General features: G+C 60.4%; 102 protein-coding genes, 1 tRNA gene and 2 pseudogenes (2 of these 105 cut by a window edge). 52 read left to right on the forward strand and 53 right to left on the reverse strand.

All coding sequences use genetic code 11. The features are described from left to right. The 3 genes in view from AB4N47_RS21675 to AB4N47_RS21685 are tightly spaced (each overlapping or abutting the next) and all read left to right on the forward strand, a layout consistent with a single transcriptional unit that may run on beyond the window. Positions 1-1,180 carry the 3' portion of a sensor histidine kinase gene (locus AB4N47_RS21675; RefSeq protein ID WP_341638377.1) on the forward strand. It extends 629 nt beyond the left edge of the window, so only the last 1,180 of its 1,809 coding nucleotides appear in the window; its start codon lies beyond the left edge, outside the window; the stop codon is at positions 1,178-1,180. Then, on the forward strand, positions 1,177-2,559 hold the full coding sequence (locus tag AB4N47_RS21680) for a sigma-54-dependent transcriptional regulator (protein ID WP_071174083.1): 1,383 nt from the start codon (positions 1,177-1,179) through the stop codon (positions 2,557-2,559). The genes AB4N47_RS21675 and AB4N47_RS21680 overlap by 4 nt, the downstream gene beginning before the upstream one ends. Then, positions 2,556-3,011 (forward strand): YiiD C-terminal domain-containing protein, encoded by a 456-nt coding sequence (locus AB4N47_RS21685; protein WP_341638376.1) that lies wholly within the window; start codon positions 2,556-2,558, stop codon positions 3,009-3,011. Before AB4N47_RS21680 ends, AB4N47_RS21685 begins: the two co-directional genes overlap by 4 nt. A 203-nt stretch (positions 3,012-3,214) precedes the next feature. Here the strand turns inward: AB4N47_RS21685 and cysQ are convergent, their stop codons facing one another. Together cysQ and nudE are read right to left on the reverse strand one after the other, a co-directional pair. After that, on the reverse strand, positions 3,215-4,042 hold the full coding sequence (gene cysQ / locus AB4N47_RS21690; protein WP_341638375.1) for a 3'(2'),5'-bisphosphate nucleotidase CysQ: 828 nt from the start codon (positions 4,040-4,042) through the stop codon (positions 3,215-3,217). 7 nt (positions 4,043-4,049) lie between these two features. Continuing rightward, positions 4,050-4,619, reverse strand: a complete 570-nt coding sequence (gene nudE, locus AB4N47_RS21695) for an ADP compounds hydrolase NudE (RefSeq protein WP_016772166.1) — start codon at positions 4,617-4,619, stop codon at positions 4,050-4,052. An 88-nt stretch (positions 4,620-4,707) separates the two neighbouring features. Here nudE and yrfG point away from each other — a divergent pair, with 88 nt between their 5' ends. Beyond that, the gene (yrfG, locus tag AB4N47_RS21700) at positions 4,708-5,370 is read left to right on the forward strand and encodes a GMP/IMP nucleotidase (protein WP_341638374.1); all 663 of its coding nucleotides are present in this window, start codon (positions 4,708-4,710) and stop codon (positions 5,368-5,370) included. A 94-nt stretch (positions 5,371-5,464) separates the two neighbouring features. Here the strand turns inward: yrfG and lysM are convergent, their stop codons facing one another. Beyond that, positions 5,465-5,914, reverse strand: coding sequence for a peptidoglycan-binding protein LysM (gene lysM, locus AB4N47_RS21705; RefSeq protein WP_016772168.1), 450 nt, complete (start codon positions 5,912-5,914; stop codon positions 5,465-5,467). 138 nt (positions 5,915-6,052) lie between these two features. Between lysM and AB4N47_RS21710 the strand changes: the two genes are divergently transcribed. The 4 genes from AB4N47_RS21710 (at position 6,053) to AB4N47_RS21725 (ending at position 10,977) form a co-directional block, all read left to right on the forward strand. Then, positions 6,053-6,940, forward strand: a complete 888-nt coding sequence (locus tag AB4N47_RS21710) for a LysR family transcriptional regulator (RefSeq protein ID WP_341638373.1) — start codon at positions 6,053-6,055, stop codon at positions 6,938-6,940. Positions 6,941-7,032: 92 nt separating this feature from the next. Beyond that, positions 7,033-7,872, forward strand: coding sequence for a formate dehydrogenase accessory sulfurtransferase FdhD (fdhD, locus tag AB4N47_RS21715; RefSeq protein WP_071174078.1), 840 nt, complete (start codon positions 7,033-7,035; stop codon positions 7,870-7,872). Continuing rightward, positions 7,869-10,217 carry an FdhF/YdeP family oxidoreductase gene (locus AB4N47_RS21720; protein WP_122751821.1) on the forward strand — a complete coding sequence of 783 codons (2,349 nt, stop codon included), beginning with the start codon at positions 7,869-7,871 and terminating at the stop codon, positions 10,215-10,217. Before fdhD ends, AB4N47_RS21720 begins: the two co-directional genes overlap by 4 nt. 274 nt (positions 10,218-10,491) lie before the next feature. After that, complete coding sequence (locus AB4N47_RS21725; RefSeq protein WP_016772172.1) at positions 10,492-10,977, forward strand: glycine zipper domain-containing protein; 486 nt, start codon at positions 10,492-10,494, stop codon at positions 10,975-10,977. A gap of 54 nt (positions 10,978-11,031) precedes the next feature. On the opposite strand, the gene AB4N47_RS21730 is transcribed toward AB4N47_RS21725, so the two are convergent. The 3 genes from AB4N47_RS21730 to AB4N47_RS21740 all read right to left on the reverse strand — a co-directional run bounded on the left by AB4N47_RS21730 (position 11,032) and on the right by AB4N47_RS21740 (position 14,839). Beyond that, complete coding sequence (locus AB4N47_RS21730) at positions 11,032-11,451, reverse strand: acyl-CoA thioesterase (RefSeq protein ID WP_071174077.1); 420 nt, start codon at positions 11,449-11,451, stop codon at positions 11,032-11,034. A 102-nt stretch (positions 11,452-11,553) separates the two neighbouring features. Beyond that, entirely contained in the window at positions 11,554-12,780 is a 1,227-nt protein-coding gene (locus AB4N47_RS21735; protein WP_207808021.1) for a 3-hydroxyacyl-CoA dehydrogenase, read from the reverse strand. Positions 12,781-12,904: 124 nt separating this feature from the next. After that, positions 12,905-14,839, reverse strand: a complete 1,935-nt coding sequence (locus tag AB4N47_RS21740; RefSeq protein ID WP_341638372.1) for a RecQ family ATP-dependent DNA helicase — start codon at positions 14,837-14,839, stop codon at positions 12,905-12,907. Between the two features lie 273 nt (positions 14,840-15,112). On the opposite strand from AB4N47_RS21740, the gene AB4N47_RS21745 reads away from it, so the two are divergent. The 3 genes from AB4N47_RS21745 (at position 15,113) to nadS (ending at position 17,196) form a co-directional block, all read left to right on the forward strand. Beyond that, complete coding sequence (locus AB4N47_RS21745; RefSeq protein ID WP_123444073.1) at positions 15,113-16,255, forward strand: hypothetical protein; 1,143 nt, start codon at positions 15,113-15,115, stop codon at positions 16,253-16,255. 336 nt (positions 16,256-16,591) lie between these two features. Beyond that, entirely contained in the window at positions 16,592-16,906 is a 315-nt protein-coding gene (locus tag AB4N47_RS21750; protein WP_341638371.1) for a type II toxin-antitoxin system RelE/ParE family toxin, read from the forward strand. A gap of 2 nt (positions 16,907-16,908) precedes the next feature. Then, positions 16,909-17,196: a NadS family protein gene (nadS, locus tag AB4N47_RS21755; protein WP_341638370.1), complete on the forward strand. Its 288-nt coding sequence runs from the start codon at positions 16,909-16,911 to the stop codon at positions 17,194-17,196. Positions 17,197-17,301: 105 nt separating this feature from the next. On the opposite strand, the gene AB4N47_RS21760 is transcribed toward nadS, so the two are convergent. Both AB4N47_RS21760 and hslO read right to left on the reverse strand, forming a co-directional pair. Then, entirely contained in the window at positions 17,302-18,843 is a 1,542-nt protein-coding gene (locus AB4N47_RS21760) for a phosphoenolpyruvate carboxykinase (RefSeq protein ID WP_016772179.1), read from the reverse strand. Between the two features lie 181 nt (positions 18,844-19,024). Next, a complete protein-coding gene (gene hslO / locus AB4N47_RS21765) occupies positions 19,025-19,927 on the reverse strand; it encodes an Hsp33 family molecular chaperone HslO (RefSeq protein ID WP_341638369.1) in 903 nt (300 codons plus the stop codon). A 107-nt stretch (positions 19,928-20,034) separates the two neighbouring features. On the opposite strand from hslO, the gene AB4N47_RS21770 reads away from it, so the two are divergent. After that, a complete protein-coding gene (locus AB4N47_RS21770; protein WP_016772181.1) occupies positions 20,035-20,835 on the forward strand; it encodes a phosphatase PAP2 family protein in 801 nt (266 codons plus the stop codon). 97 nt (positions 20,836-20,932) lie between these two features. Here the strand turns inward: AB4N47_RS21770 and AB4N47_RS21775 are convergent, their stop codons facing one another. Further along, positions 20,933-21,340, reverse strand: a complete 408-nt coding sequence (locus AB4N47_RS21775; protein ID WP_341638368.1) for an RNA-binding S4 domain-containing protein — start codon at positions 21,338-21,340, stop codon at positions 20,933-20,935. 114 nt (positions 21,341-21,454) lie between these two features. On the opposite strand from AB4N47_RS21775, the gene rimA reads away from it, so the two are divergent. From rimA to rimK, 3 genes are read left to right on the forward strand one after another with little or no spacing between them, the layout of a single operon-like run. Then, positions 21,455-22,234 (forward strand): S6 modification regulatory phosphodiesterase RimA, encoded by a 780-nt coding sequence (rimA, locus tag AB4N47_RS21780; protein WP_133337474.1) that lies wholly within the window; start codon positions 21,455-21,457, stop codon positions 22,232-22,234. Positions 22,235-22,249: 15 nt separating this feature from the next. Next, entirely contained in the window at positions 22,250-22,729 is a 480-nt protein-coding gene (gene rimB / locus AB4N47_RS21785; RefSeq protein ID WP_016772184.1) for a retropepsin-like aspartic endopeptidase RimB, read from the forward strand. Beyond that, positions 22,726-23,631, forward strand: a complete 906-nt coding sequence (gene rimK / locus AB4N47_RS21790; protein ID WP_024011184.1) for a 30S ribosomal protein S6--L-glutamate ligase — start codon at positions 22,726-22,728, stop codon at positions 23,629-23,631. Before rimB ends, rimK begins: the two co-directional genes overlap by 4 nt. 84 nt (positions 23,632-23,715) lie before the next feature. Here rimK and AB4N47_RS21795 read toward each other — a convergent pair. Next, a pseudogene (locus tag AB4N47_RS21795) lies at positions 23,716-25,028 on the reverse strand (ATP-binding protein). Positions 25,029-25,142: 114 nt separating this feature from the next. Further along, positions 25,143-25,883, reverse strand: a complete 741-nt coding sequence (ompR, locus tag AB4N47_RS21800) for an osmolarity response regulator transcription factor OmpR (protein ID WP_016772186.1) — start codon at positions 25,881-25,883, stop codon at positions 25,143-25,145. Positions 25,884-26,241: 358 nt separating this feature from the next. On the opposite strand from ompR, the gene AB4N47_RS21805 reads away from it, so the two are divergent. The 7 genes from AB4N47_RS21805 to tauD all read left to right on the forward strand — a co-directional run bounded on the left by AB4N47_RS21805 (position 26,242) and on the right by tauD (position 34,643). Further along, positions 26,242-28,566, forward strand: a complete 2,325-nt coding sequence (locus AB4N47_RS21805) for a Tex family protein (RefSeq protein ID WP_341638367.1) — start codon at positions 26,242-26,244, stop codon at positions 28,564-28,566. Further along, a complete protein-coding gene (locus tag AB4N47_RS21810) occupies positions 28,566-28,949 on the forward strand; it encodes a PaaI family thioesterase (protein ID WP_071174065.1) in 384 nt (127 codons plus the stop codon). Before AB4N47_RS21805 ends, AB4N47_RS21810 begins: the two co-directional genes overlap by 1 nt. 247 nt (positions 28,950-29,196) lie before the next feature. Beyond that, positions 29,197-30,780, forward strand: a complete 1,584-nt coding sequence (gene gshA, locus AB4N47_RS21815) for a glutamate--cysteine ligase (protein WP_341638366.1) — start codon at positions 29,197-29,199, stop codon at positions 30,778-30,780. 258 nt (positions 30,781-31,038) lie between these two features. Then, entirely contained in the window at positions 31,039-32,016 is a 978-nt protein-coding gene (tauA, locus tag AB4N47_RS21820) for a taurine ABC transporter substrate-binding protein (RefSeq protein WP_341638365.1), read from the forward strand. A gap of 15 nt (positions 32,017-32,031) precedes the next feature. Beyond that, a complete protein-coding gene (gene tauB / locus AB4N47_RS21825) occupies positions 32,032-32,826 on the forward strand; it encodes a taurine ABC transporter ATP-binding subunit (RefSeq protein ID WP_341638364.1) in 795 nt (264 codons plus the stop codon). Then, entirely contained in the window at positions 32,823-33,656 is an 834-nt protein-coding gene (tauC, locus tag AB4N47_RS21830) for a taurine ABC transporter permease TauC (RefSeq protein WP_341638363.1), read from the forward strand. The genes tauB and tauC overlap by 4 nt, the downstream gene beginning before the upstream one ends. 144 nt (positions 33,657-33,800) lie before the next feature. Then, complete coding sequence (gene tauD, locus AB4N47_RS21835; RefSeq protein WP_341638362.1) at positions 33,801-34,643, forward strand: taurine dioxygenase; 843 nt, start codon at positions 33,801-33,803, stop codon at positions 34,641-34,643. 126 nt (positions 34,644-34,769) lie between these two features. On the opposite strand, the gene mgrA is transcribed toward tauD, so the two are convergent. Continuing rightward, on the reverse strand, positions 34,770-35,807 hold the full coding sequence (mgrA, locus tag AB4N47_RS21840; protein WP_341638361.1) for an L-glyceraldehyde 3-phosphate reductase: 1,038 nt from the start codon (positions 35,805-35,807) through the stop codon (positions 34,770-34,772). Between the two features lie 362 nt (positions 35,808-36,169). Here mgrA and AB4N47_RS21845 point away from each other — a divergent pair. After that, a pseudogene (locus AB4N47_RS21845) lies at positions 36,170-36,292 on the forward strand (LacI family transcriptional regulator); the annotation flags it as partial. A gap of 189 nt (positions 36,293-36,481) precedes the next feature. Beyond that, positions 36,482-36,742: a hypothetical protein gene (locus AB4N47_RS21850; RefSeq protein ID WP_341638360.1), complete on the forward strand. Its 261-nt coding sequence runs from the start codon at positions 36,482-36,484 to the stop codon at positions 36,740-36,742. A 24-nt stretch (positions 36,743-36,766) separates the two neighbouring features. Here AB4N47_RS21850 and betT read toward each other — a convergent pair whose 3' ends face one another. Together betT and epsC are read right to left on the reverse strand one after the other, a co-directional pair. Next, on the reverse strand, positions 36,767-38,728 hold the full coding sequence (betT, locus tag AB4N47_RS21855) for a choline transporter BetT (RefSeq protein ID WP_160768576.1): 1,962 nt from the start codon (positions 38,726-38,728) through the stop codon (positions 36,767-36,769). A 397-nt stretch (positions 38,729-39,125) separates the two neighbouring features. Next, positions 39,126-40,052, reverse strand: a complete 927-nt coding sequence (gene epsC, locus AB4N47_RS21860; protein WP_024011175.1) for a serine O-acetyltransferase EpsC — start codon at positions 40,050-40,052, stop codon at positions 39,126-39,128. A gap of 190 nt (positions 40,053-40,242) precedes the next feature. Here epsC and AB4N47_RS21865 point away from each other — a divergent pair, with 190 nt between their 5' ends. The 13 genes from AB4N47_RS21865 (at position 40,243) to AB4N47_RS21925 (ending at position 53,208) form a co-directional block, all read left to right on the forward strand. After that, entirely contained in the window at positions 40,243-41,241 is a 999-nt protein-coding gene (locus tag AB4N47_RS21865; protein ID WP_341638359.1) for a D-cysteine desulfhydrase, read from the forward strand. Between the two features lie 348 nt (positions 41,242-41,589). Further along, positions 41,590-42,390 carry a cystine ABC transporter substrate-binding protein gene (gene tcyJ / locus AB4N47_RS21870; protein WP_122508407.1) on the forward strand — a complete coding sequence of 267 codons (801 nt, stop codon included), beginning with the start codon at positions 41,590-41,592 and terminating at the stop codon, positions 42,388-42,390. Next, complete coding sequence (gene tcyL, locus AB4N47_RS21875) at positions 42,390-43,055, forward strand: cystine ABC transporter permease (protein ID WP_320329434.1); 666 nt, start codon at positions 42,390-42,392, stop codon at positions 43,053-43,055. Before tcyJ ends, tcyL begins: the two co-directional genes overlap by 1 nt. A 4-nt stretch (positions 43,056-43,059) precedes the next feature. After that, positions 43,060-43,809: an L-cystine ABC transporter ATP-binding protein TcyN gene (gene tcyN / locus AB4N47_RS21880; protein WP_076565047.1), complete on the forward strand. Its 750-nt coding sequence runs from the start codon at positions 43,060-43,062 to the stop codon at positions 43,807-43,809. 462 nt (positions 43,810-44,271) lie between these two features. Then, complete coding sequence (locus AB4N47_RS21885; RefSeq protein ID WP_341638358.1) at positions 44,272-45,036, forward strand: hypothetical protein; 765 nt, start codon at positions 44,272-44,274, stop codon at positions 45,034-45,036. A gap of 262 nt (positions 45,037-45,298) precedes the next feature. After that, the gene (locus tag AB4N47_RS21890; RefSeq protein ID WP_341638357.1) at positions 45,299-46,540 is read left to right on the forward strand and encodes an SfnB family sulfur acquisition oxidoreductase; all 1,242 of its coding nucleotides are present in this window, start codon (positions 45,299-45,301) and stop codon (positions 46,538-46,540) included. 27 nt (positions 46,541-46,567) lie between these two features. Further along, the gene (locus tag AB4N47_RS21895) at positions 46,568-47,761 is read left to right on the forward strand and encodes an SfnB family sulfur acquisition oxidoreductase (RefSeq protein WP_341638356.1); all 1,194 of its coding nucleotides are present in this window, start codon (positions 46,568-46,570) and stop codon (positions 47,759-47,761) included. Further along, positions 47,761-49,119, forward strand: a complete 1,359-nt coding sequence (locus tag AB4N47_RS21900) for an LLM class flavin-dependent oxidoreductase (RefSeq protein WP_341638355.1) — start codon at positions 47,761-47,763, stop codon at positions 49,117-49,119. Before AB4N47_RS21895 ends, AB4N47_RS21900 begins: the two co-directional genes overlap by 1 nt. 118 nt (positions 49,120-49,237) lie before the next feature. After that, a complete protein-coding gene (locus AB4N47_RS21905) occupies positions 49,238-50,047 on the forward strand; it encodes a MetQ/NlpA family ABC transporter substrate-binding protein (RefSeq protein WP_460154340.1) in 810 nt (269 codons plus the stop codon). A 2-nt stretch (positions 50,048-50,049) separates the two neighbouring features. After that, a complete protein-coding gene (locus AB4N47_RS21910; RefSeq protein WP_341638353.1) occupies positions 50,050-51,171 on the forward strand; it encodes a methionine ABC transporter ATP-binding protein in 1,122 nt (373 codons plus the stop codon). Continuing rightward, positions 51,161-51,805, forward strand: coding sequence for a methionine ABC transporter permease (locus AB4N47_RS21915; protein ID WP_039756400.1), 645 nt, complete (start codon positions 51,161-51,163; stop codon positions 51,803-51,805). Before AB4N47_RS21910 ends, AB4N47_RS21915 begins: the two co-directional genes overlap by 11 nt. A gap of 313 nt (positions 51,806-52,118) precedes the next feature. After that, positions 52,119-52,475 carry a DUF6124 family protein gene (locus tag AB4N47_RS21920; RefSeq protein WP_016772210.1) on the forward strand — a complete coding sequence of 119 codons (357 nt, stop codon included), beginning with the start codon at positions 52,119-52,121 and terminating at the stop codon, positions 52,473-52,475. Between the two features lie 106 nt (positions 52,476-52,581). Then, entirely contained in the window at positions 52,582-53,208 is a 627-nt protein-coding gene (locus tag AB4N47_RS21925) for a class I SAM-dependent methyltransferase (RefSeq protein ID WP_071174050.1), read from the forward strand. Between the two features lies 1 nt (position 53,209). On the opposite strand, the gene AB4N47_RS21930 is transcribed toward AB4N47_RS21925, so the two are convergent. The 4 genes from AB4N47_RS21930 to AB4N47_RS21945 form a co-directional block, all read right to left on the reverse strand. Then, positions 53,210-55,462: a glycoside hydrolase gene (locus tag AB4N47_RS21930; RefSeq protein WP_341638352.1), complete on the reverse strand. Its 2,253-nt coding sequence runs from the start codon at positions 55,460-55,462 to the stop codon at positions 53,210-53,212. A gap of 89 nt (positions 55,463-55,551) precedes the next feature. Further along, complete coding sequence (locus AB4N47_RS21935) at positions 55,552-58,614, reverse strand: efflux RND transporter permease subunit (RefSeq protein WP_024011164.1); 3,063 nt, start codon at positions 58,612-58,614, stop codon at positions 55,552-55,554. Then, on the reverse strand, positions 58,611-59,675 hold the full coding sequence (locus AB4N47_RS21940) for an efflux RND transporter periplasmic adaptor subunit (RefSeq protein ID WP_024011163.1): 1,065 nt from the start codon (positions 59,673-59,675) through the stop codon (positions 58,611-58,613). The genes AB4N47_RS21935 and AB4N47_RS21940 overlap by 4 nt, the downstream gene beginning before the upstream one ends. Continuing rightward, positions 59,672-60,775, reverse strand: a complete 1,104-nt coding sequence (locus AB4N47_RS21945; protein ID WP_133337506.1) for an efflux RND transporter periplasmic adaptor subunit — start codon at positions 60,773-60,775, stop codon at positions 59,672-59,674. Before AB4N47_RS21945 ends, AB4N47_RS21940 begins: the two co-directional genes overlap by 4 nt. 146 nt (positions 60,776-60,921) lie before the next feature. Here AB4N47_RS21945 and AB4N47_RS21950 point away from each other — a divergent pair, with 146 nt between their 5' ends. Then, the gene (locus AB4N47_RS21950; protein WP_341638351.1) at positions 60,922-62,082 is read left to right on the forward strand and encodes an AAA family ATPase; all 1,161 of its coding nucleotides are present in this window, start codon (positions 60,922-60,924) and stop codon (positions 62,080-62,082) included. Positions 62,083-62,193: 111 nt separating this feature from the next. Here AB4N47_RS21950 and AB4N47_RS21955 read toward each other — a convergent pair whose 3' ends face one another. The 13 genes from AB4N47_RS21955 to AB4N47_RS22015 all read right to left on the reverse strand — a co-directional run bounded on the left by AB4N47_RS21955 (position 62,194) and on the right by AB4N47_RS22015 (position 75,273). After that, a complete protein-coding gene (locus AB4N47_RS21955; RefSeq protein WP_341638350.1) occupies positions 62,194-63,066 on the reverse strand; it encodes a transporter substrate-binding domain-containing protein in 873 nt (290 codons plus the stop codon). Further along, on the reverse strand, positions 63,063-63,845 hold the full coding sequence (locus tag AB4N47_RS21960) for an amino acid ABC transporter ATP-binding protein (protein ID WP_341638349.1): 783 nt from the start codon (positions 63,843-63,845) through the stop codon (positions 63,063-63,065). Before AB4N47_RS21960 ends, AB4N47_RS21955 begins: the two co-directional genes overlap by 4 nt. Continuing rightward, positions 63,842-64,501 carry an amino acid ABC transporter permease gene (locus AB4N47_RS21965; RefSeq protein WP_341638348.1) on the reverse strand — a complete coding sequence of 220 codons (660 nt, stop codon included), beginning with the start codon at positions 64,499-64,501 and terminating at the stop codon, positions 63,842-63,844. The genes AB4N47_RS21960 and AB4N47_RS21965 overlap by 4 nt, the downstream gene beginning before the upstream one ends. Continuing rightward, positions 64,482-65,147 carry an amino acid ABC transporter permease gene (locus AB4N47_RS21970; RefSeq protein WP_341638347.1) on the reverse strand — a complete coding sequence of 222 codons (666 nt, stop codon included), beginning with the start codon at positions 65,145-65,147 and terminating at the stop codon, positions 64,482-64,484. The genes AB4N47_RS21965 and AB4N47_RS21970 overlap by 20 nt, the downstream gene beginning before the upstream one ends. A gap of 544 nt (positions 65,148-65,691) precedes the next feature. Further along, positions 65,692-66,489, reverse strand: coding sequence for a MetQ/NlpA family ABC transporter substrate-binding protein (locus tag AB4N47_RS21975; protein WP_016772222.1), 798 nt, complete (start codon positions 66,487-66,489; stop codon positions 65,692-65,694). Positions 66,490-66,743: 254 nt separating this feature from the next. Next, the gene (locus AB4N47_RS21980) at positions 66,744-67,664 is read right to left on the reverse strand and encodes a sigma 54-interacting transcriptional regulator (protein WP_341638346.1); all 921 of its coding nucleotides are present in this window, start codon (positions 67,662-67,664) and stop codon (positions 66,744-66,746) included. Between the two features lie 51 nt (positions 67,665-67,715). Further along, entirely contained in the window at positions 67,716-68,297 is a 582-nt protein-coding gene (locus tag AB4N47_RS21985) for an alpha/beta hydrolase (protein ID WP_007918704.1), read from the reverse strand. Between the two features lie 366 nt (positions 68,298-68,663). After that, the gene (locus tag AB4N47_RS21990; protein ID WP_007972930.1) at positions 68,664-69,065 is read right to left on the reverse strand and encodes an ExbD/TolR family protein; all 402 of its coding nucleotides are present in this window, start codon (positions 69,063-69,065) and stop codon (positions 68,664-68,666) included. 1 nt (position 69,066) lies between these two features. Beyond that, positions 69,067-69,792: a MotA/TolQ/ExbB proton channel family protein gene (locus AB4N47_RS21995; protein ID WP_041477454.1), complete on the reverse strand. Its 726-nt coding sequence runs from the start codon at positions 69,790-69,792 to the stop codon at positions 69,067-69,069. A gap of 45 nt (positions 69,793-69,837) precedes the next feature. Then, the gene (locus AB4N47_RS22000) at positions 69,838-70,647 is read right to left on the reverse strand and encodes an energy transducer TonB (protein ID WP_341638345.1); all 810 of its coding nucleotides are present in this window, start codon (positions 70,645-70,647) and stop codon (positions 69,838-69,840) included. Between the two features lie 382 nt (positions 70,648-71,029). Beyond that, a complete protein-coding gene (locus AB4N47_RS22005) occupies positions 71,030-71,356 on the reverse strand; it encodes a hypothetical protein (RefSeq protein ID WP_122605710.1) in 327 nt (108 codons plus the stop codon). Between the two features lie 189 nt (positions 71,357-71,545). Next, positions 71,546-72,889, reverse strand: a complete 1,344-nt coding sequence (locus AB4N47_RS22010; RefSeq protein ID WP_341638344.1) for an aryl-sulfate sulfotransferase — start codon at positions 72,887-72,889, stop codon at positions 71,546-71,548. A gap of 23 nt (positions 72,890-72,912) precedes the next feature. After that, positions 72,913-75,273, reverse strand: a complete 2,361-nt coding sequence (locus tag AB4N47_RS22015; RefSeq protein ID WP_341638343.1) for a TonB-dependent receptor — start codon at positions 75,271-75,273, stop codon at positions 72,913-72,915. A 165-nt stretch (positions 75,274-75,438) separates the two neighbouring features. Here AB4N47_RS22015 and AB4N47_RS22020 point away from each other — a divergent pair, with 165 nt between their 5' ends. Then, complete coding sequence (locus tag AB4N47_RS22020) at positions 75,439-76,383, forward strand: LysR family transcriptional regulator (RefSeq protein ID WP_273528534.1); 945 nt, start codon at positions 75,439-75,441, stop codon at positions 76,381-76,383. 178 nt (positions 76,384-76,561) lie between these two features. Beyond that, positions 76,562-78,178: an alkaline phosphatase family protein gene (locus AB4N47_RS22025; RefSeq protein WP_341638342.1), complete on the forward strand. Its 1,617-nt coding sequence runs from the start codon at positions 76,562-76,564 to the stop codon at positions 78,176-78,178. Between the two features lie 154 nt (positions 78,179-78,332). On the opposite strand, the gene AB4N47_RS22030 is transcribed toward AB4N47_RS22025, so the two are convergent. Further along, positions 78,333-79,253, reverse strand: a complete 921-nt coding sequence (locus AB4N47_RS22030) for a TauD/TfdA dioxygenase family protein (RefSeq protein ID WP_341638341.1) — start codon at positions 79,251-79,253, stop codon at positions 78,333-78,335. Positions 79,254-79,435: 182 nt separating this feature from the next. On the opposite strand from AB4N47_RS22030, the gene AB4N47_RS22035 reads away from it, so the two are divergent. After that, complete coding sequence (locus AB4N47_RS22035) at positions 79,436-80,356, forward strand: LysR family transcriptional regulator (RefSeq protein ID WP_460154341.1); 921 nt, start codon at positions 79,436-79,438, stop codon at positions 80,354-80,356. Positions 80,357-80,499: 143 nt separating this feature from the next. Here the strand turns inward: AB4N47_RS22035 and AB4N47_RS22040 are convergent, their stop codons facing one another. Continuing rightward, positions 80,500-81,513 (reverse strand): ABC transporter substrate-binding protein, encoded by a 1,014-nt coding sequence (locus AB4N47_RS22040; RefSeq protein ID WP_016772231.1) that lies wholly within the window; start codon positions 81,511-81,513, stop codon positions 80,500-80,502. 397 nt (positions 81,514-81,910) lie between these two features. Between AB4N47_RS22040 and AB4N47_RS22045 the strand changes: the two genes are divergently transcribed. From AB4N47_RS22045 to AB4N47_RS22055, 3 genes are read left to right on the forward strand one after another with little or no spacing between them, the layout of a single operon-like run. Then, positions 81,911-83,509, forward strand: a complete 1,599-nt coding sequence (locus AB4N47_RS22045; RefSeq protein WP_341638339.1) for an ABC transporter permease — start codon at positions 81,911-81,913, stop codon at positions 83,507-83,509. Then, complete coding sequence (locus AB4N47_RS22050; RefSeq protein ID WP_071174032.1) at positions 83,506-84,321, forward strand: ABC transporter ATP-binding protein; 816 nt, start codon at positions 83,506-83,508, stop codon at positions 84,319-84,321. Before AB4N47_RS22045 ends, AB4N47_RS22050 begins: the two co-directional genes overlap by 4 nt. Before the next feature lie 14 nt (positions 84,322-84,335). Further along, positions 84,336-85,946, forward strand: a complete 1,611-nt coding sequence (locus AB4N47_RS22055; RefSeq protein ID WP_323167872.1) for an arylsulfatase — start codon at positions 84,336-84,338, stop codon at positions 85,944-85,946. A 105-nt stretch (positions 85,947-86,051) separates the two neighbouring features. On the opposite strand, the gene AB4N47_RS22060 is transcribed toward AB4N47_RS22055, so the two are convergent. Beyond that, a complete protein-coding gene (locus AB4N47_RS22060; RefSeq protein WP_460154342.1) occupies positions 86,052-87,125 on the reverse strand; it encodes a fatty acid desaturase in 1,074 nt (357 codons plus the stop codon). A gap of 100 nt (positions 87,126-87,225) precedes the next feature. Between AB4N47_RS22060 and AB4N47_RS22065 the strand changes: the two genes are divergently transcribed. After that, a complete protein-coding gene (locus AB4N47_RS22065) occupies positions 87,226-88,230 on the forward strand; it encodes an AraC family transcriptional regulator (RefSeq protein WP_341638337.1) in 1,005 nt (334 codons plus the stop codon). 103 nt (positions 88,231-88,333) lie between these two features. Here the strand turns inward: AB4N47_RS22065 and AB4N47_RS22070 are convergent, their stop codons facing one another. Together AB4N47_RS22070 and AB4N47_RS22075 are read right to left on the reverse strand one after the other, a co-directional pair. Continuing rightward, positions 88,334-89,719 (reverse strand): heavy metal sensor histidine kinase, encoded by a 1,386-nt coding sequence (locus tag AB4N47_RS22070; protein WP_341638336.1) that lies wholly within the window; start codon positions 89,717-89,719, stop codon positions 88,334-88,336. Beyond that, complete coding sequence (locus AB4N47_RS22075) at positions 89,709-90,389, reverse strand: heavy metal response regulator transcription factor (protein ID WP_041477440.1); 681 nt, start codon at positions 90,387-90,389, stop codon at positions 89,709-89,711. The genes AB4N47_RS22070 and AB4N47_RS22075 overlap by 11 nt, the downstream gene beginning before the upstream one ends. Before the next feature lie 136 nt (positions 90,390-90,525). Between AB4N47_RS22075 and AB4N47_RS22080 the strand changes: the two genes are divergently transcribed. Beyond that, positions 90,526-91,011: a GlcG/HbpS family heme-binding protein gene (locus AB4N47_RS22080; protein ID WP_122611176.1), complete on the forward strand. Its 486-nt coding sequence runs from the start codon at positions 90,526-90,528 to the stop codon at positions 91,009-91,011. Between the two features lie 11 nt (positions 91,012-91,022). Further along, positions 91,023-91,433 (forward strand): hydroxyisourate hydrolase, encoded by a 411-nt coding sequence (uraH, locus tag AB4N47_RS22085; RefSeq protein WP_039756340.1) that lies wholly within the window; start codon positions 91,023-91,025, stop codon positions 91,431-91,433. Positions 91,434-91,591: 158 nt separating this feature from the next. Here the strand turns inward: uraH and AB4N47_RS22090 are convergent, their stop codons facing one another. After that, on the reverse strand, positions 91,592-92,269 hold the full coding sequence (locus AB4N47_RS22090; protein ID WP_024011137.1) for a Crp/Fnr family transcriptional regulator: 678 nt from the start codon (positions 92,267-92,269) through the stop codon (positions 91,592-91,594). An 84-nt stretch (positions 92,270-92,353) separates the two neighbouring features. Here AB4N47_RS22090 and AB4N47_RS22095 point away from each other — a divergent pair, with 84 nt between their 5' ends. Continuing rightward, the gene (locus AB4N47_RS22095) at positions 92,354-92,878 is read left to right on the forward strand and encodes an Mpo1 family 2-hydroxy fatty acid dioxygenase (RefSeq protein ID WP_341638335.1); all 525 of its coding nucleotides are present in this window, start codon (positions 92,354-92,356) and stop codon (positions 92,876-92,878) included. 82 nt (positions 92,879-92,960) lie between these two features. Here AB4N47_RS22095 and AB4N47_RS22100 read toward each other — a convergent pair whose 3' ends face one another. The 6 genes from AB4N47_RS22100 to dibA form a co-directional block, all read right to left on the reverse strand. After that, on the reverse strand, positions 92,961-93,950 hold the full coding sequence (locus tag AB4N47_RS22100; RefSeq protein WP_056786991.1) for a sulfate/molybdate ABC transporter ATP-binding protein: 990 nt from the start codon (positions 93,948-93,950) through the stop codon (positions 92,961-92,963). Positions 93,951-93,953: 3 nt separating this feature from the next. Further along, positions 93,954-94,826: a sulfate ABC transporter permease subunit CysW gene (gene cysW / locus AB4N47_RS22105; RefSeq protein WP_007917679.1), complete on the reverse strand. Its 873-nt coding sequence runs from the start codon at positions 94,824-94,826 to the stop codon at positions 93,954-93,956. 12 nt (positions 94,827-94,838) lie between these two features. Beyond that, a complete protein-coding gene (gene cysT / locus AB4N47_RS22110; RefSeq protein ID WP_341638334.1) occupies positions 94,839-95,657 on the reverse strand; it encodes a sulfate ABC transporter permease subunit CysT in 819 nt (272 codons plus the stop codon). A 126-nt stretch (positions 95,658-95,783) separates the two neighbouring features. Then, complete coding sequence (locus AB4N47_RS22115) at positions 95,784-96,797, reverse strand: sulfate ABC transporter substrate-binding protein (RefSeq protein ID WP_341638333.1); 1,014 nt, start codon at positions 96,795-96,797, stop codon at positions 95,784-95,786. Between the two features lie 139 nt (positions 96,798-96,936). Continuing rightward, positions 96,937-97,119, reverse strand: coding sequence for a sulfur starvation response protein OscA (gene oscA, locus AB4N47_RS22120; protein WP_007917682.1), 183 nt, complete (start codon positions 97,117-97,119; stop codon positions 96,937-96,939). A gap of 297 nt (positions 97,120-97,416) precedes the next feature. Next, positions 97,417-99,336, reverse strand: coding sequence for a phosphodiesterase DibA (gene dibA / locus AB4N47_RS22125; RefSeq protein ID WP_341638332.1), 1,920 nt, complete (start codon positions 99,334-99,336; stop codon positions 97,417-97,419). Positions 99,337-99,483: 147 nt separating this feature from the next. Between dibA and desA the strand changes: the two genes are divergently transcribed. Together desA and AB4N47_RS22135 are read left to right on the forward strand one after the other, a co-directional pair. Further along, a complete protein-coding gene (gene desA / locus AB4N47_RS22130) occupies positions 99,484-100,668 on the forward strand; it encodes a delta-9 fatty acid desaturase DesA (RefSeq protein WP_122508377.1) in 1,185 nt (394 codons plus the stop codon). Between the two features lie 195 nt (positions 100,669-100,863). After that, positions 100,864-101,853 (forward strand): GGDEF domain-containing protein, encoded by a 990-nt coding sequence (locus AB4N47_RS22135; protein WP_341638331.1) that lies wholly within the window; start codon positions 100,864-100,866, stop codon positions 101,851-101,853. A 136-nt stretch (positions 101,854-101,989) separates the two neighbouring features. Here AB4N47_RS22135 and AB4N47_RS22140 read toward each other — a convergent pair whose 3' ends face one another. The 3 genes from AB4N47_RS22140 to gabD all read right to left on the reverse strand — a co-directional run bounded on the left by AB4N47_RS22140 (position 101,990) and on the right by gabD (position 106,241). After that, entirely contained in the window at positions 101,990-103,201 is a 1,212-nt protein-coding gene (locus AB4N47_RS22140; protein ID WP_016772250.1) for a response regulator, read from the reverse strand. 134 nt (positions 103,202-103,335) lie between these two features. Beyond that, a complete protein-coding gene (gene gabT, locus AB4N47_RS22145; protein WP_341638330.1) occupies positions 103,336-104,613 on the reverse strand; it encodes a 4-aminobutyrate--2-oxoglutarate transaminase in 1,278 nt (425 codons plus the stop codon). A 185-nt stretch (positions 104,614-104,798) separates the two neighbouring features. Next, positions 104,799-106,241 carry an NADP-dependent succinate-semialdehyde dehydrogenase gene (gabD, locus tag AB4N47_RS22150; RefSeq protein ID WP_024011131.1) on the reverse strand — a complete coding sequence of 481 codons (1,443 nt, stop codon included), beginning with the start codon at positions 106,239-106,241 and terminating at the stop codon, positions 104,799-104,801. Positions 106,242-106,673: 432 nt separating this feature from the next. Between gabD and AB4N47_RS22155 the strand changes: the two genes are divergently transcribed. After that, positions 106,674-106,750, forward strand: a tRNA-Arg gene (locus tag AB4N47_RS22155). Positions 106,751-106,818: 68 nt separating this feature from the next. Here the strand turns inward: AB4N47_RS22155 and AB4N47_RS22160 are convergent. The 4 genes from AB4N47_RS22160 to AB4N47_RS22175 form a co-directional block, all read right to left on the reverse strand. Further along, positions 106,819-107,133 carry a type II toxin-antitoxin system RelE/ParE family toxin gene (locus tag AB4N47_RS22160; RefSeq protein WP_460154343.1) on the reverse strand — a complete coding sequence of 105 codons (315 nt, stop codon included), beginning with the start codon at positions 107,131-107,133 and terminating at the stop codon, positions 106,819-106,821. Then, the gene (locus AB4N47_RS22165) at positions 107,130-107,429 is read right to left on the reverse strand and encodes a type II toxin-antitoxin system Phd/YefM family antitoxin (protein ID WP_341638329.1); all 300 of its coding nucleotides are present in this window, start codon (positions 107,427-107,429) and stop codon (positions 107,130-107,132) included. The genes AB4N47_RS22160 and AB4N47_RS22165 overlap by 4 nt, the downstream gene beginning before the upstream one ends. 153 nt (positions 107,430-107,582) lie before the next feature. Then, complete coding sequence (locus AB4N47_RS22170) at positions 107,583-107,852, reverse strand: hypothetical protein (RefSeq protein WP_341638328.1); 270 nt, start codon at positions 107,850-107,852, stop codon at positions 107,583-107,585. A gap of 46 nt (positions 107,853-107,898) precedes the next feature. Further along, positions 107,899-108,459, reverse strand: coding sequence for a YbhB/YbcL family Raf kinase inhibitor-like protein (locus AB4N47_RS22175; protein WP_341638327.1), 561 nt, complete (start codon positions 108,457-108,459; stop codon positions 107,899-107,901). A gap of 139 nt (positions 108,460-108,598) precedes the next feature. On the opposite strand from AB4N47_RS22175, the gene AB4N47_RS22180 reads away from it, so the two are divergent. Beyond that, positions 108,599-110,122 (forward strand): FAD-dependent oxidoreductase, encoded by a 1,524-nt coding sequence (locus AB4N47_RS22180; protein ID WP_341638326.1) that lies wholly within the window; start codon positions 108,599-108,601, stop codon positions 110,120-110,122. A gap of 109 nt (positions 110,123-110,231) precedes the next feature. Here AB4N47_RS22180 and pgaD read toward each other — a convergent pair whose 3' ends face one another. The 3 genes in view from pgaD to pgaB are tightly spaced (at most 1 nt apart) and all read right to left on the reverse strand, a layout consistent with a single transcriptional unit that may run on beyond the window. Then, positions 110,232-110,762, reverse strand: a complete 531-nt coding sequence (pgaD, locus tag AB4N47_RS22185; RefSeq protein ID WP_110644744.1) for a poly-beta-1,6-N-acetyl-D-glucosamine biosynthesis protein PgaD — start codon at positions 110,760-110,762, stop codon at positions 110,232-110,234. Continuing rightward, entirely contained in the window at positions 110,759-112,114 is a 1,356-nt protein-coding gene (gene pgaC, locus AB4N47_RS22190) for a poly-beta-1,6-N-acetyl-D-glucosamine synthase (protein WP_341638325.1), read from the reverse strand. The genes pgaD and pgaC overlap by 4 nt, the downstream gene beginning before the upstream one ends. A gap of 1 nt (position 112,115) precedes the next feature. After that, positions 112,116-113,642, reverse strand: the 3' portion of a protein-coding gene (pgaB, locus tag AB4N47_RS22195) for a poly-beta-1,6-N-acetyl-D-glucosamine N-deacetylase PgaB (protein WP_341638324.1). 471 nt of this gene lie beyond the right edge of the window; only the last 1,527 of its 1,998 coding nucleotides appear in the window; its start codon lies off the right edge, out of view — the gene reads right to left on this strand; the stop codon is at positions 112,116-112,118.

Below are 113,642 nucleotides of genomic sequence, written 5' to 3' on the forward strand. Positions count from 1 at the left end.
CTCTCGCCCGGAATGGCGTTTTCGCGCCACCCGTGAGCTGAGCGAAACCGAGCGCGCGGCGATCACCGCGATCCAGCCCTACCCGACCCGCGAACCGCGGCCGCTGAACCTGAGCCCCGGCGCCTGGCTGACGCAGACCCACGACATCGCCGAAACCGGCTGGAGCGTCAGCATCCTCGCCCCGCGCACGCTGATCGATCGTCCGGTGCGCACGGTGGTCGCGATCGGCGGCGCCACGCTGTTGGTGGTCATGCTGCTGGTGGGTCTGATGATGCAACGTCGCCGGCACTATCTGGAGCGCATCGCATTTGAGGCCAAGGCGCGCCGCGAACTGGAAGGCCGGGTGGCTGAACGTACCAGCGATCTGGAGGGCCTCAACCGGCGTTTGAAGCAGGAAGTGCTCGAGCGTGAGCAAGCGCAGCAGGAGCTGGTGCGCGCCCAAGACGATCTGGTCCAGGCGGGCAAATTGTCGGCGCTGGGGACCATGTCGGCGAGCATCAGTCACGAACTCAATCAACCCCTGGCGGCGATTCGCAGCTATGCGGAAAACGCCGAAGTGCTGCTCGATCATCAGCGCACCGAGGACGCGCGCGGCAACCTCAAGCTGATCAGCGAATTGACCGGGCGCATGGCCTCGATCATCGCCCACCTGCGCGCCTTCGCCCGCCGCGATCGCCACGCACCGGAAAGCGTTGCCCTGCAACCGGCGCTGGACGATGCGCTGGCATTGCTGGCCAAACGTCGGCGCAGCATGGAAGTCGAACTGATCCGCGACTTGCCCGCCGCCACGCTGTGGGTAGAGGCCGGCGAAACCCGCTTGCGCCAAGTGCTGGGCAATCTGCTGGCCAACGCCCTCGATGCGCTCACCGAAAAAGGCCCGCCGCGCAAATTGTGGCTGAGTGCCGAAGCCACCGCCGACGGCGTCAATCTGTACATTCGCGACAACGGCCCCGGGTTCTGCATGGAAGCTCTTGGCCGCGCCAGCGAGCCCTTTTACACCACCAAGACCCGCACACAGGGTCTGGGTCTGGGACTGGCCATTTGTGAAACGCTGATGCGCGCCTTTGGTGGCGAGCTGTCGTTCGCCAACCACAAACAGGGCGGTGCCCTGATTACCCTGCGCCTGCGTGCCGGCGCGCCCGGAGTCAGCCTGCAACCTTCCGAGGATCGAAGTGCATGACCATCGACAATCGCATCCAGGTAGTGTTGATCGACGACGATCCGCACTTGCGCCAGGCCCTCGGCCAGACCCTGGACCTGGCCGGCCTGAAAATCCTGCCACTGTCCGAAGCCAAAGGGCTGGCGGCACAGCTTGAGCGTGACTGGCCGGGGGTGGTGGTCAGCGACATCCGCATGCCGGGCATGGACGGCCTCGAACTGTTGAGCGAGTTGCATGCACAGGATCCGGAGCTGCCGGTGCTGCTGATCACCGGCCATGGCGACGTACCGCTGGCAGTGCAGGCGATGCGCGCCGGCGCTTACGATTTTCTGGAAAAACCCTTTGCCAGCGACGCGCTGCTCGACAGCGTCCGTCGCGCCCTCGCGCTACGGCGGCTGGTGCTGGACAACCGCAGCCTGCGTCTGGCCTTGAGCGACCGCAACGAATTGAGCGCGCGACTGGTCGGCCATTCGACGCCGATGCTGCGTCTGCGTGAGCAGATCGGTGCGCTGGCGGCGACCAAGGCTGACGTGCTGATCCTCGGCGAAACCGGCGCCGGTAAAGAGGTGGTTGCCCGCGCGCTGCACGACTTGTCGAGCCGCCGCAACGGCCCGTTCGTGGCGATCAACGCCGGCGCCCTGGCGGAATCGGTGGTGGAAAGCGAGCTGTTCGGTCACGAGCCCGGCGCTTTCACCGGCGCGCAGAAACGCCGCATCGGCAAATTCGAATTCGCCAACGGCGGCACGCTGTTCCTCGACGAAATCGAAAGCATGAGCATGGACGTGCAAGTGAAATTGCTGCGCATGCTGCAGGAGCGAGTCGTCGAGCGTCTGGGCGGCAATCAGTTGATCCCGCTGGACATCCGCGTCATCGCCGCGACCAAGGAGGACCTGCGTCAGGCGGCGGATCAGGGTCGCTTCCGCGCCGACTTGTATTACCGCCTCAACGTCGCGCCGCTGCGCATCCCGCCGCTGCGCGAAAGGGGCGAAGACGCACTGGTGCTGTTCCAGCATTACGCCGATGAAGCCAGCGCCCGTCACGGCTTGCCCCCCCACGAGCTGCAACCGGCACACCGCGCGCTTCTGCTGCGCCACACCTGGCCGGGCAATGTACGTGAACTGCAAAATGCCGCCGAACGCTTCGCCCTCGGGCTTGAGCTGGCACTGGACAACAGCGCTGATGGCAGCGGCGGCACGCCGGTAGAAGTGGTCAGTGGCGGCCTCAGCGAGCAAGTGGAAAACTTCGAGAAATCGCTGATCGCCGCCGAACTGGCGCGCTCGCACAGCTCGGTGCGCAGCCTCGCCGAAGCCTTGGGTATTCCGCGCAAGACCCTGCATGACAAGCTACGCAAACACGGTCTGAATTTCGGCGACAGCAGCCACGGGGAAGACCACGAATGAGCAGCGAAAGCGAATACCTGCAAACGGTGCTGCATCACGACATTCCGCTGACCGCCGAGATGGGCCTCGAGGTGCTCGATTGGCGCGAGCAGCAACTGAGCCTGCACCTGCCCCTCGCGCCCAACGTCAATCACAAGAGCACCATGTTTGGCGGCAGCCTCTACTGCGGCGCGGTGCTGGCCGGCTGGGGCTGGTTGCATCTGCGTTTGAAGGAAGAAGGGATTGCCGACGGACACATCGTCATCCAGGAAGGGCAGATCAGTTATCCGCTGCCGGTAACGGGAGACGCCGTGGCCATCTGCCCGGCGCCGGATGCGGCGGTGTGGAAGCGCTTTGTGACGATGTATCGGCGCTATGGACGGGCGCGGTTGACGCTGGATACGCGGATCCTGAATGCGGGAAGCGAGGACGAGGCAGTGAGATTTATCGGGCAGTACGTTTTGCACCGTTGAGGATCAACAGCCCCTCACCCTAGCCCTCTCCCGAGGGAGAGGGAACCGATACGGGGATGCTACAGATTTACGTCGACCTGAAACTGCTTCGCCGAATCCACAATCGACTCGATTCTCCAGGTCGATGCATAGCGCCAGACAACTCGGTCGGCTCCCTCTCCTGGGGGAGAGGGCTGGGGTGAGGGGGAATTCCGGTTCAGCAGTTAACCTCGAGCCAACTCCAACAATCTCTCGCGCCACGCAGCCTTCGCCGGCAGCGCCAGAAAGAACTCATTCAACAGTGATTCTCGCGGCGGATAACTGAACGCCTCGCCGCTCAAATCCAGCACCTCGCCCCCCGCCCCTTCCAGCACGCCCTGCGCTGCCGCCGTGTCCCACTGCGAAGTCGGCGCCAGTCGCGGATAGCAATCGGCAGCACCTTCGGCCAATAGACAGAACTTCAGGGAACTGCCGATATTGGCCAGTTGCAGCTCACCAAGACTGGCGCTCAACCCGGCCAGCAAACGCTCTTGCTCGGGACTGGAATGGCGACGGCTGGCCACCACAGTAAACGCCTCGCCCGGTGCAGGCACATCGCGCACCTGAATCGCCGTCGGCGTACCGCCCTCGTCGCCACGCCAGGCTCCAAATCCGGCACCGCCGACATAAAAACGACCGTTGGTCGGCATCGTCACCACGCCAAACACCACCCGGCCATTTTCGATCAGCGCGATGTTCACAGTGAATTCCTCGCTACCGCTGATGAACTCCTTGGTGCCGTCCAGCGGATCCACCAGCCACCAGCGCTGCCAACCGGCGCGCACGCTCTGCGGGATGTCGGCGTCCTCTTCGGACAGCACCGGAATGCTCGGATCCAGCGCCGTCAGCCCGGCAACTATAAGATGATGTGCAGCCAGGTCGGCGGCCGTGACCGGCGAATCATCGGACTTGGCCGTGACTTCAACGCCGGCACGCCAGAACGGCAGGATCACCTCGCCAGCCTGTAAAGCCAACTCAACCACTGGCGCCATCAACGGATGGGGAAAATTCATCGACGTCTCACTCATAGCTGAATACCCCGCGCTGGCTCAGCAAGTCACGGGTCAAATACAGCGCCGCCAAGGCGCGGCCCTCGGAAAATTGCGGATTCTGCGCCAGCGCCGACAGTTCGCGCAGGTTGACCTTGTCGACCCGCATCGGCTCCGGCTCATCGCCTTCCAGCCGCTCCTCGTAAAGATCAGTGGCCAGCACCACTTGGATTTTCTGGCTCATGTAACCGGGCGACAGCGACAGCTCGGTCAGATGCTCCAGTTGACGCGCGCCATAACCGGCCTCTTCCTTGAGTTCCCGCTCGGCCGCCGCCAGCACGTCCTCGCCCGGCTCGATCAGGCCTTTGGGCAGAGACAGTTCGTATTCGTCGGTGCCGCCGCAGTATTCCTCGATCAACACTGCGTGTTCGGCATCAAGCATCGCGACGATCATCACCGCGCCATAACCCGCGCCCTTGCCGACCAGACGCTCGTATGTGCGCTCCACGCCATTGGAAAATCGCAGCTTGAGTTCTTCGACGCGAAACAGGCGACTGGTGGCGACGATCTCGCGGGCGAGTACGGTGGGTTTCTGGCGCATGCAAAGCTCCTTGGCGTGAACGCGCTACTATAACGCGGCTTTCCCGATTGTTTGCGTCGGATATCTTTTCACCGTTCGAGACGTTGCCATGCCTTCATTACCGTGGTCCGCCATCGATACCGTTCTGCTCGACATGGACGGCACGCTGCTGGATCTGCACTTCGACAACCATTTCTGGCTCGAACACCTGCCCCAGCGCTACGCCGAACTGCACGGCATCAGCCGGGCCATGGCCGAGCTGGAATTGCAACCATTGTTCGAGCGCCACGCCGGCCAGTTGCAGTGGTATTGCCTGGATTTCTGGAGCGCGGAACTGAAATTGTCGGTGCGTGAACTGAAACAGGAAACCGCCCACCTGATCGCCCTGCGCGCGGATGCCGATACCTTCCTCGACGCGATCAAACGCGCCGGCAAACGGGTGATCATGATCACTAATGCACACCGCGATTCGCTGTCGTTGAAACTGGAACGGATCGAACTCGCACCATACTTCGAGCGGCTGATCAGCTCGCATGACTACGGCTATCCCAAGGAGAACCCGCAGTTCTGGGATGCCTTGCAGGCGGACATCGGTTTTGATCCGGCGCGCAGCCTGTTTATCGATGACACCTTGCCAATCCTGCGCAGTGCACGGGATTTTGGCGTGGCGCACTTGCTGGCGGTGAAAGAACCGGACAGCCGCAAAGGGCCGAAGGACACAGCGGAGTTTGCCGCCGTCGAGGATTACCGCGATTTGATTGCAGGGCTTTGACGACGCGTTGCTGCCTTCGCGATCAGGCTCGCTCCCACACTGAAATGCGTTTCAAATGTGGGAGCGAGCCTGCTCGCGAAAGCGCTTTCGAATGTTATTCGGGAATACGCAGTACTTGTCCCGGGTAGATCTTGTCTGGATGTTTGAGCTGAGGTTTGTTGGCCTCGAAAATCTTGTTGTACTGGTTGGCGTCGCCATACACGCGCTTGGAAATCGCACTCAGCGTGTCGCCCTTCTCGACCGTGACAAATTTTGCAGCAGCGGCAACGCCACCCGTCACGGTGATCTGATCGTCCACGCCACTCACGCCGGCGACGTTACCCAGGGCCAAGAGAATCTTTTCTTTCTCTTCCTGACTCGCCGCTTCACCCGTGGCGATGACCTTCTCGCCTTCAACCTTGACCTGGATCTTCGACGTATCGATACCGGTCAGCGCTTCCTGCACGTGCTTGGTCAGCGCTGCGCTGTTGGCCTCGGCCTTGTCCGGCGTCAGCGCATCGAGAATCTTTTCACCGGCTTCTTTCAAAAAACTGAACAGGCTCATTGCATTCACTCCATGTAATAAAGGGTCAGTCGTCCAAGCCTAGACCACCCTAGCCAAACCCGGTTCCGGTCCGACCAATGACGCTGCCGCGCCGCAGGCGGTAGAATCGCCACACCCCGCCAACCGCCCGGAGCGAAGATGGACATCAAGCAGCTGAAATTCCTCATCGCCCTCGACGAAACCCGCCATTTCGGCCAGGCCGCCGCGCGCTGCCACATCACCCAGCCGACCCTGTCGATGCGCTTGCGCAGCCTCGAAGAAGAACTTGATCTGCCATTGGTCAACCGTGGCCAGCGCTTCGAAGGTTTCACCGCGCCGGGCGAGCGCGTGCTGGCGTGGGCGCGCACGGTGCTGGCGGCTTACGACGGCTTGCAGGCGGAAGCGGCGGCCTGTCGCGGCAACCTGATCGGTACGCTGCGCCTGGGCGTGGTGCCGCTGTCGAGTTTCGATCCCTTGCCGCTGATGCAACGACTGCACGCGGCGCACCCGGACTTGCGCTTCGAGCTGTCGTCGCTGAGCTCCGAGCAAGTGCTCGAACACTTGGCGAACAACCGCATCGACATTGGCGTGTCGTATCTGGAGCGCCTGGACAGCGAGCGCTTCGATTCGCTGGCCTTCAACGAGACGCGCATGGGCCTGCTCTATGACGAGCGCTCGTTCAACTTCGGCGAAGAACCCCTGAGCTGGGAGTCGCTGATCGAACTGCCGCTGTGCATGCTCACCAGCGGCATGCACTTTCGCCAGTCCATCGACCACAACTTCCACAGCCGTGGCCTGACCCCGCAACCGCTGTTGCAAACCGACGCCGTGCATCAACTGCTGCAAGCAGTACACGGCGGTTTTTGCTGCGCGATCATGCCGCTTGATGGCGGCGCGGAAACCCTCGCTGATCACCTGCGTCTGCAACCGATCGAAAATGCCCACACCCTCGCGCCACTGGGGCTGATCATGCGCCGTGGCGCGCCGCGTTCAGCGCTGGCAGAAGCCTGTTTCGCGCTTTATCACAAATCGTCAAAAGACGCTTGATCGACGGCATCTATCGGTAGATCGGTAATAGCGATTAGACGCGACAACTTGCCGCGCCTAGTCTTGACCTAGATCAAACCGTCGGTGATGCCATGAACGCCAAGCGCCCAGCCTGCGCGGCGCCAGCAATTGAAACGCCCGCGCCTGCCGCCAGCCAGACCTACAGCTACAGCGATCTACCCTTTGAGGCATCGGCCAGCACCGCGCTGGCCGAGGAAGTCGCGTTGGCGATCGCCTACAACGGCATCAGCCAGGCAGTGATGCTGGTTACACCGACCGACCTCGAAGATTTCATCGTCGGTTTCAGCCTCGGCAGCGGCATCATCGAAGACGCCAGCGATATCTACGATCTGCAACTGACAGGCGCAGGCTCGGCGCAATACGCGCAAGTGACCATTGCCAACCGCGCGTTCTGGAACCTCAAACAGCAGCGTCGGCAGTTGGCCGGCACCAGCGGCTGCGGACTGTGCGGCGTCGAAGCCGTCGAACAGGCGCTGCCTGAGCTCAAAGTGTTGCCGGGCGCAGCCTTGCCACCGATCGAATGGCTCGACGGTTTGCGCCAGCGCATCGGCGCGTTCCAGCCGCTCGGCCAGCACTGCGGCGCGGTGCATGCTGCGGTGTTCATGAATGCCAGCGGCGAATTGCTGCTCGGTCGTGAAGACATCGGCCGCCATAACGCCCTCGACAAGCTGATCGGCGGGTTGATCCGCCAGAAGATTTCTACCGAAGGCGGCCTGGCGATTGTCACCAGCCGTTGCAGCCTCGAATTGATCCAGAAAGTCTTGCGTGCCGGGATCCAGACCCTGGTCAGCCTGTCGGCACCCACCGGCCTGGCCGTGCAATGGGCCCGGCGCCACAACCTCAATCTCATCCACCTGCCGCAGAAAAGTGCGCCGCGGGTGTACAGCCCCGCGATGGAGAATCAAGCGTGAGCCAACATCATCAAGCCGACCAGAAACCTGTCCCGCGCTACAAGCCTTACAAAGGTGCCGCTGGCGGCTGGGGCGCCCTGATCAGTGTGGCCCAGGCGTGGCTGACCAGCGACAACGCCCTGAAAAACCTGCGCATGATGCTCAAGACCAACCAGAACGGCGGTTTCGACTGCCCGGGTTGCGCCTGGGGTGATTCGCCGGAAAGCGGCATGGTCAAGTTCTGCGAGAACGGCGCCAAAGCGGTGAACTGGGAAGCGACCAAGCGTCGCGTCGATGCCAAATTCTTCGCCAAGCACAGCGTCACTTCCCTGCTGGAGCAGAGCGATTACTGGCTGGAATATCAGGGCCGCCTGACCGAGCCGATGGTCTACGACGCCGAGTCCGATCGCTATAAGCCGATATCTTGGGAAGATGCCTTCGCCCTGATCGGCAAGCATCTGCGCAATCTGCCGAGCCCGGATCAGGCCGAGTTCTACACCTCGGGGCGCGCCAGCAACGAAGCAGCGTATCTGTATCAGCTGTTCGTGCGGGCTTACGGCACCAACAATTTTCCTGACTGCTCGAACATGTGCCACGAGGCCAGTGGCGTGGCGTTGGCGCAGAGTGTCGGGGTCGGCAAAGGCACGGTGACCTTCGACGACTTCGAACACGCCGACGCGATTTTCGTCTGGGGCCAGAACCCTGGCACCAACCATCCGCGCATGCTCGAACCGTTGCGTGAAGCGGTGAAACGCGGCGCCCAAGTGGTGTGCATCAATCCGCTGAAAGAGCGCGGTCTGGAGCGTTTCCAGCATCCACAGCACCCGATCGAAATGCTCACCAACGGCGACAAGCCGACCAACACCGCGTATTTCCGCCCGGCACTCGGCGGCGACATGGCGGTGCTGCGCGGCATGGCCAAGTTCCTCCTGCAATGGGAACGCGATGCGCAGAAAGCTGGTGAGCCAGCGGTGTTCGATCATGACTTCCTCAATGCCCACAGCGCCAACGTGCTGGAGTACCTCGCCACTGTCGACGACACCTCATGGGAGCAGATCGTCGAGCAGTCCGGCCTGACCTTGGTCGAGATCGAGCAAGCCGCGCGCATGTACGCCAAAGGCAAGAACGTGATCATGTGCTGGGCCATGGGCATCACCCAGCACCGTCATTCGGTGCCGACCATTCAGGAAATCGCCAACCTGATGCTGCTGCGCGGCAATATCGGCAAACCTGGCGCCGGTCTGTGCCCGGTGCGTGGTCACAGCAACGTGCAGGGCGACCGCACCATGGGCATCAACGAGCGTCCACCGGTGGCGTTCCTCGACTCGCTGGAGCGTCGCTTCCAGTTCAAGGTGCCACGCCACAATGGCCACAACGTGGTCGAGGCGATTCATGCGATGGCCGAAGGTCGCGCCAAGGTGTTCATCGGCTTGGGCGGCAACTTTGCCCAGGCCACGCCGGACAGCTCGCGCACCTTCGAAGCGCTGAGCAACTGTGACCTGACCGTGCAGATCAGCACCAAACTCAACCGCAGCCACCTCGCTCACGGCAAAGACGCGTTGATCCTGCCGTGCCTGGGCCGTACCGACATCGACATCCAGACCGAAGGCCCGCAAGCGGTGACCGTGGAAGACTCGTTCAGCATGGTCCACGCGTCCAACGGCCAGTTGCAGCCGCTGTCGAACCAGATGCGCTCGGAGCCGTCGATCATCGCCGGCATCGCTGCCGCCACTCTGGGCAGCCAACCGGTCGACTGGAACTGGCTGGTGGCTGATTACGGACGCATTCGCGAACTGATCGCCGACACCATCCCGAATTTCAAAGACTTCAACGACAAGATCAAAAACCCGGGCGGCTTCTATCTGGGCAATTCCGCCGGGGCACGCAAGTGGAATACGCCATCAGGCCGGGCCAACTTCCGCGCCAACCAGTTGCCGAAAGATCTGGTTCACGAGCGCACCCGTGCCACCGGCCAGGTGCCGGATCTGATCCTGCAATCGATGCGTTCCCACGATCAGTACAACACGACGATCTACGGTCTCGACGACCGCTACCGTGGCGTGAAGGGCCAGCGTGACGTGCTGTTCGCCAACGAGGCCGACATCATTCGTCTGGGCTTCCGTCCAGGGCAGAAGGCCGACATCGTGTCGATCTGGGACGACGGTCGCGAGCGTCGGGTGAAAGGTTTTACATTGTTGGCGTTCGATATTCCTGCGGGGCAGGCGGCGGCGTACTATCCAGAGGTCAATCCGCTGGTGCCGCTGGAAAGTACGGGGGATGGCAGCCACACGCCAACGTCGAAGTTCATTGCGATCCGGCTGGAAGCGGCGAGTGAGACTGGGTTGATCATGGCTAAATCCGCTTAACCGCGGAGCCAGATCCGGCCTGCTCGCGAAAGCGATCGACCTGTCAACAGATCTGCCGTGGCGAAGATTTTCGACCGCCCACAAAAAAGGCCGTTTTTGCATGAAAACGGCCTGTCCGAAGTAGCTAAAGACCGGCGAAAATCGGTTAAGTTCCGGTGAAAAAACAGTAACTTGCAATATTGTATACAAGTCGTGTTATTCGTCGGATTTTGATTGTCACGCCCATTGCAGAGCTTCAGGATCGGCGCCGTCATCCCTTTGAGGCTCATCCTCTATGAAGTTCTCCTCGATTCTCTTGTTGTCCCTTGGCCTGGTCAGTGGCTTCGCTTCTGCCGGAGGCACCACCGAAGCAGGTGTGGGCGGCGCATTGGGCGGGGTTCTTGGCTCGGTCGTCGGTCAATCGTTAGGCGGCAATACAGGTTCCACCATCGGCGCAGCCCTGGGCGGCGCGGGTGGTAGTGCGGTCGGCGCCGACAAGCGCAGCCGTGGCGAAGCGGCCATCGGCGGTGCACTGGGTGCAGCCGGCGGTAACGTTGTCGGCCGCAGCCTTGGCGGCACCACCGGCAGCCTGATCGGCTCTGCCGCAGGTGGCGGCGCGGGCGGCGCGCTGGGTAACTACATGGGCAACAAGAGCGACGACGATGATCGTCGCTACGACCGTGGCCATGATGACCGTCGCTACTACCGCGACCGTGGTCATCCAGGTCGCGGCCATGCCTACGGCCACCGCAAGCATCACAAGTACTATCGCCACCACTAAGGCGAAGGCATGAACAAAAAATCGCAGCTTTTGAGCTGCGATTTTTTTGCGCGCCTAGACCACCAACCGTTCCAGCGCCCCGCGCAAACCGGCAGGAATCGGCACCGGCTGATTGCTCGCCCGATCGACAAACACATGCACGAACCGCCCCGCCGCACACGCCTCGCTTTCGCCAACCTTGAACACAGCCAGTTCGTATTGCACCGAACTGTTGCCCAGCTTGCCGACCCGCAGTCCGATCTCGATCAGATCGGGAAAAGCGATCGAGGCAAAGTAATCGCAGGCGGAACTGACCACGAATCCCACCACTTCGCCGTCATGAATATCCAGGCCACCGACCTGAATCAGATAAGTGTTCACCGCCGTGTCGAAGAAGCTGTAGTAGGTAACGTTGTTGACGTGACCGTAGGCATCGTTGTCGTGCCAGCGTGTGGTGATGGGCTGGAAGTGGGGGTAGTCGCAGCGTTGATTCATTCAGGGTTCTCGCATTTTCTTACTTGAATTTGATCATGATGACGAACACTTTACCTGTGGGAGCGAGCCTGCTCGCGAAGGCGTCAGCACAGCCGACCGGTGTCAACGATCAGCAAACCCCTTCCCCTGCGCCGCCAGTTCGCCAATCAGCCGCGCCGGCTTCCACTGATCGCCCTGGCGTGTCTCCAGCGCCAGCAAGCGCTGATGGATATCCGCTAGCCCCTGCTGATCCGCCCACGCCATCGGCCCACCCTTTTCTGCTGGAAAACCATAGCCGTTCAAGTACACCAGATCGATGTCGTGGGCCGAGCCGGCAATGCCTTCCTGCAGAATTTTCGCGCCTTCGTTGACCAGCGCCAGCAAACAGCGCTCAAGAATTTCTTCGGCGCCGATATCGCGACGCTGGAAACCCAGTTCTTCGCTGACTCGCAGCACCAGCGCGTCCACTTCCGGATCATGCTCGGCCTGGCGACTCCCCGGCTCATAGTGGTAGTAACCGTTACCGGACTTTTGCCCGAACCGGCCCATTTCACATAGACGATTATCGATCTGAACTTCCGGCGCATCCTGCCCTTTACCAGCGAGCTCCCGAGCACGCCATTCCAGATCGATGCCAACCACGTCGTACATGCGAAACGGCCCCATGGCGAAGCCGAAGCCTTGCAGCGCGGTATCCACCTGCTGTGGATAAGCACCTTCGAGAAGCATCTTGCGCGCTTCCAGTACATACGGATGCAGCATGCGGTTGCCGATAAAACCGTGACAGTTGCCCGACACCACGCTGACCTTGCCCATGCGCTTGCCGAGCGCCAGCGCTGCTTCCAGGGCCGCTGGTGAGGTTTGCGCACCTCGCACTATTTCCAGCAGTTTCATGATGTGCGCGGGGCTGAAGAAGTGCAGACCCAGCACCTGTGCCGGGCGCCGGGTCGCAGCCGCGATGGCGTCGATGTCCAGCGCCGAGGTGTTGCTCGCCAGCAGGGCCTCAGGCTTGAGCAGACCATCGAGTTCGCGAAAAATCTTCTGCTTCAGTTCGAGGTTCTCGTACACCGCTTCGATCACCAGATCGACGTTGCGGATCGCCGCGTAATCCGCCGCTGCAGATACGCGAGCCATTCGCGCATCCGCCTCGGCCTGATCAATGCGGCCCTGGCGCACGTTGTGTGCATAAGTTTGCGCGACCGTCGTCAGCGCCTGCTCAAGCATCTGTGGATTGTTATCCACCCATTGCACGTTCACGCCAGCATTGGCCAGGCACATGACGATGCCACGGCCCATGGTGCCCGCGCCGATCACGGCAGCCTGCTGAATCTCGAAGCTTGTCTGGCTCATGTTGTTCTCTTGTGGGTGGCCCAAAGACAGATTCCAACCTTAGTCAGGCCACGACGCTTTTTGAAGTTTATTAGCGTGATGGTCGACATTCAGCGGATGGATGCAGCGCCCACAGACTCTCTGCTCAATCGAGCAAGTGACTGTCCGCCCACTCGCGGACCTTTGCGTAGGGATACTCTTCCAACGCAGCAAAACCCGGTATCGCCCGCGCCTTGAGTTTGGTGAACAACGGCACGCTGATTCCGCACAGGAACCGCGTCAGGCGTTCGGCCGTCGGTAGGCTGCCTGTGTGCTGCTCATGCCTGTGGATAAATTCACCACACAGCTGCGCGAAGTTTTTATCCACAAGCGGCGGCAATGGCGGCGGCTCGGGCAACCGCGCGATCTGGCCGTGACATACCGAACAATGGCCGCAATGTTCAGGGGCATTTTGGTCACCGAAATACTCGGCCAGGCGATAGCCGAGGCAGCGTTCGGTGGCGAACACCTCAAGCATGGCGTGAATTCGCGCCACTTCAGTCCGTTCATGGCGAGTGAAATACTCGTGCAGCTCAGCGCTCAGGGCGTCGCTGGCAAAATCACTTTGCAGCAGGCTGTAAACCTCGGTCATTTGCTTGCTTTCAAGCTCGACCCAGCCTTTTTCCTGGAAGTAATCAAGCGCTGTCACCACGCGATTGCGCTCGGCGGAATACTGCGAATACATCGCCTCGAAATCTACTGTGGCCCAGGTGCGTGCTCGCGTGGACGTTCTGATGATCGCCGCAACGAAGTCCCTGCGTTCGCCTTCGAAGCGCTGGAGCAATGCTTCAGGCTCAAGCAGATATTTGAAGCGGTATTCAGCGTAATAAGCGTAGCGCGGCGCGATCAGGCCTCGCAGTTCCAGCTGCACCAGCAAAGTCTTCAACGGCAACGAGCGAATGTTGCTCTGATCCGCCAATGGCCCAAGCAAAAACTCCCATTGCCCTTCCGGGACCGAGGCTTCGAGTTCATTGAGCACATAGCGAATCCCGTCGCGCTCGGGCGTATCACCGTAGACGAAGTTTTCCAGCACATTGAGGCTGTCGCGATTCGCTAGTACCAGGCAGTCGGAGGGCTGCCCGTCACGCCCGGCGCGGCCGATTTCCTGGCTGTAGTTTTCGATGGATTTGGGCAGATCGAAATGCACGACGTTACGGATGTCGCTCTTGTCGATGCCCATGCCGAAGGCAATGGTGGCAACAATGCAATTGGTCTGCCCGGCCATGAAGCGGCGTTGAATGTCTTCACGCTGATCGTGGGGCAAACCTGCGTGGTATGCCTCGGCCTGAATTCCATTGTGTTGAAGATGCTCGGCGATGTGCTCGGCGGTCTTCTGCAACGTCACGTAGACAATGCTCGGTTGCCCGGGACGCTCGCTCATCCATTCGACCAGACGCCGGCGCTTGTCCTGACCGCGTACAGGCTCGACCAGCAGGTTGAGGTTAGGCCGATAGAAACCGGTGGTCACTACATCGTCTGGAGATATGGCGAATTTGGCCTGCATGTCGGCGATGACTTTTGGTGTCGCCGTGGCGGTGAGCAGCAAGGCCTGCGGGATGTTGAACTGACGTTGGTAGTCCGGCAATTTCAGGTAGTCCGGCCGAAAGTTGTGGCCCCATTCGGAAATGCAGTGAGCTTCGTCGACTACCAGCAACGAGATCGGCACCTGCTGCAGAAAATTGCGGAAGCGCTCATTTTTCAGGCGTTCGACGGAGATCATCAGAATCTTCAATTCCCCCGAACGCGCACGGGCCATGACGTCGTTGGCATCCTCGCGGCTCTGCGCCGAATCGATACTGCCTGCGGAGATACCGTGGCGCTTGAGAAACGCCAGTTGATCCTGCATCAACGCCAGCAACGGCGAAACCACCAATGTCAGGTGTGGCAGTAAAAGCGCCGGCAGCTGATAGCAAAGCGATTTGCCGGAGCCGGTGGGAAAGATTGCCGCCGTAGAGCGCCCCGCCAGCACCGCGCTGACAGCGGCCTCCTGACCGGGGCGAAACTGTGGATAACCAAAAACCTGTTCCAGGGTGTGGTGCATTTACTGTCACTCCTTTGACTGCTGCCATGCCCAAAGCCTAGCGGGTGATTGCAGCGAGTCGAGAAAAGGTCGGGGTTGAATCGATACTGAATGATACATGGGAAGCGAAAACCAAGCGTTTAACAATCAAAGCGCCTCGACATACTTTCTAAAAGCTCAGCTACATATATATAACAAACTTCACATTACAAACGCAGACACAACAACGTCCTTTATTTTTAACACCGCCTAAAACTAACTTGACTGCTCTTATACATAAGCAAGAGCAACGAAATGACAACTTTAACAATCTTTTTCTGCGGCACCGGCTCCAACAAATTTGATGACAAACATAAAAACTTCTGGGACGGCGAAATCGTTTCTACGCTCGCTGCACACCACAGCGGACGCGAATTTGCCGAGTGGATCGTCGTCGACGGCCCTGGCAGCGGCAATCTGCAAGCCGACTACCTGTTCACCAAGACCTCTGAATACGGCTTGTCCGGCACGCTGTTCGGCAAAGGCTGGGATGAAAACGTGCAGCATGCGTTGAATATCATCAAAGGCAAATGCGATTGGCAACGCAAACAACTTACCGAGGCAGAATATAACCGTCTGAAAGCCGCAGGCATTCCTATTGAAGATGTAAAAGAGGAAGGTTCCTGGTTCTGGCGCCAGTATAACTATGGCGACCGAAGTATCACGCAACAGAAGTTGCAGGAACAGATCATCAAGACTTTCCGCAAGGACGGCATTATTCCGACGCGTGTCAATCTGCTCGGCTGGAGCCGGGGTGGTATCAGTTGCCATATGCTTGCCAATGCAATGTCCAGGGACGCTGCGCTCAAACATATTCCGGTGAATATCTTTGCGATTGATCCAGTCCCGGGAATTGGCAACTTCCAGGAAAACCGCGTCAAACTCGAATCCAACGTCAAGGAATACATCGCCTTCTATGCCCGCGACGAGCGCTCAAAAGGCTTCAGCTGCGTGATCCCGCAAACCGCTACCGGCACCAGGACTTCGATCTATCCAATGGCCGGTCGCCACGCCACCCTTGCTGGCAACGCCACGGCGCTCGGCGGCGAGCCGAGTAGCAGCAGCGACCTCAACGCGCTGATCGAGCCCGGCCGCATCGTTCGCCATCTCGCCGAGACCTGCCTCAAGCGCTGGGGCGCGCCACTGAGCAAAACTCTCAACCTGAACGATACCGACCTGCGCCGCCTCACCGGCGCCATCGTCAGCGACGAAGCCCGCTACAAGAAGATGCACAGCCAGTCCTACACTTATTTCACCGAACTGGACAAAGGCGAGCGCTATGTCTCGCTGGGCAGCAAAGGCGTGCCGTTTTCAGCAGTCAAAGGCACGATCTACCGCCCGGCAACCGGACTGACCACAAGCCTGCTGGATATTTCCGGTTACCAGCATCTGCGTTGAAAAGCGTTGAAAAATAGGTAGCAACGTCTGGCGAATTTTTCGTCCCGTTCTTACTTCACGTGATGCCCTGTCGGCTATCGCGAGCGGGTAGTGCGAACCTATAGTCGTGGGTGTCGCTGCTTTGGTCAGTGACACCCACATCACCCACGCCCTGTACCTGCTGACAGGTCGGCTGCGAGCTGCTGCAAGTCGCGCAGACACAGATGCTCAACTGGAAAGCCCCTGCCTAAGGCGAGCAGCCTGATCGCCGCCGATCATCTGTCGGCGACCAGGCACCAGTCATCGTCATCAACACTTCAGCATTGCCTGAAAGTAAGTCACTGGCGTACATTGACCATGATTTTTTTTGAGACTTCAGTCTTCACCCGCCGAGTAAGAGAGTTACTGGACGACGATGCCTACGCCACCTTTCAAAAGCAGTTGGTCGCAAACCCGTCTATTGGCGATGTAATCGAAGGAACCGGCGGGGTGCGTAAAGCACGAGTCGCCTCCAAAGGCCATGGCAAACGGGGTGGCGCACGGGTTATCTACTACCACTTCGTTTCAGTATCACAGATCGCGTTGTTGATGATTTATCCAAAAAACGAGCAGCAGGATCTTACCCATGACGAACGGAAAGCACTGAAGGCCATGATTGAAAACTGGAGGTAACCATGAGCAAGTTTTTTGATGAGCTGATGGAAAGCGTGCAGGAAATGGATGAGATTCTTCGGGGTGAAAAAAAGCCAACCCGCGAATTCCATGTGGATGCATTACAGGTTAAACAGATTCGCAAAGCGACGGGAATGACGCAGGCAAAGTTCGCAGCCTTGATCGATGTCCAATTGGGAACGTTACGCAATTGGGAGCAAGGTCGTCGTCAGCCGACTGGGCCGGCCAAAGCACTACTCAAGGCCATTCATAACGATCCTGTCCATGTGCTGAGTGCACTGGCTGATTGACACATAGCCAGGGCAAGCCACATCTTTGAGTCCAACCAAGCTGCATTTCAGATCGGAAAAAAAACCGCCCCAAAGGGCGGTTTTTTATTCACTGCAAACTACTGCTTACAACTTCGGCCCAGCCGCCTTGATCGCGTCGCTCACTTCGAACTTCTTGAAGTTCTCGATGAACAGACCGGCCAATGCTTTCGCTGCCTCGTCGTACGCAGCCTTGTCAGCCCAGGTGTTGCGTGGATTGAGCAGGTTGGTGTCGACGCCCGGGACCGCCAGAGGCACGTCGAGGTTGATGGTGTCGAGGTGTTCGGTGGCTGCACCGATCAGCGCGCCGCTCTGGATCGCTGCGATCACCGCGCGGGTGGTCGGGATGTTGAAGCGTTGGCCGACGCCGTAGCCGCCGCCGGTCCAGCCGGTGTTGACCAGGTAGACCTTGGAGCCGAAGCCGCGGATGCGCTTGATCAGCAGTTCGGCGTATTCGCCAGCCGGACGCGGGAAGAACGGTGCGCCGAAGCAGGTGGAGAAGGTCGACTTGATGCCGCTGCCCGAACCCATTTCAGTCGAGCCCACCAGTGCGGTGTAGCCGGACAGGAAGTGATAGGCCGCTTGCTCTTCGTTGAGGATCGACACTGGCGGCAGCACGCCGGTCAGGTCGCAGGTCAGGAAGATCACCGCGTTTGGCTCGCCACCCAGGTTCTTCTCGGAGCGCTTGGCAACGTGCTCCAGCGGGTAGGCGGCGCGGCTGTTCTGGGTCAGGCTGACATCGGCGTAGTCGGCGTGCTTGGCGTCGTCGATAACGACGTTCTCCAGCACCGCACCGTGCTTGATGGCTTTCCAGATGACCGGCTCGTTCTTCTCGGAGAGGTCGATGCACTTGGCATAGCAACCGCCTTCGATATTGAACACCACGCCTTCGCCCCAGCCGTGTTCGTCGTCACCGATCAGGTAACGGCTTTCGTCGGCCGACAGGGTGGTTTTACCGGTGCCCGACAGACCGAAGAACAGGGTCACGTCGCCGTCTTCGCCGATGTTGGCAGCGCAGTGCATTGGCAGCACGTCAGCGGCCGGCAGCAGGAAGTTCTGCACCGAGAACATGGCTTTCTTCATCTCGCCGGCGTAACGCATGCCGGCGATCAGCACTTTCTTCTGCGCGAAGTTGATGATCACGCAACCATCGGAGTTGGTGCCGTCACGCTCAGGCACGCACTCGAAGTTGGCGACGTTGAGCACTTGCCATTCTTCACGGCCAGCCGGGTTGTACTGGGCCGGGTTGATGAACAGGCAACGACCGAACAGGTTCTGCCAGGCAGTCTGCGTGGTCATTTTCACGGCCAGGTAGTGATCTTCCGCCGCGCCTACATGCACGTGGGAAACGAAGTGCTCTTGCGCGTTGTTGAAGGCCTCGACGCGAGCCCACAGGGCATCGAACTTGTCGGCCGGGAACTTGCGGTTGATCGGGCCCCAGGCAATAGCGGCCTGGGTGGACGGTTCTTCAACGATGAAACGGTCGACTGGCGAGCGGCCGGTGCGGTGACCGGTGCGAACAACCAGAGCGCCGGTATCGGCAAGCTCGCCTTCACCGCGATTCAGGGCTTCTTTTACCAGATCATCAACACTCAGATCGGTGTACACGGCGTTATTGGCTTGCGTCATGAGGTTCCCCGTCGGCCAGTGGCCGAGTGTGCTCCAAACGTTTTGTAGTAGAAAGTCGTGCACTACTACCGCGAAAAAAGTGGGCCGGATTATGCCAGAAAAGCCCAAAAAGAGTAGGGTCCTCCCGTCGTAACGGCGATATTCCGTCATTGCGCAGTGAATTTACCTGCGCTGAACCGTTTTAGTGACGGGTATCTGACGGCGTATCGACGCCCGCCCCAGCGAACAACTGAGCAATATCGGCCGCGTCGAACAGGTACTGCTGATTGCAGAACTGGCAATCGATCTCGACTTTGCCGCCCTGCTCGGCGGCCAGCGCCAGCGCATCTTCCAGCCCAAGACTGACCAGCGCATTGCCGGAGCGTTCCCGCGAGCAACTGCAACTGAAGCGCAGATGCTGCACATCGAACAGGCGCACGTGTTCTTCGTGGTACAGGCGATGCAGGACAGTTTCGTTGTCCAGGCTCAGCAGCTCATCGGCGCTCAAAGTGCTGGCCAACGCGGTAAGGTGCTGCCAGCTGGCGGCGCGATCCTCTTCGTCTTTCAAGCGATCGGCGGGGAGTTGTTGCAGCAGCATGCCGCGGGCACGACGACCGTCGGCGAACAGCTTGAAGCGCGTGCCAACCTGCTGCGACATGACGAAATAGTTGGTGAAACAGTCCGACAGTGTTTCGCCGTCGAGATCAACAATGCCCTGATAGCGCTGGCCAACAGTCGGGTCGACGGTCAGGGCCAGAACGCCGTCCGGCATCAGATCGCTGAGGGTGGCGTCTGCGGCGATCTGCTCGGCGTTGTAACGCGCCAGACCACGGATCTCACGCTCGCTGGAGCACTCGATCATCAGCAGCGGAATCGGCCCTTCCGAGCGTGCCTGCAAAATCAGCAAGCCATCGAACTTGAGCGTGCCGACCAGCAACGACGCGGCCGCCATCAGTTCGCCGAGCAACTGCGCGACAGGTTCCGGGTACGGGTGTTTGGCGAGGACTTCAGCGTAGCTGCGCTCCAGCGCTACCAGTTCGCCGCGAGTGTCGCTGTCATCGAAGATGAAGCGTTGAGTGAAATCGGTATCCGCTAGGTCGGTCATAGGTCTGGGTATCTGAATGTGATGACAAAATGATTACAAAACGTGAAAATTTGCGCTTGCTGGCACTTTTTTTGGTGCCGGCGCTTTTTCGCCATGGGAGGCATTTTATGAACAATCCGGGTTTGTTCCAATCAAGGTGGAACCTCGGCCGGCTGGTTCTGTGTAACGTAGTGCCGTTGGCGCTACTGGCTTTCTGGTTATGGCCTACCGGCCAGATGCTGTGTGTGATTTTCGACGAGTGGCTGTTCCGCTCGCTGAATGCACCGCTGGCCAGCAACCCGATATGGCTCCACATTTGGGCAATTGCAAGTCTGCGCCCGTTCGACATCGTCGTCGGACTGATTCTGCTGACGCTGCTGATCAAGGGCGACTGGGTCTTCAGGGCGATCGACGTGCGTCGCGCGTTCTTCGGTTTTTTCTCGATCCTCCTGCTGATGGTGGTGATCCGCGCGCTGTTTTCCAAATTCGCCGATCACATGGGCTGGCAGCACAGCAGCCCGTCAATGGTGCTTGAGGGCGCCGTGCACATCAGCGATTACTTTCCGCACCTGGAAAAAACCTGGGAGCTGAAGGACCGTTCCGGCCAGAGTTTCCCCGGTGATCATGCCTCAGTGTTGTTGATCTGGGCGTTGTTCATGGGCGTGTTCAGCCGCACCGTCGGACAATTTCTAACAGTATGGGGTCTGGCCGTGTTGTTCATGCTGCCGCGTCTGGTGGCCGGCGCGCATTGGGGTCAGGACGACTACATCGGCGGCGTGCTGCTGGCGGTGTGGGCGTTGGGCTGGGGTTACTACACACCGTTTGCCTATCACGCGGCGAACTTCTGGTTGAAGCTGACCGCGCCGGTTTTCGCGTTGCTGGGCAAGCTGCCGATGGTGTCGCGGATGAGTGTGGTGCGTAGCGCCTGATACCGCGTCGTACTCGATTCGCGAGCAGGCTCGCTGCCACAGACGACTTGATCAAATGTGGCAGCGAGCCTGCTCGCGAAGAGGCCGGCACAACGTTTCAATCTTCGTTGCTGCTACCGCGAAACTTGAACAGATCCCGCCGCTGTTTCTTGCTCGGTTTGCCATCGGTGCTCACGCCCAACGATCCCGCCTTGCGCATCGCCGCAGCTGCTTCACGCTTGGCAATACTCGCTTCGGTCTCGGCATACAAGGTCTGCGCCTCGGGCGCGCCACGCCGCACGATCGACAATGCCTCGACCCTCACCGTGCGCACTTCGAAGCCAGTGCGAATCTCGAACTCATCACCGATGCGCGGCTCCTTGCCCGGTTTGCAACGCTCGCCGCGGCAATGCACCTTGCCACTTTCAATGGCGGTTTTGGCCAATGCACGGGTCTTGTAGAAACGCGCTGCCCATAGCCATTTATCGAGACGGACCTTGTCGTCCTCCTCCTGCTTCTGTCCCATATGAATTCCTCGCTCAGCCAGTAGTCGGAACTGTACTACCGTTTCTGTCGGGCGCAAGAACTCGGCCCTCCAGATAGACTGTGATCTTCGCCGCCTGACCGGCCTGGAGTGACCGTGACTAAATTTCCATCTTCGTTGACCTCACCCAAGGGCGGTTGCCAGGGCTGCCAGCAGAGCGAGCCGCTGGACTTCGATTTTGCCTTCGCCTACCAGCCGATCGTCGACCTGCGCGACCAATCGGTATTCGCCCATGAAGCGCTGGTGCGAGGCGTGGCCGGGGAAGGTGCACTATCGGTGTTAAATCAGGTTACAGAAGATAACCGCTACCGTTTCGACCAGCTCTGCCGGACCCGCGCCATCGAAGGCGCGGCGAGCCTTAATATGCAGACACACTTGTCGATCAACTTTTTGCCCAACGCCGTCTACCGTCCAGAGCTATGCATTCGCAGCACGCTGGAGGCCGCACGCAAACACAACTTTCCGATCGACCGGCTGATTTTCGAAACCCTGGAAATCGAGCACGTAGATAATTATCGCCATTTGACCAATATTCTGCGTGAATACCGCGAATTCGGCTTCAAGACCGCCATCGACGATTTCGGTGCCGGTTATTCGGGGCTCAATCTGCTGGCTGATTTCCAACCGGACCTGATCAAACTCGACATGGCGCTGATCCGCGATGTTGACCAGGACCGTGTCCGTCAGGTGATCGTGCGGGGGATTGTCACAATGTGTGCGGAGTTGGACGTTACAGTCATTGCCGAAGGCATAGAAAGCGCCGGGGAACGGGATTTCCTCGCGGACTGTGGAATATTCCTGATGCAGGGCTACTGGTTCGCCAGACCCGCATTCAAAGCATTGGCCCAGGTGCCGGACGAGGCCTGGAAGCGTTAACCCTTGGTTTTTTCTTTGAAGACATTTGATCATTTGACCGTTGTCGGTCTGCGCGAGTGGGTGGCGCTCCCGGGCCTGGGAGTAGCCGGCCTGCGCGCCAAAATCGACACTGGCGCCAGCACCTCCAGCCTGCACGCCACCGATATCGAACCGTTCGAACGCGACGGCGAGAAATGGGTGCGCTTCACTGCGCATCTCGGCACGGTGGTGCAGTTGCGTCACCGGCGCTGCGAAGCGCCGCTGGTCACGCGCAAAACCATCAAGAGCTCCAACGGCCATGCGCAAGTGCGCTATGTGATCAGCACCACGCTGGCCCTGGGCGATCGGGTCTGGCCGGTAGAGTTCACCCTGGCCTGCCGCAAGTCCATGCGTTATCGCCTGTTGCTCGGTTCCAAAGCCCTGATCGATGGCCAGTTGGTGGTCAATCCGGGCATCAAGTATGTACAAGACAAGCCGGTGTTCCCGGTATCTACCTCCTCCACAGGTGTTGCATGAAGATCGCTGTGCTGTCGCGTAATCCGCGTCTGTATTCCACCCGCCGTCTGGTCGAAGCCGGAATCGAGCGCGGGCATGAAATGGTGGTGATCGACACCTTACGCGCCTACATGAACATTGCCAGCCACAAGCCGCAGATCCATTACCGCGGCAAACCGCTGGAAGGTTTCGACGCGGTGATCCCGCGGATCGGCGCGTCGGTGACGTTCTACGGCTGCGCGGTATTGCGTCAGTTCGAAATGATGGGCGTGTTCCCGCTCAACGAGTCGGTGGCCATTGCCCGCTCGCGGGACAAATTGCGTTCGCTGCAACTGCTATCGCGGCGCGGCATCGGTTTGCCGGTGACCGGTTTTGCCCACTCGCCTGACGACATCCCCGACCTGATCGCCATGGTCAACGGCGCACCGCTGGTGATCAAGGTACTCGAAGGCACTCAGGGCATCGGCGTGGTGCTGTGCGAAACAGCCACGGCGGCAGAGTCTGTGATCGAAGCGTTCATGGGCCTGAAGCAGAACATCATGGTTCAGGAATACATCAAGGAAGCCGGCGGTGCGGATATCCGCTGCTTCGTGGTCGGCGACAAGGTGATCGCGGCAATGAAGCGCCAGGCCAAACCGGGCGAGTTTCGCTCCAACCTGCATCGCGGCGGCAGCGCCAGCCTGATCAAGATCACTCCGGAAGAACGCATGACCGCGTTGCGCGCTGCCAAGGTCATGGGCCTGGCAGTGGCGGGTGTGGATATCCTGCGTTCCAATCACGGGCCGCTGGTGATGGAAGTGAACTCGTCGCCGGGACTGGAAGGCATCGAGACCACCACTGGCAAGAATGTCGCCGGGATCATCATCGAGCATCTGGAAAAGAATGGCGGGCCGAATATGACCCGCACCAAGGGCAAGGGCTAGAGAAGCAGCTGCTAGCGGCAAGCTTCAAGCGGCAAGTGAAGTCGCTCTTGCTTGTAGCTTGTAGCTTGTAGCTTGCAGCTGCCTCTAAACCGCATCTCTCGGCAACATCAATCCCAGCGGCAATCTCACGCGGGCCTCAAGTCCACCCCCGGAGCGGTTGCGCAATTCGACATTGCCGCCATGCATCGCCGCAATCCTTTTCACGATCGCCAGCCCCAGCCCGGTGCCTTTGCCACCGCGAGCCCGATCACCTCGGGTAAACGGGTTGAAGATCGCCTCCAGCTCGGACGGATCAATCCCGGCGCCACGGTCCATCACGCTCAGGACCACATACGGCGCGCTGGTATCTCCGGACACATAAGCCGCGACCTCGACTCCCGTGCCGGCATGGTTCAAGGCGTTGCCGATCAGGTTGTTGAGCAGGCGTTTCATCGACACTCGACGCAGCGGAAACGGCTGGATCGGTTCCAGGCGCAGACGCACTTTCTCTTCGTTCTGGTTGTACGGCGCGGCGACTTCGCGCACCAGATCGCTGAGGTCGACCTCTTCCACCGACTCATCACGACCATCGCGAATGAACGCGAGGAACTGGTCGAGAATCGCGTCCATGTCTTCGATATCGCGAACCATGTCGTCGGTGAGGTCGGTGTGATCGCCCATCAGTTCCAGCGACAGGCGCAAGCGCGTCAGCGGTGTACGCAAGTCGTGAGAAACCCCCGCCAGCATCAGCTCGCGCTCACGCCCGGCCTGTTCGACGTCCTCGGCCATCTGGTTGAAGGCGCGATAAACCTCGGTCATTTCGCTCGGCGTATCACTGATCGGCAGACGTACGCTGCGGCCCTGGCCGAGTTGCCGCGCGGCATACACCAGACGCTTCAACGGCTGGTTGAGCTGGCTGACGAAAATCCATGCGGAGGCTGTCGACAACAGGCCGATGGCGAGGAACCAGCCGAGCACGTTCCAGATTTTCTGGCCGCGCAGCGGATGCGGATACAACGGCACTTTCAGCCAGCCATCGCCCAGACTCGGCGCCCTCACCCACAGCGCTGGTGGCGAGTGCATGCGCAAACGCACCTCGGTGTCGGCACCCAGTTCCGCCTGCATCTGACGTTGGTAGATTTCGCTGTACGGCCAGTGCTGCTCGCCTTCCGGCACACCGGCGCCAACCACGCGGATCAGGGTCGCGGCATCGGCGATTTTTGCGCGGTTTTCTTCGTCGGCGGCCCAATAGGCGCGCAGCGTCAGAGCGACGCCATGGCTGTATTGGCGATCCACCAGCACGTCCTCGTTCATCAACAGATAAACCAGGGTCAGCGCCTTGGAAAACAGCACGACGATCAGCACCAGCCAGAGGGTGCGGGAGAAAAACTTTGGGGGAACCAGACGGGGGTTTTCATCTTTAACCGCTACACACTTGCAGGAGCGAGCAATGCTCGCATATTGCGGATTGCGAGTCTGTGGCAATGGCCGTGCGGCCAGAGCCTTGCAGACCCGCTCCTACAAATCACCGATCACTTGGTGGCGGTGCCATCCGGTACGAACACGTAACCCACGCCCCAGACGGTCTGGATGTAGCGCGGTTTCGACGGATCGGGTTCGATCATCCGGCGCAGACGCGAGATCTGCACGTCGATGGAACGCTCCAGCGCATCCCATTCACGGCCACGGGCGAGGTTCATCAGCTTGTCGCGAGTCAGCGGCTGACGCGCGTTCATTACCAGCGCCTTGAGTACAGCGAACTCACCGGTGGTGAGCATGTGCACTTCATCGCCACGCTTGAGCTCGCGGGTCGCCAGCGACAAAACGTAATCACCGAAGGTGACGTTTTCGTCCTCACTGCCCGGTGCGCCCGGCACCGGTGCGGCCTGACGGCGCAATACCGCTTTGACCCGAGCCATCAGCTCGTCGGGGTTGAACGGCTTGGCCAGGTAATCGTCGGCGCCCAGTTCAAGGCCCTTGATACGGCTCAGCTCATCGCCCTTGGCGGTGAGCATGATGATCGGAATCTGGTTGTTCGCGCTGCGCAGGCGGCGGCACGCGGTCAGGCCGTCTTCGCCCGGCAGCATCAGGTCGAGGACGACCAGATTGAACACTTCACGCGCCAGCAGACGGTCCATCTGCTCGGTGTTCGGAACGGTACGGGCACGGTAGCCCTTGCTGACGAAGAAACGCTCCAGCAGGCTGCTCAGCCCCGGATCGTCATCAACGATAAGAATTTTTTCGCCTTCAGCCGTTTGTGCAGTGCTGCTCATTGGATGCTCCTTTTAGCTCGGCGCGCATTATGGCGTAGCTGTCGTTATACGCACCGTGTGCATTGTTAGCAGATTTTTCCTTCACTGCCAGAAAACCGGGGTTTATGCCTACAGCCTGCAACGCCCCCGAATGACAGAACGCTGGTTATAATGCGCGGCGTTTTGCGCCAGGCAACGTCTGAATCGTTACCGTAAGTGGCCGGTATTTTTTCCGGCACTGTGCAGTAACTGTTCGATTTCACGGGTCAATGGGCAGCTTCTTGATCCAGGCAGCGGCAATTTTCCAGCCGCTCAATCAGCCTCCAGGCCATTATCTGCGTGCCTGCGAGCCTGCTTTCATACTATGTCAGGTGGTTTTATGGACAGCATCAACAGCCGCATCGCCGAGGAACTCGGCGTACGCCCACAACAGGTCGAAGCGGCCGTCGCGCTACTCGATGAAGGTTCTACCGTCCCCTTTATCGCCCGTTACCGGAAAGAAGTCACCGGCAGCCTCGATGACACCCAGTTGCGTCATCTGGAAGAGCGCCTGCGCTACCTGCGAGAACTCGACGAACGGCGCATCAGCATCCTCGCCAGCATCGAGGAGCAAGGCAAACTCACCCCTGCCCTTGAGCGCGACATCAAGCTCGCCGACACCAAGACCCGTCTCGAAGACTTGTACCTGCCGTACAAGCAGAAGCGCCGCACCAAGGGCCAGATCGCCCTCGAAGCCGGCCTCGGCGAACTGGCCGACGGCTTGTTCAACGACCCGAACCTGTCGCCGGAAACCGAAGCCGCACGCTTCGTCGACGCCGAAAAAGGCGTGGCCGACGTCAAGGCTGCGCTGGAAGGCGCCAAATACATTCTCATGGAGCGCTTCGCCGAAGACGCCAGCCTGCTGGAAAAGCTGCGCAATTTCCTCAAACAGGAAGCGATCCTCAGTGCCCGCGTCATCGCTGGCAAGGAAGAGGAAGGCGCCAAGTTCCGTGATTATTTCGAACACGACGAGCCGCTGAAAAGCATGCCCTCGCACCGCGCCCTGGCGATTTTCCGTGGCCGCAACGAAGGCATTCTCACCTCCGCGCTGAAAGTCGGCGATGAGCTGCCCGGCACGATGCACCCGTGCGAAGGCATGATCGGCCAGCAGTTCGGCATCCAGAACCAGAACCGCCCGGCGGACAAATGGCTCGGTGAAGTGGTGCGCTGGACCTGGAAGGTCAAGCTCTACACCCACCTGGAAACCGACCTGCTTGGCGAGCTGCGCGACGGTGCCGAAACCGAAGCGATCAACGTGTTTGCACACAACCTGCACGACCTGCTGCTCGCCGCTCCGGCCGGCCCGCGCGCGACCCTGGGCCTAGACCCGGGCCTGCGTACCGGCTGCAAGGTGGCCGTGGTCGACTCGACCGGCAAGCTGCTCGACCACGCCACGGTTTACCCGCACGTGCCACACAACAAGTGGGATCAGACCATCGCCATCCTCGCCGCTCTATGCGCCAAGCATTCGGTGGACCTGATCGCCATCGGCAACGGTACTGCCAGCCGTGAGACCGACAAGCTGGCGATCGAACTGATCAAAAAATATCCAGCGATGAAAATGACCAAGGTCATGGTGTCCGAAGCCGGCGCCTCGGTGTACTCGGCCTCGGAACTGGCGGCCAAGGAATTCCCGGATCTGGACGTGTCGATCCGTGGCGCCGTATCGATCGCCCGTCGCTTGCAGGATCCGCTGGCCGAACTGGTGAAAATCGATCCGAAATCCATCGGTGTCGGCCAGTACCAGCACGACGTCTCGCAGCTGAAACTGGCGCGCGGTCTGGATGCCGTGGTCGAGGACTGCGTGAACGCCGTGGGCGTGGATGTGAACACTGCCTCCGTGGCATTGCTGGCGCGGATTTCCGGCCTCAATGCAACGCTGGCGCAGAACATCGTTGCTCACCGTGACGAACACGGCGCGTTCAAGACCCGTGCAGCGCTGAAGAAAGTTGCGCGACTGGGCGAGAAAACCTTCGAACAGGCCGCCGGTTTCTTGCGCGTGATGAACGGCGACAACCCGCTGGATTCCTCGGCGGTTCACCCGGAAGCCTATCCGCTGGTGCAGCGCATTGCCGCTGAAACCGACCGCGACATCCGCTCGCTGATCGGCGATGCCGCGTTCCTCAAGCGCCTGGATCCGAAGAAGTTCACCGACGAAACCTTCGGTCTGCCGACCGTCACCGACATCCTGCAAGAACTGGAAAAACCCGGTCGCGATCCACGTCCGGAGTTCAAGACTGCCGAATTCCAGGAAGGCGTCGAGGACCTCAAGGACCTGCAACTGGGGATGATCCTTGAAGGCGTCGTCACCAACGTTACGGCGTTCGGTGCGTTCGTCGACATCGGTGTGCATCAGGACGGTCTGGTGCACATTTCGGCGCTATCGGAGAAGTTCATCAAGGACCCACGCGAAGCGGTCAAGGCCGGTGACGTGGTGAAAGTGAAGGTCATGGAAGTCGACATTCCGCGCAAACGCGTCGGCCTGTCGATGCGCATGAGCGACACTCCCGGCGAGAAAATCGACGGTGCGCGTGGCTCGCGTCCGGGCTCGGCACCGCGCCAGTCTTCGGGCAACGCGCCGCGCAAGGAAACCGCCACCGCCGCGCCGGTGAACAATGCGATGGCCTCGCTGTTCGCCAACGCCAAGCAGTTGAAGAAACGCTAATGGACATGCCGGCCGGGCTCGTCGAGAGCGCGTTTTTCAAGCTGTTGGGCTGTCGCCTGCACAGTCTCGAAACCGGGGTGGCGCAAGTCGCCCTGGCGCTTGAGCCCGAACTGCGCAACCGTGGCGGCAAGCTGCACGGCGGCGCGCTGTTCAGCCTGGTCGACATTGCCATGGGCCTGGCCTGCTCCAGCAGCCATGGCTTCGATCAGCAGAGCGCGACCATCGAATGCAAGATCAACTACATCCGCGCCGTTTCCGAGGGCGAGGTGCTGTGCACGGCGCGGGTGATCCACCCGGGCCGGCGCACGCTGGTGGTCGAAGCCGAGGTGATGCAGGGCGACAAACTGGTCGCAAAAGCGCAAGGCACCTTCGCTGTCCTGTAGATGTTGCTCATCATTTTGAGTTAATTTCGGCGCAATGAATCCTGTGGGATCTACCGAAGGCTGCGATCTTTTGATTTTATTTTTCAACAGCAAGATCAAAAGATCGCAGCCTTCGGCAGCTCCTACGGGTTCATGTGTGCGGCTGACAGGCTAGAAAACCAGGCGATAACGCCAGTTTCAACTTCACCCTTGTAGACCGTCCTGCCCACCCCCATATTGGGGCGACTGACGCGTGAAGGAATCCAAATTGAGCGAACTTCTCAACCGCCGCCTGGCTCTGCTTGGCGAGCGCGCTAACCTCACTCTGCTCAAGCAGTGCCTGCACGGTATCGAACGTGAATGCCTGCGCGTGACCAGTGAAGGTCGCCTGGCGCAAACGCCGCACCCCGAAGCCCTGGGTTCCGCGCTGACCAACGAACAGATCACCACCGACTACTCCGAGTCGCTGCTGGAATTCATCACCCCCGCCCTGCAGGATCCTGCCGACACGCTGGCGAGCCTGGACAAGATTCATCGTTTTGCCTACAGCAAACTCGGCAACGAGTACCTGTGGAGTCCATCGATGCCGTGCCCGTTGCCGGCCGAGGAAGACATCCCGATTGCCTATTACGGCACCTCCAACATCGGTCAGCTCAAATACGTCTATCGCAAGGGCCTGGCCCTGCGTTACGGCAAGACCATGCAGTGCATTGCCGGGATTCACTACAACTTTTCCCTGCCGGAACAACTCTGGCCCTTGCTGCGCGAGGCCGAAGGTTTCGTCGGCACCGATCGCGATTTCCAGTCGGTGTCCTACATAGCGCTGATCCGCAACTTCCGTCGCTACAGCTGGCTGCTGATGTACCTGTTCGGTGCCTCGCCGGCGCTGGACGCCGGCTTCCTGCGCGGGCGTTCGCATCAGCTCGAGCAGCTCGAGCCGGACACGCTGTATCTGCCGTACGCGACCAGCCTGCGCATGAGCGATCTCGGTTATCAGAGCAACGCCCAGGCCGGCCTGACGCCGTGCTACAACGATCTGGCGAGCTACACCGACAGCCTGCGCGAAGCCGTGGCCACGCCTTACGCGCCGTACGTGGAAGTCGGTACGCACAAGGATGGTGAGTGGGTGCAGCTCAACACCAACATCCTGCAGATCGAAAACGAGTACTACTCCAACATCCGCCCGAAACGGGTGACCTACACCGGCGAGCGGCCGATCCAGGCGTTGATGGCGCGCGGTATTCAGTACGTCGAAGTGCGCTGCCTGGACATCAACCCGTTCCTGCCAATGGGCATTGACCTCACCGAATCGCGCTTCATCGACGCCTTCCTGCTGTACTGCGCGCTGAACGACAGCCCGCTGCTGACCAACACTTCGTGCGGCAACGCCACCTCGAACTTCCTCAGCGTGGTCAAGGAAGGTCGCCGTCCGGGCCTGCAATTGCAGCGTGACGGTCTGCCGGTCGAGATGAAACAGTGGGCGGCGGAGCTGCTGGAACAGATTGCTCCGCTGGCGGCGATGCTCGACCAGAGCGTTGGCGGCGATGCCCACAGCAAGGCGCTGGATGCGCAACTGGCCAAGGTCAACGACCCGTCGCTGACACCATCGGCGCAGGTGCTGGCGGCCATGGCCGAGCACAAGGAAAGCTTTGCGCAGTTCTCCCTGCGCCAGAGCCAGGCCCATGCCGAGTTCTTCCGCAGCGAGCCGTTGGCGGCTGACGAGCAAGCGAAGTTTGAAGAGCTGGCGCGCGCGTCGCTGGCGCAGCAGACCGAGCTTGAGCAGAACGAAGTCGGCGATTTCGATGTGTTTGTCGGCGCGTATCAGGCGAGCATCCTCGCCATCAGCAATTAAAAGCCGCCCCGGCCTTGATCGTTCCCACGCTCTGCGTGGGAATGCAGCCTGTGACGCTCCGCGTCACTTTGGACACAGAATGTCCCTTGAGGCGTTACCACGCAGAGCGTGGGAACGATCAGTCAAAGGCTCACATCCTCGCCTGTCTTAGATTTTTCCGCTCATAAGCTCATTCGAAAAAGTTATTTATTTCTGGATTCTTAGATCATTTAGTCTCCACTCACGCCGACATTCGGTCGCCTGATCTGGAGCTCTCACTTGAAACTGAATTTCCCGCTTCGCCTGCTCGCCGCCGCCTCACTGGCCGCTGCAAGCTTCCTGGCCCAGGCGGCCGATCTCACCGTCGCCTACCAGACCACCGTCGACCCGGCCAAAGTCGCTCAGGCCGACGGCGCCTACGAGAAAGCCACCAAGGCCGATATCAGTTGGCGCAAGTTCGATAACGGCGCCGACATCATCGCCGCCATCGCGTCCGGCGATGTGCAGATCGGCTACCTCGGTTCGAGTCCGCTGACCGCCGCGATCACCCGCAAGGTACCGGTAGAAACCTTCCTGATTGCCACGCAGATCGGCGCCGCTGAAGCACTGGTCGCGCGTGACGGCTCCGGCATCAAGACTCCGCAGGATCTGATCGGCAAGAAAATCGCCGTGCCGTTCGTGTCCACCGGGCACTACAGCCTGCTCGCCGCGCTCAAGCACTGGAACATCGACCCGTCGAAAGTCACCGTGCTCAACCTCGCGCCGCCAGCGATCATCGCGGCGTGGAAACGCGGCGATATCGACGCCACTTACGTGTGGGATCCGGCACTGGGCGTGGCCAAGGAAAACGGCAAAGTGCTGATCACCTCCGGCGAGCTGGCCAAGTTCGGCGCACCGACCTTCGACGCGTGGATCGTGCGCAAGGACTTCGCCGAAAAGCATCCGGAAATCGTCACCGCGTTCGCCAAGGTCACCCTCGACACCTACGCCGATTACCGCAAGGATCCGCAGGCCTGGCTGGCCAATCAGAGCAACGTCGACAAACTGGTGAAACTCTCCGGCGCCAAAGCCAGCGACATCCCATTGCTGCTGCAGGGCAACGTCTACCCATTGGCGGCGGATCAGGTCAGTGACCTCGGCGCGCCGACCACCAAAGCCATCACTGACACTGCCGCGTTCCTCAAGGAGCAAGGCAAGGTCGAAGCCGTCCTGCCGGACTACGCGCCTTACGTCAGCGCCAAATACATCACCAACTGATCGGGAGATACAGCGATGGCCTTGCTACAGCTGGAGCGCATCAGCGCACAGTACCCGGGCAGCCCCGAGCCGGTGCTGGCGGATATTTCTCTGACCCTGGGGCCGCAGCAATTGCTGGTCGCCCTCGGCCCGTCCGGCAGTGGCAAGACTTCGCTGTTGAACCTGATTGCCGGCTTCGTCGAGCCGAGTGCCGGGCGCATCACCCTTGACGGCGTGCCGGTCAAAGGCCCGAGCGCCGAACGTGGCGTGGTGTTTCAGGACGACGCCTTGCTGCCTTGGCAGAACGTATTGGCCAACGTCGCCTTCGGCCTTGAACTGGCCGGTGTCGGCAAGGACAAACGCGAACAGCGCGCCCGGGAAATGCTCGCACTGGTCGATCTCGCCGGCTTCGAAGAGCGGCGCATCTGGCAATTGTCCGGTGGCCAGAAACAACGCGTCGGCCTCGCCCGCGCCCTGGCCGCCGACCCGCGCGTGTTGCTGATGGACGAGCCGTTCGGTGCGCTTGATGCATTCACTCGCGAGCAGATGCAGGAGCTGTTGCTGCAAGTCTGGCAGCGCACTGCCAAACCGGTTTTTCTGATTACCCACGACATTGAAGAAGCGGTGTTCCTCGCCACGGACCTGATTCTGCTGGCGCCGAATCCAGGGCAGATCGTTGAGCGTCTGCGATTGGATTTCGGTCAGCGTTATGCCGCTGGCGAGTCGGCCCGCTCGATCAAATCCGATCCGCGTTTTATCGAAACCCGCGAGCACGTGCTGAGCAAAGTCTTCTCGCAACGCAGCGCCGTACCCCGGCAGGAGCGCGCATGAGCAGTTACGAGGTTTCCGCTGCGGCGGTGAAAACACCTTCGGTGAGCATCCCGGTGCGTCGCAGCCTCAGCACTCGCTGGATCAGCCTGCTGACCCTGTTCGGCCTGCTGGCGGTCTGGTGGGCGGTGACCGCGACCGGCCTGATCGAACCGCTGTTCCTGCCGCCGCCTTCTGCCGTGCTGCAAAAGGGCTGGTTGCTGGCAACCTCCGGCTACATGGACTCAACGTTGTGGCAGCACTTGGGCGCCAGCCTGAGCCGCATCGGTCTGGGCCTCGCTTTTGCCATTCTGACTGCCGTGCCGGTGGGCATTGCCATCGGCGCCAACCGCATCGCCCGTGGTGTGCTCGATCCGCTGATCGAGTTCTACCGCCCGATCCCGCCGCTGGCCTATCTGCCGCTGATCGTGATCTGGTGCGGCATCGGCGAGTTGTCGAAAGTGCTGCTGATCTACCTGGCGATTTTTGCGCCGATTGCCATCGCCACCGCGACGGGTGTGCGCACGGTTGATCCAGCAAAACTGCGCGCGGCGCAGTCGTTGGGCGCGACGCGCGCGCAGTTGATTCGCCATGTGATTTTGCCGAGCGCTCTGCCGGACATTCTCACCGGCGTGCGCATTGGTCTGGGCGTCGGCTGGTCGACCCTGGTCGCCGCTGAACTGATCGCGGCCACCAGTGGCCTGGGTTTCATGGTGCAGTCGGCCGCGCAATTCCTGGTTACCGATGTCGTGGTGCTGGGAATTCTGGTCATCGCCCTGATCGCCTTCGCGATGGAAATGGGCCTGCGCGCATTGCAGCGCAGAATGGTGCCGTGGCACGGCCAGGCGCACTAAATCGCCTTGTGAAAATTCCCCTGTGGGAGCGAGCCTGCTCGCGAAAGCGTCAGATCAGTCACTGCACTGTCGCCTGACACTTTGCATTCGCGAGCAGGCTCGCTCCCACAAAAGCATGACACTCCGAATTCGAAGAGAACGACCATGAGCACCCTCAGCATCACCCCATTAAGCTCGGCCCTCGGTGCGCAGATCAACGGCGTCGACATCAGCCAGCCGCTGAGCCTGGAACACCGCGACGCCATCGAACAGGCGTTGCTCAAATATCAGGTGCTGTTCTTCCGCAACCAGCCGATCGAGCCGGCACAGCAGGCACGCTTCGCGCATTATTTCGGCGACCTGCACATTCACCCGATCTACCCGAATGTGCCGGAACAACCGGAAGTACTGATCCTCGACACCGCCGTCACCGACGTGCGCGATAACGCGATTTGGCACACCGACGTGACCTTCCTGCCGACGCCAGCGATGGGCGCAGTGCTCAGCGCCAAGTTGCTGCCGGAGTTCGGTGGCGACACGTTGTGGGCCAGCGGCATCGCGGCATATGAAGCGCTGTCGGTGCCGATGAAAACCCTGCTCGAAGGTCTGACCGCCACCCACGATTTCACCCGATCGTTTCCCCTCGAGCGCTACGGCAACACGCCTGAAGCGCTGGCGCAGTGGGAAGAAGCACGGCGCAAGAATCCACCGCTGTCGCACCCGGTGATCCGTACGCACCCGGTGAGCGGCCGGCGCTCACTGTTCGTCAATGAAGGGTTTACCTCGAAGATAAACGAGCTGTCCGAAACCGAAAGCGAGGCGATTCTGAAGTTTCTGTTCGCCCACGCGACACGGCCGGAATTCACCATTCGCTGGCGCTGGCAGAAGGACGATATTGCCTTCTGGGACAACCGCGTGACGCAGCATTACGCAGTCGATGATTACCGCCCGGCGCGGCGGGTGATGCAGCGGGCGACGGTGTTGGGGGATGTGCCGTTTTTTCGCTGAGCCTGATCGTTCCCACGCTCTGCGTGGGAATGCATCAACGGACGCTCCGCGTTCGGCTTTAGATGGGACGCGGAGCGTCCCGGGCGGCATTCCCACGCAGAGCGTGGGAACGATCCTCTCAGCGGCTTATTCGGCTGTCGAAGGCTTCTCCCACAGATTGATCCCACCCTCCTGGGCAAACCGGTCAATCTCCGCCAGCTCTTCAGCACTGAAATTCAGATTCTTCAGCGCACCGACGTTCTCGATGATCTGCTCCGGCCGGCTCGCGCCGATCAGTGCCGAGGTCACCCGTGGATCACGCAGCGTCCACGCCAGTGCCAGTTGCGCCAGGCTCTGCCCGCGACGCTGGGCGATCTCGTTCAACGCTCGCACGTGAGCGATGTTGGCCTCGGACAAGTGCGAAGCCTGCAGCGAGCCGCCGCCCGGGCGATTGACTCGCGCATCGGCCGGTACGCCGTTGAGATATTTGTCGGTGAGCAAGCCCTGCGCCAGCGGCGTGAAGGCGATGACGCCAGTGCCGAGTTCGTCAGTGGTATCGAGCAGATCCTTTTCCACCCAGCGGTTGAGCAGGTTGTACGCCGGTTGATGAATCAGCAGCGGCACTTTCCACTCTTTCAGCAGCGCGGCCATCTCGCGGGTTTTCACCCCGGAATAGGACGAGATACCGATGTACAGCGCCTTGCCCTGCTGCACAGCGGTGGCGAGGGCGCTGGCGGTTTCTTCCAGTGGGGTGTCCGGGTCGAAGCGGTGCGAATAGAAAATATCCACATAGTCCAGACCGAGGCGTTGCAGGCTCTGGTCGAGGCTGGCCAGCACGTATTTGCGCGAACCGCCGCCCTGGCCGTACGGGCCGGGCCACATGTCCCAACCGGCCTTGCTGGAGACGATCAACTCGTCGCGATACTGCTTGAAGTCTTCGCGCAGCAGGCGACCGAAATTGATCTCGGCGCTGCCGTATGGCGGGCCGTAGTTGTTGGCCAGATCGAAATGGTTGATGCCCAGATCGAACGCGGTGCGCAGCAAGGCACGCTGGGTCTCGATCGGGGTGCTGTCGCCAAAGTTGTGCCACAGCCCCAGCGACAATGCCGGCAGCACCAGACCGCTGCGGCCGACGCGGCGGTAGGGGATGGAGTCGTAGCGGTTTTCGGCAGCGGTGTAAGTCATCGAATCCTCTCTTGTTTGATTAACAGCAAATTGAGGGTGAAACCAAACTATGTGGCGAGGGGATTTATCCCCGATGGGTGGCGAAGCCGCCCCAAAACCTGAAACCTCGGTGAATCAGGTGTACCGAGTTCGCTGGTTTTACGACTGCTTCGCAGCCGAACGGGGATGAATCCCCCCACCACAAAGGCCCCATCAATCATGCGAAGCGGTTTACAGGTCGGGCGAGCCCCAGATTCTGCCGCAACGTGCGGCCTTCATATTCAGTTCTGAACAACCCGCCCAGCATACGCCCAAGCGGCGCGGCGCCGACCTCGGGTTCCACCAATTGCTGAAACGTTTCACATTTTTTCTGCGCTTCAGCCTCGCTGGAGATTGGCGTGCTGGCGGCAACGCGGGTGCTGGAAAGCCTTGGCGTGTTGCCGAGCGACGAAGTGCAGCGGCTGAATCTGCTGCGATGCCAAGTGATCGAGCGCGAAAGCATCTGATGAATATGGCGGGGGCTGGATTGGCTATGCTCTAGGTCATACCGAGGTGGCCCCTTCGCGGGCAAGCCCGCTCCCACAGTGATTTCCTGTGTACATGAAATTTATGTCCAGCCGAGATCCAATGTGGGAGCGAGCCTGCTCGCGAAGGGGCCCTTCCCGGCACTGCACCTCCATCAGGCAGAACGCACCATGCACACCACCATCATCATTGTCTTCGGCCTGGTCCTGCTCGCGCTGATGCTCTACATCGGCGAGCGCATCGGCTTCAGTCGCCAGACCATGGCCTACAGCTTCGCCGCCCTGTGGCTGGCTTTGACGGTGATCAATGGTGCGGTGGGGGTAGTGCATGCCGGCCATTCCGTAGGATCGGAAATAGCCATTGGCAGCGCGGTTTTCGGTGTGCCGGCGGCGGCGATGGTGTTGTTCATGGTGCTGAGCGCCGAGGCGTGAAACGTCCCGGCGCTCAGGGGCCATTCAACGCACCAGATGCAGGAACTGCATGTGCCGTTCGTACTGGTCGAGGATGTCGTTGATGATCTGCTCTTTGGTGTAGCCGACCAGATCGTAGTCCTGACTGCCCTCGCTCAAGTGCACTTCGGCGCGGTAGTAGCGGCGATTGTTGAGTTGCTTGGAACCCATGCCGCCGCGCGCGAACGATGGCGTGAAGTAGCCGCGCATCTGCACCTGATAGATGAACGGATGCTGCTCGCCATGACCGATTTCCAGGCTGACGTTGTCATGCGCCGGATCCGGCTGGGTGACGACGTGCAGACCTTTTTCGACGAACACGGCGGTCACTTCCTCGATCGCCGGGCGCACCGTGCTTTCCATGAAGCGGTACACCTCGTCGCGGGAAGGGAAGTGCACGGCCTGACTCAGGCGCTGACGCCAGCCACCGGTGCCACGCCGCGAACCGGAGACCGGCGCCAGCGAATGCAGCTGCGCAATCTGCTTCTGCGATTCCAGATAGAACGCCTTGTGCAGGCCCCACATCATCAGCAGCAGAATCAACGAGAACGGCAACGAGGTCAGCACCACCGCCGACTTCAGCGCATCAATGCTGCCGGAAAACAGCAGTGCGCTGGTGATCAGCGCGGTCATCGCGCCCCAGAACACCCGCAGCCATTTCGGCCCGTCTTCATCCGGGTTGCCGCCCTTGGCCGACAGGGTAGAGAGCACCACGGTGCCGGAATCCGCAGACGTCACGAAGAAGACGAAGCTGATGAACACCGTCACGGCGATGACGGTCTTGCTCCACGGATAGGTTTCCAGCAGCAGGTAAATGCTCATCGACGGATTGTCGATGGCCGACATGCCCAGCGCGCTCATGCCGTGATTGAGCACTTGATCCAAGGCGCTGTTGCCGAAGATCGACATCCACGCCAGGGTGAAACCGAGCGGAATCAACAGCACGCCGAAGACGAATTCACGGATGGTGCGACCACGGGAAATCCGCGCAATGAACAGGCCCACGAACGGCGACCATGCAATCCACCAGGCCCAGTAGAACACTGTCCAGCCACCCAGCCAGTCGCTCGGTTTGTCGTAGGCGTAGAGGTCAAAACTCTTCATCGGCAGGGCGCCGAGGTAATCGCCGACGTTCTGGATCAGGGTGTTGAGCAGGTGCTGTGTCGGCCCGGCGAACAACACGAACAGCAGCAGCCCGCAGGCCAGCAGCATGTTGATGTCGGACATCACCCGCACGCCTTTATCGACACCGGAGACCGCAACGATGATCGCCGCGCCCATCATCAGCGTAATCAGGCCGACCTGAATCCACTGGGTGTGGGCGATGCCGAACAGATAATCCAGGCCCGAATTGAGGTGCAGCACACCGAAGCCCATGTCGGCACCAAGACCGAACACCGTGGCGATGATGCCGAAGCCGTCCACCGCGTAGCCGATCGGGCCGTTGATGCGTTTACCAATCAGCGGGTACAACGCCGAACGCAGGGCCAGCGGCAGATTGTGCCGATAAGCGAAATAGGCCAGTGCCATGCCGACAAAGGCAAACACGCCCCAGCCATGCAGGCCCCAATGCAGAAACAGAATCTGCATCGCCTGGCGCGCGGCGTCGGCGGTGCCGGCTTCGCCCTGCGGCGGCTGCAGCATGTGCGTCAGCGGTTCGGAAACGCAGAAGAAAAACAGGGTGATGCTGATCCCGGCGGCGAACAGCATGCCGGCCCAGGACAGGTAACTGAATTCGGGCTCGTCGTGGTCGGCACCGAGTTTTATCTTGCCGTAGCCGGATAAGGCGGTGACCACCACGAAGACCAGATACAGGGTCATCGCGAGCATGTAGTACCAGCCGACCGTATTGGCCGCCCAGTTTTGCGCTTCCAGCAACCAGGCGCCGGCCTGTTCGGGGATGGCGATAACGACCAGACCAAACAGCAGAATGACCGTCGCGGCGAAGTAGAACACCGGCGGATTCATGCGTACCAGACCGCTGGCGGGGGTAGACGATGCACTCATGAAACGTGCACCTCGAAGGGTTGAAACGTGGCTGAAATGATCGGACTCAGCAAAGGCAAGCCTCCTGTTGTGAGCGGGCAGCGAACCACCGGTTTAACTTGAATGAACGTTCAAGTTAAACATGAATGGGGTGGTAAGGACTAATCGCAGGGCTGGGCGGTAGGTTTCCTACAGCGCCCAGAGAGGGGTATGACGCGGGTTTGGAGAGATTCGTTCACTGATGAATTGGCTTAAGGCCACTACCTTGATCCGGCCTGGAAATCTCGCGAGCAGGCTCGCTCCCACATCTGAAACGCATTCCAATGTGGGAGCGAGCCTGCTCGCGAAGAGGCCCGATACAACAACACAGATTCAAGACTTACTTCTGCGTCCCGTCATCATGCTGCAGATTCGCCTGGGTCAGATTCGCCCCCGCCGGCACGCTGCGCGTCAGCCAGACGTTGCCGCCAATGGTCGAGCCCTTGCCGATTGTGATCCGTCCGAGAATCGTCGCCCCGGCGTAAATCACTACGTCATCCTCAACGATCGGGTGACGCGGATGGCCCTTCTGCAACTGGCCGTCCTCATCTGCCGGGAAGCGCTTGGCCCCCAGGGTCACCGCCTGATAAATGCGCACTCGCTCACCAATGATCGCGGTTTCGCCAATCACCACACCGGTGCCGTGATCGATAAAGAAGCTGCGGCCGATCTGCGCGCCCGGGTGGATATCGATGCCCGTCGCCGAATGCGCGATTTCCGCGCTGATCCGCGCCAGCAGCGGCAGCCCGGCACGGTATAAATGGTGCGCGAGGCGATGGTGAATCACCGCAAGAATGCCCGGATAGCAGAGCAGCACTTCATCAACGCTGCGTGCCGCCGGGTCGCCGTGATAGGCCGCGAGCACATCGGTGTCGAGCAGCGTGCGCAGGCCCGGCAAGGCCAAGGCGAAATCCTGCACGATCTGAATGGCGCGGGTTTCGACTTCACTGTCGTCCTGCGCGCTGTGGCGGGCAACGTAACGCAGCTCCAGGCGCGTCTGCGCCAGCAATGCATTGAGCGCTACATCAAGCGTGTGGCCGACGTAGAAATCTTCACTTTCTTCACGCAGATCGACCGGCCCCAGACGCATCGGGAACAGCGCGCCACACAGCGCCTCGAGGATTTCCGCCATCGCTGCTCGCGATGGCAATTCGCGGCCGCCCTGCTCCCCTGAAGCGCGACCATTCTGTGCGCGCCACTGATCCCGCGCGCTGCGCAGCTGGCTGACGATGGTCTGCAATTGCCAATGGCTGGAACGCTCGCTCACGGTAAAGACTCCTCACGGGCGGCCGGACTGTCTGGCCGCGTCATCGGCGCCTACTTTACGGCATGCCTTTGCCGACGAATTAAGAACCGATAGTGCTGGCTTCAGTCCATTTGGCTATAAGCGATTGGCGGTTGCCCGGGCAAAAACGCGTGCCTATAGTCCTTTCATTCTTCTGCGCCAGTACGGACCCATGATCAAACAACAGCTGCAACGCTTCCCCCGTCTCGAACTGCTGAGCCACCCTACTCCGCTGGAAAAACTCGAACGCCTGTCCATCTGGCTCGGTCGCGAGGTGTACATCAAACGCGATGACCTGACACCGCTGGCCATGGGCGGCAACAAGCTGCATAAACTCGAATACCTGGCCGCCGACGCGCTCGCGCAAGGTGCTGACACGCTGATCACTGCCGGTGCGCTGCAATCGAACCACGTGCGCCAGACCGCCGCACTGGCGGCGAAACTCGGCCTCGGTTGTGTGGCGCTGCTGGAAAACCCGCTGGGCACTGATGACGGAAATTACACCGGCAACGGCAACCGCCTGCTGCTGGATCTGTTCGACACCAAGGTCGAGTTGGTCGACAACCTCGACAACGCCGACGAACAACTGACTGCCCTCGCCGCCCGCCTGCGCAGCAACGGCAAGAAGCCGTATCTGGTGCCAATCGGTGGCTCCAATGCCCTCGGGGCGCTGGGTTATGTGCGCGCCGGGCTGGAGCTGGCTGAGCAGATCAAGGACAGCGGCCTCGATTTCGCCGCGGTGGTGCTGGCTTCAGGCAGTGCCGGTACTCACAGTGGTCTCGGACTGGCGCTGAGTGAGGCGCTGCCGCAACTGCCGGTGATCGGCGTGACCGTTTCGCGCAGTGAAGAAGATCAGCGCCCGAAGGTGCAGGGGTTGGCCGAACGCACCGCTGAGCTGCTGGGCGTCGAGTTGCCGACCAGCTTCAAGGTCGAGCTGTGGGACGAATATTTCGGCCCGCGTTACGGCGAACCGAATGCCGGTACTTTGGCGGCGGTGAAACTGTTGGCAGCTCAGGAAGGTCTGTTGCTTGACCCGGTCTACACCGGCAAGGCCATGGCCGGTCTGCTCGACGGGATCGGCCGGCAGCGCTTCGATGACGGCCCGATCATCTTCCTGCACACCGGTGGCGCGCCGGCGTTGTTTGCCTACAAGGATTTTCTGACAAGATGATCACTGCAGATTGCAGATACCTGTGGCGAGGGGATTTATCCCCGTTGGGCCGCGGAGCGGGCCCCTTCCTTTCGCAAGTGAGGACAACGTCGCAGGCTTTGCAACTGTTGCGCAGCCGAACGGGGATAAATCCCCTCGCCACAACTGAACGGGCGCATATTCCAAAAAACCCTAAAAGAAACACAATCTAGTATTTTCAAGTCTAAAACAGACATCTTATAGTCTCGCCGCAGGCGAATTTCGGGCGAGACGCTTAAGCTGCTTTAAGGCAGGATAGCGCTGTCGTTCAAATCACCAATTTGCCTACATTCCTTAAGCGTCTTCCATAAGAAAACACAGGGGCTTGTCATGAATTTTTCCGCACTACGTCGCACTCTGCTGGTCGGTTCGCTGGGTCTGGCGCTCAGCGCTGGCCTGATCGGTCAGGCAGTGGCCGGTGAGCAGTTGCAACAGATCAAGGACAAGGGCGTTCTCAACGTCGGCCTGGAAGGCACCTACCCACCGTTCAGCTTCGTCGACGAGAACGGCAAGCTGTCGGGTTTCGAAGTCGAACTCTCCGAGGCGCTGGCGCAAAAGCTCGGCGTCAAGGCCAAGATCCAGCCGACCAAATGGGACGGTATCCTCGCTGCGCTGGAATCCAAGCGTCTGGATCTGGTGGTCAACCAAGTGACCATCTCCGACGAGCGCAAGAAGAAATATGATTTCTCCGAACCGTACACTGTCTCCGGCATCCAGGCCCTCGTGCTGAAAAGCAAAGAGTCGGCCCTGAACATCAAGACTGCCGCTGACCTCTCCGGCAAGAAAGTAGGTGTCGGCCTGGGCACCAACTACGAGCAGTGGGTCCGCGCCAACGTGCCGGGTGCTGACGTGCGCACCTACGATGATGATCCGACCAAATTCGCCGACCTCAACAACGGTCGTACCGATGCCATCCTGATCGACCGTCTGGCTGCCCTCGAATACGCCAAGAAAGCCCCGAAAACCGTGGCTGCCGGTGAGGCCTTCTCGCGTCAGGAAAGCGGTATCGCCCTGCGCAAAGGCGAGCCGGAACTGCTGGCTGCGGTGAACAAGGCGCTCGACGAACTGCGTGCCGACGGCACTCTCGAGAAACTGTCGAAGAAGTACTTCAACGCAGACGTCACTAAATAATGGAAGAGGCTTTCCAACTCGCGCTGGATTCCGCGCCCTTTCTGTTGAAGGGCGCGTACTACACGGTAATCCTCAGCCTCGGCGGGATGTTCTTCGGTCTGCTGCTGGGCTTCGGCCTCGCGCTGATGCGCCTGTCGCGCTTCAAATCGGTCAGTTGGCTGGCACGCATCTACGTATCGTTCTTTCGCGGCACGCCGTTGCTGGTGCAGCTGTTCGTGATCTATTACGGCTTGCCGCAACTGGGCCTGGAGCTTGATCCGCTGCCGGCAGCGCTGATCGGTTTCTCGCTGAACATGGCCGCCTACGCCTGTGAAATCCTGCGTGCCGCGATCGGTTCGATCGAACGCGGTCAGTGGGAAGCTGCTGCGAGTATCGGCATGACCCGCGCGCAGACTCTGCGCCGGGCCATCCTGCCGCAAGCGATGCGCACGGCTTTGCCGCCGCTGGGCAACAGCTTCATTTCACTGGTCAAGGACACCGCCCTCGCTGCGACCATTCAGGTGCCGGAACTGTTCCGCCAGGCGCAACTGATTACCGCCCGGACTTTCGAAGTCTTCACCATGTATCTTGCCGCCGCACTGATCTACTGGATTCTGGCCACGGTGCTTTCGCACTTGCAGAACAAGTTGGAAGAGCGGGTCAATCGGCACGACCAGGAGTCCTGACGCGATGATTGTCGTGGAAAAACTGACCAAGCAATTCAAGGGTCAGGTCGTGCTCAACGGCATCGACCTTGAGGTAAAGGAAGGCGAAGTCGTCGCGATCATCGGCCCCAGTGGCTCGGGGAAAACGACGTTTCTGCGTTGCCTGAATTTCCTTGAAGAACCCACCAGCGGCCGGATCAAGGTCGGCGATATCGAAATCGATACCAGCCGCCCGCTGAACCAGCAGCAAAGTCTGGTGCGCAACCTGCGCCAGCACGTCGGCTTCGTGTTCCAGAATTTCAACCTGTTCCCCCACCGCACAGCTTTGGAAAACGTCATCGAGGGCCCGATCGTGGTCAAGAAGATGCCGCGCGACCAGGCAGTTGCTCTGGGTAAAAAGCTGCTGACCAAAGTGGGGCTTGCCGGCAAAGAGGACGCCTATCCGCGCCGTCTCTCCGGTGGCCAGCAACAGCGCGTGGCAATCGCCCGGGCGCTGGCGATGGAGCCGGAAGTCATTCTGTTCGACGAACCGACTTCAGCGCTCGACCCGGAACTGGTCGGTGAAGTGCTGGCGACCATTCGCGGTCTTGCCGAAGAAAATCGCACCATGGTGATTGTCACCCACGAAATGGGTTTTGCCCGTGACGTGGCCAATCGCGTGGTGTTTTTCGACAAGGGCGTAATTGTTGAACAGGGTGAAGCCAAGGCACTGTTTGCCAACCCGAAAGAAGAACGCACCAAACAGTTTCTCAGCAAGTTTCTGAATCACGCCTGAGAACTTTCTCAGCAATACCCCTCCACTTCCACGGATGGAAGTTACCTCTCTCCCGGCATTTCAATCTTCTCTACATTTGTTACTTGCGAGCGCAGATATATATTGCGCAACGGTTACGCTCATCTTCGAATCGTCATATTTCCATACGTTTGCCTGCGAACAAACCCGCACAAAACCCTGCGCAATTGCCGTTTATCTGTAGCTGGTTTCGCGCGTACCACTAGGCATATTGCCTCGGTGACGTAGGAGCTTTCTGATTAACTTGTAATTCACGCATTAACTAATCCGCTCTATTGACACCCCTCTCCGCAGACTTTTATCTAGTCGACAACCGACGCCAATTAGTTCAAACAACTCACACTAAAACCGAACAAATAGTTTTCGCTTTTATTGCCAGTTGATTCGCGTCTTTTTTGTTTTCCAGAAACGGATTTCGCTGCAAGACTTCAAGGAGAGAAACCGATGACCCGCACTTCGCACACCCCCGAACTTGCAGCGCCAACGCTGGCATGCGCACAAAAAACCGGCATTAACCTGGCAACAGCAGCGCACCTGCTGGTCAATGTGCCGCCCTACTGCGGCATGGACGATGGCGATCTGATCGAACTGTTCTGGAACAAATGCTATGTCGCGTCAAAAGTCCTCAGCGCAGACGATGTGGGTGAGTCAGTGAGCCTTCGGGTGCCAGAGAGTTTCATCACCAATGGCACCGCGCGCATTCACTACCGCGTGATGCAGGTCGGCCAGGGTCCGGCACTGTCGGCGGCGACTCGGGTGCAGGTCAAACTCGATTGCCCCGGTGGCCAGCCCACTGGGCAGTGCGAAGACGAAAATCAGCAACTGGCACCAGTGATCATCCCCGAAGCGATTCGCCGTCAGGGCGTGAACCCCAGCCAGATCAAACGCGGCGTGCCGCTGACCATCGAGCCTTATCTGAACATGGCAGAAGACGACGCCATCACATTGCGCTGGGGCGATGTGCGCATGGATCTGGCGCCAGTCACTGCGGCCGATGTAGGGCTGCCGATTCAGGTCTGGGTGCCACCGGCGGTGATTGTCGAAGCGGGCGAAGACCTGCGACTGGACGTGACGTACTGCATCCTCGACCGGGTCGGTAATAACTCGCGCTGGGCGCCGCCGCGCACGTTGAAAATCGGTTGCGTAAATCCGTACGTAAAAGTCCCGTTGAAACCCGAATTCAAGGCTGCCGAATCGCGTACCAAGTGAGACCTGCTCAAGGTGGGAGGTTAGTCACCTCTCACCCGAAACTCGTTAACCAAGCCGAACATCCCTCTTCTATACATATTCCTAAAAGTTAGTTTATTTTATTTTTATACACGCTTAGGGTATATGCACCGGACCACCGGACATTCTTTCAATCGTCGCACTTCGCGGCGTTTTTCATGAGATGTGAGGTAGGTATGGTCCGGAACACAATCACCCCAGTGCAGATCGCCAGGGCATTGCGTGCAGCCAGGGAGCGGCACTGATGTCCAGTCTTGCAGATGCCAACGTGCAGTCCGATCTGGACATCGCCCCGCTGTTGTTGCCCGCGCAAGTACTGCGCAACGACGCTCAAGCGATCAAGGCCGCCTTTGATCTGGCGCAAGCCGCCCGTGTGCAGGCGGCCAAACGCGACCGGCAGCGCAAGCTGCCGTGGTCGGAAATTGAACAGTTCACCCGCAGCGGTCTGGGCAGCATTGCCATCCCGCGTGAGTACGGTGGCCCGCAGGTTTCCTTCGTCACGCTGGCCGAAGTATTCGCGATCATTTCTGCCGCCGACCCGGCGCTCGGGCAGATCCCGCAGAACCAGTTCGGCATCATCCATCTGCTGCTCGGCACCGCTACCGAAGCGCAGAAAAAGCAGCTGTTCCAGAGTGTTCTGGAAGGCTGGCGCATCGGCAATGCCGGACCGGAACGTGGCACGAAAAACACCTTGGAACTGAAGGCGCGAGTCAGCGCCGACGGCGACGATCACGTGATCAACGGCCAGAAGTTCTACTCCACCGGCGCGCTGTTTGCGCATTGGGTCGCGGTGAAAGCGCTCAACGATGACGGTAAACAGGTGCTGGCCTTCGTCCGTCGCGGCACGCCGGGTTTGCGCATCGTCGATGACTGGTCGGGCTTCGGTCAGCGCACCACGGCCAGCGGCACGATCCTGCTGAACAACGTGCGCGTCGAGTCGAGCCTGGTCATCGACAACTGGAAGATCAACGACAAGCCGAACACCCAAGGCGCAGTGTCGCAGCTGATTCAAGCAGCCATCGACGCCGGCATCGCCCGTGGCGCCATCGACGACGCCATCGACTTCGTCAAAACCCGCGCGCGGCCATGGATCGACGCCAAGGTCGAGCGCGCCAGCGACGACCTCTACGTGATTGCCGATATCGGCAAACTGAAAATCGAACTGCACGCCGCCGAAGCGCTGCTGCGCAAGGCCGGCAAAGTGCTCGATGAAGTCCACGCCGCGCCGCTGACTGCCGAATCCGCCGCACGCGCTTCGATCGCCGTGGCCGAAGCAAAAGTGCTGACCACCGAGATTTCGCTGCTGGCCAGCGAAAAGCTCTTCGAACTGGCCGGCAGCCGCGCGACCCTTGCCGAATTCAATCTGGATCGCCACTGGCGCAACGCCCGCGTGCACACCCTGCACGACCCGGTGCGCTGGAAATATCACGCGGTCGGCGCCTATCGCCTGAACGGCACTTTGCCGGCTCGCCATTCCTGGATCTGAGACGACCAGTCATCTGGAGAACCCCCTATGACGCTTTCCCATCACGTCGCGCTCATCACCAGCGATGAGCAAGCCCTGATCGTCGCCAGCGACCTGGCCGAAGATTTCAAACGCGACAGCGCCCTGCGCGACCGCGAACGCCGCCTGCCATTGGCCGAGCTGGAAGTGTTTTCCCGCTCCGGCCTGTGGGGCATCAGCGTGCCAAAAGAATATGGCGGCGCGGGCGTATCCAACGTCACCCTGGGCAAAGTCATCGCACTCATCGCTCAGGCCGACGGCTCGCTCGGGCAGATTCCGCAGAACCATTTCTACGCACTGGAAGTGCTGCGCGTGAATGGCAGCGATGAACAGAAACAGCGCCTGTACGCCGAGGTCCTCGCCGGCCAGCGCTTCGGCAATGCGCTGGCGGAACTGGGCACCAGAACCGCTCACGACCGCGTCACCAGCCTCGAACGCGACGGCGCTGGTTATCGCATCAACGGTCGCAAGTTCTACTCGACCGGGGCGATTTACGCGCAGCGCATTCCGACGTCGGTGGTCGATGAAAACGGCGTACAGCAACTGGCCTTCGTCCCGCGCGAAAGCAAGGGCGTGACGGTAATCGACGACTGGAGCGGCTTCGGCCAGCGCACCACCGGCAGCGGCTCGGTAGTGTTCGAAGATGTGTATGTAGCGGCGGAAGACGTGCTGCCGTTCCAGAGCGCTTTCGAGCGCCCGACCACGGTCGGCCCGCTGGCACAGATTCTCCACGCCGCCATCGACACCGGCATTGCCCGCGCCGCTTACGAAGATGCCTTGCATTTCGTGCGCAGCAAAACCCGTCCGTGGATCGATTCCGGCAACGACAAGGCTACCGACGATCCGCTGACGCTGAAGAGCTTCGGCCACTTGAGCATTCGTCTGCACGCCACCGAAGCCTTGCTCGAACGTGCCGGTGAATTCCTCGATGCCGCGCAAGCTGAAACCAATGCCGAAACTGTCGCCGCCGCGTCGATAGCAGTTGCCGAAGCGCGGGCGATCAGCACGGAAATTTCCCTCGCCGCTGGCAGCACGCTGTTCGAACTCGCCGGCAGTCAGGCGACGCTGAGCGAACACGGCCTCGACCGGCACTGGCGCAACGCGCGCGTGCACACCCTGCACGACCCGGTGCGCTGGAAATATCACGCCGTGGGCAATTACTACCTCAACGATGAAAACCCTCCGCTGCGAGGGACGATCTGATGACTGCTGCGAAAAAGAAGATTCTGCTCAACGCGTTCAACATGAACTGCATCGGCCACATCAATCACGGCCTGTGGACCCATCCGCGCGACACCTCGACCCGCTACAACACGATCGAGTACTGGACCGAACTGGCGCAGTTGCTTGAGCGTGGATTGTTCGATGGCTTGTTCATCGCTGACATCGTCGGCGTCTACGACGTCTACCAGGACTCGGTGGACGTCACGCTGAAAGAGTCGATCCAGTTGCCGGTCAACGATCCGCTGCTACTGGTTTCAGCGATGGCTGCTGTAACCAGAAACCTCGGCTTTGGCCTCACCGCCAATCTCACTTACGAGCCGCCGTACCTGTTCGCCCGACGCATGTCGACGCTCGATCATTTGAGTCGCGGCCGGGTTGGCTGGAACATCGTCACCGGTTACCTGGACAGCGCCGCCAAAGCCATGGGCCTGCGCGAACAGGTCGAACATGACCGCCGCTACGACCAGGCCGAAGAGTATCTGCAGGTGTTGTACAAGCTCTGGGAAGGCAGTTGGGAGAACGGCGCGGTGCGCAACGACCGCGAGCAGCGCATCTACGCCAACCCGGACAAAGTGCACAAGGTCGAGCACCAGGGCGAGTTCTATCAGGTCGCGGGTTATCACCTCTGCGAGCCGTCACCGCAGCGCACGCCGGTATTGTTCCAAGCCGGCAGCTCCGATCGCGGCTTGCTCTTCGCCGGGCGTCATGCCGAGTGCGTATTCATCAGCGGCCAGAACAAAGCATCGACCAAAGTGCAGGTCGACAAGGTCCGTGCCAGCGCCGTCGAAGCCGGGCGCAATCCTCAAGACATCAAGGTATTCATGGGCCTCAATGTGATCGTCGGCGCCACCGAAGAAGCGGCGTGGGCCAAGCATGCCGAGTACCTCAGCTACGCCAGCGCCGAGGCCGGCGTGGCGCATTTTTCCGCCTCCACCGGCATCGACTTTGCCCAATACGAAATCGATGAGCCGATCCAGTACGTGAAGAGCAATGCGATTCAGTCGGCGACGAAAAACCTGCAAAACAACGACTGGACCCGGCGCAAATTGCTCGACCAGCACGCCCTCGGTGGTCGTTACATCACCGTGGTCGGCTCGCCCGAGCAGGTGGCGGATGAACTCGAATCGTGGATCGCCGAGACCGGTCTGGACGGCTTCAACCTGACCCGCATCGTCACCCCGGAAAGCTATGTCGATTTCATCGAACTGGTGATTCCCGAGTTGCAGCGACGCGGCTCGTACAAGACTGCGTATGACAGCGGCAGCTTGCGCGAGAAATTGTTTCACGGTGAGGCGCAGTTGCCTGAGCAACATACCGGCTCTTCGTACCGGCATTAAAAGTTTCGCGAGCAGGCTCGCTCCCACATTTGAAATGCGTACCCCTGTGGGAGCGAGCCTGCTCGCGAAGAGGCCCTCCCCGGCACCACAAAATCATGCACTGACTGGAAAAACCACCATGACCAAAAAACTCTTGTCCCACCCAGTCAAATCACTGGCCCTGGCCTTCGGCCTGTTCAGCTCGGCGCTATTCGCTGCCGATGCGCCGCTGAAAATCGGCACCACCGCCGCTTTCGCCATCCCGCTGGAAGCCGCCGTCGAAGAGGCCTCCAAACAAGGCCTGAAAGTCGAGCTGGTGGAATTCACCGACTGGATCGCGCCCAACGTCAGCCTCGCCGCTGGCGACATCGATGTGAATTATTTCCAGCACATTCCGTTTCTGGAAAACGCCAAAGCCGCGTCCGGTTTCGATCTGGTGCCATTCGCTCCTGGGATCATCAACAACGTCGGCCTGTATTCGAAGAAATACAAAAGCTTCGATGAACTGCCCGAAGGCGCCAGCGTCGCCATCGCCAACGACCCGATCAACAGCGGTCGCGGTCTGCAATTGCTCGCCAAGGCCGGTTTGATCACCCTGAAACCGGGCGTCGGTTACAAGGCCACCGAGGACGACATCGTCGCCAATCCGAAAAAGATCAGGATCCTGCAGGTCGAAGCCGTGCAGCTGGTGCGCGCCTATGACGACGCCGATCTGGTCCAGGGTTATCCAGCCTATATTCGCTTGGCGAAGACCTTCGATGCCGGCTCGGCGCTGCTGTTCGACGGTCTCGATCACAAGGAATACGTGATCCAATTCGTCATCCAGCCGAAGAGCAAAACCGACCCGCGCCTGATCAAGTTCGTCGACATCTATCAGCATTCGCCGGCCGTTCGCGCGGCGCTGGACAAGGCCCACGGCAAGCTCTATCAGGCCGGCTGGGAAAGCTGAACATGACCGCAGCGATCCAACGGCGACTGGAGCTTCCAGAGCCACACAATGCTGAAAAAACCCAGCTGCACCCCGAGTTGAATCGCGCCCACGTACGCTTTATCGGCGTGGGCAAAACCTACAACGGCCGGCAAGGTCCGGTCGCGGCTTTGCAGGGCATCGACCTGGCGATTCAACGCGGCGAAGTGTTCGGCATCATCGGCCGCAGCGGCGCTGGCAAGTCGTCGCTGATCCGCACGATCAATCGCCTGGAGCAGCCAACGTCGGGGCGGGTGTTGATCGATCAGGTCGATATCGGCGAGTTCGATGAAGACCGCCTCGTCGCCCTGCGCCGGCGCATCGGCATGATCTTCCAGCACTTCAATCTGATGTCGGCCAAGACCGTCTGGCAGAACGTCGAGTTGCCGCTGAAAGTCGCCGGCGTGCCGAAGGAGCAGCGCGACAACAAGGTCCGCGAACTGCTTGAACTGGTCGGCCTGCACAGCAAGCACAAGGCTTATCCGGCGCAGCTCTCCGGTGGGCAGAAACAGCGTGTCGGCATTGCCCGCGCGCTGGTGCATGACCCGGACATTCTGCTCTGCGATGAGGCGACATCGGCGCTGGATCCGGAGACCACGCAGTCGATCCTCGGCCTGTTGCGCGAGATCAACAAACGCCTGGGCCTGACCATTGTGCTGATCACTCATGAGATGGCGGTGATCCGCGAGATCTGCGATCGCGTCGTTGTGCTAGAGCACGGCCATGTGGTCGAGCAAGGCCCGGTGTGGCAAGTGTTCGGCAATCCGCGACACGCAGTCAGCCAGACCTTGCTCGCACCGCTGCAACACGCCTTGCCGGAAGAACTGCAAAGCCGCTTGCAGGCGCAATCTACGGCTTCAAATGCAGCGGTGGTGTTGCGTTTGCAGTTCACCGGCAGTGCCGCTGATGAGCCGGATCTGGCCGCGTTGTTTGCGGCGTTGGGTGGTCAAGTGAAGCTGCTTCAGGGCGGCGTGGAAAGGATTCAGGGTCACGCGCTGGGGCAGCTGTTGCTGGCCGTCAGCGGCTCGGCGTACAGCGCCGAGCAATTGCGCGAGCGCGCCGGGCAGTGGGCGCAACGAGTGGAGGTATTGGGCTATGTGGTTTGATCGCTTGCTGCAGGGTTTTATCGACACCTTCCTGATGGTCGGCGTGTCGTCGCTGATCGCGCTGCTGGTGGGCATTCCCATGGCGGTGATTCTGGTCACCAGCGACAAGGGCGGGATCTATGAGGCGCCGCTGTTGAACCGTGCGCTGGGTGCATTCGTCAATCTGTTCCGCTCGATCCCGTTCCTGATCCTGATGGTTGCGCTGATTCCGTTCACCCGCCTGATCGTCGGCACTACTTATGGCGTGTGGGCCGCTGTGGTGCCGCTGACAATCGCCGCAACGCCGTTCTTCGCGCGGATCGCCGAAGTGAGTCTGCGCGAGGTCGATCATGGTCTGATCGAAGCCGCCCAGGCCATGGGTTGCCGGCGCTGGCATATCGTCTGGCATGTGCTGCTGCCCGAGGCGCTGCCGGGGATTGTCGGCGGTTTCACCATCACCCTGGTGACGATGATCAATTCGTCGGCCATGGCTGGGGCAATTGGTGCTGGTGGGCTGGGGGATATCGCTTATCGCTACGGTTATCAGCGCTTCGATAGCCAGATCATGTTGACGGTGATCGTCTTGCTGGTGGCGCTGGTGGCGGTGATTCAGTTGGGTGGCGACAGGCTGGCGCGGGGGCTGAATAAGCGCTAAGGTCAATAGCGGCAGGTGGCCATCAACCGAGCCCATCTGATCGCGTTATTTTGGGCGATGCCCTTCATTAAAATCAGATGCTTCCTACACCACTTTTGTCGTTTCGCCAGCCTGAAGCACGCGGGTTTGCAGGACGATTCCTAGAATAATTTGCCCGCTTGTACCCGAAATATCCTGTAGCTAATCTCCGGTCGTCACTGTTTTGCGGTGACTGGATTCAGTTGTCCGGCCGGCAACTGATCCTCGTGCAGCCGCCGTCCTGCTCGTTTAGTCGCGAAATGGTTGGCTCCCACTTGAAGTCAGGAGTTTACCCATGGAAAAGAAACTTGCCGATCCGCCACTTAGCCTTACCTCAAGCAAGCGGTTCACCGAGGATTTGCTCAAGGATCGCTCTGCACTGTGCCGCGCCGTCGACTCACATCTGGCCGGCAATCAGGTCACGTTGGCTGGACAGAAACGCGTCTACAGCATCAGCGAAGATGTGACGCTGGAGGACGCCCAACTGTATGTTGCCGATCTGCTGCGCTGCGCTTCGGTGACCGTCCATCAATGCGGTGACCAGCTCGGGGGCGCGGATCGGGCCATGGTGTTCTCGGTCTGGCATCTGCTGGAAATGGCCAAAGCGATGATGGATCGCTCGATCGATTGTCTGGGAGCGAAGCAGCACTGAAGCCTGGCATCCGGCGCCGCCTGCACTGGCCCCCAGCGCAGGCGGCGTTTTTTTGCCGGTGAAAAAGCTTATAGTCCGCCCTCACACCACCAATACAGCATCGAACATGAAGCAAACGCCCAGCGACCTCGAACAGATCACCGCCACTACCCTCGGTCACTACAACTCGGTGGCCGAGGATTTCCGTGAAGGCACGCGCGACCACGATGTCAGCCAGAACATTGAGGCCTTGCTGCGCCACATTCACGGTGAAGCACCTTTCACGATTCTCGATTTCGGCTGCGGGCCGGGCCGGGATTTGCAAACCTTCACGCGCATGGGCCACGTCGCGATCGGCCTTGATGGCTCACAGGAATTCGCGCGCATGGCCCGCCAGGACAGCGGTTGTGAAGTCTGGCAGCAGGACTTTCTCAAGCTTGATCTGCCGGCCGAGCGCTTCGACGGCATCTTCGCCAATGCCGTGCTGTTTCATGTGCCATTGCAGGTGTTGCCGCAAGTGCTACGGCAACTGCACGGCACTTTGAAACCGGGTGGCGTGCTGTTCAGTTCCAATCCGCGAGGCGACAACCAAGAGGGCTGGAACGGGCCGCGCTATGGCTCGTATCACGATCTCGAGGCCTGGCGCGGGTTGCTGACGGCGGCGGGTTTTGTCGAGCTGGAGCATTATTACCGGCCTGCGGGCTTGCCGCGCGAACAGCAGCCGTGGCTGGCGAGCGTGTGGCGCAAAGTCTGAATCAGGGCGCCGCTTGTACCTGATACTGGCTGTCGCTGCCGTCCGCTAACAGTGCAGTCATGCTGTGTCCCGGTAACGTCCGGCCCTGCCAGTTGCGTGGAGCGGCGTCGAAATTGGCCAGCAGTCGCGTGCCGTCGGCAAACGTCGTCTGCTGGACCAGGCGATCCTCGCTCAACCAGTCAAAAGCGGTCAGCGCTTGCGTCGCCAGACGTTCGTGCAGCGGACGAAAGAATCGATCCTGACGCACGATCAGCGGCAAGCGCTGATCAAGGCTGGCCGCGCTCAGGTGATACAGCGGCGGTACGTTGTAGAGCAACTGGGTGAGCTCGTTTTCCACCCGCACGTCGCTGAGTTTCAGGTTATCGAACAACCAGTGATGACTGGTGATGACAGAGCCGTGGAACACCGCCTGATACAGCGGTAAACGGCTGGCGGGGGCGAAATGAACGCGTCGGTAGTCAGCCTTCAACCGGGTCGGTTTGAAGAACACCGCCGGCTGCTCCGGTGGGTACCATGGGCCGACGAAAAAATCCGCTGTGCCCGGCTGCTGCATGTCGCGATCGCCCCAACCGATCACTGGCGTCTGCATGCCATGTGCGAACAAGACCCCCTGAGCGGTGGCCGCATTGCCATCCTCCGAACCGCTCGGCAGCTGCAACACTTCGCTGATCCAGCGCGATGCTGCAACGTTGCCCGCGGCATTCTGCGCCTGGGTCATCGGTGCGCCGGGACGATAACTGTCGAAAAGCATCCCCGCGGCATAAGCATCGAGAAACCAACTGTTGAAGCCGGCAACCTTCTGGATTGCATCGATGCGCCGCTCAAGCAACGGTCGCACACATCGCGGATCGGTATAGTGACCGGACTGCTGAAACCCGCTTTTCAGCGCACCGTTTTGCTCCACGATCGCACACTCGGTATTGGCCCGATCGCCGAGGTGCGCGGTGGTCCAGTCCGGATTTTCGTCCTCGCGCAACGCGGTTTCGTATGAGTCATAGGGGGCAATCAGATATCCCGCAGAGACGGCGGCGCGCACCGCCTCCGGATGCCAGAGTCCACCTTCCCAGCCTTCGCCGAGCCCAAGCCATAAACGCGAAAGTCCAGCGCTCTGCAAGCGTTCAATGGTTCGCCGCGACAAGGTGCGCCCCCAGCGCGAAGGATCAGGCGCCAGCGTATCCTTCAGAACAACGGCCAGCTGCACGCGCACCTCAGCGTACCCGTTGGCCAGCGCCTGCATGTCCGGCACCGCACGCGCCTGCCAGGTTTTGCGCGCCTGAACGTTCAGCGCGCGATTGAGACTGCGCAGCATCACAGTCTGTTGATAGCGATTGAGTACGGTCTCGCTGGCGAGCAACCGCAGCGCTTCAGGATCCATCGCTGCCCGAAGTTCACTGACCAGCACACCCGAGCCGCGCAACCGGGCAATCAGCAGCGGCCAGTTGCGCACATCGTCAGGGCCGAGGAGATCGTTGCCCCATAGATAGACATGCGCGGCACCGATCAGCTTGGCGGCTTGCGGGGTCTTGATCAGCTTGTTCGCCAAGGTCTCATATTGATCGCTATCGATGAGCCACTGTTTGTAGCGCTTGGCCCCGGCCAAGGGATCGAGAGTGCCGAGAAACAGGCTGAAGGTCAGCGGTTTTGAGGGTTCAAGCGATGTGAATCGATGCCGGGTCGACAGCCCCAGCGCATCGCCATTGGCCTTGAAGCGCAGTTGGTTGTTGTAAGGATTGGTCAGCAACCAGTGCAGGCTGAACTTCTCGTACTCCATCCCCCAAAGCGGCAGGCTCAAATCCTGGGTGGTATCGAGCGCGCCCTGCGCGAGCAGGAACTTCTGCCACACCCGGTCACCGCGCGGCACGTAGCGCCCTTCGGCAAGCGGCCAGATCAGCGCCTGGCCCATTGCACTGGCGGGCTGATGAATAAACTCGATCTGCGAGGGCGAGTTAGCCGTAATCGAAAACGTCAGGTCACGCTGATTCAGGTCAACACTGAGCAACCAGCGCCCATTGTCCCATTGCCAATCGATGCGATTGCCGCGCCTGACCATGTCGCTGACCTTGTGCCGCAGCACACCGGCCGAGGCGTGCACCGGCGCAGCGCCTGCAACTTCAACGCGCACCGCCAGCGTCGCAGGATCGACCTGCACCCGCCAAAGCTGGTTTTCCAGCAGCACTTCGGCCAGTACTGCCGGCGACAGGCTCAAGCCAGCGAGCAGCAACCATCCGCGTAACCAGCCGGAAACAGTCGACATGGCACGTCCCTCTTCGAATGAAGAAGGGACGTTAGCGCAGTCCGCTCACCCTGTAAGTCAGACCTTTCCCAAAGATCGCAGGGGCTATCTCACTGCGCCGGCTTTTCATCCTTCTGCGGTTCGCGAATCTTGTACCAGGCCACATACAGCGCCGGCAGAAACAGCAGCGTCAGCAGGGTCGCCACGACGATGCCACCAATCATTGCGTAAGCCATCGGCCCCCAGAACACTTCGCGGGCAATCGGGATCATGCCCATGCTCGCTGCCGCTGCGGTCAGCAGGATCGGCCGGCGCCGGTGTTCGGTGGCTTCGACCACCGCGTCCCACGGCGCATAGCCTTTCTGCTCGAACTCATCGATCTGCGTCACCAGAATCACCGAGTTGCGGATGATGATGCCGATCAGCGCAAGAATCCCGAGGATCGCCACGAAGCCCATCGGCGTGCCCGTCGGCACCAGCGCCAGGACCACACCAATCAACCCCAGCGGCGCAACACTGGCGACCAGGAACATCTTCTGCACGCTGTGCAACTGAATCATCAGGAACGTCGCCATGAGGAACAGCATCAGCGGCAGCACCTTGGCAATCGGCCCCTGGGCCTTGCCGCTTTCCTCGACCGTACCGCCGGTGGCGACTTTGTAGCCGACCGGCAGCTTCGAGGCAAAAGCGTCGATCGACGGCTTGAGCAATTTCACCAGATCGGTCGGCTGAATCTCGTCGCGCACCGAGGCCTTGATGGTGATGGTCGGCAAGCGGTCGCGACGCCAGACTAGCGGTTGTTCCAGTTCATAGCGCACGGTGGCGAACGCCAGCAGCGGAATCGAGGTGCCGCTCGGCGTGACAATCTGCAGGTTCTGCAGGGTTTCCGGCGTGCCGCGTTCGGAATCCACCGCGCGACCGACCACGTTGATCAGGTAGATATCGTCATCGACCTGGGTCAACGGCGAGCCACTGACAATGCTGTTCATCAGGTTGGCGACGTCTTCGGACGACAGCCCGAGTTGCCGCGCCTTGTCCTGGGCGATGTCGATGCGCAGGACTTTGCCCGGCTCGTTCCAGTCATAAATGATCTCGCCGATGTGCGGGTTCTTGTCCAGTTCGGTGGCCAGGTCGATGGCGTGTTTGCGCACCTGATCGACATCTTTGCCGCTGACTCGATACTGAATCGGACGCCCCACCGGCGGGCCCATTTCCAGGGCCTGCACGTAGCTGCCGATGCCGACGAAGTCCTTGTGCAGGCGCTCACGCAAGCGCTGGCTGAGTGCCTCGCGGGCTTCGAAGTCCTTGCTGACGATCACCAGTTGCGCGTAGTACGGGTTCTGCAATTGCTGGTCCAGCGGCAGGTAGAAACGGATCGCGCCCTGACCGATGTAAGTGCTCCAGCGCACGATGTCCGGATCGCCCTTGAGCGTCGCTTCGAGCTTGTCCACCGCTTTGCGGGTTTCATCGATCGAGGCGTTTTGCGGCAGGTTCAGGTCGACCAGAATTTCCGGGCGGTCGGAAGCGGGGAAGAACTGGTTCTGCACGAAGCGCATGCAGAACACCGCCAGCACGAACAACAGCACGGTGACGCCGATCGCCCACCAACGATTGCGCATGGCCCACAACAGACCACCGTTGAAGGCGCGACCGACGCGACCCGGCTCGGCATCGTGGGCTTTCACCTTGTCGCTGAGGATGTGCACGCCGATCACTGGTGCGAAGAACACCGCGACCACCCACGAGACGATCATCGCCACCGCGATCACCGCGAACAGCGTGAACGTATATTCACCCGCCGAACTGGCGTTGAGGCCGATGGGCACAAAACCGGCGACAGTCACCAGCGTACCGGTGAGCATCGGGAATGCGGTCGAGGTGTAGGCGAACGTCGCCGCCTGCTCCTTGCTCTCGCCCATTTCCAGGCGCGTAACCATCATCTCCACGGTGATCATCGCATCGTCCACCAGCAGGCCGAGGGCGATGATCAGCGCACCGAGGGAAATCCGCTGCATGGTGATGCCGCTGTATTCCATGAACACGAAGACCATGGCCAGCACCAGCGGAATCGAGCAGGCCACCACCAGACCGGCGCGCACGCCGAGGCTGATGAAACTCACCACCAGCACGATGATGACCGCTTCGAACAGCGCGCTGGTGAAACCGCCGACGGCCTCTTCCACCACCACCGCCTGATCGGAAACGGTGTGCACGCCGACGCCAACCGGCAAGTCGGCGGTGAGCTGGTCGATGCGCTCGTGCAGCGCCTTTCCGAATTCCTGAACGTTGCCGCCCTTCTGCATGGCAATCGCCAGGCCGATCGCCGGTTTGCCGTCGAAGCGGAATTCCGGTGTCGCCGGATCGACGTAGCCACGGCTGATCTCGGCGATGTCGGCCAGACGATAGAAGCGATCGTTAAGTTTGAGATTGACCTCGGCCAGATCTTTCTCCGACTCGAACTGGCCCGAGGTGCGCACGGAGATCCGCTCCGGCCCCGCCTCGATCACCCCGGCCGGAGTCACTGCGTTCTGCGATTGCAGGCTCTGCACCACTTGGCGCTGGTCGATACCCAGTGCGGCGAGTTTGCGCGTGGAGAAATTCAGGTAAATCGTTTCGTCCTGCTGGCCGACCATTTCGATCTTGCCCAGCCCCGGCACGCTGCGTATTTCTGCGCGCGCCTGTTCCACGTAATCGCGCAACTGACGCATGGTCAGGCCATCGGCGGTGAAGGCGTAGACCGAGCCGTACACGTCACCGAACTCGTCGTTGAATCCCGGCCCCTGAATGCCCTGGGGAAACTGGCCGCGAATATCGTCGATCTTCTTGCGCACCTGGTACCAGATTTGCGGAATGTCCTCAGCGCTGGTGGTGTCGCGCAGGTACACGTACACCGTCGATTCGCCGGGGCGGGTGTAGCTTTTCACATAGTCGAGAGAATCGAGCTCTTCGAGTTTTTTCTCGATGCGGTCGGTGACCTGCTTGAGGGTTTCTTCCTGGGTCGCGCCCGGCCATTTGGTCTGGATCACCATGGTCTTGATGGTGAAGGACGGGTCTTCTTCGCGGCCGAGATTGAAGTACGAGAACACCCCCATCAGCAGCCCGACGAACATCAGGTACCACACGAAAGACTGGTGCTTGAGGGCCCATTCGGAGAGGTTGAAAGAGCCTTTCATTGACTGTCCTCGTCAAGTTTTACCGATTGTCCGGGTTTGAGACTGTTGACGCCGGCGCTGACCACGCGCTCGCCATTCTGCACGCCACCGGCCAGCACCACACTGTTGTCGCCACGGCTGACTACGCTGACGTCGCGCGGGTTGACGGTTTTGTTCTGCGTGTCGATCACCCAGATGCGGGTTTTGCCGTCGATTTCCTGCAACGCCGTCAGCGGCAGTTCGATGCGCGGTTTGATCGCAGAGCTGAGGGTCACGCTGATCGCGGTGCCGAGGCGGAAACCGTCCGGCGTTTCCGACAGGGTCAGACGCGCGCGACGGGTGCGTGTGGCGCTTTGTGCCTGGGGTTCGATCTCGCGGATGATCGCCGTGGTGTTGATGCTCGGGTCGAGCTGCGCAGCCACCGAGAACACCACGTCGCTGGGCAACTGATCGACCAGGGTATCGGGCAGATCGATCACCGCTTCCTTGATGTCCGGTTGCGCCAGCGTCACCACTTGTTGCCCGGCAGTTACCACTTGCCCGGCTTCGGCGTTCCACGCGGTGACCACGGCTTTGTGATCGGAGCGCAGCTCGGTGTAGCTCAGTTGATCCTTGCTCTGGCTGACCGCCGCGCGTGCCTGATCAAGCGAGGCCTGAGTGGTTTTCAGATCGGTATTGGCGACGTCCAGTTGCGCCTGCGCACCGACGCCGCGATCGAACAGCGCTTGCTGACGACGTGCATTGGCCTGGGCGTTGATCAGTTGCGCCTGGATTCTCGCCAGATCGCCCTGCGCCGAACGTAACTGGTTCTGCTGGTCGGACGGATCGAGGGTGGCAAGCAACGTGCCCTTCTGCACCTCGGCGCCGACATCGACGTTGCGACTGGCGATGCGTCCACCGACGCGGAAACCGGTGTTGCTCTCGTAACGCGCCTGAATGCTGCCGGCAAAGCGCCCGAGGCTTTCTTCGTTCAGCGCTTTGACCGTGACCGACAGCACCGGACGTACCGGTTCCGGCGGCGTTTCCTTTTCCGAACAAGCGCCCAGCAGCAGCGCCATGCACAACAGGCCGAGGCGCTTCATGGCTGCGCTCCCGGTTGCAGATCCTTGTAGGTGTTTTCGGCAATCTCGACTTTCATGCCGGGGTGCAGCAACTGGCCGCCGGCGACAATGACTTTCTCGCCGCCCTTGAGGCCTTCGCTGATGATCACTTTGCCGGTCAGGTAGCGACCGACCGTGACCGTATGCAACTGCGCCTCGCCCTTGTCATCGACCAGCCATACCGCCGGGTCGCTGATGTTTTTTGTCAGCGCCGACCAGGGCAGTTCCACCGCCGATTTGCCGGTGCCCTTGGCGGTGGCACTGACCACCGAACCGAGCTGCATGCCCGGCGGCAGCTTGTCGAGGCTGACCTTGACCTGCACGGTGCCCGATTGCGCCGACACCGATGGCGTGATCTCACGCACGGTGCCGGTGGTTTTGATTTCGGGATTGTCGAGCAGGCTGACCACGATCGAACGATCGGACGGACGCTCGGCCAGCAGCGATTCGTAGACATTGAATACCGCGTCGCGGTCGCCATCGCGGGCGAGGCTGAAAATCGGCGCAGTGGCCTGCACCACCTGGCCGACTTCGGCCTGGCGCTCGGTGATCACCCCGGGCGCATCGGCGATCAGCGCGGTGTAACTGAGCTGGTCCCTGGCGTTGGCCAACTGCGCCTGCGCCGCACTCAATGCGCTCTGGCTGCTGCGCAGCGCGGCTTGCGCCGAATCGTATTCGCTCTGGCTGGTGTAGCCCTTGGGCAGGAGTTTTTGCTGACGCACGAAAGCGGCTGCCGCTTGCTTCACGCGGGCCTGTTCGGCGACGACCTGGGCCTGAGCGGAATCGACGTTGGTCTGCAGATCTTTCGGATCGAGTTTGGCCAGCACCTGCTTGGCCGTGACGCGGTCGCCGACATCGACCATGCGCTGGATGATCTTGCCGCCGACGCGGAATGACAACTGGGTCTGCACCCGCGCCTGCACATCACCGGTGAGGGTCACCGCGGCGGCGTAGTTGGCCGGTTCGACCTCTTGCACAAAGACCCGTGGCAAGTATTCCTGAGCAGGTTTCTTGTCGCCGCATGCGGTGAGCAACGCCATGGCGCTCACGGCCATCAGCACTTTCAATCCGGGACCCGCCATGCACACTCCTTGGCCTTAAATGCTGCTGTCGAGACGATACGACTTCAGAGCTTAGAACAGGGTTCCACGGTTGCGGGCGCCAACACCAGATTTATCTCATTAAAGGTATGCTGCCCGCGTATCGCAGTGACCCGGAGAAGGATTTCATGCTCAACACCCTGGCGGTGGCCAATTACCGCTCGATCAACAAACTGGTGATTCCGCTCGGGCGCCTGAACCTGATTACCGGGCCCAACGGCAGCGGCAAGTCCAACCTCTATCGCGCCTTGCGCCTGCTGGCGGAAACCGCCCAGGGCGGCGTGGTCAATGCGCTGGCGCGTGAAGGCGGGCTGGACTCGACGTTCTGGGCCGGACCGGAAACCATCAGTCGACGCATGCGCAACGGTGAAGTGGCCATCGAGCCGACGGTGCGCCACGGCGCCAAGCGCTTGCGACTGGGATTCGCCGGCGAGGATTTCAGCTACGCCATCGGCCTGGGCCTGCCGGAGCCGAGCACTTCATGCTTTGCCCTCGACCCGGAAATCAAGCGTGAGTGCATCTGGGCCGGCCCGGTGTTTCGCCCGGCGAGCCTGCTGGTCGACCGCAACGGTCCGATGATCCGCGCCCGCGAAGGTCGCGCCTGGGATGTGCTGGCGCAACACACGCCGAACTTCGACAGCCTGTTCGATCAGGTCGGCAATCTGCGCAGCTCGCCGGAAGTGTTCCAGATGCGCGAATTCATCCGGCGTTGGCGCTTTTATGATCACTTTCGCAGCGATGCCGACGCGCCGGTGCGTCAGCCGCAACTGGGCACACGCACGCCCGTGCTGCATCACGATGGCCGTGATCTGGCAGCGGCCCTGCAGACGATTATCGAGATTGGCGATCCGCAGGCGTTAACAGCGGCGATCAGCGATGCGTTTCCCGGCGCGCGACTGAAAATCGCGCCGTTGGCCGGTGGACGCTTCGCTATCGAGTTTTATCAGGAAGGCTTGTTGCGGCCATTGTCGGCGGCGGAATTGTCAGACGGAACCTTGCGCTATCTGCTGCTGGTTGCGGCGTTGCTGACACCGCGACCGCCGACACTAATGGTGCTCAACGAACCGGAAACCAGCCTGCACCCAGACCTGCTGCCGGCGCTGGCGCGCTTGATCATTCGCGCTTCGGAGCAGTGTCAGGTGTGGGTGGTGTCACATGCGCGGCGATTGATCTCGGCGTTGCAGCAAGACCCGGAATGCAATTGCATCGTGCTGGAGAAGACGCTGGGGCAGACCGGGATTGTCGGGCAGCGGGTGCTGGATGAGCCGGCGTGGCAGTGGCCGGATTGAGCGGTGACTGAAAAATTCGCGAGCAGGCTCGCTCCCACAATCGTACGCGGTCAAATGTGGGAGCGAGCCTGCTCGCGAAAGCGATTCAAGCGTCACCGCTGAATCAAGGCACTAGCCCTGCCACTTGCCCCCTTCAACAATCACACTCTCAGGCCGGGTGTCATCACTCAGTTCTTTGCGCACATATTGGTCATACAGCTTGAGCAGGTATTTCTCCTCGCCCAACCTGGCCAATTCGCTGTTGACCCAATCACGCAACTCGAGATTGCCCTTTTTCACTGCCGGCGCAATCGGCGCCTCGGCTCCGAGCTTTTCCTCGAGCACGCGATAGCCCGGGTTCTGCTTGGCCCAGCTGAACAGCACCAGATTGTCCTGTGCATAGGCATCGCCACGGCCATTGGCCAAGGCTTGCAGCGATTCGGAGTTCTTCTCGAACTTGAGCAGTTTCCAGTCCGGGTGGTTCCTGGTCAGCCAGATATCCGCGGTGGTGCCGGTGGTGACAATCGTGGTGCGCGTCGCCAGATCATCCAGTTTTTTCACTGAACTGCCCTGCGGCACCAGCGCCTGCACGGCCACCTTGAGGTTCGGGTTGGTGAAATCCACCGCTTCCTTGCGCTCCGGGGTGACGGTCATGTTGGCGAGGATCAGGTCGACCTTGTCGCTCTGCAAAAACGGAATGCGACTGGCCGGCTCGACGGCAACAAACTCGACCTTCTTTTCATCGCCGAGCAGATCTTTGGCGAAGCGCCGGCCAATGTCGGTGTCGAAGCCAACGTAGCGCCCGGCCTCATCGACGAAACCGAACGGGGGCTTGTCAGTGAAGACGCCGACGATCAGTTTGTCGCGGGCCTTGATCTTGTCCAGATAACCGGCCGGCGCGGCGCTTTCGCTGGCGACTTTCGGCTTTGGCGGCTCTTCGGTTTTACCGCAACCGGCAAGCAAGGCGAGGCTGAGCAGAGGCATTAACAAAGCTGCAGTTTTCATAGCGGTTCCAGTTCCTTTGTCGGATTCGTTTCTGGCAGTGTGGCAACGAAGGAGAACTTCTCCAGAAACTGCTGCGCGCGTGCGGTTTGCGGGTTCGTAAAGAAAATCTCGGGTGGGGACTGTTCAAGGATGCGCCCGGCATCCATGAACACGATGCGGTCGGCCACCGCGCGGGCGAAGGCCATTTCGTGGGTGACGATCAGCAGGGTCATGCCTTCGCGGGCCAGGCCTTGAATGACTTGCAGCACTTCCTTGACCATTTCCGGGTCGAGGGCGGCGGTGACTTCGTCGAAGAGCATGACCCGTGGATTCATGCACAGCGAGCGGACAATGGCGATGCGCTGCTGCTGGCCGCCCGAGAGCTGACGCGGGAAAGCATCGCGCTTGTCCAGCAGGCCGACACGCTCAAGCAAGGCTTCGGCCTGCTGCTGCGCTTCGCGGCGCTGACGCTTCTGCACCTTGAGCGGGCCGAGCAGCAGATTGTCCAGGACGCTCATGTGCGGGAACAGGTGATAGCTCTGGAAGACCATGCCGATCTGCTGACGGATTTCGCGCCAGTCAGTGGCCTTGTCCAACAGCTCTCGGTCGAGGAATTTCAGGCTGCCGCTGTGGGCCTCATCCAGACCATTGAGGCAACGCAGCAAAGTGCTTTTGCCGCAACCGCTGGGACCAAGAATGACGAGTACTTCGCCGCTCTGCACTTGCAGGTCAATGCCGTCGAGCACCTGCTGCGCGCCATAGAATTTGTTGAAGCCGTGAAACTTGATCAGTGCGCTCATGCTTGCGTCCAGCGCCGCTCCAGCACGCGCGAAGCGGCCGAAAGCGGGTAGCAGATGAAAAAGAAAAACAGGAACAGCGCACCGTAAATCAGTACCGATTCGTAGGTGCGCTCGATGATCTGTTGGCCGACCTTGATCACATCGACGACGCCGATCAGCACCGCCAGGGAACTGGTCTTGATGATCCGCGTATAGACGTTGATGGTCGGCGGCGTCATGCGCTTGAGCGCTTGCGGCAGCAGCACGTAGCCATAGAGTTGGGCCGCATTGAGGCCGATCGACAGCCCCGCTTCACGCTGTCCGCGCGGCAACGAATGCAGCGCACCGCGCGCCACTTCGCCAACCTCGCTGGCGCCCCACAGCGACAGCACCAGCACCGCGCACCAGAAGCTCGGCAGGCTCAGGCCGAAGAAAATCGGCAAACCGAAGAACAGCAGATACAACCAGACCAGCACCGGAATCGCCCGGAACAGCTCCAGATAGATGCGCAGAATCGCGTTCAGCCACGTTACGTTCAACGTGCGCAGAACACCGTAGAGCACACCGCCGACAGTGCTGATGGCGATGCTCAGAAACGAGATCGAGAGGGTCTGCCCGGCGCCTTTGGCCAGTTGAGGCAACGATATCCACAGCAACTCAAGACCCGAACTGGCCATGCTGGAGCCTCCTTTCCAGACGGCTGAGCAACAGCGACAGCGACAAGAACAGCAGCACGCAGATCAGCGTCAGCACGGCGAGCATTTCGTAGGTTTTGTAATAGATCGCGATGTAGCTTTTGGTGGTGTAGAGGATTTCCGGCACCGCTACCGCCGAGACCACGGTGGTTTCCTTCAACAGGAAAATGAAATTGGCGAACAGCGACGGCAGGCTGAGAATCCCCGCCTGCGGCAGGATCACATAACGCAGTAATTGCCCGTGAGACAGGCCAATCGACCGCCCGGATTCCAGTTGTGCCTGGGGCACCGCATCGACGCCGGCGCGCAGCACTTCGGTGAGATAGGCGCCACCAAGGAAGGTCATGGTGATGATCGCCGCAGTGAAACCGGAAACCTGGATCCCCACTGCCGGCAAAGCGAAGTAGACGAAGAACAGCTGAATCAGCAACGGCGTGTTGCGCGCCAGCTCTACGTAGAAGCCGACCAGTTTTTGCAGGTATGGCGTGCGAAACACCAGGATCGTCGCGTTGAGCAGCGCGACCAGCAGCGAAGTGGCGATCGCAATCAAACCGACCTGCAGAGTCACGCCGACGGCTTTGAGAAAAGCCGGCAGAGTGCTGAGGATAAAGGCGTAGTCGAAAGTCATGAAGCGTCCTGACGCTGCTTGGTAAGCGGCGATGATGCAATCCGTGGACGGCGGATGGCCGTCCGGCAGGCACTGACTTTATAGGTATAAAAACCATAATTTAAATACCGTTAAAGCATATCGATATCATCCAAAAAACTATCCTGTGGGTTTGCCGGGAAGGAATAAGACGGCTATTTTTCTTTGCGCTGTAGGACGGATCTTTTTTTCACGAAAGACCTCCAAGGAACCACAGCTTTTGGCCAGACTCTCCGGCCCATCCACCACAAGGAAGAAAGACATGGACGTAAAAGTGCCGCAGCGGCTGGATCCGCAGGACATTGTGAAATTGCTGGTGGCGTTGCGCCGGGCGTTGAAAGCGCAGGTGGCCTGAAGTATCGGCAAGATCAAAAGATCGCAGCCTTCGGCAGCTCCTACTGGGGAATGCGGTCTCCTGTAGGAGCTGCCGAAGGCTGCGATCTTTTTGTGGGCACACACAAAAACGCCGATGACCATCACAGGCCATCGGCGTTTTTGCATCTGAAGCAGATTCACTCAAGTCAGGTCAGAACGCCGGCAACACCGCGCCGCTGTACTTCTTCTCGATGAACGCTTTGACTTCCGGGCTGGTCAGCGCCTTGGCCAGTTTCTGGATCGCGTCGCTGTTCTTGTTGTCCTCACGGGCCACCAGGAAGTTCACGTACGGCGAGTCGGCGCCTTCGATCACCAGCGCATCTTTCTGCGGGTTCAGCTTGGCTTCCAGCGCGTAGTTGGTGTTGATCATGTCCAGATCAACTTCCTTCAGCACGCGCGGCAGCAGGGCCGATTCCAGTTCCTTGAACTTGAAATTGTGCGGGTTCTTGGCGATGTCTTTCGGCGTTGCCAAGGCGTTTTTCGGATCTTTCAATTCGATCAGACCAGCCTTCTGCAGCAGGATCAGGGCGCGACCGCTGTTGCTGCCTTCGTTGGGGATGGCGATGGTTGCGCCGTCCGGCAGTTCAGCCAGGGTCTTGTACTTGCTCGAGTAACCACCGAACGGTTCAACGTGAACGCCCTGCACGGTCACCAGGTACTTGGATTTGTCATCCTTGTATTTACCCTGGTTGAAGCTGTTCAGGTACGGCAGGGTCTGGAAGTAGTTGGCGTCCAGACGCTTCTCGCCAACCTGTACGTTCGGTTGCACGTAGTCGGTGAAGACCTTGATTTCCAGATCCACGCCTTCTTTGGCCAGGGTCGGCTTGATCAGTTCAAGAATTTCAGCGTGGGGCACCGGCGTTGCGGCAACCACCAGTTTCTCGCCAGCGTTGGCGAAAGAAGCCGTCAGTGCAGCCGCCAATGCGGTAAACAACAGAACCTTTTTCATGCAGTGTCCTTATCGAAAATCACGGTCGTCATCGACGACGGCATAATACGTGTGCCAGTGAAGTGATATCGCTGGCGTGAGGCGGACAATACCCGGATTTTTTATTCCCGGACAATAACGTTTATTCAGCTTCATATTCCATTTTGTTCATACAGCTCGATCACACCTGTAGGAGCTGCCGAAGGCTGCGATCTTTTGATTTTTCAAGGCTTTAAATCAACTGAAGATCAAAAGATCGCGGCGTGCCGCAGCTCCTACAAAATTTTGGCGTTCGCTAGAAGTTGCTTAAGGGCGGCTTGGTCAGCGGTGGAGCCGGTGGACAGAATCTGTTTGATCTGGCTTTCGATCTGCGTCAGTACCGGTGGCAGGTTCAGGTGTTCCGGCAAAATCTCGTCACCGGTGCTGACCAATAGAGCGAAATGAATGACGTTTTCCAGTTCGCGAGTGTTGCCCGGCCAGCTGTGTTGTTCGAGTACATGCTGCGCGGCTTCGCTGATCAGCGGCACGGGCAAGTCGAGACGCTGGCTGTAGATGCCAAGGAAATACTCCGCCAGCGAGAGAATGTCGCCGGTACGCGCGCGCAACGCCGGCAGCTCCAGATGACCCTCGCTGAGGTAGTGATAGAGCCGCTCGTGGAATTTCCCCGCATCTACGGCTTGGGCCAGATCAATACTGGTCGCGGCGACCATGCGCACATCCACCGGACTCGGCTGATGCGCACCGACACGGGTGACTTCGTGGTTTTCCAGGGCCGCGAGCAACTTGATCTGGATCGGCAGCGGCAAATCGCCGATTTCATCCAGGTACAAGGTGCCGCCGTTGGCCGAACCGAACCAGCCGGCGCGGCTGCTGGCCGAACCGCTGTAGCTGCCGGCGGCGTAGCCGAACAGTTCGGCATCGGCGTAGGTCGGGCTGATCGCGCCGCAGTTCACCGAAACGAACAGACCGCTGCGATCACTGGCGCGGTGAATATGCCGGGCGAGCAGCTCTTTACCGGTGCCAGTCTCACCGCGAATCAACACTGAAATCGAACGTGGAGCAAGCTGCTCCAACTCCTCGCGCAATTGCCGAGAGCGTGGGTCGACAAACACCAGCGCCTTGGCGCGAATGCTCAGGGGGCTTTTTTCCGCATCGGGAAAGGTCAGCAAGGGCTGACCGAAGGTTTCCAAACTCATGGCAGGCTCCCGCCCAAAACCGCCAGCCGACGGGGGCGTTGAATAATAAGGTCAGGCGCGACGGCGGGCGTGATGCTCCAGACGGTTTTGCAGGCGATAGAGATAGGCAAACCCCTGCTCCCAACGCTGATGCCCGGACTTGACGTTGATGTGCCCGGCCCCGGCGAGAATCCCCGCCTCCGCGCCCCAGTTGCGCGCCAGTTCCAATGCGCGCGGCGCACTGACCGCGGCGTCGTTGTCGGAGCTGACGACCTGACTGGGAAACGGCAAAAGATCCGTCGGGATCGGTGCGAAGTTGCGCAGCGCTGGCGCACAGGCAGGACGCTCGACATCGGCCGGCGCGACCAGCAACGCCCCGCGCACCTGACGCAGGTACTGCAACGGCGCAGTCGCCGCCCAGTGAGCGACGGTGATGCAGCCGAGGCTGTGAGCGATGAGAATGACCGGCGTGCTGTCGGCGGCAATCGCTTCGGCCAGCGCGGCGACCCAGTCTTCACGGCGCGGCGTCAGCCAATCGGCCTGCTCGACCCGCGCGCTGTTCGGCAGGCTGTTCTGCCAATGGCTTTGCCAATGATCTTCTGGCGATCCTTGCCAGCCCGGCACAATCAGGTAGCGGATTGATTCGTTGCGCATGGGGAAGCTCTCCTGCGGCGTGTCTGTTCCGGGTCGAGTATAGGGATGGGAGATATATTCGTTAAGGAATAAGAAGCTATTTATTAAGACCTGTATCGAATATGTGATTTGTGTAGGGCATAAGATTCCTCCCCCTCACCCCAACCCTCTCCCCCAAGGGGGCGAGGGGGAAAGGGAGCCGATCTTCAGGTTCTTCAAATCTTGAGTTCGACTGGATTTCTCATATCGGTGTATAGCCGCCAGACACCCTGGTCAGTCCCCTCTCCCTCCGGGAGAGGGCTAGGGTGAGGGGCTTTTTCAAAAACCGAACGCAAAAAAAAGGGCCGCACCCTGCCAAGGAGACGGCCCCGGAAAAACGAAAGTCTGTTACCGCGCGGTGATCACCGACAACTTGGTAATCCCCGCCCGTTCGATCGAAGCCATGGCTCGCGCCACTTCGCCGTAATTCACCCCGTCATCGGCCTGCAATTGCACGCGCACTTCCGGGTCCTTGGCTTTGGCCGACTTGAGGTTGAATTCCAGCAAGTCAGGCTGAATCTCGTCCTTGTTGATAAACAGTTTGCCGGCGCCGTCGATGCTCACCACCAGCGGATCCTTCTGCTCGACCGGTGCCACCGCTTCGGTCTTCGGCAGGTTGATCGGTATGGCGTTGGTCAGCAGCGGCGCGGTAACGATGAACACCACCAGCAGCACCAGCATCACGTCCACCAGCGGCGTCACGTTGATCTCGCTGAGCACCTCATCCGTGTCTTGCGTGGAGAAGGCCATATCAGGACGCCTCCTTCACTTTTGCCGCGTTGCCCGACGTTGCCACTTTGTGTGCGGTCGGGTGGATCAGCACGCGGAACGCGCTCTTCTGCGCCAGGCTGTAGAAGTCGTGGGCGAAGTCATCGAGATCCGCCGCGGTCAATTTCAGACGGCGCAGAAAGTAGTTGTAAACCAGCACCGCCGGCACCGCGACGGCGATACCCACGCCGGTCGCAACAAGCGCCGCACCGATTGGGCCGGCCACCGTTTCCAGGCTTGCCGAACCGGCGGCGCTGATGCCTTTCAAGGCCTCCATGATTCCCCACACCGTGCCGAACAGACCAATGAACGGCGAGGTGCTGCCAATACTCGCGACCACTGCCAGACCGGTTTCCAGCGAGCGCCGTTCACGGACGATCTGCTGGCGCAGGGCGCGCTCCAGGCGATCCTGATGGTTGATCGCCTGGCTCAGATCATTAGCCTGCGGCGCCTCGCCCACCTGGATCGCTGCATAGCCCGCCTGCGCCACCCGCGCTGCGGCGCCGGGCTGGGTTTCGCTCAACTCGGCGGCGGCATCCAGGCTCGACGCCGCCCAGAAACGTTTGTGAAAGCGCCGATCCTGCGCTTTCAGACGACCGAACTGCACAGCCTTGAGCAACGCCAGGCCCCAAGTGGCGACGGAAAAAACCACCAGCAGCCAGATCACCGCGCTTTCGATGGATTCCAGTGGAGATGCCAGTAACGTCATGATGTGTTCCCTCGTGTAAACATTTCGCGCGAATTTGGTTTCGGTTTAATGAATCTTGAAATCGATGGGCACGCTGACCCAGCCGTCCTGGGCGACATCACCCTGCTTGGCCGGGACGAAGCTCCAGCGCTTCACAGCATTGAGCGCGGCGTCGTCGAGCTGCTGGCGGCCACTGCTTTTGGCAATCTGAATCTCGCCCGGTTTGCCGCTGGCCAATACATGCACCCGTAACAACACCGTGCCTTCCCAACCGCGCCGCTGGGCCAGCGACGGATATTCCGGCGCCGGATTTTTCAGATACGCAGCGTTGGCTGAAGCCGGAGTAACAGGCGCCGGTGCCGGTGGCGCAGGAGGCGCTGGAGCGGCGACCGGGGCTGCGGGTTTCGCTGGCGCTGGCGGTTGCTCTACTGCCTTCGGCGCCGGTTTGGGCGGCGGTTTCACCACCGGTTTGGGTTTGGCGATCGGCTTGGGCGGCGGCGGTTTCACCGCCAACTCATCCTCCACTGGCGGTGGCGGTTCGACCACGGGCGCCGGTGGTGGCGGCGCAACAACCGGCGGCGCCGGCGGAGCCGGGCGTGAAAACTCGATGGTCATCGGCGGAATTTCCGGCGGTACCACCGGCAGCACCGGCGTCGGTTTCTGGCTGACCCAATAAATCACTGCACCGTGCACGATCAACGCGAGCACACCGAGCAGAAGGGTTTCGCGCCGACTCAAAATGCCCTTGGGCGCTCGCTGCAAACGCAACTGCCCCAACGGCACCCGGTGCGGCCGGCCAAGATCGACCAGTTCGCCACTCGGCGTATGCCGCCACAGCAATTCCCCTGCGCTGACGGCGGTCTGGACATTGCCCATTGATTCACTCCCTGCGGTCTTTTTTGCGTTCTCTACAAAAACTGCCGATCAACCGTTTGTTGAATCCCCCACGGTGGATCGATGGGTGAATCATTGAGCTTGCCGCTTATCTCCGAAAGTAATCTTTAACGTTATCCATAGGCATTTATGGAATATATAAATTGATCAATTCCGCCAAAGCCACGTGCCACGCGGGCTGCAGCGACAGTTGAGAAAGTGCATGCTTTTCAGGCATCGAAAGTATTCATGCAACGCATCAAATTCGCCTGCCCCGGTTTTGCAGGACGACTAATACCAAGTAGATAGTTGATAATGATTTTTTCTGAATAACAAAAAAACCGGAGCACTTTCGTGCGCCGGCCTTTTAATTTTTTAAGCAAGACTACTGTTTTACGAATTCCCCGCCCAAGGTCACCACATCACCATCGAAGTTTGTACGGGAGCCGGCAGCGCGCAATTTTGCGTAGTTATGATCCGGCGAAAACAGTGTCCATGTCTGATAACCGCTATTACCATTCTGAGCAAGTACTGCAATGGTGGTCGGGTTACCGGTACTGTTCTGGAAATGGTAGTTTCCATAACGGATGTCGTAATTCACGCCACCCTGACTCAACGTTCCGCTGAACGAGCCGTTGGAATCATTACCATCGGTAATCACCAGCTTGGCGCCAGAGTTGGAATTTACATAAGTGCCATTAATGCTCGACATAACGAGATTTCCTTTATCGTTGGATAAGTGTCTTCCGATGAGAGCAAGTTTCCTCCTGGAAACTCACGACAGTCAGAATGGTCGGACATTCCCTTATTGTCCACGTGACTTACTAACGAATTTGCAATAAGCGCTATTCATCCGCCTCATAACTTATCGCCGTTCGTTCGCGCATTAATTCCAATTCAACTAACGGCTGGCATTGGTTTGCTGCACGCCGACAATGGGTGCAATAACCGCTGTCTCGGAGCGTGGCGTGCCCGTTGGCACCCAGTCATAACTCACAGGGAGCGCCCGATACACCCAGTTGCTGATCGCATCGCTGCCCGGTGCCTTGCCGAGATACGGGCTGATGTATTCCCAGACGTTTTCACCGTTGGCCGTCACCTGGAAAAACCGTCCGTTCATGCCCTCGTCGATCAGCGTGTTGCCATTGGGCAAGCGCCGCGCGCTGCTGATGAACGAGCTGTAGAACGCCCAGCCCGGCTGCTTCGAATTGGCGGCGCTGTACTGCCAGACGATTTCATTTTTCTGCGGGTCGATTTCCAGCACCCGCGAGCCGGAAATCAAGCCAAGGGTGACGTTCGGATAGCCCGCCGAACCCTGGTTATCGAACACCAGCAGATTGCCGGCCCCGGGCAGCCCGGCGGGGATGATGTGCGCGTCGTGCTGGCCGACAAACTGATCGACCGGACGCGGCAGTTTCTGCGCGGTTTTCGGATTGATCAGCGGCAGGTTCGGCCCCAGCCGCCAGACCACTTTGCCGCTGCTTTTGTCGATGATGGCGATGAAATTGGCGTTGCGTGAATCAATCAACAGATTGTCCGGATTGAAGCGCTTGTCACCGGCATCGAACCACTTGTTCGGCCCTACCAGGCTGAGGTTGTTGATATGCAGGTAGTCCGGATTTTCACTGGCACGCACCAGTTTCAACTGCTCGGCAGTGAAGCCGAATTCATTGAGATGTTCGGAGGCCAGCCACTGCCATTTCACCGCACCGTCGGGACTGACTTCATAGATCGCATCGTCGATCACCTCGGGCACTTTGAAGCCTTTGACCTTGTGCACCTTGTTCGCCAACACCACGGTGTTGCCGTTGCTCAAACGGCGCTGATCATGGTGCTGTTGCGCCGCGCCACCAGGTGCCTTGTCGCCCCATTGCCAGACGACTTTGCCGCTCCAGTCCAGCTCGCCGACGCTCTGATTACCCAGACCGTTGCCGGCCGAACCGAGCTTGCCGGGATCCTTTTCACTCAGTTGCAGCAGCACATGCCCACGCTCGCCGCCGACCAGTTTCGGATCGATAATCGCCGACGGGAAGCCCGCCTGCGGCCAGGTTTTCACCTCGTTGCCGTTCATGTCGATCAGGTGCGTCTGTTTGTCGGCGCCGCTGAAAATCACGTACTGGTTGAACGCCTTGTTCGGGTCGTAACGAGTGACGCCCGTCGGGTAAACACTCGGTGCGGCGAGGGCGCCGGCACTGAGCACTGCGCCGGACAGCAACACCGGCAAAGCCGTTTTGATACGCAACATGATGCAGCTCCTTGAATGACGAATCAGAAGTCGTAGCGACCGGTGACGCCCAACGTGCGCGGTGTGCCGAGCAGGCCTTCATAGCCGCCGTTGCCGCCGGTCCACAGAGTCGTGTAGTAGGTTTTGTCGAAGGCGTTTTTCAGCCACAGCGAGACGTCCCACTGACCCTGATTGAAGTCGCCACGCAGGCCGGTGGAGAAGTTGACCACCGCATAACTCGGGATCTGGCCGTAGTCGGAATCCTCGACCGTACCGACGGCTTTCGAACGGAATGCGTAGCTCGCGGTGACGTAAGGTTCGAAGCCGTTAGCCAAATTCCATTTGTATTCGCCGTTGGCGTTGCCGATCCATTTCGACGCGCCGACCACTTGATGACCGCTGAGGTCGCAGGACGCCGGCGCCCCCGGGGCCTGGCTGACTTCCGGCGGGCACGGTGCATCCTTGTACGAGAGGTAGCTGACGTCGTTGTACGAACCGTTGAAGTTCAGCGTCAGGCCACGCAACGGCACCACGGTGCTTTCGAACTCGATGCCGCGCGCGCGTACCGAACCGGCGTTGGTCAGGTATTGCACGCGGTTGGCGGCGTCGTAAGCGTTGGTCTGGTAGGCGTTGACCTGGGTCCAGAATACGTTGGCGTTAAGTTGCAAACGGCGATCCCAAAGGGTGCTTTTGAAACCGAGTTCGGCGTTGTTGGCGCGCTCGGTGCCGATCAATAACGAGTCGGCGCCAGCGGTAGGTGCGGAGCCGACCGCGAGGTTGACCCCGCCGGATTTCTCGCCGTGGGACAGCGTGGCGTAACCGAGCACGTCGTCGGTGATGCGATAGCTCAGGTTGAGCAGTCCCGAGGGGCTGGAGCTGTACTGATTCAAGTCTCCGGAATCGTAGACGCCGGCACGCCCCCGACGCGCATTGGCTGCCGCACCCGCCACCGCCACGCCACCGAGCGGCGCGTTGCGGCTGACCGAGGCGTTTTTTTCCTCGTAGGTGCCACGCACCCCGGCGGTGAAATCCAGGCGTTCGCTCAGGTGCCAGGTGCCTTGGGCAAACAGGGCGAAACTGTCGGTCTGGATATGGCCGTTGCCGACGCTGGTGACGTTGGCCAGGCTGCCCGCCGGTGTGCCATTCCAGATGTCGGCCTGCGGGCCGTAATAGTAGAAGGATTTGTTGTCCAGATTCGAGCCGAAATAGTAGGCGCCGACCACATAATCGAAGAACTCACCCTTGGGCGAGGCCAGGCGAAATTCCTGCGAATACTGCTTGTCTTCCACCGACACGCCGGCGTTGTAGCTGGCCGGCACGTTGAGGCCATCGTCGTTGCGCGGGGTGAAATTCCAGAAACGATAAGAGCTGACCGACGTCAGGGTGAAGTCGCTCGGCAACGTCCAGTTGGCTTCCACCGACGTGCCGCCCTGATGCACGGTGACGTGCTGGTCGTTGTCGAGATTGACCTTGCGGTGCCGGCCGTTGACCAGCGTCGCCCCGGCCGCGCTGGCCCGTGATTCATACAGATTGACGCCGTTGATGGTCGGCCCGGTGTTGTACAACACGCGAGTGCCGGCGCTGGAATCTTCTTCGTTGTAATCGCCGATCCAGCGCAGATTGAAATCTTCATTGGGCTTGAACAACAGCTGCGCGCGGAAGCCCTCGCGGGAGCCGCCGTTGAGGTCGTGGCCGTCGTATTCGTTCTTGATGTCGCCGTCACTGCGCGTGCGATACGCCGAGAAGCGCCCGGCCAGTTGGCCGTTGAGCGGCCCGGAAATCGTGCCCTTGGTCTGGAAATAACCGTCCTCGCCGACCGAGGTTTCGATACTGCGTTCCGGTGTGAAACTGGGCGCGCGGGTGCTGATGTTGATAACCCCGGCGGTGGTGTTCTTGCCGAACAGCGTGCCTTGCGGACCGCGCAAGACTTCGAGCTGCTCGATGTCCATCAGGTCGAACACCGCCATCCCCGGACGGCCCAGATAAACGTTGTCGATGTACAGGCCAACGCTGCCTTCCAGGCCATCACTGGCCGGGTTGTTACCGAGGCCACGGATCGACACGCTGGACTGGCGCGCATGCATGTAAGCGACGTTGACGCTGGGCACCAGTTGCTGCAAGTCCTGAATCCGGTAAACCCGTTGCGTCTCCAGATTCTGCCCACTGACCACGCTCATTGGCGTCGGCACGTCTTGCGAACTTTCTTCGCGGCGGCGGGTGGTGACGGTCACGGTTTCCAGCTGCGAACCATTGGCCGCCGCTGTGCCTGCGGGGACGGGCGGAGGGGTTTCGGCTTCGGCGGCATAGCCGTGAGTCCAGCTGGCGCTGCCTGCCAGCAACAGCGCCAAAGGCAGGCGTTTGAGCCGTCGGGGTGATGGGGGTAACGCGAGATTCAACGGACTCATGGCGCGGCTCCTGGTCAAAAAACACACAGACATCTTCAGTGCTGCATATTCTTTTCAGTTATTTATTTATGGATTTAGAAATAGTTACTGCATAAGAGATTGCCTTTATAAGGAGTCGACCTAATGCATATCCAATGCATTTCCCGGATATTTTTTATGTGAAAAATGCATATCGACTTGCGCCAATTGCGTCACTTCATTGCTCTGGTTGAGCAACGCAGCTTCGTCGCTGGCGCGCAGGCGGTGAACCTGTCGCAGTCGGCATTCAGCCGCAGCATCCAAGCACTGGAACACAGCGTCGGCTGCCAGTTGGTCGACCGTGGGCGCAAGGAATTGCCGCCTACCAAACAGGGCCAGGTGCTGCTCGAACATGCGCGGCGACTGGTCAGCGGTGCACAGCAGATGGCCAACGAGATCAGCCAGTTCAATGGCCTCGAGGCCGGGGAATTACGCTTTGGTTGCGGGCCGGCGCCGGCGGCCGGATTGATCCCGCGCGCGATCGGCGCGTTCATCGGCCGCTACCCGAAAGCGCGGGTGCAGTTTCAGGTCGATGACTGGCAGAGCCTGAGCAAACGCCTGCTCAGCGAAGAGTTCGAATTCTTCGTCGCCGATACCCGACAATTCGAGGCCGACCCGGATTACCAGACCTACCGCTTGCGGGCACGCAAATGGCATTTCTGCTGCCGCGCCGGGCATCCCCTGACGGCGTTTGAACGCATCACTGCCGAGCAATTGCTGAGTTATCCACTGGCGGTCAGCATCCGCCCGCCGAACCTGCGCAAAGTCATCGTCGACCTCAGCGGTCGTCCGGATTTCACCCCGAATGTGGAATGCGAAAACGGCTCGAGTCTATTGAGTGTGGTGTTGCGCTCGGAGGCGATCGGGATTGTCGGCGCGTATTCCGATGCGCTGCATCTGGCCAAGGGTGAGCTGGTCTGTTTGAAGATCGAAGGCTTGGCCGATGATCTGGAGGAGCTGTACACCCGCTATGGCATCGTCAGCCGCGCCGGGTATCGGTTGTCACCGTTGGCCGAAGCGATGATTGAGCAGATCAAAGTGGTTGATGCGGAGGATCAGGAAGTGTGTTCGCTGGAGAATTTTGCTGTCTGAGCTGGCCCCTTCGCGAGCAGGCTCGCTCCCACAGGAATACGCATTTCCAATGTGGGAGCGAGCCTGCTCGCGAAGAGGCTGATGCAATCGCTGCATAAAAACCATTCCCCAAATGCACTTGCCGAAAACCCCCACCGACAGCGAAAACCCTCACCTGTCCCACTGACCGGTGAACTCCATGCCCACTCCTCCCAACCCCGTGCGCAACGTGCTGTACATCATGTGCGATCAACTGCGCCGCGATTACCTGTCCTGCTACGGCCACCCGCATCTGCATACACCGAATATCGATCGCCTCGCAGCTCAAGGGGTGCGTTTCAGCCGCGCCTACACCCAAGGCACGATCTGCGGCCCGTCGCGGATGTCGGCCTACACCGGGCGCTATGTCAGCAGCCATCAAGTGGCCTGGAACGGGGTGCCGTTGCCGCTGGATGAGTTGACGATCGGCGATTACCTGCGACCTCACGGCATCCGCACCGCGCTGGTCGGCAAGACCCATGCGACGGCCAATGTCGACGCCTTGCAGCGCCTGGCGATCAACCCGCAAAGCGCGCAAGCCGAGTTGCTCAATGAGGTCGGCTTCGAACCGTACCTGCGCCACGACGGTATCTACCCCGACGATCCGTCATTCGACGACAAGCGCGAATCCGCGCCCTATACCCAATACCTGCGCGCGCAGGGCTTCGATGGCAAGAATCCCTGGCACGACTGGGCGAATGCCGCCGAAGGCGAGAACGGTGAAATCCTCAGCGGCTGGAAAATGCGTCATGCGAATTTGCCAGCACGAATTCCCGAGCAACACTCAGAGACTGTCTACACTACAAATCGCGCCATCGACTTCATCACCGAGCAAGGCGAGAAATCCTGGTGTTTACACCTCTCGTACATCAAACCGCACTGGCCCTACATCGTACCGGCACCGTACCACGCCTTGTACAGTACGAAATCGATTCTCGAAGCGGTCCGCGCGACGCCCTCCGCAGCCAGCAAACACCCCGTATACACTGCCTTTCGCCAGCATGAGGAAAGCCTCAACTTCTCCCGCGACTCAGTACGATTGAATGTAATCCCCACCTACATGGGCCTGATCAAGCAAGTGGATGATCAGTTGGGGCGGCTGTTCGATTTTCTGCAGAGCAACGGGCGTTGGGATGACACGTTGATCGTGTTCACCAGCGATCACGGCGATTTCCTTGGCGATCATTGGCTCGGTGAGAAGGAGTTTTTGCTCGAGCAGGCGGTGGGCGTGCCGTTGATCGTGCGCGACCCTCGGGCGGCGGCGGATGTCACTCGCGGCACTGTCGATGAGCGGCTGGCGGAAACCATTGATGCGTTGCCGACGTTTCTTCAAGCGTTGGGATTACCGGGCGCGGAACACCGGTTGGAAGGGCGTTCATTGATCCCGCTGCTGCACGGGGAAAATCCCGATTGGCGCCGCTATGCAATCAGCGAATACGACTACGCCTTTCAGGCCCCGGCACGCGAGCGACTCGGCCAGCCGATCGACCGGTGCCGCATGACCATGGTCCGCAGCGAGCGCTGGAAATACCTGGCGTACGACGGGTTTAGACCGCAGTTGTTTGATCTGTTGAATGATCCGCAGGAGCTGAATGATCTGGGTGAGGACCCGGCGTACGCGGCGGTGCGCGAGGAGCATGCGGGGTATCTGTTTGAGTGGATGCGTGGATTGAAGCGGCGGACGACGATCAGCCATCCGGAGATCGATTTGCGCGGGCAGCGGTTTCGTTATGGTGAGCCGGAAACCGAGAAGGTTGTTCAGATCGGAGTGTGGTAGCTGTGATCAAATGATCGTTCCCACGCTCCGCGTGGGAATGCAGCCCGGGACGCTCCGCGTCCCAAAACCGGACGCTCCGCGTCCGTTGAGGCATTCCCACGCAGAGCGTGGGAACGATCAATGTGGGAGCGAGCCTGCTCGCGAAGAGGTCCGATCAGACGCCGACGATATCCGCACCCTTGATAGTCTGGCTGCGCTGCCCATTCACCCCCACCGGCACTTCGCCCTTGAGCGTCACCCGGCGCACCACGCGATCCTGGGTGCCGTAATCATCAATCGCGTAATGCTGCGTCGAGCGGTTGTCCCAGATCGCCACATCACCGGCCTGCCAGCGCCAGCGCACGGTGTTTTCCTGGCGGATCACATGGCTCTGCAGCAAGCCGAACAGGTGCGCCGAATCGGCCTGCGAATAACCTTTGATGCGCTTGACGAAATGCCCCAGCAGCAGGCTCTTTTCGCCGCTGATCGGGTGCACGCGCACCACCGGGTGCTCGGTTTCATAAACGGTCGAGGTGAAGACTTTGCGATAGCGCTCCAGCTTCTCCGCCGAGACATCCGGTTTCGCCCCGGCATAGTCGTATTCGTTGCTGTGCACGGCGGTGAGTTTGTCGGCCAGTTCACGCAGCTCGGTCGGCAAGCCGCTGTATGCCGTTGCCGTGTTGGCCCACAGCGTATCGCCGCCGAAGGCCGGGGCGACCACCGAGCGCAGGATCGAGGCTTTCGGGTAGGCGTCGACGAACGTCACGTCGGTGTGCCAGGAGTTGGCGCGCTGACCTTCGGCGCCGTCCAGCTCGAGCAGATAACGGGTGCCCTCGCGCACCGGCACGGTCGGGTGCGCCACCGGCTCGCCGAGCAAATGGGCGAAGGCTTCCTGACGCTGATCGTCGAGCTGCGTCTGCTCGCGGAAGAACAGTACTTTGTATTCGACCAACGCCTGTTGAATCGCTTCGACGGTGGCGGCGTCCAGCTCACCGGACAGGTGCACGCCGCGGATTTCGGCGCCGATACGCCCGGCTACCGGATGAATCTGCAACGCGTGAGAAACGGCTTTTACGGCGAGTGCGGCATTGCTCATGGGAAGACCCTCATCGACTGCTTGCGGTTTTGACGGCAGCGAAACAACGCTCTATCTATATTCCATTTACATCTAATAGATATTCACATGCTTCGTTGACGGAATAAGAGCTTGCATTTAAAACCTCAAGCAACCCTCGTCGCAAATGCCTTCGAGCTATTTTTAGGATGCCGGAAAAGCATATGGATCTTCGCCAGTTGCGCTACTTCATCGCCCTCAACGAACACCGCAGTTTTGTCCGCGCGGCCGACGCCATGGGCATCACTCAACCGGCGTTCAGCCGCAGCATTCAGGGCCTTGAGCAGGAATTCGGCTGCGTGCTGGTCGATCGTGGCAACAAGGATCTGCGCCCGACTCCCGAAGGCCAGGTGGTGCTGCAACACGCCCTGAGCCTGGTGCAGGGTGCGGCATTGCTCAGCGCTGAAGTAACGCAGATGACCAAGCTCGACGCCGGCGAAGTGCACTTCGGCTGCGGTCCGGCGCCAGCGGTGAAACTGGTGCCGGATGCGGTGGCGCAATTCATCAACGCGCACCCGAAAGTGCGCACCTGTTTTCAGGTGGATAACTGGGAAAAACTCAGCCGTGCGCTGAGCCGCGAAGAGATCGAATTCTTCATCGCCGACATCCGCCAGTTCGAATCCGACCCGAATTTCCAGACGCAACCGCTGACGCCCAAGCGCGGCGTATTTTTCTGCCGGCCGGGGCATCCGTTGCTGGCCAAGGAAAGCCTGTCGACCAACGACATGTTCGACTACCCGCTGGCCGCCACACTGATCCCGCCGGGCATTCGCAAGTTGCTGGCGAATCTCAGCGGGCGCATCGATTTCTCACCGACCATCGAGACCGAGCACTTTCCGGCACTGGTCAAAGTGGTGCTGCAATCCAATGCAATCGGCGTCGGCACGGAGGAGGCGTTTATTGAGGATGTCGCCCAGGGTTCGCTGGTGCTGCTGCATTGGCGCAACCTGCCGCAGAACCTCGAAAGCATGAACGCCCGCTGCGGCATCGTCAGCCGCACCGGATTTCGGTTGTCGCCGGCGGCGAGGGCAATGATCGAGACGTTGGTCGCTGTGGATGGGCAGGACGTCAGCGTCGCTGTCTGAAAAACCTTCGTGGCACACGCCGATCGTTCCCACGCTCTGCGTGGGAATGAAACCCGTGACGCTCTGCGTCACAAAGGACGCGGAGCGTCCTCGGCTGCATTCCCACGCGGAGCGTGGGAACGATCTGGAAAGACGCTGGAGATCTAAAGCCTGGCTGCAGAAAGCTCTGGCGCCACCCAATCGCTGACCTTGAACGGCTTGCGGATCAGCTTCTGCTGCGCCGCCAGGTCGACCTTGTCCTGCAGGCCGCTCAAGAACACCGGATCCAGTGTCGACGGGAAAATCTCGCTGAGATTCTGATCCTTCAGATCCTGAGCCAGAATCACCGGCGGATAACTGGCCAGCCCTGATACCAGCTGCACATACGCATCCTTGTTGCTGTCCTGCGTCAGCCACTCGACCGCTTGCTGCTGCGCCTTGAGCAGTTTCGCAATGACCTCAGGGTGGGCGTCGACAAACTTGCCATTACCCAGCAACACCGCCTGCACGCTGCCAGCGCCGCCAAGGTCCTTGGTGTTGAGCGGCAGCTCCGCTAGGCCTTTGGCTTGCAAGGCACTCAGCGCGGAGCTGCCCCACGAGGCATCAATCTGCTTGGCCGCGAGCGCCGAGACCGCCGCGTTGAAATCCAGATTGATCACCTTCAGATCCTTCTCGCTCAGGCCCTGACTGGCCAGCGCCGCATCGAACGACAGCTGCGTCGCCGTCCCGCGAAAGATCGCCACGCGTTTGCCCTTGAGATCCTGCAGGGTCTTGATTCCCGAGCCGGGCACCACGCCGAGGTATTGCTTGACCCCACGCGCCGTGGCGCTGAGCAGGCGCGTGTCCAGACCATTGGATTTACCGATGATCGCGGCCAGATCGCCGAGATAGGCCAGATCGACCTGGCCATTGGCAAACGCCTCATTGATCACCGGCCCGGCGCCCTTGAAGAAACTCCACTGGATCTTGATGCCCTGCTCGGCGAAGGCCTTTTCGAAGATCTGCTGATCGCGCAGCACATCGACGATGCCGCCGCCGCTGTGTTGAGTGCCGGCGCTGAGGTCGGGCACGGCGATGCGGATTTCCTTGAGTTCTTCGGCTTGGGCGCCAAGCGCAAGAAAGCCTGCAAGCGCCGGGGCGGCCAGCAGGCTGATGATTCGTTTGAAGGGAAGGTTCATGGGTGCGGCTCCTTGATCGCTGAGGAGCTGAAAGTAGGCTGGATGCATACCTTCACTTAAATACTATAAATGCACATTTTTATATCCATATGACATAAGCGAGGGCGTGTGCGGTTTGCAGCGCGATATGCATTAACAGCATCGAAAATATTCTTCGAATGCATTGGATGCGCGCAAGCAGGCAAGCCTTAAATGGATTCGCTTATCTCCCGATAGCATCTAACGCAAGTTTGTTAGATCAGTTTCATATATGACGAAACCCAGTGTGGGAGCGAGCCTGCTCGCGAAGAGGCCAATGCCAGCCGCCATCAATGCTGCCTTAAACAGCCATTTCGCGAGCAGGCTCGCTCCCACATGAAAAGCGGTTCGCCATGCAACCCGAAAACGGAGGTCACCCATGGCCCGTCAATCTCTGCTCAGCCTGCCGTTGGCCGCGCCGCCGCTGAAAAGCCGTCGCACCTGGCCGAGCCTGAATCAACGCCTGTTGCCCTGGCTGTTGCCCGTCAGCCTGTTCGTCCTGTGGTGGCTGGCCGCGCGCAATCAGTGGATGAGCGAGCAGATCCTGCCGGCGCCATCGCTGGTGTGGAGCAGCGCTGTGGAACTGGCCCAAGGCGAGTTGTGGAGTCATTTGTGGATCAGCCTGCAACGGTTGTTCTGGGGTTTGTTGGCAGGCGTTTCGACCGGCGCGGTGCTTGGCGCCGCACTGGGTTTCAGTCGACGTCTGGAGCGCCTGGTTTTTCCGACATTCGCTGGATTGGCGCAGGTGCCGACGCTGGCGTGGATTCCGCTGTTCATGGTGTTCTTCGGCATCGGCGAACTGCTGAAACTGGTGGTGCTGATCAAGGCCATTGTGGTGCCGGTGACCTTGCACACACTGGTCGGTGTGCGCGATGCGCAACCGAAACTGCGCGAAGCCGCCGCCGTGTTGCGCCTGCCGGCGCATCTGCTGATTCGTCGTCTGGTGCTTCCCGCTGCGCTGCCCGCGTTCATGGCTGGCGTGCGCCTGGCACTCGCCGCCGGCTGGACCTCGTTGCTGGCGGTCGAGCTGCTGGCCTCCAGCGAAGGCATCGGCTATCTGATGGTCTGGGCGCGGCAGTTGTTCATGCTCGACATCGTGTTCGTGTGCATCGTGGTAATCGGTGTGATCGGTGTGGCGATGGATCGCGGCATCGGTCTGCTCGACCGCAGACTGGTGCACTGGCCGCACCCGGCCACCGCGCACATCACACGCGGCCCGCGCTATCAGGGCTGGCAGCGCCTGCAACCGTGGCTGTTGCCGCTGGGCTTGTTGGCGCTTTGGCAAACGGCCAATGATCAGCAGTGGGTCGACGCGAATATTCTGATCAGCCCTGCGGCTGTGCTGAGCACGACATGGGACGGACTGCTCGACGGCACGCTGGTCAACGGCATGGCGCTGAGCCTGAGCCGCACCCTCGGCGGCTTGCTGATCGGTGGCGGCCTCGGCTTCGCCCTGGGCTTGCTCCTCGGCCTGTCGCGTTTCAGCGAACGCCTGCTCGGCCCGACACTCGCCGCACTGCGGCAGATTGCGATGTTCGCCTGGGTGCCGCTGCTCACAGCGTGGTTCGGTCTCGGCGAACTGGCCAAGTGGGTGTTCGTCGCTCTCGCCGCCTTCTTCCCGCTGTTCGTCGCCACCCAGCGCAGCGTCGCCAACCTCTCGCCGCAACTCAACGAAGCCGCGCAAGTGCTGCGCCTGAGCCTCGGCCAGCGCCTGCGTCGACTGGTCCTGCCCGGTGCTGCGCCGGGGATCTTCGCAGGGCTCAGATTGAGCCTGATCTACGCCTGGCTCGGCACCATCGGCGCTGAATATTTCATGCCGTCCAATGGCGGCATCGGCAGCCAGATGATCGGCGCGCAGCAGCTGCTGCGCATGGATCTGATCATGGCCGGCATGCTGCTGGTCGGCCTCACCGGCGCCCTGCTCAACCTGATCGGCCAACGCCTGGAAATTCGCGCGACCCGCTGGAGACACGCATGAACGCACCGATTGTCAGCTTCAACCACGTAGGCAAATCCTTCGCCGTCAACGGTTTCGAACTGGAGGCGATTCGCGAATTCAACCTGGACATTGCCGAGGGCGAATTCGTCGCCATCGTCGGCTCCAGCGGCTGCGGCAAATCCACTTTGCTGCGTTTGCTGGTCGGCCTCGACACCGAGTTTCGCGGACAGATCAGTGTCGATGGCAAAGCCGTCAGCGGCATCGGCGGCGAGCGCGGCATCGTTTTTCAGGAACATCGTCTGTTTCCGTGGCTGACGGTCGCCGACAACATCGGCCTCGGGCTGGTCAATGAACCGCTGAGCGGGGCGCAGAAACAACAACGCATCAAGGATTTCATCGAACTGGTCGGCCTCAGCGATTTCACCGCGGCCTATCCGCATCAACTCTCCGGCGGCATGGCGCAACGCGTGGCGATCGCGCGCGGCCTCGTCGCCAGCCCACGCATCCTGCTGCTCGATGAACCCTTCGGCGCCCTTGACGCACTGACCCGCCAGCAAATGCAGGACGAGCTGCTGGCGATCCGCGAGCGGGCACAGATCACCACGATTCTGGTGACCCACGATGTCGAGGAAGCGATTTTTCTGGCCGACCGCGTGGTGGTGATGGAGCCGCGTCCGGGGCGGATCAAGCAAGTGGTCGACATCGCCCTGCCGCACCCGCGCCAGCGCAGCAGTTACGACTTTCATCAGCTGCGCGAAGAACTGCTGCACGAGCTGACCAGTGATGACCATTACCAACCGAGCGCAGCGGTGCAGATCCGCGATCTGCCGCTGACGTTCATTGCCTGCTGAACAGGAGTTTCGCGATGCCGCAACGCCCCAATTTTCTAGTGATTCTGGCCGACGATCTGGGCTTTTCCGACATCGGTGCGTTCGGCGGCGAAATCGCTACGCCGAACCTCGATGCGCTGGCCCACAACGGTCTGCGTCTGACCGATTTTCACACCGCACCAACCTGCTCGCCGACGCGTTCGATGCTACTGACCGGCACCGATCACCACATCGCCGGCATCGGCACCATGGCCGAAGCGTTGACCCCGGAACTGATCGGCAAACCTGGTTACGAAGGCTACCTGAATGACCGCGTCGTCGCCCTGCCCGAGCTGCTGCGCGAGGCCGGCTATCAAACCTTGATGAGCGGCAAATGGCACTTGGGTCTGAAGGCTGAACTGGCGCCCCATGCGCGTGGTTTCGAGCGCTCGTTTTCACTGTTGCCGGGCGCTGCCAACCACTATGGTTTCGAGCCGACCTACGATGAGCAAACGCCGGGCCTGCTGAAATCCACCCCGGCGCTGTACATCGAGGACGATCAGTTTGTTGACGAGTTGCCGAAGGATTTCTATTCCTCCGATGCCTTCGGCGACAAGCTGCTGCAGTACCTCAAGGAACGCGATCAGACCCGACCGTTCTTCGCTTACCTGCCCTTCTCCGCGCCGCACTGGCCGCTGCAGGCACCGGCCGAGATCGTCGAGAAATACCGTGGCCGTTATGACGCCGGCCCGCAAGTGCTGCGCCTCGAACGCCTGGAAAAACTCAAGGCACTGGGTCTGATCGAGGCAGACGTCGAACCGCACCCGCTGATTCAGCTCAGCGCGCAGTGGGACGCGTTGAGCGATGAACAAAAGCAGATTTCCGCACGAGCCATGGAGGTGTACGCGGCGATGGTCGAGCGCATGGACTGGAACATCGGCCGGGTCATCGATTACCTGCGCCAGCAAGGCCAGCTCGACAACACGTTCATCCTGTTCATGTCCGACAACGGGGCCGAAGGCGCGCTGCTGGAAGCGTTCCCCAAGTTCGGCCCGGAGCTGATGACCTACCTCAACCAGCATTACGACAACAGCCTCGACAACATCGGCCGGGCCAATTCCTACGTCTGGTACGGGCCGAACTGGGCGCAAGTGGCAACCGCGCCGTCACGCTTGTTCAAGGCTTTCACCACCGAGGGCGGGATCCGCGTGCCGGCGCTGCTGCACTATCCGCAACTGCCGCTCAAAGGGCAGATCAGCCATGGTTTCGGCACGGTGATGGACATCACCCCGACCATTCTCGATCTGGCTGGCGTGCGGCATCCGGGCAAACAGTGGAAAGGCAAAGCGGTGGCGCCACTGCGCGGCAAGTCGTGGCTGGGCTTCCTGTCCGGCGAGACCGCGCAGGTGCATGACGAGCACACCGTGACAGGGTGGGAATTGTTCGGACGCCGGGCGATTCGCCAGGGCTCGTGGAAGGCGGTGTGGATTCCCGGACCGGTAGGGCCAGCGACCTGGCAGCTTTATGATCTGGCGAGCGATCCAGGGGAGATTCATGATCTGGCGTTGAGTCAGCCGCAGAAACTCACTGACTTGATCGGGCATTGGCAGCGGTATGTGGAAGAGACCGGAGTGATCCTCAGTGCTTCGCCGTTTCAGCCGGATTGATAGGGTCTGACAGATCGTATTCGCGAGCAGGCTCGCTCCCACAGGAAACCGGATTCCAACTGTGGGAGCGAGCCTGCTCGCGAAGGGGCCTTTGAGCACAACCCATCAAGCCCGGGCTGAACTCACCTCTTCATTGACCATCTCAGCCGGACGCACAAACCGGTTCGCCCGGCCAAACGTGCCGAAATCATTAAAGCGCACACCCATCTCGCGCATCACCTTGTGCGCCACCGGCACGGTCATCTGGCGAATGTAAAACGGCTCCTTGACCACGAAGTGATGAATCCCGTGACTGCTGCCGAAGTTGAAGCAGAACGCTTGCAACGGCCACAGCCACCAAGGGTTCAGCACCTGGCATTGCTGCAGCACATTGCCCGGTTCGACGTCGCCGTAGTAATGCATGTTCGAGCTGATGAAGTGCAGGCAAAAAGTGCGCAACACATTCGGGCCGATGATCACCACGGCGGCGATATCGATCACCTGCATCACCGAAAGCGTGGTGGCCGACCACTCGATGGGCGAGCCGAGCAAATGCGCGATGCCATTGGCCGCGTGAAAGCCGAGAAACACATACCACGCGCCCCAGTGCAGCAGCGCCAGCGGTGCGTAGACCTTTAGCACGCGCTTGCCGATGCTCCACTTGTGTGCCCAGGTCTTGGCGCGCATCAGGCGGATAAACGCCGACATCAGGTTGTCGCCAACCATCAGCAGACGGGCAAACCCCCACGGCTCGCCATTGGTGATTGCGCGCTCTTCCATGTCGGCTTCAGTGCCGGAAACCTTGTGATGGTTGAGGTGCAGATGACGACGGATCCACGGGTTGATTGTGCTCGGCCGCGCCAGCCAGACCAGGCCCATCATCAGGTTGTGCGGCACGCGCTGTTTGCGGAAGTACATGCTGTGGATCAGGTCGTGTTCCAGCTCATGGGTCAGCGAGGCGAAAAAAGCATTGAACAGCAGGCACACCCACCAAGCCATATGGCCAGTGATGTACAGCGCCGCCGAGCCGATCATCCCGGCCAGCGCGAACGCCAGAATCCCCGCACCAAGGGCATCCTGATGCTGAAGAATCGGGTAGCGCTCACGCAATTGCGCACCTTTGGCCAACACCACCTGGCGAATATGTGCCGAGCGCTGCGCCGCATTCAGTCGTTCAGGGCTTGCATAAGTACCGTCCATGCTTCCATCCTCGGGTCTAAGATGAATGCATCGTGCCTTGCCGGGGTTCGATCCGCGCTAGCCAAGAACGCCAACCTGTTGACCGGACGCGCCAATCCGCATGAAGGAACCGACCTCCCTCGCCAGCTGGACCCGCGCCTTGCGCAAACAACTCGACGCGCTCGGGCTGGACAGCCTTGCCTTGTGCCAACAGGCCGGGCTCGACCCGACGCTGATGGACGACCCCAATGCGCGCTATCCGCTGTCCGGTACCACGCGCCTGTGGGCACTCGCCGTGCAGGCCAGCGGCGACCCGGCGCTGGGCTTGCGCGTGTCGCGTTTCGTCAGCCCGACCACGTTCCACGCGCTCGGTTATGCACTGGTGGCCAGCGGCAGCTTGCGCGAGGTGTTCGAGCGCATCGTGCGCTATCACCCGGTGGTCAGCGATGCGCTGGAACTGGAGCTGAGCCGCAGCGAAGACCGCTATCAATTCCGCCTGAAAATCCCGCCCGGCAACCCGGCGCCGGCCGTCGAAGCCATTGACGCCTTCGCGGCGATCTACGTGCGCACCTGCCGCAATCGCCTCGGCCGTGACTACGCACCATTGGCGGTGTACTTGCGCCGCCCCGAACCGAGCGACGCCCAGCAATGGCACAAAGTCTTCCGCGCGCCGGTGCATTTTTGCGCCACCGAAGACCGCCTGGAATTCGCCCTCAGCGACTTCGACAGCCACCTCGACGACGCCAACCCGGAACTGGCCGAACACAACGAAGCCGTGCTCAAACGCACCCTCGCCCAGCTCAAACCGCTGACCTGGGAGCGCAAGGTGCGCGATGCCATTGAAGAACAACTGCCCGAAGGCGAACCGAGCGCCGAACGCATCGCCCAGGCCTTGCACCTGAGCCTGCGCAGCCTGCAACGGCATCTGGCGGATGAGGGCTGTCGCTTCGACACCCTGCTCAACGAAAGCCGCGAGAATCTCGCGCTGCTGCACCTGCGTGACCCGCAGTGCTCGTTGAGTGAAGTCAGCTATCTGCTGGGATTCGCCGACACCAGCAGCTTCAGCCGCGCGTTCAAGCGCTGGACAGGGATGACGCCGGGGCAGTTTCGGGATCAGTTGCGTTGATCCGAAATCATCATTGTGTGATCCAGCGCCTTCGCGAGCAGGCTCGCTCCCACAGTTGGAATGCGTTTCCTTGTGGGAGCGAGCCTGCTCGCGAAGAGGCCTGTCAATTCACCACAAACCCCAACTCAAACACCGTCCCCGCCACATCACTCCTCACCCGCACCCGCCCGCCATGCAACTGCATGATCGACTGCACGATCGCCAAACCCAGCCCACCCGAATCTCCCCGTTCCGCACGTGAAGGATCGACGCGGTAGAAGCGGTCAAACAGTTTGCCCAGATGCTCAGGCGCGATGACCGGGCCGTGGTTGTGCACTTGCAGCCAGCACATATCCGGTTCATCGCGGCGTTGCAGGCTGATCAGGGTGCCGGGGTCGGCGTGGCGTACGGCGTTGGCCAGCAGATTGCCGAGGGCTCGTTGCAGCAGTTGCTGGTCGGCGAGCAATTCGCCGTGCATGCGGTTTTGCAGTTGCAGGTCGCGGTCATCGGCCAGGGCTTCGAAGTAATCGCAGAGTTCGTCGCCGACGTTGCGCAAGTCCAGTGTGTGCAGATTGAGCGCACGTTCGGCCTGCTCAGCGCGGGCGAGGAACATCAGGTTCTCGGCCATGCGCTTGAGCCGTTCGAACTCTTCCATGTTCGAGGCCAGCACTTCCTGATATTCGGCCGTGCTGCGCGGATGGTTCAGGGCCTGGCCGTTGCTGGCCAGTAAGGTGTGCAGCGGCGTGCGGATTTCGTGGGCAAGGTCGGCGGAGAACTGCGACAGGCGCTGCACGCTGTCGTCCAGCCGCGCCAGCATGGTGTTGAGCGCGTGCACCGGTTCGCGCAGTTCGCTCGGCGTGCCGTCGACCGGCAGGCGTCGATCGAGGCTGCGCAGATCGATACTGCGCACCGCTTCGCTCAACTGATGCAAGGGCTGCAAGCCACGCCGCAGCAACAGCAGGCCCAGAGCGAAAGCGAGCAACGCGCCGAGGCCGACGGACAGATACAGACGCAGGCGATAACTGCCGAGCATCTGCTCGCGCTCGCTAAGCACTTTGCCGGCGATCACCGTCAGGGTTTCACCGTTGGGGCCTTGGGCCTGGCCGGACAGCAAGGCCAGCTCGGCGCCGTCACTGGCCTGCCAGGTGAGCACGTCACGGCGCTGTGGCATTTGCTCTCGCGCTAATGCATTGAGCGCCGGCAACTCACGCTGGCGCGGGTTGATCGCGATCACGCTGGAGCCGTCGGCCCGGCGCACCAGCAGCAGACTGTCGAGATTGCCGAGCATGTTTTGATACAGCCGTGGCCGTGCCTGCAAGGCGTCGAGGCTGTCGCTGTCGGCGAGCAAGGCGCGCACTTGCTCCAGGCGACCGAGCAAGGCCATGTCGTCACGAAAGGCCAATTCCGAGGCCAGCGAGCGGTAGAGGAACACGCCGATTGCGCTCAGCACCAGCGCGCAGACCATGGCGAAGGCCAGCGCCAATCGCCAGGCGATCGACTTACTCCACATCGTCCGGCGCTTCCAGTTGATAACCGACGCCGCGCACGGTGTGGATAAGTTTCGGCATGTACGGATCATCAACCTTGGCGCGCAGACGCCGGACGGCGACTTCGACCATGTTGGTGTCGCTGTCGAAATTCAGGTTCCACACTTGCGAGGCGATCAGCGTGCGCGAAAGCACTTCGCCCTGGCGGCTGGCGAGCAGTTGCAAGAGGGCGAATTCTTTGTTGGTCAGGGCAATGCGCTGGCCGCCGCGACTGACCCGGCGGCGCAGCACGTCGATTTCCAGGTCGGCGATGCTGTACGACTCGGCTTCGCGCATCGGCCCGCGCCGCAGCAGCGTGCGCACGCGCGCGAGCAGTTCGGCGAAGGCGAAGGGTTTGAGCAGGTAATCGTCGGCGCCGAGCTCAAGACCACGCACGCGGTCTTCGATAGCGTCCTTGGCGGTGAGAAACAGCACCGGTGTGGCGCCGCGCTGGCGGATCAGTTGCAGCAATTGCCAGCCGTTGAGGCCAGGCAGCATCACGTCGAGGATGATCAGGTCGTATTCCTGTTGCTCGATAAAATAGCGGCCGTCGAGGCCATTGAGCGCCACGTCCACGGCGAAACCCGACTCGCCCAGGCCCTTGGCGAGGAAATTGGCGGTTTTGGCTTCATCTTCTACGACCAGCAAACGCATGGCACACCTCGATTGATCAGGTACACAGGCTAGGCGTGTTCGGCGCCGTTGCCCATTACAAACTTGTAATCCGCCTGACGGAGTTCTGACGAAGTGCGCCGGTTAAGGTGCAGACATCCCCATTCGGAGCCTGCCCATGACCGTCAAATACCTTGTCGCCAGCCTGATCCTCGGCCTCAGCGGCGCTGCAAGTGCCACGCCAGAACTGCCGCGCCACGCCGATCTCGACCTGAAAACCGCACGCTGGCTGGCGGACAAGGCGATGAGCAGTTGCACCGGCACGGTGTCGGTGCTCGACCGTGGCGGTAACTTGCTGGTGACGTTGCGTGGTGACGGCGTCGGGCCGCACAACACCGCCGCCAGCCAACGCAAGGCCTACACCGCGCTGTCGACCAAGACGCCGACGCGGCTGTTCGCCGAGCGCGCCCGCAGCAACCCGGAAACCGCCAACCTCAACACCCTCGATGAATTGCTTTTGCTCGGCGGCGGCATTCCGTTGTTCGCCGGCAGCGAACTGGTCGGCGCCATGGGCGTGGCCGGTTCCGGCGGCGGTGAACAAGACGAAAACTGCGCCCGCGCCGCCGCCGACAAAGCCGGCCTGAGCATCACCCGTTCCCACTAAGGAGATACACCATGACCACCCTGCGCATGACCCTCGCCGTGCTCGGCCTGAGCGCTGTTTCCAGCCTGGCGCTGGCCGCCGGCAATCCGCTGAGCGTGCACGTGCTCAACCTGGAAAACGGCCTGCCGTCACCGGGCATCAATGTCACCTTGGAAAAACACGTCGGCGAAAACTGGCAACCACTGGCCCAAGGCACCACCAACGAGCAAGGGCGGATCGCCGAGCTTTTCCCGGCCAAACAGCCTTTTGAAGCAGGTGAATACCGCGTGGTGTTCAAGACCGGCGAGTACTACCAGAAGATCAAGCACGAGACGTTCTTCCCGGAAATTCCGGTGATCTTTCAGGTCAAGCAGACAGATCAGCACTACCACATCCCGCTGCTGCTGAGCCCGTACGGTTTCTCGACCTATCGCGGGTCGTAAGATAAACACCGATCCTTTGTAGGAGTGAGCCTTTGTGGTGAGGGGTTTATCCCCGCTGGCGTGCGCAGCAGTCCCTTTTTCAGGGCCGCTGCGCGCCCCAGCGGGGATAAATCCCCTCGCCACAGGTGCCAGTTCCGACATTGGATCGGTTTCAGTTTTTAGATCGTGGCCAGGGCACGCAGTCTTGCGGCATCGAGGATTTCGATCTCGCCGTAAGCCAACCCGATAATCCCCTGCCCCTGCAGATCCTTGAGGATCTGATTGGTGGTCTGCCGCGACAGCGACAGCATCGCTGCCAACTGCTCCTGCGGCAGTTGCAGCACCCGACGCGGTGCGTCGAGTTCGCCGTAGCCTTCGGCGATCATCAGCAAGCGATGGGCCAGACGTGCCGGGGCTGGCAGCAGGCTCAGCTGTTCGAGATTGATGAAGGCCAGGCGCAATTTGTGGCTCATCAACAGCGCCAGATGCCGCCAGTACTGCGGCTGTTCGTCGAGCAATTTGAGCATCGTCGCCTGCGGGATATTCAGCAAGGTACACGGCCCGACCGCATAGGCGTCATGGGTGCGTGGCTGACCGTCGAACAGGCAGATTTCGCCGAACCAGTGCGGCGCCTCAACCAGACTCAACAACGCCTCCTTGCCTTGCTCGCTCACCGCGCCGATACGCACTGCGCCATCGAGCACCGCGTACAGACCGCACGGCGCATCGCCACGCTGGAACAGCCGTTGTCCCGCCGTCAGCCGCCGCTCCCGGGCCAGCGCCAGCAGGCTATCCTGAAAAGATGCAGGCAGATGACTGAACCACTGGCCGCTGAGCAACCGTGCACGAATTTGCATAACCACTCCTGGAGTGTCGCCTGCCCGACAGAGCGAACGCGGATCCCGAGGGATGATGCATTCAACCCCACTGGAGGAACAACAATGAAAAGCCTCGTCGACCACCTCAGTCAATACGCCGCCTACCACCGCGACCCGCGCAACATCGCCAGCCACTTTATCGGCATTCCGCTGATCGTGGTGGCGGTGGCGGTGCTGCTGTCACGGCCGCATTGGGAGCTGGGCGGGCTGTGGATATCTCCAGCCGTTGTGGTGGCGCTGGCCTCGGCGTGGTTTTACCTGCGTCTGGAGTTGAAGCTCGGTGTATTGATGACCGTACTGATGGGGCTGTCGGTGTGGGCCGGGCATGCACTGGCGCAACAGAGCACCCTGGTCTGGCTGAGCAGCGGCCTGGCGATGTTCGTGATCGGCTGGGTGATCCAGTTTGTCGGGCATCACTATGAAGGGCGCAAACCAGCATTTGTCGATGACATCAGCGGGCTGATTGTCGGGCCGTTGTTTGTCGTGGCCGAGCTGGCGTTCTTGCTCGGGCTGCGGCAGGAATTGAAACAAGAGATCGAGTTGCGGGCGGGGGTGGTGCGGGTCAATCCGAATCGCGCTGCTGTCTAGATCGTATTCGCGAACAGGCTCGCTCCCACATTTGGAATGAGTTTTCCCTGTGGGAGCGAGCCTGCTCGCGAAGCTTTTGCCTTTAAATATTGGCGACTTTCTGCCAGACCTTCGGCTTGAAGAACAAGGTCTCACCCTTGGCCAGACCGATCAGGCTGTCGTGATCCTTGACCACTTCCGCTTCGATCAGATCGGTCTGCCCCTCCACTTTCAAGGTCACCCGGGTAGTCGCGCCCAGCGGGCGGATATCGCGCACTTCAGCGGCGTGGTGATCTTCCAGCTCATGCTTGGACAACGATACTTCGTGCGGGCGGAACAGCACATGGTTGTCATCGCTCAGCAGCAAGCGGTTCGAGTCGCCGAGGAAGTGATAAACGAAGTCGCTGGCCGGGTTTTCGTAGACATCGCCCGGTGAGCCGATCTGCTCGATCACACCCTTGTTCATCACCACGATGCGGTCGGCGACTTCCATCGCTTCTTCCTGGTCGTGGGTCACGAACACCGAAGTCAGGTTGATATCTTCGTGCAGCCGCGCCAACCAGCGCCGCAGTTCCTTGCGCACCTTGGCGTCGAGGGCGCCGAACGGTTCATCCAGCAGCAGCACTTTCGGCTCCACCGCCAAAGCACGGGCCAGGGCGATACGCTGACGCTGGCCACCGGACAACTGCTCCGGGTAGCGATCCGACAGCCAGTCCAGTTGCACCATGTTCAGCAGTTCATGAACCTTGGTGGCGATCTGGCTTTCGCTCGGGCGCTGGTTTTTCGGTTTCATGCGCAGGCCGAACGCGACGTTGTCGAACACCGTCATGTGGCGGAACAAGGCGTAATGCTGGAACACGAAACCAACGTTACGATCACGCACGTCGTGGCCGGAAACGTCCTCGCCGTGAAAAACGATGTTGCCCTGATCCGGGGTTTCCAGACCGGCAATAATGCGCAGCAAGGTGGTTTTGCCACAGCCCGACGGGCCAAGCAGCGCGACCAGCTCACCGCTGTGGATATCCAGGCTGATGTTGTCCAGCGCCTTGAACGCGTTGAAATTCTTGCTGACGTTACGCACTTCGATCGACATGAATTATTCCTCCGCGGCGCTGGCGCGCAGGCGGTTGATACGGTTTTCGCTCCACTGCTTGAGCAGCAGGATGAAGAGCGCCAGGATCAGCAACAGGCTCGCCACGGCAAACGCGGCCACGTGGTTGTATTCGTTGTAGAGGATCTCGACGTGCAGCGGCAAGGTGTTGGTCACCCCGCGAATGTGCCCGGAAACCACCGACACCGCACCGAATTCACCCATGGCCCGCGCCGTACACAGCACCACGCCGTAAATCAGGCCCCACTTGATGTTGGGCACGGTGACGTGCCAGAACATCTGCCAGCCATTGGCCCCGAGCAGGCGCGCGGCCTCTTCTTCCTGGGTGCCTTGTTCCTGCATCAGCGGAATCAGCTCACGGGCCACGAACGGCACGGTGACGAAAATCGTCGCCAGCACAATGCCCGGCAGGGCGAAGACGATCTGGATGTCGTGATCCTGCAACCACGGCCCGAACAGGCCCTGAGCGCCGAACATCAGCACGTAGACCAGACCGGCAATCACCGGCGACACCGAGAACGGCAAGTCGATCAGCGTGACCAGCATGCTCTTGCCACGGAACGAGTATTTGCTCACGCACCATGCCGCACTGACGCCGAACACCAGGTTCAGCGGCACCGAGATCAGCACGGCGAACACGGTGAGTTTCAATGCCGAAAGCGCGTCCGGCTCAAAGATCGCGGTGAAGAACGCACCGAGGCCATTCTTCAAACCCTGCGACACCACGATGAACAACGGCAGCAGCAGAAACAGGAAAAAAATCAGCCAGCCAAGACCGATCAGGATTCTGCGCGAAGTGGCACTGCCACGGCGCGCAGCGTTGGCCGAAGAGGCGGCCGCAATGGACGATTGGGACATGTTCGCGCCTCCTTATGGCGTTTCGATGCGCCGCTGCAGCAAGTTGATCAGCAGCAACAGGATGAAGGAAACCACCAGCATCAGTACGCCAATGGCGGTAGCGCCGGTGTAATCGTACTGGTCGAGTTTGACCATGATCAGCAGCGGCAGGATCTCGGTTTTCATCGGCATGTTGCCGGCGATGAAAATCACCGAACCGTACTCGCCGACGCCACGCGCGAACGCCAGCGCAAAACCGGTCAGCCAGGCGGGCAGCAAGGCCGGCACCAGAATGTGGCGAAACACCTGCCATGGCTTCGCACCCAGGCACGCCGCCGCTTCTTCGACTTCACGGGGAATATCGGCCAGTACCGGTTGCACCGTGCGCACCACGAACGGCAGCGTGACGAAGGTCAGCGCGAGGGTGATGCCAAGCGGCGTGTAGGCGATCTTGAAACTAAGGTCGGCGGCGAACTGGCCGACCAGACCGGTCGGCGTATACAGCGCCGTCAGCGCGATACCTGCCACGGCGGTGGGCAAGGCGAACGGCAGATCGATCATCGCGTCGATCACCTTGCGCCCCGGGAACGTGTAGCGCACCAGCACCCACGCCAGTAGCGTGCCGATGATGCCATTGATGATCGCCGCACACAGTGCGGTGCCAAAGCTCAGCTTCAATGCCGCCAGCACCCGCGGCGCGGAAATGATCGTCCAGAACTGATCCCAGGTCAGCTGGGCGGCGTGGACGAACATCGCCGCCAGCGGGATGAGCACAATCAGGCTGAGGTACACCAAGGTGTAACCCAGCGTCAGCCCGAAGCCGGGTATGACGGGGGAGATACGACGCGACATAAAAGTCCCTGGTTGAAAACGCATCAATGTGGGAGTGAGCCCTGTGGTGAGGGGATTTATCCCCTCACCACAAAAGCTCAGTCCCACATGTCATGTGCCCAGACATCAGGCCGGTTGAAGGCGAGATTACTGCGCCTGATAAATCTGGTCGAACACGCCACCGTCGTTGAAGAACTTCGGCTGTGCGGATTTCCAACCGCCGAAGTCCTTGTCGATGGTCACCAGTTCCAGTTTCGGGAACTGCTGGGCGTACTTGGCCGCTACGTCCTTGTCACGTGGACGATAGAAGTTTTTCGCGGCAATTTCCTGGCCGGCCGGGCTGTACAGGTGCTTGAGATAAGCTTCGGCGATCTGCGCGTTACCCTTCTTCTCGGCGTTCTTGTCGACCACGGCCACTGGCGGTTCGGCGAGGATCGACAGCGACGGCACGACGATGTCGAACTTGTCTGCGCCGCCGTCTTCTTTCAGCGCCAGGAACGCTTCGTTTTCCCAGGCCAGCAACACGTCGCCCTGACCGTTGTTGACGAAGGTGATGGTCGAACCACGCGCGCCAGTGTCGAGGATCGGCACATGCTTGAACAGGGTTTGTACATACTCTTTGGCCTTGGCTTCATCACCACCGTTGGCTTTCAGGCCATAGGCCCACGCGGCGAGGAAGTTCCAGCGCGCACCGCCCGAGGTTTTCGGGTTCGGCGTGATCACCGAGACGTCATTCTCGACCAGATCGCCCCAGTCCTTGATGCCTTTCGGGTTGCCCTTGCGCACCAGGAACACGATGGTCGAGGTGTACGGCGTGCTCGCTTCCGGCAGACGCTTCTGCCAGTCGGCCGGCAGGCTCTTGCCGAGCTTGGCGATTTCATCGATGTCACCGGCCAGAGCCAGGGTCACCACGTCAGCGCGCAGACCGTCGATCACTGCACGGCCCTGCTTGCCCGAACCGCCATGTGACTGCTGGATTTTCACCGTGTCGCCGGCATGATCCTGCTGCCAGAACTTGATGAATTCGGCGTTGTATTCCTGATACAGCTCCCGCGTCGGGTCATACGACACGTTGAGCAGCTCGTAATCCTTGGCAACGGCGGAACCGGCAAACACGGTACTGGCCAGCGCGGCCAAAGCATAACGGCGAATCGACGACATGGTGAAAGCTCCTGGAATTCCTGGTGGTGGCTTGTTCTTATGTATTGCTGGAATCGGGTCCCGTTGAAAGATCGCCGCCTTCGCCAGCTCCTGCACACAGCCCCCTGTAGGAGCCGCCGCAGGCTGCGATCTTTTGATTTCAGCCCGGTTGTTTACCGGGTTGCTGCAAACGGAATTTCTCTTTGCGTTCGATCTGTACGACTTGCGCGTTGTGCACAGTGATCTCCACCGCGCCGAACCGCAGATCGCGCAGGGCGCTCTGGATTTCCCGCAAGATGGTGCTTTCGTCCTGACCGTCAACGCTGCGAAGGGATGCGCTCATGGTGCTGCTCCTTTGAAGGGGATTTGCCTGGCAGTGGGCGGCACTGCGTTCGGCGTGGGAGCAATATAAGAGAGGCATGGATATTCTTAAAAAGACTATTTAAGAATGTTTATATAACCAAAAAATAATATGAGAGAGAGCAAGGGTTTGCACTGATTTGAAATCGTTACGAGACTTGTGGCGAGGGGATTTATCCCCGTTGGGTCGCGAAGCGACCCCAAAAAAATGGGACTGCTACGCAGTCCAACGGGGATAAATCCCCTCACCACAAGGTCGGTAATAGCCAGATAGGTCTTTTCAGCCAATCAATGGCGTTTTCGCCCAATCAAGCCGATCCGCAGACACCGGCCGCCCAAACCAGTAGCCCTGCCCCAGATCGCATTCCTGCGCCAACAGGAATGTCGCCTGCTCAGCCTGCTCGATCCCCTCGGCATGCACCTGCATACCCATGCTCCGCGCCAGCGCGATGATCACCCGGACAATCGCCACGTCATCCTCATCCCACGGCAACCCGGCGACGAAGCCCTGATCAATCTTGAGTTTCTGCACCGGCAGGCGCTTGAGCCGCAGCAACGACGAATAGCCGGTGCCGAAATCATCGATGGCCAGACGCACACCCAGCTCGCGCAAGCGATGCATCTGTTCCAGCGCCACTTCCGGATCATCCATCACCGCGCTTTCGGTAACTTCCAGTTCCAAATACGCCGGATCCAGCCCCGTGTCGTGCAGCACCTGCGCCACCTGCTGATAAAGCTCACGCCGGGCAAACAGCCGCGAGGAGACATTCACCGCGACGAACGCCAGCATTACACCGCTCTGCTGCCATTGGCACATCTGCCGGCAGGCCTGCTGCATCACCCAGGCATCGATCTCGGCGATCAGCCCGGTACGCTCGGCAATCGGAATGAATTCTGCCGGTGACACCAGACCGCGCTGTGGATGCTGCCAACGCACCAGTGCCTCCACGCCGATCAGACGGCTGCTGTGCAGGTCATGCACCGGTTGGTAGTAGACGCGCAACTCCTCCTGCTCCAGTGCACGGCGCAGCTCGAAGGCGATTTCGACCCGTTGCTGGGCATGGGCGGTCAGTTCTTCGGTGTACAGCGCGTAGCCATTGCGTCCGCTGCTTTTGGCCTTGAACAGCGCGCTGTCGGCATTGCGTAACAACTGCTCGGCGCTCAAGGCGTCGCTGGGGAACAGGCTGATACCGATGCTTGCGTTGATGAACAGTTGATTGCCATCTACCAGCACCGGCTCCTTCAACGCGTCCAGAGTCCGTTGCGCCAGCGCGGCGGCCTGGGCCGGCTGTGGACAACTTTCCGCGAGTACCGCGAACTCGTCACCGCCGAGCCGTGCGAGGGTGATGCCGGGGCCGAACAATGCCTGCAACCGCGTCGCCACCGCTTTGAGCAATCGGTCACCGACGTTATGGCCAAGGCTGTCGTTGATCATCTTGAAATGATCCAGATCGAGCATCAGCAGCGCGCAGCCACGCTTGTGTGTCTGCGCGGAAGACAACGCCTGCTCGGCGCGGTCGCTGAACAGCAGGCGATTGGGCAGATCGGTCAACGGATCGTGATGCGCCAGGTGTTTGAGTTCGGACTCGGAATCCTTGATCGCACTGATATCGGAAAACACCGCCACGTAATGGCTGAGCCGGCCGAAATCATCGTGAATCACCCGAATGGTCTGCCACTGTGGATAAATCTCGCCGGTCTTGCGCCGGTTCCAGATCTCGCCGCTCCATTCACCTTCAGCCTCAAGGGTGGCGAACATCGCCTGATAGAAGCCCGGCGGATGATGACCGGACTTGAACAGACTGGGCTGCTGGCCGATGACTTCGTCGCGCCGATAACCGGTGATCTCGATAAAGGCGCGGTTGACGTGGACGATCAGGCCCCGGTGATCGGTAACCAGCACACCTTCGCGGGTGCAATCGAACACGGCGGCAGCCTGACGCAGGCGCTCACGGTCGCTGTGGCGCTCGCGCAGGCGGGCACCGATGCCGAGAAACCGACACAGCCGCGCCCGCGCGAGAAAAATCAGCCCGGCACTGAGCGCTGCCAGCAAATAACCGTTGATCAGTTGCCAGCGGGCCAGCGCACTGGAGTCATCGAAGAATCTGCTTAATAAATGATCGGAAACCTGCAGCCACACGGCGGCGAGTACGAGGTAGAGCAGCGCTGCACGCAAGGCATCGCGGTAAGTCGCAGACATTCGGTCGTCCATGTCCCTACAAAAAGGTTGGAATTATAAGTCAAGAAACATTCAGCGACTTCTTATCTGAAAGGGCGACTGGTTTTATCTGTGTGCTTAGTGATAATGCAACTGCTGTTTTTATCTTTATCGAGGGCCCTATAGCCTATGTGGTACGAAGGTTTTCTTGGCTTGTCGGCCTGGTCACTGGTCGCGGTCACTCTGCTGATGACCCATGTGACGATTGTTGCCGTCACGGTCTATCTGCACCGTTACTCGGCCCACCGCTCGCTCGAGCTGAATGCGGGTCTCAAGCACTTTTTCCGTTTCTGGCTGTGGCTGACCACGGCGCAGAACACCCGCGAGTGGACCGCCATCCACCGCAAACATCACGCCAAATGCGAAACCGAAGATGACCCGCACAGCCCGGTCATCAAGGGCCTGTCCACCGTGCTGCGCACCGGCGCCGAGCTGTATCGCAGCGAAGCGCAGAACCCGGAAACCCTGCGCATCTACGGCAAGAACTGCCCGGAAGACTGGATCGAACGCAACGTCTACAGCCGCTATCCGCTGCTGGGCGTGGCGATCATGGGCGTGATCGACCTGCTGCTGTTCGGCACCATCGGCATCACCATCTGGGCGATCCAGATGATGTGGATTCCGGTGTGGGCCGCTGGCGTGATCAACGGTCTGGGCCATGCCGTCGGCTACCGCAACTTCGAATGCCGTGACGCGGCGACCAATCTGGTGCCGTGGGGCATCCTGATCGGCGGCGAAGAGCTGCACAACAACCATCACACCTACCCAAACTCGGCCAAGCTGTCGGTCAAGAAGTGGGAATTCGACTTGGGCTGGGCGTGGATCAAGGTCTTCTGCTTCCTGCGTCTGGCCAAGGTGCAGCGGGTCGCACCGATTGCCCACCGCGTCGAAGGCAAGGGCAGCCTGGACATGGACACCGCCATGGCGATCCTCAACAACCGCTTCCAGATCATGGCCCAGTACCGCAAATTGGTGATCGGCCCGCTGGTCAAGCAAGAGCTGGCCAAGGTCGATCATTCGGTGCGCCACCAGTTCCACCGGGCCAAACGCCTGCTGTCGCGGGAAACCAGCCTGCTGGAAGACCGTCATCACCTGCGCATCCAGACCATGCTCGAACACAGCCAGGCGTTGAAAGTCATTTACGAAAAACGCCTGGCTTTGCAGCAGATCTGGGTCAAGACCAGCTCCAATGGCCACGACATGCTCGCCGCCATCAAGGAATGGATTCACGAGGCCGAGGCCAGTGGCATCCAGTCGTTGCGTGACTTTGCTGATCAGCTGAAAACCTACTCGCTGCGTCCTGCGACTGCCTGACCTGCAACGAGGCTGCGATCTCGAAGATCGCAGCCTCGTTGCGCTCTTCGGTTCCTGCACCTCGCCGCCCGGCGGGACTCGGTAATGGCCGGGAACTTCGCCGAAAATCCCCTATCTCAAAGACACTTCGCCATTCCGGCGGGTTGTCCTGTGGCCGTTGTCGACATTGCGGCGCGCCCTTTGAGATTTGTGCCGATGGTCAACAACAACCAGAAAGACACATCCTTCACCCAATGGCCTGAGGCCGCGCAAACGCTGATGGCGCTGATGCACGCGCAAGGCGAAGTTGCGCGCCTGAGCGAGCGCGAACAACTGATCAGTTCGCTGCTGGTCAGCGTCAACGCCGTGCTCTGGGCTTTCAACTGGGAAACCCGACAGGTTTTGTACGTCAGCCCGGCCTATGAACGGATCTTCGGCCGTTCCGCCGCGCTTGTGCTGGCTGACTACAACCAATGGCGCGACAGCATTTATCCCGACGATCTGGAGTACGCCGAGCAGAGCCTCGCCGAAGTCCTGCACCGAGGTGCGGTGGAAGATCGCGAGTACCGCATCATCGCGGCCGATGGCCAGGTGCGCTGGCTCAGCGACAAATGCTTTATCAATCGCCAGGACGAGCCCGGGCAGCCGGTGATCATCGTCGGCATCGCCGAAGACATCACCGACAAAAAACACATGGAAACCGAGCTGCAACGCTTGGCCACCACCGATGTGCTGACGCAAAGCAGCAACCGCCGCCACTTCTTCGAATGCGCCCACCGCGAGTTCGCTGAGGCCCGCCGCCAAGGCACGCCGCTGGCCTTCCTGCTGCTGGACATCGACGACTTCAAAATGATCAACGACAGCTACGGCCACCCCGAGGGCGACAATGTGCTGCAACGGATCGCCGAATGCGGGCGCGGCTCATTGCGCCGTGGCGACCTGTTCGGGCGGATTGGTGGTGAGGAGTTCGCTGCGGTGTTTCCTGGCTGTGCACCGGAGATGGCGGTGCAAGTGGCGGAGCGCCTGCAACAGGAGATCCAGCGACTGCGCTTCAACCACGACGGCCAAGCATTCAGCATCACCGTAAGCCAGGGCCTGACCAACCTCACCGACGAAGACAAGAGCCTGGACAGCCTGTTCGCCCGCGCGGATGCCGCGATGTACGAGGCGAAACGGCAGGGCAAGAACCGGATCATTGCGGCCTGACCCGTATTTTTGTGGCTGCCGCAATTCCTGTGAGAGCGGGCTTGCCTGCCATGAGGCCTGTACCTTCAACAAAAATGTTGCCTGCGCTGGCGCCTTCGCGAACAGGCTCGCTCCCGCATCGGAATGTGGTGATCTGTCATTTGCGCATCCGCATCAACTCCGGCAGCCCGATCTTGAGCAACCGCGCCGTCCGGCTCTTCGCCAGCTCCTCGACACCTTCATGCTCGGTCAGCCGCGCCATCTGCGCGGCCATGTGCATCACCAGCGCCTCGCGACTGTAAACGCCACCACCGAGCTGGTAGGCCGAAGCAATTAACTCGCGCAACTCCAGCGGCAGACGCCAGCGGGTGCGCAATGCCGAGCCATAAGAAGCGCCAAACTTCGCCAACGCTTCACCGACCTCCTCCAACTCGTCCAGCTCGCCGCCGGCCTGCTGCCATTCCTGCAAGCAGCGCAGCAGCGCCAGATCGCCGAGCCGATGCAGCATGCCCGCGCAATAGCAGCGCTCCTGATCCAGATCGAGCAGGCGCGCCAGCGTGCGGGCGTATTCCGCCGTGTGCAGTGACAGCCCCCAATAGCGCTCGGCGTAATCCGCCAGGCATGGATCGCTGAGCCGCGCGCTGCGTTTGAGCGCCAGGCCGAGAATCAGGTTCATGCTCTGCCCGGTGCCGAGTCGGTGCAGCGCCTGGGCCAGGGTTTGCACCGGCGCGCCGTAGTGTTGCGCAGCACTGTTGGCGGCTGCGATCAGCACGGCGGTAATCTGCGGATCGGTGCGGACCTCTTCTTCCAGCAGTTTGAGGTCCAGCCCCTCGGGATTGAGGCTGCGCTTGACCGCCACTTGCACGTCGGTCATCAGCGGCGCGCCATCGGCCTGCTCGCGACGCCGCTCAAGGAACACCGACAGGGTCATGCCCGGCGCCAGTGCCGGCACTTCGCAAACCACCGCTTCGCCAGCGTTGAGCAGCAATCCCTGCAAGCGCTCGGTCAGGCCTTCCATGTTCAACGGTTTGGTCAGGTACGCCGTCGGCGCCAGCGGAATCGCTTCGCGCACGCTGGCGCTGTCGTTGCGGCTGCTCATCAGAATGAACGGCAGCGGCGGATTGCGTTTGCGCTGGCGGACGCTGCGCAGCACATGCAATCCGTCGATGCCAGGCAGCTCCCAATCGACGATGGCCAAGTCATAGGGCACCTCGCTGAGCAACGACATTGCCTGCTGGCCATCGGCACACAAATCCAGGCGCGCATCGCAGCGCACATTGAGCAGCACTTGTTTGAGCAGGTCACGGGACCAGGGATCGGCCTCGGCAATCAACACCCGGGGTACGGCGGGTAAATCAACGGCAGTCATGCGCGCTCTCCTTGCAATGCCTGAACCTTAGCCAATGCTGGCGATTCGATACAGCGCAAACCCGTCCGATGTGTTTCAAGGAGCGAAAAAAACCCGCCGAAGCGGGTTTTTGTCGAGCGGGTCACAGCAATGGATCAGAGTTCAGAGAAGCACTCTTCGATGATCGCCAGGCCTTTGTCCAGTTGCTCGTCCGGCGACGTCAGCGGAACCAGCACACGCAGCACGTTACCGTAAGTGCCGCAGGACAGCAGGATCAGGCCCTTGTCACGCGCCTTGGCCACCACAGCAGCCACGGCAGTCGGGTTCGGCTTGTGGCTGTCGCCGTTTTCGAACAGCTCGACCGCGATCATTGCGCCCAGCGCACGCACTTCACCGATGACCGGGTACTTGGCCTGAATCGCCTTCAAACCGGTGACCAGGCGCTCGCCGACAGCCTTGCAGCGGTCCAGCAGTTGCTCTTCTTCAAACACTTCCATGACTGCCAGCGCAGCGGCGCAAGCGATCGGGCTTCCGGCGTAGGTGCCGCCCAGGCCGCCCGGAGCAATGGCGTCCATGTATTCGGCCTTGCCGCACACGCCGGCCAGCGGGAAGCCGCCAGCGATGGACTTGGCGAAAGTGGTCAGATCGGCGGCAACGCCCATCTGTTCCATGGCGAAGAAAGTACCGGTACGGCCAGCGCCGGTCTGCACTTCGTCAGCGATCAGCAGGATGCCGTGCTGGTCGCACAAAGCGCGCAGACGCTTCATGAATTCCTTCGGCGCGACGTAGAAACCACCTTCGCCCTGCACCGGCTCGATGATGATTGCAGCGATGTCTTTTGGCTCGGCATCGTTCTTGAAAATGCGCTCGATCGAAGCGATCGAATCGTCGGTGCTCACGCCGTGCAGTTCGTTCGGGTACAGCGCGCGGAAGATGCCGCCTGGCATCAGGCCCATGCCGGCCGAGTACGGCACGACTTTACCGGTCAGACCCAAAGTCATCATGGTACGACCGTGGTAAGCGCCGGTGAACGCGATCACGCCGGCACGGCCAGTAGCGGCACGGGCGATCTTCACGGCGTTTTCAACGGCTTCGGAACCGGTGGTAACCAGCAGGGTTTTCTTGGCGAAGTCACCCGGAACCTTGGCGTTGATTTTTTCGCACAGCTCAACGTACGGTTCGTAAGCCAGCACCTGGAAGCAGGTGTGGGTCAGCTTGTTCAGCTGTTCAGTCACGGCGGCGATGATTTTCGGGTGCACGTGGCCGGTGTTCAGTACGGCGATGCCGCCGGCGAAGTCGATGAACTCGCGACCTTCAACGTCGGTCACGGTGGCGTTCTTCGCGGACTCGGCGAAGATCGGGTGAATCTGGCCAACACCACGTGGAACAGCTGCGGTACGACGGGCCATCAGTTCAGCGTTAGTCTTGCTCATTACAGTCCTCATTCGCCGCTCATCGGGCGGCGTGGTTCAAGGATGAAGCGGGAGGAATCGGCGGTGGCAGCATGCGATGATCGACTGCCACGGCGTTCCCGGCCGCAGAGAAAATTCCTGTTTGAAACGACGCAAAGGGACAGCGCTCTCGTGCCCTTTGCGTTTGCAGCAATCCCTTTCCCGGCTTAGATGCCCAGGCAGAGGTATTTGATTTCCAGGTAATCTTCGATGCCGTACTTGGAGCCTTCACGGCCCAGGCCCGAAGCCTTGATGCCGCCAAACGGCGCGACTTCGTTGGAGATCAGCCCGGTGTTGACGCCGACCATGCCGTATTCCAGCGCTTCGGCGACACGGAACACACGGCCGAGGTCACGCGCGTAGAAGTAAGAAGCCAGACCGAATTCGGTGTCGTTGGACATGGCGATCACTTCGGCTTCGTCTTTGAAGCGGAACAGCGGCGCCAGCGGACCGAAGGTTTCTTCCTTGGCCACGGCCGCGTTTTTCGGCACGTTGGTCAGGATGGTCGGCTCGAAGAAATTGCCTTCCATCGCCTTGCCGCCCGCCAGTACGGTGGCGCCTTTGCTTACGGCGTCAGCGATGTGTTCCTGAACCTTGGCCACCGCTTTTTCGTCGATCAGCGGGCCGGTGGTGGTGCCGTCTTCCAGACCGTTGCCGATCTTCAGTTTGGCCACAGCCACTTTCAGCTTCTCGGCGAACGCATCGTAGACCGCGTCCTGAATGTACAGACGGTTGGCGCAGACGCAGGTCTGGCCGTTGTTGCGGTACTTGGAAATGATCGCGCCTTCGACGGCCTTATCCAGATCGGCGTCGTCGAACACGATGAACGGCGCGTTGCCGCCCAGTTCCAGCGAGACTTTCTTGATGTCCTTGGCGCATTCGGCCATCAACTGGCGACCGATTTCGGTCGAGCCGGTGAAGGACAGTTTGCGCACGATCGGGTTGCTGGTCAGCTCGCTGCCGATGTCGCCGGCGCTGCCGGACACCACGCTGAACACGCCCGCAGGAATGCCCGCACGCTGGGCCAGCTCGGCCAGGGCGAAAGCGGAAAATGGAGTTTGCGAAGCCGGCTTGAGCACCATGGTGCAACCGGCGGCCAGTGCTGGGCCGGCCTTGCGAGTGATCATTGCTGCCGGGAAGTTCCACGGAGTGATCGCAGCGGTGACGCCGATCGGCTGCTTGATGACGATCAGGCGCTTGTCCGGCTGATGGCCCGGAATCACATCACCGTAGATGCGCTTGGCTTCTTCGGCGAACCACTCGATGAAAGATGCGGCGTAAACGATTTCGCCCTTGGCTTCGGCCAGCGGCTTGCCTTGCTCGAGTGTCATCAGGCGCGCGAGGTCGTCCTGGTTCTCGATCATCAGTTCGAACCAGCGACGCAGCTTGCCGGCACGCTCTTTAGCGGTCAGTGCACGCCAGGCCGGCAGCGCTTTGTCAGCAGCTTCAATGGCACGGCGGGTTTCAGCGGCGCCCATCTTCGGCACGGTGCCGAGGATTTCGCCGGTGGCCGGGTTGTTGACCTTGATCGTCTGACCGTTGTCGGCATCGACCCAAGCGCCATCGATGAAGGCTTGCTGGCGAAACAACTGGGTGTCTTTAAGCTGCATGTCGGCTTTCCTTAACAGCACCGCGGCCTGCGCGGAGCAAATTATGATTGTAGAAAGGCGCCTCGCAAGGCTGCCGTCAGGGAAATCAGTGAGCGGATTGTGGCGCGTCTACAGTGCACGACCGGGCGCACCTGCGCTGCAACATCCCGTCAAAGAGCGTTTGAAATCTCAAACGGATCGTAGGTTCAAAGGGGGTAAAGGACAATAGGTCGTTCGAAAAAAAGAACAAAAATGCCGTTTTTCAGATCAACGCACCCAATACCCTTGCCGCAGGAAAAACCTTAGATCACCCCCGGCAAAGCGCCAAGCGAGGGTTTTGCAGGACGTTACCGCTTTAAGGAATGCAGCGATTTGCACCGACACGCACACTGACAAAACCCGCCAAACCCGGCATGGACGCCCCGAGCCGACCTAGGTATGATGTCGCCCGCTGCACCAGTAGCTCAGCTGGATAGAGTACTGCCCTCCGAAGGCAGGGGTCGTGGGTTCGAATCCCGCCTGGTGCACCATGAATCAAACGAGAAAGCCCCGGACTGTGATGGTCCGGGGCTTTTTTGTGGGTAACGATATATGAGACTTATTGAGGCTGATCCGTGGCGGGGGTATCAAATAGCCGCGTTATATCCCGCGCGCCATGTAGTACCCGCTCTATCAGCACATCACTTTTCAATATTGAGTAGAAAATGAGGTATCTGCCGTGAGTGATCATTTTCAGACCTTTTGCGCAATCCTCCCGGGCAATTCCTTGATTTGGCAAACTGGTCAATTGAGCACATCGCATACGTAATTCAGCGACGAAAGAACGAGCACGTCCAGGATTGTCACGAGCGATATAGCGGGCAATCTGCAACAGATCATCTCGGGAAATTGCTGAAAATAATAATCGCATCATCCGTGATTTTGCTCAGCTTCGATGTCATCTATAAGCGCATCAAGCTCTGCAAATACTGTATCGGCTGCGACAACTGGACGAGGATCATTGCGACTTGCAGCAATCGCTTCACGCAATTCAGCCGCCCGAAGACGATCTAATAATTCTTGATATGTCGCATGGGCTAATAAATAGGCAGCCGGACGATTATGGTTGAGAACGGCGATGGGTTCTGCCCCAGCCTGGTCAATCACCGTACTGGGGCTGCGTTTTAATTCGGTAATACTCACCGAGCGATTAGCAAGCAGCTGCTCCATGACGACTCCAAAGGTACGTAAAAAAGTACCTTATAGTGCTCTTTTAAGAAGTCTTGGGTCAATGAGCAAATAGTCCACGGCGTGCAGGCGTCAGCTATGCGCGGTCAAGGGTTAACGCATCCATCGCATAGAGATGGCAGGATTTCAAGCAGATCACTCCGTGGTCCAGTCAAACTCATCATATTCATCGTCGTCATCCCCCTCCTCCTCAGCCTCGTCAAACAGCTCATCTTCTTCAACGATGTCTTCTTCCGGCTGATTCAGCAGAAATTCCTTACGTGTCTCGGTTACTGCACGCCGCATTTGTTCGCCCTTTTCCGGGCAGTTGAGTAGCTGGGCGATGCGGTCGATTTTTGCTGCCACGGTGTCCTCCAGCGCATTGGCAATGGCTCGATAGTGCGCGTTTTCGCGGGGCAATGCCAAATGGCTGGGGAATCAGAGCAGCCAGCCGCCCGTAAGCGGCCGAACCTCAGCGGTGATAACGCCGCACCGCGCTGCTGTTGCGCAGCACATGGCCTTTGATTTTTTCCATCAGCTCGGCGCGGGTCAGGCCAGCCGGCAGGGCGTCCGGGGCGATGTCGAGGGCGTAGATCTGGATGATGTAGTGGTGCGCGCTATCGCCCACTGGCGGGCATGGGCCCATGTAATGGGTGTTGCCTTTGCTGTTGGTGCCGCCGACGCCTTCGAGGGCGGATTTGGCACCGACGCCGGCCGCGATCTGGTGGGTGGTGGGTTTGATGCCGTAGTGAATCCAGTGATCCACGCCCAGGCCTTTCTGGCCATCCGGGTCGTGCATGACGATGGCGTAGCTCTGGGTACCGGCCGGGCCGGCATTCCAGCTCAGCGCTGGCGACTGGTTCTTGCCGCCGCAACCGGGTGCGTCACTTGCCGCTGCCGAGGTGAACAGACGGTTATCCGACACGCCGGGGATGCTCAGGGTGAAGCGCTCCTGGGCCTGTGCCGGGAACTGCACGCAAAGGGTCACGGCGATGGCCGCCAGCCATGGGTTGAGAGAGGTCAATCGGGTCATTCCGGGAGCACCTTGTGCAGTGAGGCCGTCGTCGGCCCGCAAACTATAGCTGTACCGTTCGTGCCTTGGCAGTAGCAAATGGCTGAACCTCGCGCGGCGCCGCCAACTCACAAGAGAAATGCCTGCGAGGAAGCCGAAAATGTCCCTGCACCGTGTCGCCCGCTTCGCCGATGTCCCGCAAGACCGTGGCCTGCAAGTCGAAATCGGCGACTGCAAGATCGTCCTGCTGCGCGCCAACGGCGAGTTGCGGGCGTTTCAGGGCCTGTGTCCACACGCCGGGGCGCCGTTGGCCGAGGGGGCGTTGTGTCACGGCAGGTTGATCTGCCCCTGGCACAAAGCCGCGTACCGTGCCGAGGACGGCGGCCTGTGCGAGCCGCCATCACTGGACAGTCTCAAACGCTATCCGCTGGAGTTGCGCGGCGATGAAGTCTGGGTCGATGACCAGCCCCTGCCCGATCCGCACACCCCGCCCGCTGACGACCCAAGAACGTTCGTGGTGGTCGGCGCCGGGGCGGCGGGCACGGCTTGCGCGGCGGCGTTGCGGGAGAAGGGTTTCGGCGGGCGCATCGTGCTGGTCGATGGCGAACCGGATGTGGGCTACGACCGCACGGTGTTGAGCAAATTTGTCCTCGCGGGGGAAATGTCGCCCAAAGATGTCCCGCCGCTGCGCGATGAGGCGTTCTATCAAGCGCAACGCATTGAACGTGTGCAAGGCGAAGTGACTTCACTCAACGCCCCAGGCAAAGCACTCCATCTGAACAACGGCGGCATCCTGCGCTACGACGCCGCTGTACTCGCCACCGGTGGCGCGCCCAATCCGTTGAAGCTGCCTGGTGCCGAGTTGGCCAACGTCTTCGTCCTGCGTTCGAAAGCCCAAGCTGAACAGATCATCAACGCCGCTCAACCGGGCCAGCGCGCGGTGATCATCGGCGACAGTTTCATCGCCCTCGAATGCGCGTCAGCCCTGCGCGAATACGGCCTCGACGTTACCGTGCTGGCACGCCACGCAGTCCCGTTTGCCAAGCAATTCGGCGAGGCCGTGGGCAAGGCGATTCGCGCCCTGCACGAAGAGCACGGGGTGAAGTTCATCAGCGAACACGAGGCTACGCAGATCCTTGGTGAGGACAAGGTCGAGGGCGTGCTGCTCGACAACGGTCTGCGCCTGGCGGCGGATCTGGTTCTCGCTGGCGTCGGCGTTCACCCCGCCACCGAGCCTTTCGACTCATTGCCCAAGGAAGAAGACCAATCGTTGCGTGTCGATGACGGCATGCGCGTCGCCCATGGCCTGTGGGCCATCGGTGATATCGCCACGTTTCCGTTGAATGGCCAGCCAACTCGCATCGAGCATTGGCGCCTGGCCCAGCAACACGCGCGCATCGCTGCCGCCAACATGCTCGGTGGCGAGGAACATTATCTGGATGTGCCGTTTTTCTGGACCTACCACTTTGGCAAGAACTACGACTATCTCGGTCACGCGCAGGAATGGGACGAGGTCGAGTTCAGCGGTGAGCCGGAACAGCCGCCGTTCATTGGCCTGTTTGCAAAAGACGGCATCGTCGTTGCGGCGGTGGCCTGCGACAAGCAACGCGCAATGGCGCTGCTGGCCGAGCGAATGAAGCAACCTCTGCGGATGAAAGAGGCCTGGACGCTGATCCAGGCCTGACACCGGTCCTGTAGGAGCTGACGAGTGCAACGAGGCTGCGATCTCTTGATCTTGTTTTTACATAAGCAAATCAAAAGATCGCAGCCTTCGGCAGCTCCTACAGTGGAGGTCACGTCAGGCGCTTCACCGGCTCGCGACTGTCATCTTCTTCGGCATGCAGAAAGATCACCCGTGGATGCTCCAGGGGTGCCAGCGGCGCCGGTAGTGCTTGCTGCTGAAGCGGCCACAAATGCGTTTCCACATGGCTGATGTCGCCGTCCTGATCGTTGTGAATGGTCATCACCCCCGGCGTGCGTAGTTTCTGGAAACGCTCATCGCACAGCTTGAAACTCTTGCTCAGACCTTCATCACCAATCACCGGTGACGGCAAACGGCGCTGGGCGAAGCTGCGGCTTTTGCGTTGCTGGTAACGCGCCCAGCCGATCAGGATCACCGCGTTGACCAGCGCCACCCACATATAAACCTGCAAAGTGCCCAGCGCATCGAACGCCGAATGATCGATGCGCGGGCCGCCGGTGGTTTCGATCAACGGCCATAACCCGCGTACCAGCAGGAACAGCAGGCCAACCCAGGCCATGACGGTGAGGATCACGTCGATCACCACCAGAAAGGGCCGTTGGCGAGTCCGGATAATTTTCATTTGATGACTTCCTCCTGGTCGTCGCCCAGCGGTTTGATACCCCGATCAGGACTGACCCAGCGCGCGCGTTTTTTGTGTTGGCTGAACAACACCTTGGGGAAGCTGACCAAGGTGGTCAGCAGACTGACGAGCCAGAACACCAGCGGATACCAGACCACCCAGAACATGGTCTTGCCCAGACCCGGTTCATAGCGCCGATCAATGACGATGCTGACGGCGAACTGCACCAGGCAGACGAACGCCAGCAACAGACCGGTGAAGGCCGGCGGCATCAGGTGATCGACGGCGATCGCGTCGGGCATGACCATGAACTTGCCCATGCCCCAGAAAATCACCGACAGCAGGAAAGTGAACGCCCAACCAGTGGACAGGCAGTATTCGAACAGCAGCGGCCACAGGTAGCGATGGCGGTACTGCCAGATGCCGCGAATGTTCTTGAACAGCACTTCGGCGCCGCCCTGAGCCCAGCGCAGACGCTGCTTCCACAGGCCGCCGAGGGTTTCCGGCATGAGGATCCAGCACAGCGCACGCGGTTCGTAGAAGATGCTCCAGTGATCCAGTTGCAGCTTCCAGCTGATGTCGATGTCTTCGGTGATCATGTCCGGGCTCCAGTAGCCGACCCGGTTCAGCGCAGTACGACGGAACGCGACGATCACGCCGGAGACGGTGAAGATGCGCCCGAACACCCGTTGCGTACGTTTGATCAGGCCGATGATCGAGGAGAACTCGCCGACCTGCACCCGCCCGATCAAGGTCGAACGAGTGCGGATGCGCGGATTGCCGGTGACCGCGCCAAGGCGTGCGTTATCCAGCATCGGCGCGACCAGATACGCCGCCGTATTGGGCGCCAGCAAGGCGTCGCCATCAATGCACACCAGATACTCACTGCGTGCAGCGATCGCGCCCATGCGCAGGGCCACAGCCTTGCCCTGGTTTTCCGCCAGATGCAGGACCCGCAGTCGCGGATCTTCCTTGGCCAGCGCATCGAGCACAGCGGCAGTGTTGTCCTTGGAGCCGTCGTTGATCGCGATGACTTCGATGTTCGGGTAGTGCTGGGCCAGCGCTGCGTAAATGGTATCGGCCGCGTTATCGCCTTCGTTGTAGCAAGGGATCAGGATCGAAATCAGCGGCTCGCCTTCCAGCGGCGGCGGCAGCGTGTCGTCCTGCCATGGCCAGTGGCGTTCCCAGTGCAGCCAGAAATACAGGCCGCCGGCGATCCACAACCCGGACATGAACAGCGGGTAGAAGAACACGAACGACATCAGGAACTGGCCCGTCACCAGGAAGATCAGCCCCAGCGGAACGCCAAGGACAATCGCCAGAACAAGCAGGGCTAACAGTCTATCCAGCATGTTATGGATTCCATTTGTTGGAGAGTGCAGGCCTTACGGTTTTCAGGTCTGGCAGGTTGTCGAGGAAGTTGTCCGGGTAGTAACCGAAACTGGTCGCGCCCTGGCGCTTGAGCCGGCCCATCCAGTCCGCCAGATGCACGGCATCGATATCGGCCTGATCCTTCTGGTTCCAGTCACGCGCCTGCAATTCGAACACGGTGCGGTTGAGTGCGCCGGGGCGTTTCTTCACCGTGGCAACCAGTTCTTCCAGCCATGGGCCGGATTCGGCCAGTGTCTGTTTTTCCATCAATGGCATGGCCATCGGCGCCGTCCAGTCGTAGGTGGCGAGGAAGTCATCGAGGTTCTGCGCGAACCACACTTCGCTTTCAGGATTGAGCATCGGCTCGGCGAAGATGTTGCGTGCGGTCAGCACTTGCGGGCCGCGAATCGCACGGACCTTCGCGGTCAGTTCGTTGGTGAAGTCGATCAGGTAGCGGCTCTTGAAACGCGTCCAGCGTTGCATCGCCGCCGGATCGTCGCGCAGCGCGGCAATCGAACCCGGCAGACCTTGAGCGGCGTACGCCTTCAAGGCATCCGGGCTGGCGTCTTCGAAATCCGAAAGCATCGCATCGTCGTGGTAGAGAATGCCGTCGACCGAGGTCAGCCGCGCCACGTCTTCATAGATTTCACCGATGATCTTGCGCACTTCGGGATTGAACGGTGACAGGCGTTTGTACTGCTTCGGATCGACCGAGGTGATGGCGGTTTCCGGGTCCCAGCGGGTTACACGCGGCAGTTTCGAATCCAGTTCGAAACTCAGCACCGGCATCCATGCAAAGACTTTCACATGGGCACGGGTGCGCAGTTGCCAGGCGACGCGGTCGAACAGGTCGGCGCGCATCGGCAAGTGACGGTTGGGGAAGTACAGCGAATGCACCAGACCATCGCCCTTGGGGTCGGCGAAGGCTTGCAGGAACACCGTGCTGGCGCCCAGGTCAGCCATGCGCTGCACCAGTTTGCCAAGGTTGATGTCCTGCTGCGCTGGGTCCGGGTCGTAGACGTTGTCGAGATCGACATGCACCACGCGCATCGGCCCTTCGGCCTGCACCGAAACGATGCTGTTGGCGAAATGCTCGCCGTCAGGATCGGACGCGACGAGAAAGCGCGGCCCGCTCATCAGGTTATCGAGGGTGTCGAGGCCGTCGTCCAGCGTCAGGGCCATTTCATAGCCCTCCTCGCCGACCACGGTCAGCGAGGTACCGTCGGCGGTGCCGTACGGCCAGACCCAGACCCGTGGTTTGTAACCGGTGGCCTGGCGGATCTTCTCGGATATGTTCTTCACGTCGGTACGAATGCGTGCCTGGAAATCGGCTTCGGATTCATAGCGCTTGGTCACCGGGTCATAACGCCGGGTCGCGGCGGCCGGTTGCAGGTTGCCCTGCGGGTTGCCAAGAATGCCTTTGTGGTTGGCATCGGTGTGAGCGGCGATCTCTACCAGACCGGACTTGGAAATTTCGCGGATCTGCTGCCAGGTCAGGAAGTTGTCACG

Source organism: Pseudomonas sp. S3_G06 (assembly GCF_054667565.1).

What these genes read in the sequence shown, in the direction of transcription:
- AB4N47_RS21955 (WP_341638350.1), bottom strand. Translation starts at nt 63,066, where the DNA reads ATGAAAACTGCAGCTTTGTTAATGCCTCTGCTCAGCCTCGCCTTGCTT.
- AB4N47_RS22080 (WP_122611176.1), top strand. Translation starts at nt 90,526, where the DNA reads ATGACCGTCAAATACCTTGTCGCCAGCCTGATCCTCGGCCTCAGCGGC.
- AB4N47_RS22035 (WP_460154341.1), top strand. Translation starts at nt 79,436, where the DNA reads ATGGATCTTCGCCAGTTGCGCTACTTCATCGCCCTCAACGAACACCGC.
- AB4N47_RS21910 (WP_341638353.1), top strand. Translation starts at nt 50,050, where the DNA reads ATGACCGCAGCGATCCAACGGCGACTGGAGCTTCCAGAGCCACACAAT.
- AB4N47_RS21685 (WP_341638376.1), top strand. Translation starts at nt 2,556, where the DNA reads ATGAGCAGCGAAAGCGAATACCTGCAAACGGTGCTGCATCACGACATT.
- nudE (WP_016772166.1), bottom strand. Translation starts at nt 4,619, where the DNA reads ATGCGCCAGAAACCCACCGTACTCGCCCGCGAGATCGTCGCCACCAGT.
- AB4N47_RS21740 (WP_341638372.1), bottom strand. Translation starts at nt 14,839, where the DNA reads ATGCACCACACCCTGGAACAGGTTTTTGGTTATCCACAGTTTCGCCCC.
- cysT (WP_341638334.1), bottom strand. Translation starts at nt 95,657, where the DNA reads ATGTCGCGTCGTATCTCCCCCGTCATACCCGGCTTCGGGCTGACGCTG.
- AB4N47_RS21965 (WP_341638348.1), bottom strand. Translation starts at nt 64,501, where the DNA reads ATGGCCAGTTCGGGTCTTGAGTTGCTGTGGATATCGTTGCCTCAACTG.
- AB4N47_RS21900 (WP_341638355.1), top strand. Translation starts at nt 47,761, where the DNA reads ATGACTGCTGCGAAAAAGAAGATTCTGCTCAACGCGTTCAACATGAAC.
- lysM (WP_016772168.1), bottom strand. Translation starts at nt 5,914, where the DNA reads ATGAGCCTGTTCAGTTTTTTGAAAGAAGCCGGTGAAAAGATTCTCGAT.
- tauD (WP_341638362.1), top strand. Translation starts at nt 33,801, where the DNA reads ATGAGCACCCTCAGCATCACCCCATTAAGCTCGGCCCTCGGTGCGCAG.
- AB4N47_RS22045 (WP_341638339.1), top strand. Translation starts at nt 81,911, where the DNA reads ATGGCCCGTCAATCTCTGCTCAGCCTGCCGTTGGCCGCGCCGCCGCTG.
- uraH (WP_039756340.1), top strand. Translation starts at nt 91,023, where the DNA reads ATGACCACCCTGCGCATGACCCTCGCCGTGCTCGGCCTGAGCGCTGTT.
- AB4N47_RS22025 (WP_341638342.1), top strand. Translation starts at nt 76,562, where the DNA reads ATGCCCACTCCTCCCAACCCCGTGCGCAACGTGCTGTACATCATGTGC.
- AB4N47_RS21990 (WP_007972930.1), bottom strand. Translation starts at nt 69,065, where the DNA reads ATGGCCTTCTCCACGCAAGACACGGATGAGGTGCTCAGCGAGATCAAC.
- AB4N47_RS22000 (WP_341638345.1), bottom strand. Translation starts at nt 70,647, where the DNA reads ATGGGCAATGTCCAGACCGCCGTCAGCGCAGGGGAATTGCTGTGGCGG.
- AB4N47_RS22115 (WP_341638333.1), bottom strand. Translation starts at nt 96,797, where the DNA reads ATGTCGTCGATTCGCCGTTATGCTTTGGCCGCGCTGGCCAGTACCGTG.
- AB4N47_RS21890 (WP_341638357.1), top strand. Translation starts at nt 45,299, where the DNA reads ATGTCCAGTCTTGCAGATGCCAACGTGCAGTCCGATCTGGACATCGCC.
- betT (WP_160768576.1), bottom strand. Translation starts at nt 38,728, where the DNA reads ATGAATCCGCCGGTGTTCTACTTCGCCGCGACGGTCATTCTGCTGTTT.
- dibA (WP_341638332.1), bottom strand. Translation starts at nt 99,336, where the DNA reads ATGTCTGCGACTTACCGCGATGCCTTGCGTGCAGCGCTGCTCTACCTC.
- AB4N47_RS21950 (WP_341638351.1), top strand. Translation starts at nt 60,922, where the DNA reads ATGCTCAACACCCTGGCGGTGGCCAATTACCGCTCGATCAACAAACTG.
- gabD (WP_024011131.1), bottom strand. Translation starts at nt 106,241, where the DNA reads ATGCAGCTTAAAGACACCCAGTTGTTTCGCCAGCAAGCCTTCATCGAT.
- AB4N47_RS22050 (WP_071174032.1), top strand. Translation starts at nt 83,506, where the DNA reads ATGAACGCACCGATTGTCAGCTTCAACCACGTAGGCAAATCCTTCGCC.
- tcyJ (WP_122508407.1), top strand. Translation starts at nt 41,590, where the DNA reads ATGAATTTTTCCGCACTACGTCGCACTCTGCTGGTCGGTTCGCTGGGT.
- AB4N47_RS21980 (WP_341638346.1), bottom strand. Translation starts at nt 67,664, where the DNA reads ATGAGTTTGGAAACCTTCGGTCAGCCCTTGCTGACCTTTCCCGATGCG.
- AB4N47_RS21725 (WP_016772172.1), top strand. Translation starts at nt 10,492, where the DNA reads ATGAAGTTCTCCTCGATTCTCTTGTTGTCCCTTGGCCTGGTCAGTGGC.
- AB4N47_RS21930 (WP_341638352.1), bottom strand. Translation starts at nt 55,462, where the DNA reads ATGTCGACTGTTTCCGGCTGGTTACGCGGATGGTTGCTGCTCGCTGGC.
- AB4N47_RS21730 (WP_071174077.1), bottom strand. Translation starts at nt 11,451, where the DNA reads ATGAATCAACGCTGCGACTACCCCCACTTCCAGCCCATCACCACACGC.
- oscA (WP_007917682.1), bottom strand. Translation starts at nt 97,119, where the DNA reads ATGAGCGCATCCCTTCGCAGCGTTGACGGTCAGGACGAAAGCACCATC.
- AB4N47_RS22010 (WP_341638344.1), bottom strand. Translation starts at nt 72,889, where the DNA reads ATGTTGCGTATCAAAACGGCTTTGCCGGTGTTGCTGTCCGGCGCAGTG.
- AB4N47_RS22175 (WP_341638327.1), bottom strand. Translation starts at nt 108,459, where the DNA reads ATGACCCGATTGACCTCTCTCAACCCATGGCTGGCGGCCATCGCCGTG.
- ompR (WP_016772186.1), bottom strand. Translation starts at nt 25,883, where the DNA reads ATGAGCAGCACTGCACAAACGGCTGAAGGCGAAAAAATTCTTATCGTT.
- pgaC (WP_341638325.1), bottom strand. Translation starts at nt 112,114, where the DNA reads ATGCTGGATAGACTGTTAGCCCTGCTTGTTCTGGCGATTGTCCTTGGC.
- AB4N47_RS21760 (WP_016772179.1), bottom strand. Translation starts at nt 18,843, where the DNA reads ATGACGCAAGCCAATAACGCCGTGTACACCGATCTGAGTGTTGATGAT.
- AB4N47_RS22005 (WP_122605710.1), bottom strand. Translation starts at nt 71,356, where the DNA reads ATGTCGAGCATTAATGGCACTTATGTAAATTCCAACTCTGGCGCCAAG.
- AB4N47_RS21735 (WP_207808021.1), bottom strand. Translation starts at nt 12,780, where the DNA reads ATGAGCCAGACAAGCTTCGAGATTCAGCAGGCTGCCGTGATCGGCGCG.
- AB4N47_RS22075 (WP_041477440.1), bottom strand. Translation starts at nt 90,389, where the DNA reads ATGCGTTTGCTGGTCGTAGAAGATGAAGCCAAAACCGCCAATTTCCTC.
- gabT (WP_341638330.1), bottom strand. Translation starts at nt 104,613, where the DNA reads ATGAGCAAGACTAACGCTGAACTGATGGCCCGTCGTACCGCAGCTGTT.
- AB4N47_RS22060 (WP_460154342.1), bottom strand. Translation starts at nt 87,125, where the DNA reads ATGGACGGTACTTATGCAAGCCCTGAACGACTGAATGCGGCGCAGCGC.
- AB4N47_RS22095 (WP_341638335.1), top strand. Translation starts at nt 92,354, where the DNA reads ATGAAAAGCCTCGTCGACCACCTCAGTCAATACGCCGCCTACCACCGC.
- AB4N47_RS22180 (WP_341638326.1), top strand. Translation starts at nt 108,599, where the DNA reads ATGTCCCTGCACCGTGTCGCCCGCTTCGCCGATGTCCCGCAAGACCGT.
- tauC (WP_341638363.1), top strand. Translation starts at nt 32,823, where the DNA reads ATGAGCAGTTACGAGGTTTCCGCTGCGGCGGTGAAAACACCTTCGGTG.
- AB4N47_RS22160 (WP_460154343.1), bottom strand. Translation starts at nt 107,133, where the DNA reads ATGATGCGATTATTATTTTCAGCAATTTCCCGAGATGATCTGTTGCAG.
- AB4N47_RS21745 (WP_123444073.1), top strand. Translation starts at nt 15,113, where the DNA reads ATGACAACTTTAACAATCTTTTTCTGCGGCACCGGCTCCAACAAATTT.
- AB4N47_RS21920 (WP_016772210.1), top strand. Translation starts at nt 52,119, where the DNA reads ATGGAAAAGAAACTTGCCGATCCGCCACTTAGCCTTACCTCAAGCAAG.
- AB4N47_RS22100 (WP_056786991.1), bottom strand. Translation starts at nt 93,950, where the DNA reads ATGTCGATCGAAGTGCGTAACGTCAGCAAGAATTTCAACGCGTTCAAG.
- AB4N47_RS21805 (WP_341638367.1), top strand. Translation starts at nt 26,242, where the DNA reads ATGGACAGCATCAACAGCCGCATCGCCGAGGAACTCGGCGTACGCCCA.
- AB4N47_RS21810 (WP_071174065.1), top strand. Translation starts at nt 28,566, where the DNA reads ATGGACATGCCGGCCGGGCTCGTCGAGAGCGCGTTTTTCAAGCTGTTG.
- AB4N47_RS21985 (WP_007918704.1), bottom strand. Translation starts at nt 68,297, where the DNA reads ATGCGCAACGAATCAATCCGCTACCTGATTGTGCCGGGCTGGCAAGGA.
- AB4N47_RS21935 (WP_024011164.1), bottom strand. Translation starts at nt 58,614, where the DNA reads ATGAAAGGCTCTTTCAACCTCTCCGAATGGGCCCTCAAGCACCAGTCT.
- AB4N47_RS21895 (WP_341638356.1), top strand. Translation starts at nt 46,568, where the DNA reads ATGACGCTTTCCCATCACGTCGCGCTCATCACCAGCGATGAGCAAGCC.
- AB4N47_RS22140 (WP_016772250.1), bottom strand. Translation starts at nt 103,201, where the DNA reads ATGACTGCCGTTGATTTACCCGCCGTACCCCGGGTGTTGATTGCCGAG.
- cysW (WP_007917679.1), bottom strand. Translation starts at nt 94,826, where the DNA reads ATGTCCCAATCGTCCATTGCGGCCGCCTCTTCGGCCAACGCTGCGCGC.
- AB4N47_RS21750 (WP_341638371.1), top strand. Translation starts at nt 16,592, where the DNA reads ATGATTTTTTTTGAGACTTCAGTCTTCACCCGCCGAGTAAGAGAGTTA.
- AB4N47_RS21960 (WP_341638349.1), bottom strand. Translation starts at nt 63,845, where the DNA reads ATGAGCGCACTGATCAAGTTTCACGGCTTCAACAAATTCTATGGCGCG.
- AB4N47_RS21775 (WP_341638368.1), bottom strand. Translation starts at nt 21,340, where the DNA reads ATGGGACAGAAGCAGGAGGAGGACGACAAGGTCCGTCTCGATAAATGG.
- AB4N47_RS21905 (WP_460154340.1), top strand. Translation starts at nt 49,238, where the DNA reads ATGACCAAAAAACTCTTGTCCCACCCAGTCAAATCACTGGCCCTGGCC.
- nadS (WP_341638370.1), top strand. Translation starts at nt 16,909, where the DNA reads ATGAGCAAGTTTTTTGATGAGCTGATGGAAAGCGTGCAGGAAATGGAT.
- AB4N47_RS21975 (WP_016772222.1), bottom strand. Translation starts at nt 66,489, where the DNA reads ATGAAAAAGGTTCTGTTGTTTACCGCATTGGCGGCTGCACTGACGGCT.
- AB4N47_RS21915 (WP_039756400.1), top strand. Translation starts at nt 51,161, where the DNA reads ATGTGGTTTGATCGCTTGCTGCAGGGTTTTATCGACACCTTCCTGATG.
- AB4N47_RS22055 (WP_323167872.1), top strand. Translation starts at nt 84,336, where the DNA reads ATGCCGCAACGCCCCAATTTTCTAGTGATTCTGGCCGACGATCTGGGC.
- tauB (WP_341638364.1), top strand. Translation starts at nt 32,032, where the DNA reads ATGGCCTTGCTACAGCTGGAGCGCATCAGCGCACAGTACCCGGGCAGC.
- AB4N47_RS22165 (WP_341638329.1), bottom strand. Translation starts at nt 107,429, where the DNA reads ATGGAGCAGCTGCTTGCTAATCGCTCGGTGAGTATTACCGAATTAAAA.
- AB4N47_RS21885 (WP_341638358.1), top strand. Translation starts at nt 44,272, where the DNA reads ATGACCCGCACTTCGCACACCCCCGAACTTGCAGCGCCAACGCTGGCA.
- cysQ (WP_341638375.1), bottom strand. Translation starts at nt 4,042, where the DNA reads ATGAATTTTCCCCATCCGTTGATGGCGCCAGTGGTTGAGTTGGCTTTA.
- AB4N47_RS22020 (WP_273528534.1), top strand. Translation starts at nt 75,439, where the DNA reads ATGCATATCGACTTGCGCCAATTGCGTCACTTCATTGCTCTGGTTGAG.
- pgaD (WP_110644744.1), bottom strand. Translation starts at nt 110,762, where the DNA reads ATGAAAATTATCCGGACTCGCCAACGGCCCTTTCTGGTGGTGATCGAC.
- AB4N47_RS21770 (WP_016772181.1), top strand. Translation starts at nt 20,035, where the DNA reads ATGAACAATCCGGGTTTGTTCCAATCAAGGTGGAACCTCGGCCGGCTG.
- tcyL (WP_320329434.1), top strand. Translation starts at nt 42,390, where the DNA reads ATGGAAGAGGCTTTCCAACTCGCGCTGGATTCCGCGCCCTTTCTGTTG.
- tcyN (WP_076565047.1), top strand. Translation starts at nt 43,060, where the DNA reads ATGATTGTCGTGGAAAAACTGACCAAGCAATTCAAGGGTCAGGTCGTG.
- AB4N47_RS22070 (WP_341638336.1), bottom strand. Translation starts at nt 89,719, where the DNA reads ATGTGGAGTAAGTCGATCGCCTGGCGATTGGCGCTGGCCTTCGCCATG.
- yrfG (WP_341638374.1), top strand. Translation starts at nt 4,708, where the DNA reads ATGCCTTCATTACCGTGGTCCGCCATCGATACCGTTCTGCTCGACATG.
- AB4N47_RS22030 (WP_341638341.1), bottom strand. Translation starts at nt 79,253, where the DNA reads ATGAGCAATGCCGCACTCGCCGTAAAAGCCGTTTCTCACGCGTTGCAG.
- AB4N47_RS21940 (WP_024011163.1), bottom strand. Translation starts at nt 59,675, where the DNA reads ATGAAGCGCCTCGGCCTGTTGTGCATGGCGCTGCTGCTGGGCGCTTGT.
- AB4N47_RS22090 (WP_024011137.1), bottom strand. Translation starts at nt 92,269, where the DNA reads ATGCAAATTCGTGCACGGTTGCTCAGCGGCCAGTGGTTCAGTCATCTG.
- hslO (WP_341638369.1), bottom strand. Translation starts at nt 19,927, where the DNA reads ATGACCGACCTAGCGGATACCGATTTCACTCAACGCTTCATCTTCGAT.
- AB4N47_RS21995 (WP_041477454.1), bottom strand. Translation starts at nt 69,792, where the DNA reads ATGACGTTACTGGCATCTCCACTGGAATCCATCGAAAGCGCGGTGATC.
- AB4N47_RS21710 (WP_341638373.1), top strand. Translation starts at nt 6,053, where the DNA reads ATGGACATCAAGCAGCTGAAATTCCTCATCGCCCTCGACGAAACCCGC.
- AB4N47_RS21945 (WP_133337506.1), bottom strand. Translation starts at nt 60,775, where the DNA reads ATGGCGGGTCCCGGATTGAAAGTGCTGATGGCCGTGAGCGCCATGGCG.
- AB4N47_RS21925 (WP_071174050.1), top strand. Translation starts at nt 52,582, where the DNA reads ATGAAGCAAACGCCCAGCGACCTCGAACAGATCACCGCCACTACCCTC.
- AB4N47_RS21850 (WP_341638360.1), top strand. Translation starts at nt 36,482, where the DNA reads ATGCACACCACCATCATCATTGTCTTCGGCCTGGTCCTGCTCGCGCTG.
- rimK (WP_024011184.1), top strand. Translation starts at nt 22,726, where the DNA reads ATGAAGATCGCTGTGCTGTCGCGTAATCCGCGTCTGTATTCCACCCGC.
- AB4N47_RS21680 (WP_071174083.1), top strand. Translation starts at nt 1,177, where the DNA reads ATGACCATCGACAATCGCATCCAGGTAGTGTTGATCGACGACGATCCG.
- AB4N47_RS22015 (WP_341638343.1), bottom strand. Translation starts at nt 75,273, where the DNA reads ATGAGTCCGTTGAATCTCGCGTTACCCCCATCACCCCGACGGCTCAAA.
- AB4N47_RS22135 (WP_341638331.1), top strand. Translation starts at nt 100,864, where the DNA reads ATGGTCAACAACAACCAGAAAGACACATCCTTCACCCAATGGCCTGAG.
- AB4N47_RS22040 (WP_016772231.1), bottom strand. Translation starts at nt 81,513, where the DNA reads ATGAACCTTCCCTTCAAACGAATCATCAGCCTGCTGGCCGCCCCGGCG.
- mgrA (WP_341638361.1), bottom strand. Translation starts at nt 35,807, where the DNA reads ATGACTTACACCGCTGCCGAAAACCGCTACGACTCCATCCCCTACCGC.
- AB4N47_RS22065 (WP_341638337.1), top strand. Translation starts at nt 87,226, where the DNA reads ATGAAGGAACCGACCTCCCTCGCCAGCTGGACCCGCGCCTTGCGCAAA.
- AB4N47_RS21865 (WP_341638359.1), top strand. Translation starts at nt 40,243, where the DNA reads ATGATCAAACAACAGCTGCAACGCTTCCCCCGTCTCGAACTGCTGAGC.
- desA (WP_122508377.1), top strand. Translation starts at nt 99,484, where the DNA reads ATGTGGTACGAAGGTTTTCTTGGCTTGTCGGCCTGGTCACTGGTCGCG.
- AB4N47_RS21970 (WP_341638347.1), bottom strand. Translation starts at nt 65,147, where the DNA reads ATGACTTTCGACTACGCCTTTATCCTCAGCACTCTGCCGGCTTTTCTC.
- fdhD (WP_071174078.1), top strand. Translation starts at nt 7,033, where the DNA reads ATGAACGCCAAGCGCCCAGCCTGCGCGGCGCCAGCAATTGAAACGCCC.